The sequence below is a fragment of the Atopomonas hussainii genome (genome assembly GCF_900109735.1).
GTDB lineage: Bacteria > Pseudomonadota > Gammaproteobacteria > Pseudomonadales > Pseudomonadaceae > Atopomonas > Atopomonas hussainii.
The window spans coordinates 1-115,343 of sequence record NZ_FOAS01000008.1; the positions used below are offsets into that span (position 1 = coordinate 1).

The window sequence follows — 115,343 nt, forward strand, 5'->3', positions numbered from 1 at the left end:
AGTTGCAAGAGCAAATAGAACGCCTGAAAGCCAAAGTGCGCGCCAAAGTCGAGCATCCCTTTCACGTGGTTAAAAATCTGTTTCATTACCGCAAAACGCGCTATCGCGGTCTGACGAAAAACACGGCGCAGCTGTTCAGCCTGTTTGGCTTCGCGAATTTGCTGCTATCCAAGCGACATTTGATGCGTGCTCACGGGATAAATCCGTCTTGCTGACGGGAAATGGCCTCTACGGAGGCTGCGCTAACGCCAAAAGGCGCTAGTCATGCGGGGAATCGAGCTGGTTTTCTGATTTTGCGCTGCGAATCGGCACTGGTGCTGGTGTGAGGCTTAATAAATCAGCGTTTCCCTAATCAAAAGACATAAGCACGGAGGGTAAGAGCTGCGCAGCGGGCGATGGCAGCGCGCTTGCCATCTGGTAGAGTGGCCGGCCACTTAATACAGCTAAACGAGGGGATCGTCGTGGAAATTGCTTGCCTAGACCTAGAAGGGGTACTGGTTCCGGAAATCTGGATTGCCTTTGCGGAAAAGACTGGCATCGAGTCGCTGAAGGCGACCACCCGCGATATTCCCGACTATGACGTGCTGATGAAGCAGCGTCTGCGCATTCTGGATGAGCACGGCTTGAAGCTGTCGGACATCCAAGAAGTCATCGCTACCTTAAAGCCGCTGGAAGGCGCGGTGGAGTTTGTCGACTGGTTGTGCGAGCGTTTTCAGGTGGTGATTCTGTCGGATACCTTCTACGAGTTCTCGCAACCGCTGATGCGCCAGTTGGGCTTCCCGACGCTGCTGTGCCACCGCTTGATTACCGATGAAACGGATCGCGTAGTGGATTACCAACTGCGCCAGAAAGACCCCAAGCGTCAGTCTGTATTGGCCTTTAAGAGCCTGTACTACCGGGTGATTGCTGCCGGTGACTCCTATAACGACACCACCATGCTCAGCGAAGCGCATGCCGGCATTCTGTTCCACGCGCCGGATAACGTGATTGCCGAGTTCCCGCAGTTCCCAGCGGTGCACACTTACGAAGACTTAAAGCGCGAGTTTATTAAGGCCTCGAACCGCACTTTGTCGCTGTAAGCCTTGCCCAGATAAAAGCGCCGAGCTTGGTAACAGGCTCGGCGTTTTTTATGCGCGCTGTTTGGTGCGCTTAACTGAGGGTTTTCTCTAGGGTCTCTAGCAGCACGCGAATCTTAGTCAGCGATTCGTTGTACTCGGCTTCGGGCACCGAATCGGCGACGATGCCGCCGCCGCCCCAGCAGTGCAGTTGGCCGTCGCTGGCTACTAAGCTGCGAATGGCGATGGAGCTGTCCATACGGCCATTCACGTCTAAATACAGCAGCGAGCCGCAATAGAAGCTGCGCCGGCTCGGTTCTAGCTCATCGATGATCTGCATGGCGCGGATTTTTGGCGCGCCAGTGATCGAGCCGCCGGGAAAACTGCTAGCCAGTAAATCCAGCGGATGTTTGTCGGCGCGCAAGGTGCCGGTAACGGCGCTGACTAAGTGATGCACATTGGGATAGCTCTCTAGCGAGAATAGCTCCGGCACCTTAACGCTGCCCAGTGCACAGGCGCGGCTTAAGTCATTGCGCAGCAAATCGACAATCATTAGGTTTTCTGCGCGGTCTTTGCGGCTGGCTTGTAGCTCGGCGGCGTGTTGCTGGTCTTCGCCAGCGCTTGTGCCGCGTGGGCGTGTGCCTTTGATGGGGCGGGTTTCGACCTGGCCATCGGCGACCCGTAAAAAGCGCTCCGGCGACAAACTCAGCAGCTGTTGTGCGCCTAATTGCATAAACCCCGCAAAAGGGGTGGGGCAGGCGGCGCGCAATTGCCGGTAGGCTTGCCAGCTGTTGCCAGTAAACGGCGCGCTGAAGCGTTGCGCAAAGTTGACTTGATAGCAGTCGCCGGCGTGGATGTAGTCTTGAATGCGGGTGATAGCGGTTAAATATTGGCCGCGGTTGATTTGTCCGACGAATGGTTTGAGCAGTTGAAAGTCGTTTGCCACCGTGCTGTTGGCCAGTTGTGCAAGCACTTGGCTGCGGCGCTGCGCAGGGGCATGTGGGTGCATTAATAAGACGCTGAGCTGGCGTTGGTGGTCGCTGAGAATGGCCCAGTCATACAGGCCAAAGCAGGCTTGCACTAGCCCAATGTCGTCGCGGGCTTGGTGGCCGATGGTTTCCAGCGTGTAGCCTAAGTCGTAGCTGCAAAAGCCCAGCAGGCCGCCGGCAAAAGGCCAGTCGCCGCTGTCGGCCGCCGGCCATTTGGCCAAGCTGCGCTTAAGGCGTGTCACAAAGGTCAATCCGTCTTCGTCGGGCTCGGCTTTTAATAGCTCGCAGGGCCACGCGCTGATCAGATCGAAACGGCCGCGTGTGCTGTGAGGGTGCCCACTGTCGAGCAATACCGCGCCAGGGAGGTCGGCAAAGCTCGCGAAGCGTTCGCTAGGATCGGCGAGATAAGGTAGAGGATAGAAAGTACAAGCCGGCATGTGAGGGCACTGTGAAAACCAAAGGCGATTGTAGAGCCTGAGCTGCAGGCTTCCCAGTCTTGAAGCCGGTTTACCCAGCAAACCCGGCTGAATTAGACTGCCCAAACGCACTTGGCATGATGCCAACCACGATAAGCATAAAGAACGACAGGGATAACCATTGGCTTCCGCAGATTTCATCGCCGGCAGTTTGCTGCGTTCGCGCCTGACCCCCCCGTTGGTCAAGGCCGACTATTTGAGCCGCCCGCGTTTACATGAGGCGCTGGTTCATCATCCCGATGCGCGCGTGGTACTGATCGCCGCTCCAGCAGGTTTTGGCAAAAGTTCGGCGTTGGCTGCCTTGGCAGAGCTTAAACGCGAGCAAGGCTGGTCGGTCGCTTGGCTGAGCTTAGAGGCTGGCGAAGATGATCCGCGCACCTTCTGGCAGATGCTGATTGAATCGGTACGTCAGAGCCTGCCGCACTTCGGTCAAGATGCCAGCGAATTTCTCGACAACACCATCAGTGTGCCGGTCGCTGCCTTGGTTGAAAGTCTGATTATGGACTTGCACCACAGCGAGCAACCGCTGCTGCTGGTAGTCGATGATCTGCACGTAATCACCGACAAAGCCACCTTAGATGGCTTGGCGCGGCTGGTGCAGTTTGCCCCGGCTGGCGTGCAGCTGGCGTTTGGCAGTCGAGAGTTACCGCCAATGCCGCTGGCGACGTGGCGCGCCCGGCACTGGATGATCGAGCTAGGCCAAGATGACTTGCGTCTGTCGCAAGAGGAAACCCGCAGTTACCTCAAACGCCACGGCGGCGAGCTGGACGACAAGTTGCTCGGTAAGCTCACCCAACAGACCGAAGGCTGGATGGTCGGAGTGCATCTGGCCGGCTTATGGCTGGGTAGCGAGCAGGCCAAAGGCCGCGAAGTAAAAGCCCTGCCAGAACAAGAGGGGATGGCCGATTACTTGTTGGCCAGCGTGTTTGAGCAACTACCGGCCGACCTGCAAGAGGCTGTTTTGGCACTCAGCGTGGCGTCGCAGATCAACGGCGACTTGGCCAATACCCTCACCGGGCGCACAGACGGTCAAGCCCTGCTGGAAGACTTAGAAGCCAAGCAGCTGTTTTTCGTGCCGCTTGATCGTGAGCGGCATTGGTATCGCTTCCACCACTTGTTTGCTGATTTCGCGCGTAAGCGCCTGCAAAGCCAGAATTTGAAGCGTTTTCGGCAGCTGCACTTCAACGCCAGTCTGTGGTTTACCAATCACCACATGCAGAACTTGGCCATTGAGCATGCTTGCCAAGCGGATGACCCTGAGCTGCTCGCCGCGCTGGTGAATGCCTGCGGGCTAGAGCTGATCAACCGTGGTCAGCTGAATCTGCTCTATCGCTGGCGCTTGAATGTGCCGGATGCGATTGCTCAGCAGTACCCGATTTTGGTGCTGGCTGATGTGTGGACTCAAGCCGCCAGCATGGCGCTGCCGGAGGCCAACCGTTTGCTCGACCAGCTGCTAAAGCGCTGGGGCGATGGCCAAGAGCAGCCTTGGAGTGAGGAGTTTCTTGCCGTGCAGGCCGTGCGCGGGGTGATTGCTCTGCAAAAAGATGACCTGCAAACCTGTATCTCGTTAGCCCGCAAGGTGGCTAAGCAGATGGGCCGCAGTAACAGCTTTCTTGAGGCGGCGATTGTGCTCTGCGGTGGCTTTGCCGCGTGCGTGATGGGCTGGCTTGAGCAAGGCCAGCAATTGCTGCAACTGGCACAGCAGCAAGTACCGTTTCTTAAAGGCAACTTTTTGGCCATGCAGATGGGCAATCTGCAAATGTTCCTTGAGTTGGAGCGTGGCCGTTTAGGCCAAGCACGCCACTTAGCCAGTCAACTGCGGGAACAATACACACCGTGGTTTGGCGCCGACTCCAAGGCTTTAATTCTGCCGGCGATCAGTCAGAGCTTAGTGGCCTATGAGCAGCTAGAGCTTGATGGCTTGAGCAATCGCCTGTGTTGGGCGCTGGCCAATATCGATGTGATCAATCCGATTGACCTGTATGCCCGTGGCACCTTGTGCATGGCGCGCGTGCAGCGTTTGGCCGGTAAAGACAAAGAAGCGCTACAAACCTTGGCGCAAATGCAAAGCTCGGCCAGCCGAGCGCAAGCGTGGCGGTTTTTCTCTTTGGCGTTGGCCGAAGAACTCGCCTTGCTGTTGCAGGACGGCAACGCCGAAACCCTGCGTAAAGTCGAGCAGCGCTTTAAAACCACCGAATGGGCCAAGATGGCCGAGCGCTATAGCGCCGCGCCGTATAACCCGGTGGTCTGGTCGCAAGGTTTAACCCAGGTTCGTCTGCATCAAGCGCGTAGCCACTTTAGCGAGGCTTTACACGAGATCACGCGGCTGCGCGGGTTATTACTGCCGGGTTGGCATGGCTTGCAGCGGCTGCGTTTAGATCTGCTCGCGGCCGTGAGCTATCAGGCACTGGGCTATCGTGACCGGGCGCATAACCTGTTGGTGCAAACCTTAGTGCAAAGCGAGAAAGAAGGCTTGCGCAGCATCTTTATCGAAGAAGGTTTGGCAGTGCGGGATTTGCTCCGCGAGCTAGAAAGCAACGAGCGGCAGCCGGCCTTACAGAGTTTTATTCGAGGTTTGCTGAGCTTTTGGGCGACCGAAGAAGACACTACCAGCGCTGAACAAGTGCAAGAAATGCTCACCGAGCGTGAGCGTGAGGTGGTGGTATTGGCTGCGCAAGGCATGTCTAACGAGCAGATCGGTCAGCAGCTGGATCTCGCCTTGGGCACCGTTAAATGGCACCTGCACAACATCTACGAAAAACTGCGGGTGCGAAACCGCACGCAGGCAATTCGTCGTGCACGTGAACTGAGTCTACTCTGAGAGGGTGGTTAATCGATGAATGCGGCTTTCATGACAGCACCTGTCTTGCGCACCAAATTGTTCCCCCCCGCAGTGCCAACCCAGTTGTTGCCGCGTGACTCGCTGCTGGAGCGTTTGTGGCAAGGGCGGGAAAAGCCTTTGCTGGTGCTCAGTGCGCCGGCGGGATTCGGCAAAAGCACCATTCTGACGCAGTTCCGCCAGCGCTTAATCAACGATGGCGCGCAGGTGGTGTGGCTGACGTGTGAAGAGTCCGACAGCGAGCCACAACGCTTATTGCAATATCTCAGTGCGGCGATTGCCGAGCATGCCCCGGAGCAAATGCAGGGCCTGCAAGCGATGCTCAACACCGACGTATCGCTGCCGGCAGAAGCCTTAATTGATGCCTTTTTGGCCGAGCTGCAGCGTTTGCCGGGGCAGTGGTACGTGTTTCTGGATGACTTTCATCGGGTGCGACACCCCGCTTTGGCGCAGAGCAGTCGGTATTTCTTAACCAAGCTGCCGGCCCACGTGCACTTGGTGACTTCAACGCGTCGGCGCCCGCGTTTTGTCGTGGATGAGCCGGCGCTGGCTGCACAGTGCTTGTGGCTCAGCGGCGAAGACTTGCGCCTTAGTCTGTCGGAAACGGAGCACTTTCTCTGTCAGCTGCGTGGCTTGAATCTGACTTCCGAGGAAGTCGGCAAGCTGCACAAGCGCACCGAAGGTTGGTTAACGGCGCTGCATTTGTTGGCTTTGGCGTTGCAGCGTCAGCCGGACCCGGCCAAGTTTCTGGAGGCCTTATCGGGGACTGAACGCAATATCGCTGATTACTTGGCCGAAGATGTCTTGGTGCATCTGGAGCCTGACATGCAGCGCTTTTTAGAGCTGACCTCGCCGCTCGATGAGTTTTGCGCCGAGTTATGCGACAGCTTGTTGGGGCGGGAAGACAGCCAGCAGCGCATCAATTTTTTACAGCATGCCCAGCTGTTCATTATTCCGCTGGATGAAGAGGGCAAGTGGTTCCGTTATCACCACCTGTTCTCCGAGTTTCTCTTGGCGCGTTTGGCGCGCCATGCTAGCGCGGCGGAGCAGTGCATTCGTGCGTCGCGCTGGTTTGATCAGCAAAACATGGGCGATAAGGCCGTCATGTATGCCTTGCGCGCCCGCGATTATCCGCTAGCAGCCAGTTTGCTAGAACGCGAAGGCGCTGCACTGGTGGCCGGGAGTCGTGTGTATGGCGTGTTGGGCCTGCTGGAAGGGTTGCCGCCAGAGGTGATTCGCGAATACCCAGTCTTCCAAATTTTTTATGCGTGGCAGAAAGCCTTTGAAGGGCGCCATGCAGAGGCCGAAGGGCTGATAGAAGAGGTCTCCGCTCGGCTGCTGCAAGGCTTGGCGCGAGGCTCACGGCCGGCGGCCGAACTCTTGGTGGCTGCGCAGATGCTCAAAGCGCTGGTCTTGTTGTATCAGGACAAACTGCATGCGTGCGTTGAAGTCAGCCGCAATTGGTTGGGCAAAGTGCCTGGTGGCGAACACGTGTTCCGCAGCAGCATGTACAGCGTGCAGGCAGGCGCGCATGCGCTGCTCGGTGAGTATTCAGAGGCGGCGGTGTGTATCGAAAGAGCCCGCGCTTCGCTCGAGCATGTCGATAGCGAATACCTGCATAGCTGGACCAATCTGATCGAGTCTTTGGTGCTTAAAGAGCAAGGCATGCTCGAGAGTGCCCGCAAGCTCTGCGAACAAGCGCGGGCCAGAATTCATCAAGTATTCGGTCGGCACAGTCGAGTAGGCGGCCCATTGGCGCTCGCGCATGGCGATATTTTGTACGAACAAGATCGCCATGCGGCGATCTTGGCCGAGTTGCCCAGCGCAACCACGTGGCGCGATTTAGGCACGCCCATGGAGCTGATCAACCGTGGTCAGCTGGTGATGATTCGCGCGCGCTTTTACGCGGGTGAGTCGCAGCAAGCGCTGCAGGAGTTGGATGAGTGGTTGGCCAGCACGGAAATGCCCGGCTACGAGCGTCTGCATGCCTTGGCCTTGGCCGTTAAAGTGCAGTTTTTGTTGTGGCTGCGTAAGCCGGCCGAAGCCAGTCATGCCGCGGTGCTGCTGGATGGCCTGCAGGCGCGTATCGAGAAGAAACAACTGAATGATGCAGAGTGCGCCTTGCTCCTGACCCGTGCTCGGGTGGCGCTCAGCGAGAAAAATCCCGATTTGATCGTGGCTGACTTAGAGCGTATGGCGACGCACTTAGAGCCACAGGCATCACTGGGTGACCGCTATTTGCGCATTGTCTTGTTACTTTCTGTGGCGTACTGGCAAAAGGGTAACATCGAGAAAGCGCTGCGCTTGCTCGAAAGCGTGATGCAGCGCGCGTGGCCACAAGGCTACCGGCGCATGTTTATGGACGAAGCCATGCTGTTATTGCCCTGCTGGCAAGACCTTAGCGTGCAGCATGGCGAGGTGCTATCAGCGTGGCCTTTGCTCCCAGAAATGCTTCGTGAACAGTGTTTGCGGTTGTTGGTTGATCCTGAGTTTCTTCAAGAGGATCAATGGGTTAGCCATAGAGAGCGGGAGGTTTTACGCTTGGTGGCGGCGGGTATGTCGAACCGCGATATTGCACAGACGGTACACCTCTCCGAAGCCACCATTAAATGGCACTTGCACAACCTGTTCGGCAAGTTAGGGGTGCGTAGCCGCACACAGGCGGTTTTGAAGGGCAAAGAGTTGGGTTTGATCAGTGAGGTCTGATCAGCGAGCCATTTGACTAGCCCTTGGATGGGATGAAGACGGGGCATGCAGGCGGTACTTTGATCCTGCACTTCGGCGCTCACAGTGGCCGTCGGGGGCCACGCCAAACGTCAGGAAGACGCAACTCTGAGCGTGCTGTGATCACCCCGCAGGAAGCCTGGTGAGAACACTACGGGGACAACCCACCTCAACATCTTCTGGAGAATAACAAGATGACCCTCAAGAAACTGGCTCTGGCAACCGCTCTGGTAACTGCTCCTTTCATGGCTCAAGCCGAACTGCAAAGCATGGACGACGCAACTTTGTCTGCTGTAACTGGTCAGGCTGGTATCAGCATTTCCGGTAACTTTAACGGTACTGTTGGTGCCGTTGTGTACACCGACACTGATTGCACCAACTGCTCTATTCGCATGGAAAACGTGCAGCTGACCGGTTTGAATGTGACCGATGCTAACCCAATCACTGTTGACGTTGTTGAGGCCACCATCGGCGGAAACACTGTTAACCAAATCGCTATTGGCCTGCCGTCGATGACTGGTGGTATGACCGTAGGTGCTATCAAAGTGGGCAGCACTTCTGCAGCTAGCATTGGCTCTGTTGGCATTGAAGGCATTAACTTTGCTGGCTCTACTGTTAAGGTTTGGGGCCACTAATCGCTTAGGCGGTTGATCCAAGGCCTTATCAGCCAAGGGCTGGTAAGGCCTTTTTTACAGGGGTGCTGACATGATTGAGTTGTTGGTCGGTGGTGTGATCACCCTTTTGGGGTTTCAAGAAACCGTTGAGAGCAAGCCGCAACCTCAAGGTGCGGTCGTTGTGAACTCTCAAACAGGCGCTATGGCGCAGCGTGAGCGGGTTTCTCTGGAGCCTATGTCGCAGCTGCAATTCCGCAATGTGATTCGGCAAGCCTACGACTACAGCTGTGGTTCGGCAGCATTAACAACCTTGTTGGATTATTACCTAGGGATGAATCTTGAAGAGCGCCAAGTCATGGATGGCCTGTTGCGCTTTGGCGAGGTCGATAAGATTGTCGAGCGCCGAGGGTTCTCGTTGCTGGATATGAAGCGTTTCGTCGGGGCTTTAGGTTACAAAAGTGGCGGTTTTAAAGCTGGTTTTGAAGACTTGGCAGGCCTAGAGCACCCAGCCATCGTGCCTATTCACTATGCAGGCTTTAAGCATTTTGTGGTGGTTCGTGACGTTTATAACGACCATGTTTTTGTTGCTGATCCTGCGCTGGGTAATATCAGTTTTACAGCGGCACGCTTTCAAGAAGTGTGGGACGAAAATATTCTTTTTATCGTGTTTCCCAATGAGGCGCCGCTGAACAGTGCTATGGCATTGAGCGATAAAGATTTGCGCATCCTGGACGATCGCACGGTGAACTGGCTGGCTTTTCGCGAGTTTCCGCAGATTACCAAGTTCATGGAAAACGAGGCTGACGAGCTAAGCTCGGGCGGCGATAAGCATTACATACGTCGCAAATAACTCCGGCGTAAATAACGATAAGAAAGTGGTCTGGGGGATGGATCAATGATGCAGCGATTTCTCGCTGGCATGCTGGCTGTAGCATGCCTGGGCAGTCTGCCAGTACAAGCCGATGAAACGTCTACCGACAAGGCGCGTGATGCTTTGGCGAAGAAAGCTGATGATGCTGATACCGAAAAGGCGCTTGAAGAGGTCTTTCAGGCTGCGGAAAAAAGCTACACCTTGTTGAAAAAAGGTGAGCGCACGTTAACCTTTGCGGCCGATTATTCGTTAGTGCGCGACACTCTGATTGAAACTGTTCGGCAAAACGGCAATGTGTATAGCGTGGTAGGCCGTAGCGAAGCGCAGCATACGTTCACCAATTCATTTACATTCGACTACGGTGTTTGGGATAACCTGACATTCAGCGTTCGCTTACCTTTGGTGGCTAAATACGATACAGGTCGCGATCTCAATCGTTATAGCATTGGTGATGTTTCCACAAGTGCGCGCTGGCAGCCCTGGGAAGCTGTACGTGGTAAGCCAGTTTATACATTGTATGGCACGTTGAGCCTGCCTACGGGTGATAGCCCTTACGATATTAATCCGGATAATGATCTGTCCACCGGCTCTGGATTTTATAGCTTAGGCTTTGGTCTTAATGCTAGCTACATTATTGACCCTGTGGTGCTGTTTGGTTCGGCAGGTTATACCTACAACATGAAGATCAGCGACGTTGATCAGGTGCGCAGTGGGCGCTTGTTGAATGATGTTGATCCTGGTGACACCTTGTCGTTCAGTGCAGGTTTTGCTTATTCCCTTTCTTACGATGTCTCTTTAAGTGCTTCTTATCAGATGTCGCACTCGCTAAAAACCAAATACACCTTTGCCGATGGCTCTGTAGAGGGCGCTGAAGCGACCAGTGCGATAATGAACTTTGCCCTTGGTGTGCGTACCGATCCAGATACGATTGTTAACGTGAATGCCGGGTTTGGTATGACCGAGGATTCGCCGGATGTCTTGCTGGGTATTTCCATGCCCATCGACATCAAAGGCCTGAAGTCAGAGTAGGGGGCTGCATGACACATTTAGCGGCCCGTTTGCTGACGGGGTTGGGGAGTCTCTGCCTGTTTGTTGGCGTGGCTCATGCGCAATTGGCGCAAAACTTAACTATCGGCAACCCTAAGGCTATGGCCTTAGGTAATGCGATTACCGCTGACTCTAGTGGTATCGACGCAGTGCATTACAATCCTGCGGCACTAACTAAGCTCAAAGGTCGGCAGACTCAAATGAAGCTGCTGACTGGTATTATGGATATTCGGGCTAAGTTCGATGCGCCTGCAGGTTATGGACGTAACTTCTTTGGTTACACCAATGATGATGTTGCTGGTAAAAGTAGTAGGACCACTACCCCAGCAATGTATTTGCCGGGCTTTGGTGGTTTAACTGAGATGCCTGTATTGGCGGCACCCTTGGCTGGTATTTCAGTTAACCCGCCTGGTTCTAAGTTTACTTTTGCTACCAATGTTTATGCCCCGCAAGCGCTGGGTTTTTCGCGGGATGATGACGATGACCCGGCGCGCTATCAGGGGCGCAAGGTGGCTATTCAGCGGATTACTTATTTGTCCCCTTCGGTCGCTTATCAAATGAATGATGAGCTGTCGTTTGGTCTGTCGGTGGGTTTTTCTCATCAAGCGATGGCGCTTAACCAAGATTTTCGTGCGCCGGGGCCGCTAACAGGGGTTACTCAGCTGTTTGGTGATGTTTTTAAGGCCGGTGTTTGCGCGACGCCCATTACTATCTTGGTAAATTTCTGTGGGGCATCGTTGGGGCCATTTACAAATATGGCTAATCTGGACTTGGACTTGCAGCAAAAAATGGCACCTTCATGGAATGTTGGTGTGCTTTGGGAGCCGGTTGACTGGTTTGCTTGGGGGGCTACTTACCAGAGTGAGTCGCGAATGCACTTGCAAGGTAAGTACAGGGTAGACTATTCGCATAACTGGCAGAGTTTCTGGAGTGCATTTAATTCGGCCTTGTTGCCGCAATTTATTCCTATTTTTCCTAATGGCGCTGTTGATGAGGAGCGGGGTTCGGCATCTCTTGACTTAACCTACCCGGATCACTTCTCTACTGGCATAAAGTTCAAGCCTCATGATGATTGGCAGGTTAACTTAGATCTTAAATGGACCGATTACGCTGATTGGAATGAGTTTACGATTGAGTTTGATCGAGAGCTTGATATGTTGAGGATCGCAAAGGTCTTTTCTTCTCAAACGGCGACAAGTAGTAGCATTACACTGGATCGTGGCTACGAATCGGTATGGAGCTGGGCCCTAGGTGTGCAATATGACGTTAATGAGCGCCTTTCTTTGCGTGCGGGCTATGAGCCGCGGCCATCATCAATTCCTGGAAATAAAGCAGATGTGCTGGCCCCGGTAGGGGATGCAGTGTTGTACGGATTAGGGATGGGCTACCGCTGGGATAAGGACACAGTTATTGATGTGGGGTTTAACTACTTTGTTAGTGAACAGGATATCCCTGCAGGTACTAGCTGTAATGTGAACTGTTCGGGTATTGATAAAATAGTCTACAACCCCTACGCCGATCTGGACGTGAAAACCAAAACCACTGCCTACATAATGGCCATTACCTATCGCACCACGTTCTGAGGTTGGTTATGCGCCTTTGTTTTGCTTTGCTGCTGTTGTCGTTGCCTGCGTGGGGGGCTTCGGGAAAGTACCTGACCTGGATTGATCAGCACGGCCGTTTGCATAACACCTTTGTGGGTAGCGAGTTCTCTGCGCAGCAAGAGCAGGCGCGTCAGCAGGTGGAAGATCAAGATCGTTTGCGCTTGAGTGGTGATGGCGGTGCAGGTGGCCTGTATCCCGTGCAGTCTGGCACGGAAAGCAAGCGGCGCTACTTTACTTGGGTGGACCAAACAGGGCGTCTGCAAAGTAGCTTCTATGCCAATCAAGTCGGGCAAGGCGGTAACCCGCGCGATTATGTCTTGCCCTCGGGTGAGCGTGCGTCGGATTACATGGATGCCGATGTGCTTGAAGGGCGTGGCTTTGTCCGTAGTGAAAACGGTAATCCTTATTACACCTGGGTCGATGATCAGGGGCGAACGCATAACTCGCCGATCAGTGTCGAAGAGCGCGCGGCGATGTTCGCTAAACCCAGTACGGTGAGCAAGATCGAGTTTAACGAGGGCCGTGAGGTCAATCTTTCCGGTAAAGCACAGCAGCTGCCGGGCCTTGATGGTGCGCCGAATGAGGCCATGCGCCGCTTGCTGGGCGATAGTGCGCAAGTGCAAGGCATCATGCGTGAAATGCAGCAGCGTTGTTGCTTGCAGCTGACCGACGATGACTTTATCGAGCTGTCAGTTGAAGAGCCGCGCTATGAAGAAATGAACAGCTTTTCACCGAGCCTAGCTTTACCCACCGGCAAAACGAGTTATGCGGCATTTCGTTTGCCACGTTCGCAGCGTACCTATGGGCTCAGAGTGCGCAGCTTTGCCAATAAAACCGTGGTGTACCCCAGCTTGCTGTTTTTAAACGAAGGCAAGGTGCCGACGCGGATGGTTAGCGACGCGGTGTACCAACTGCATCCCGAGACTTGGTATCGCTATGCGTTTCTTGAGGGCACCGTGGCGATTCGCCCCGAGCGCGGCGAGCGTTATGTGCTGTTGATTACTACCAGCGAAGATTTGGCGCAGGCAACGCTGGATAACCAGCCGTTTAAGCGCCCGCTGCAAGCATTGACGGTTGATGAGGATGGCTTGCAGCAGCACGCGCATGTTCAGGAAGGTGCTTTTGAGTTGGCAATCGTCCGCTAGCTAGTGTGCATAGGGCATAAAAAGGGCAGCCTTAGCTGCCCTTTTTACTGGCCAGTGTTGTGGCTAGCTGGTGTACACCGGGCCAACGCCAAAGCCCCAGAAGATGACGGAGCAGGCGATCATCGCCACGAGCACCACAAGGCCTACGGCCAGTACGGAGCTAGAGAACAAGAAGCCTTCGTCCTTAGGGATGCGCATAAACGTTGGGATGCCGACATAGAGCAAATAGACCGTGTAGCAAATGGCGGCGGTGCCGACGAACATGCCAAGCCACAAGCTTGGGTATAGCGCTGAAAGCCCAGCAAAGAACAGCGGTGTGGCGGTATAAGCGGCGAAGACTATGCAGCGTGTCATGCTCGGTTTGGCGTCATAGGTGCGCGACATCCAGTGAATAAACGCGCCCATCACTGCCACGCCCGCAAGCATCGCTAAGTAAGACAATATCGTCATTTGTAACGCGCTGGCTTCAGTGAGCTTAACGGCTTCCCCAGTGCCGAAGCTCCAGCCCACTTGGGTGGTGCCCACATAGGCGGAAATGACCGGAATTGCCGCCAATACCAGCACATGGGTGAGATACATGTGGCTGATGCTTTCTTCTTCGCCGCGGATGTCCTGCCATTCTTGATCGGGATGAGTAAAGAGCCCCCAGACATGGTGGATCATAGCCTTACCTCCTCTTTCTTATAATGAGCCGCCCTGATGGCATGCTGGCGGGGCGTGGACAGCACCCGGCAGTGCGCCATCAGCCCAAGCGGCCTTAAGTTCAGTATAGGCAGGTGATTGTTGCTGAGGAGGGCTTGCTTAGAGCAATTGGAAGTTTGCGTCTTAGCAGTAATAACGCTGGAGTATTTCCATCGCTTGATTAATCGACTGCATGCGCGTTTGGCTGCCGCCACGATCGGGGTGATGCAGGCTGACCAACTGCCGATAGCGTTGTTTAATGCGTTGCGGGGTGATGGGGTCTTGCAGCTCGAATAACTCCAGCGCGGCGAGCTTTTCTTCGCCGCTGTGCATGCGCGTCCAAAAGCTGGTGAGCAAACGCTCGACATCATCCCCAGTGGTATTACGCAGATGCGCCTCGTCAAGATAGTAGTCGCGCAGTGGGTCGTGCTGACCAAGCGCCTGCGAGCCGGCCACATAAGGCTGTAGACGAATGCACAGTGGGTCAATGCTCAAAAATGCTTGCTGGGTTTGCCAGAGCTGGTCGCGTAAGCGGTACAACGCATTGAACAAAACAAAGTGACTACGAAACAGCACCAGTTTGTCGCTGAGCTCCAGTTGCGGCAGATGCGAGCTGTGGGCTTTGCGCAGCGCTTGTAGCAGGGCGTATTCAGGCAGACCGTCAGGTTGCTGCTGTAACAGGTACATGGCCTGCTCGCTGAGGTCGGCCTGTTGGGGAAAATCTGCGTACACACGGTTCAAATCGCTCATGCGCTGAGCCTAACATGTAACGCAGCAGTGGTTTTCAACTCTTAAGTGGTCTGACTTCACAGTTAAAGGTGGTCGTGTGCGGATTGGTTTAGCGAGTTTTTTCCTGCTGTTCAGTGTCTTGGCGCTGGCAGCGCCAAAGAGTGAATTGTGGCCAGTGTGGCAAGCGAGCCGCGAGGCCAGCGTGGCCAAGATCGATCACGCCCTGTGGCATGACCTGTTGCGGCGCTATGTGGATGATCATCACCCCAGCGGTATTAATCGCTTTGATTATGCGCGGGTACATAGCCAAGATTTGCGTCAGCTCGACACTTATCTACGCACCCTGACCAGCCTAGACCCGCGCACCTATGCCAAGGCGGAACAAAAGGCCTATTGGATTAACCTCTACAACGCCTTGACGGTGCAGCTCATGCTGCAGCAGTGGCCGGTGAGTAGCATCACTAAACTGGGCCCTTGGTATGCCTTTGGCCCTTGGGATGAAACCGTGGCAGAGGTGGCAGGCCACGCTTTAACCCTGAATGACATTGAGCACCGCATTTTGCGGCCGATTTGGCAGGATGCGCGTATTCATTACGCCGTTAACTGCGCCAGCCTCGGCTGCCCCAACTTGCAGGCCAGCGCCTTTACCGCAGGCAACAGTGACGCCTTGTTGGAGCAAGCCGCTAGCGACTTTATCAATCACCCACGTGGTGTGCGTTGGCAGGATGGCCGTTGGCGGTTGTCGTCGATTTACGATTGGTACAGCGTCGACTTTCCCCACTTAGCTGAGCACTTAAAACGCTATGCCAAGCCCGCACTGCGCCAGCAACTCGACCAGCAGCCGCTAGCAAACCCAAGCTTTGCCTACGATTGGGCAGTGAATGCGCCCTAGGGCTTTGCCGTCTTTGCGCATAGAATAGGCGCCCGTTTTTTCTTTGCTGCGGTCATTCACTATGGGCACCTTGTCGGTCAATCAAAACAAACTGCAAAAGCGTTTGCGTCGTTTAGTCGGTGAGGCGATCACCGACTACCAAATGATTGAAGACGGCGACAAGGTCATGGTCTGCCTGTCCGGCGGCAAAGATAGCTACACCTTGCTGGATATCCTGCTGCATTTGCAGAAAGTTGCGCCGATCAAGTTTGAGATTGTCGCCGTCAACATGGACCAAAAGCAGCCGGGCTTTCCCGAGCATGTGCTGCCGGAATACCTGAAGGCCTTGGGTGTCGATTACCACATCATCGAGAAAGACACATACTCGGTGGTGAAAGAGAAAATCCCCGAAGGTAAAACCACCTGCTCGCTGTGTTCGCGCTTGCGCCGTGGCACCTTGTACACCTATGCCGATGAAATCGGTGCGACGAAAATGGCGCTAGGCCACCACCGCGACGATATGGTCGAGACCTTCTTTTTGAACCTGTTCTACGGCGGCACCTTAAAAGGCATGCCGCCCAAGCTGCTGTCTGATGACGGGCGCAACGTGGTGATTCGCCCGTTGGCTTATTGCAGCGAGAAGGACATTGAAGCCTACGCCGAGCTGAAAGCCTTCCCGATCATTCCGTGTAACCTGTGTGGCTCGCAGGAAAACCTGCAGCGCCAAGTGGTTAAGGAAATGCTCCATGAGTGGGAGCGCAAAAGCCCCGGGCGTACCGAAATCATGTTCCGCGCGCTGCAAAACGTCGCGCCTTCGCAGCTGGCAGACCGCAACCTGTTCGACTTTGCGAGCCTGCGTATCGACAACAACGCCACCCCACGCTTTGTGGATGTGATGAACCTGTAAGCCGCGCTGGTGCGGCGGCACACTGCTAAAGGAACCCCGCATGCGTGATTACGCCTGGCTGCACCAATACTGCCTAAACCGCTTCGGCTCGGCGGCCAAGCTGGAGGCGCAACTGCCGCAGCCTGAAAGTGCCGCTACCTTGCGCGCCCTGAGTGATGATCGCTACCTGTCGACGATCAGCTTGCGGGTGTTTCGCGCTGGGCTTAAACACAGCTTGGTGGATGCCAAGTGGCCGGCCTTTGAAGAGGTTTTCTTCGGCTTCGCTACGGAAAAAGTCGTGCTGATGAGCGCCGAGCATGTCGAGCGCTTGATGCAAGACACGCGTTTAATTCGTCATCTCGGCAAGCTGAAAAGCGTGCCGCGTAATGCCCAGTTGGTCCGCGACATTGCCGCTGAGCACGGCAGCTTCGGTGCATGGATTGCCGATTGGCCCGTCGACGACATCACCGGCTTGTGGACGCAACTGGCTAAACGCGGCACACAGCTGGGCGGCCTCTCAGCGCCACGGTTGTTGCGCATGCTCGGGAAAGACACTTTTGTGCCCACTAATGATGTGGTCGCCGCGCTAAAGGCGCAGGGCATTGTCGATAAAGTGCCGAGCAGCTTGCGCGACAAAGCAGCGGTGCAAACAGCCTTTAATACTTGGCAGGCAGAAAGCGGCCGCCCGTTGTGTCAGTTGTCGTGGATGTTGGCGCACACCGTTAATCACTGAGGGGCCGCATGGACTACGCCGAACAAATCCTCACTGTCGCCGCCGCGCTCAAGAGGGCAGAGCGCATTCTGCTGATTACCGGCGCGGGGTTATCGGCGGACTCTGGCTTGCCCACCTATCGCGGCTTAGGTGGCCTTTATAACGGTTTAACCGACGAGGGCTTGCCGATTGAGCAGGCATTAAGCGGCCCCATGCTGCGCGCACGGCCTGAGTTGTGTTGGAAGTACCTTGCACAGTTGGGCAGTGCGGTGATCAATGCCGCACCTAATGCCGGCCACGCGTCCATAGCTCGTTTACAACAGCTAAAGCCCGAGGCTTGGGTGCTCACGCAGAATATCGATGGCTATCACTTAGCCGCCGGCAGCCCCGCTGAGCGGGTGATCGAAATTCACGGTCAGCTAGCGCCTTTGTATTGCCAGTCTTGCGGGCAAGAAAGCGCCGAGCTTGCCGAGCATTTGGCGCGTCCGTTACCACCGACCTGCGCTGCGTGTGGCGGCATCTTGCGCCCGCCGGTGGTGTTGTTTGAAGAAATGCTCCCCGAAGCGGCGATTGATCAGCTCTACGCGCAAGTGCGTAAAGGCTTTGATCTGGTGTTGTTGATTGGCACCACGGCAAGCTTTCCCTACATCATCGAGCCAGCGCTGCGCTGTCAGCAGGCGGGCGGCATGCTGGTCGAAATTAATCCGGCCGATAGCGGCTTGGCCAAGCGTGCCGATGTGCATTTAAAAGTAGGCGCTAGTCACGCTCTGCAAGATTTAATGACAACTTTCTTATGACTTGTTGATTAAGTCACTTGTCTTAAACGGTCGTTTTTTGCACAGTGGCGTTTTTTCGGGGGAGAGAGCGCCATGAACGTGACGCGTTGCTCGTGGGCTGCGGCTTTTTTGACAGTGTTCTTGACCGGTTGTGTGCAACAACCGGTACAGCAAGCCGTCGTGGTACCGGCAAAGGTGCTCGCTCCTGAACCTGAGCCGGTCACGGTTGAGGTGGAAATCAGCCCGCAAGAAGAGGCGCTGTCACAAGCGCTCGATCAACTGGGTGCCCGTTATCGCTACGGCGGCACCAGCCCTGAAGGTGGTTTTGATTGCAGTGGCTTAGTGCATTACGCCTACCAAAACACCTTGTCGGTGGATTTGCCGCGCTCCTCTAAAGCCATGAGCCGCATGGATTTGCCCGAGGTTAAACGTGACGACTTGCAGCCGGGCGATCTGGTGTTCTTTCGCATTGGTGGGCAAATCAGCCATGTGGGTATGTACAAGGGCGACGGCGAGTTTTTGCACGCTAACCGCAGTGGCGGCAAGGTACGCATCGACAACCTCAGTGACAGTTACTGGCGTAAACATTACGCCTTGGCTAAGCGGGTTGAAGTAGAGCTGAGTGACGAAGAAGTGGCTGCGCTTATTCAGGCGCAGTCTGCGGATAACGCTGCAACTCCTTGAATTATCTCGTTTCAGCGGCCAAGCTAAGGGCATTGCTTAACGCCTAGGAGCGTTGTATGCCTGTTTTCGCCCGCTGGCTTACTCTGTTATTGACTACCGCATTGTTGGCGGCTTGTTCATCCACACCGCCTGCGCCGCCAGTAACGCATACCCCTGTGCCCAGCCCGCCCGCTGCCAGTGGCGCACAAGACGTGCTGTTTAATGCCATGGCGCAAGTGGGCACGCCGTATCGTTATGGCGGCTCGTCGCCGCAGACCGGTTTTGATTGCAGTGGACTGATTCAGTACGTCTATCGCGGCACGGCCGATGTGCATTTGCCGCGCACCAGTCTTGAAATGAGCCGCATTAATAAACCCTCGGTGAGCCGTCAGGCGCTGGCTGCGGGGGATTTGGTGTTTTTCAATATCAGTGGTCGTATTAGCCATGCCGGCATTTATGTCGGTGAAGGGCGCTTTGTGCATGCGCCGAGCTCCGGCGGTTTTGTGCGCTTAGACCGCTTAAGCGACCGCTATTGGAGTAAGCACTACGCCGGTGCCAAGCGCGTGATCGAATAAAACACCGTTATGCCGAACACTAAAAAGCCCGTCGATGCGCGTTCATCGGCGGGCTTTTTGTTGTGCCCGATTACTCGGCGGCTTGGCGGGTCAGGGTGCTGACGTCGGTGTGTTCAAACGTGCGGCCGTAAATCTCTAGCACGGTTTTTTGCTGATAGCGCAGCACGTCGCCTTCTAAGGTGAAGGTGCGCTCAAACGACACAGTGCGGGCTTTCTCTTGCAGAAACGGCGATTGCGCCACCGGCCATTCGGCGTTGCCGGCGGTCACGCTAAGCACCAGTGCGCCGTTTTCTTCTTTCACGCTGCCGCCGGCCGTTAGGGCTAGGCCGCGCGGGATGGCGAAGCTGTTCATCAGCAGTTGATTGTCATCTTCCCAAATCCAGTAGCCGCTTTCGTCGTGGAAGATTTTGTCGTTGCTTTTGCGGCTCACCAGCTGGCGGTATTGCAGGGCGACCAGCTCTTGTTCTTCGGCGTTATCCACATCGTCGGCGGCGCTGAAGGTGAGAATTTCATAGAAGGGGCTGCGTTCTTCGCCGTCCGGCTCGGGGGCGCGATCCACACCCTTGTCGCCGACCCAAGTGCCGATCAGTCCAGTGAGGGGGCCGAAGTCGATGGCGTCGAGTTGTTCTGTCATAGGTCTCTCACGGTATTAACAAAAGTATTAAGAGGTAGTCTTTTTTAGTGTGTGGCATGGCCGACGAGGCCCTGTGCCATGTGCGCGGCATAGCTGTCGGTCATGCCGGCGATAAAATCGATCACCCGCAATAGCGCGCTGTACGGAGCAGCGCCGGGTTCAGGGGCATTATTACCCATTAAGTCTAAGGTGCGGCGCTGGCGAAAGGTCAGTTCTTCACTGCGTGACTGGGCCAGCGCCGCGCCGGTAAAGGCTTCGAGCAGAATCTCTAGGGTGCGGTAGGCGCCGATCTCGTGCAGGGTTTTGCGCTTGTCTTGGAAGATTTTTTGCCGCGCCAGCTCTTTGGCTTTGAGCACGCAGCGCTTGGCGGCCGGTTGCATGTGCTCGACCAAGTCGCCGAGCAGTTCGCCGTTAAGCAGCACCGCTTGTTGCTCGACAAAGGCCGTGGCTGCCGCGTTGGTTAGGTGCTCGATGGCTTTGCCGCGCAAAATCGCCAGTTTGCGGCGGATGGAATCGTGTTCGCCCAGTTGGCGATAGGTTTGCGGCAGGTCGTCACCGACTAAATCCAGCAGCAGGGCTTCTACCTCAGGGTAGGCGAGTAGCTCCATCTCGAGGCCGTCTTCGAGGTCGATCAGGCCGTAGCAGATGTCATCGGCGGCTTCCATCAAATACACCAATGGATGCCGCGCCCAGCGATTGGGCTCGACTTCCGGCAACGCTAAGCGCTCGGCCACTTGGCGCAGTAGCGGTAGCTCCGACTGATAGCAGCCGAATTTGTGCTTTTTATAGCCTTGGGTGTCGGCGTGCTCGGCCGTCCACGGGTATTTCAGGTAGGTGCCTAAGGTGGCGTAGGTCAGACGCATGCCACCGTCGAAACGGTGGTATTCCAGCTGAGTGAGCACGCGAAAGCCCTGCGCATTGCCTTCAAAGTGCAGCAGGTCATTGCGCTCGGCGTCGCTCAGGCAGTCCAGCAGGCCTTGCTCGGCAGCTTGCTGAAACCAGTGGCGAATGGCGTCTTCACCGGAGTGGCCGTACGGCGGGTTGCCGATGTCGTGAGCCAAGCAAGCCGATTGCACGATGACGCCCAAATCAGCAGGGCTGCACCACTCGGGCATATCGGCGCGAAGAATTTCCCCCACGCGCATGCCCAGCGAGCGGCCCACGCAGCCGACTTCCAAGCTATGGGTTAAGCGGGTGTGGATATGGTCGTTACTGGCCACCGGGTGCACTTGGGTTTTGCGCCCTAAGCGGCGGAAGGCACCGGAGAAGATCACTCGATCGTGATCTTTGTGAAACGGCGTGCGGCCTAGCTCATCCGAGCTTTGCGTGGTTTTACCGAGGCGTTCGCGGCAGAGCAGGGTAGTCCAGTCCAAGAGACCTCCGAGTCAGTGGATAAACCTAGCTTAGCGTTTTGCGCAGAAGGGGTGAACGTCTTGTGTTGCTGGATTTTGCGCGATTGTGGTGCGCTTCTTGGTGGGTTGGCGTGCTTTGTGCTTATTCGTGGTGCTGCTTGGCTGGTGCTCTGCGCTGAAATGGTGCTCGATAGCTGCTAAGCAACACATAAGAAACCAAAAATCTCTTGATTAATCAGGCTTTGCGGGGATGCTGCGCAGCAAACGCCGTGCACTGGAATGGAATCGTTTACCTCTGCCAGAGGTCGTGCATAAGCTGCCTGTGTGCCAATTTGGTGCGCCAAGGCAGCTCAATGACTTGTTCTGGTGCGCAAAGCCATTGCGGGGAAAACTGAATGGAAAATCTGCACAGTGCCGTGGAAACCCTGATTCACGGCTCCAACACGCTGTTTATTTTGATGGGCGCGATCATGGTCTTGGCCATGCACGCGGGCTTCGCTTTTCTGGAAGTGGGCACGGTGCGGCTGAAGAACCAGGTCAACGCGCTGTCGAAGATCTTAAGTGACTTCGCTGTTTCAACGCTGGCGTACTTCTTTATTGGGTATTGGGTAGCTTACGGCGTGACCTTTATGGCCCCGGCCAGCGAGCTAACCGGCGAAAACGGTTATGCGCTGGTGAAGTTCTTCTTCCTGCTGACCTTTGCTGCGGCGATTCCGGCGATTATCTCCGGCGGTATCGCCGAGCGTGCGCGCTTCGTGCCGCAGCTGGTGGCGACTGCGCTGGTGGTGGCGTTTGTTTATCCCTTCTTCGAAGGCATGATCTGGAACGGTAACTACGGCTTCCAAGGCTGGTTAGAAGCGCAGTTCGGCGCCACCTTCCACGATTTTGCTGGCTCTGTAGTGGTGCACGCAGTAGGCGGCTGGTTGGCGCTGGGCGCGGTGATCATGCTCGGTCAGCGTAACGGTCGTTACCGTGATGGTCGGGTGATTGCCTTTGCCCCGTCGAACATTCCGTTCTTGGCGTTGGGTTCGTGGATTCTGATCGTCGGCTGGTTCGGCTTTAACGTGATGAGCGCACAAACCGTTGAGGCCATCAGTGGCTTGGTGGCGGTGAACTCGCTGATGGCCATGGTCGGCGGCACGATTGCCGCGCTGGCAGTGGGTCGTAATGACCCGGGCTTCCTGCACAACGGCCCGTTGGCCGGCTTGGTGGCAGTGTGTGCTGGTTCTGACTTGATGCACCCTGTTGGTGCGTTGGCTACTGGCGCGGTTGCTGGTGCCTTGTTCGTGTTTACCTTCACCCTGACCCAGAACCGCTGGAAGATCGACGACGTGCTGGGTGTTTGGCCGCTGCATGGCCTGTGTGGTGTGTGGGGCGGCATTGCCTGCGGCATCTTCGGTCAAGAAGCGCTGGGTGGCTTGGGCGGCGTGAGCTTGGCTAGCCAGCTGGTCGGTAGCTTGGCCGGTGTGGCGATTGCTTTGGTCGGTGGTTTGATTGTCTATGGCGGCTTGAAAGCCGTGGTGGGCATCCGCTTGGATAAAGAGCAAGAGTTCAACGGGGCTGACTTGTCGATTCACAAAATCGGTGCCGTTAACGAGGATTAATTCAACGCCTCCCTGAGCACCCATAAAAAAGCCCGCATCAAACGATGCGGGCTTTTTGCTGCGTGGCTGAATGGTGGGGGCTTACCAGCCCTTAACCCCGCTCATGTCTGGCAGCTCGTGGGCGATGCCCTTGTGGCAGTCGATACAGGTGGCTTCGCCGCTGGCCAAGGCAGTGGAGTGCTGCTCCATGGCGCGTTTGCTTTGGCGGGTGAAGTCCATGTAATCGAAGTTGTGACAGTTACGGCACTCCAGCGAGTCGTTGGCTTTTAAACGTGCCCATTCGTGCTCGGCCAGCTCGCGACGTTTCTCCAGAAACTTCTCGCGGGTGCTGATGGTGCCGAAGATCTTGCCCCAGACTTCTTTCGAGGCCTGCATTTTGCGGGCGATCTTGTCGGTCCAGTTGTGTGGCACGTGGCAGTCTGGGCAAGTGGCGCGCACGCCAGAGCGGTTGCTGTAGTGGATGGTGGTTTTCATCTCTTCAAAGACGTTGTCACGCATCTCGTGGCACGAGGTACAGAACTGCTCAGTGTTGGTCACTTCGAGGGCGGTGTTGAAGCCACCCCAGAAGATGATCCCGGCGATAAACCCGCCGAGGGTTAAAAACCCAAGGCTGTAGTGCACGCTGGGGCGGCGCAGAATCTGCCAATAGCTTTTCAGTAGTTCCCACATGGTACGGCTCCTTACGGCTGGCTGGCGCCGCCCTCAAGCACCTGATCAATGTTCTTGAAGGTGTTGGGGATGGCAGCAGGCGTCTCGTGCTGGGGCACATGGCACTGTTCGCAGAAGTAGCGGCGTGGCGACACAGTGGCCAGCGGTTGCCCGTCACGGTCCATGTAGTGGGTAATGCTGATCATCGGTGCCTGCGACTTAGCTGCAGTCGAGCGGCTGTGGCAGCTCAGGCACTTGTTGCTGTTGGTGTCGACCCGATAGCCGTCGATCTTGTGTGGAATGGTCGGCGGTTGCTCGGGGTAGTTACGCTCGCGCTTTAAGTCTTTGTTTTCCACCTTGGGCATTTCTTCTGCTTGCAGCTCTTGGGCGATGGTGCCGCCTAGGCGGCGGCCATCAGGAGCTGGCGCGTCGAGGCTTTCAGCCACGGCGCCCCAAGACAGCAAGCCCATGCAGGCGGCAATGAGTAGGTGCTTTTTCATCGTGGGCCTCCTCAGACGATGGCTTCAATCTTGACCGCGCACTTCTTGAAGTCGGTCTGTTTGGAGATAGGGTCAGTGGCGTCCAGCGTCAGCTTGTTAACCAAACGCTTGGCGTCGAAGAACGGCACGAAGATCAAGCCCTGCGGCACCTTGTTACGGCCACGGGTTTCAACACGGCCACGCATTTCGCCACGACGGGTGGTGAGCATGACTTCGCTGCCACGACGCACATTGAGCTTCTTCGCGTCATCGGGGTGCATGTACACCAAGGCTTGCGGCACGGCTTTGTGCAGCTCGTCCACGCGGTCGGTCATCGAGCCGGTGTGCCAGTGCTCGATCACGCGGCCAGTACACAGCCAGAACGGGAAGTCGGCATCGGGTGCTTCTGGCGGCGCCTCGTAGGGAAGGGCGAAGATCAGTGCCTTGCCATCGGGCTTGCCGTAGAACTCAAAGCCTTTGCCGGGCTTCACGTACGGGTCATGCCCTTCGGCGTAGCGCCATTTGGTTTCTTTGCCATCCACTACCGGCCAACGCAGGCCACGAGAGTTGTGGTAGGTGTCGAAGTCCGCTAAGTCGTGGGCATGGCCGCGACCGAACTCGGCGTACTCTTCGAACAGGCCTTTTTGCAGGTAGAAGCCAAAGGCATCGGCTTCGTCGTTGGCGTAGCCTTCGGCGATGTCTTCTTTGCCAAAGGCATTCACCTTGCCGTTGGCGAACAGTACGTCGAACAGGGTCTTGCCTTTGAAGTCAGGGTTCTTGTCCAAAAGCTCAGCCGGCCACACTTCGTCGGTGGTAAAGCGCTTGGAGAATTCCACCAGCTGCCAAAGATCGCTCTTGGCATCGCCCGGGGCTTTAACCAACTGATGCCAGAACTGGGTGCGGCGTTCGGCGTTGCCGTAGGCACCTTCTTTTTCTACCCACATGGCGCTGGGCAGAATCAGGTCGGCGGCTTGGGCGGAGACAGTCGGGTAGACGTCCGACACCACTACAAAGGCCTCTGGGTTGCGCCAGCCGGGCAGAATTTCTTCCATCACGTTGGGGCCGGCCTGCATGTTGTTGGTGACTTGCGTCCAGTAGAACTTGATCTCGCCGTCTTTCAGCTTGCGGCTTTGCAGCACGGCGTGGAAGCCGAGTTGATCCTGAATGGCACCGGCCGGCAGCTTCCAGATTTTTTCTGCTTTGGCGCGGTGCTCGGGGTTGGCGATCAGCATGTCGGCCGGCAGGCGATGGGCAAAGGTGCCCACTTCGCGAGCGGTGCCGCAGGCAGACGGCTGGCCAGTCAGCGAGAAGGGGCTGTTGCCCGGCTGGCTGATTTTGCCGGTCAGCAGGTGAATGTTGTAAATCAGGTTGTTCACCCACACACCACGGGTGTGTTGGTTGGCGCCCATGGTCCACAGCGACATGACGCGAATATTCGGGTCGGCATACAGCTTGGCCAGCTTCTCTAGGCGCTCAGCCGGTACACCGGACTCTTTCGCCGCGCGGGCCAAGGTGTAGGGCTTCACAAACTCGGCGAACTGCTCCAGCGAGTAGGGTTCCCAAGTGTTGGCTTTTTCGGCGTTTTTCGCCCGTGCTTCCAGCGGATTGGTGGGGCGCAGGCCGTAACCGATGTCTTCCGCGCCTTTGACAAAGTTGGTGTGCTTGGCGACAAAGTCTTTGTCGATGGCGTCGTTTTCAATCAGGTAATTGGCGATGTAGTTGAGGATCACCAAGTCGGTGTGCGGGGTGAACACCATCGGGATGTCGGCCAGCTCAAAGCTGCGGTGCTCGTAGGTAGAGAGCACAGCCACTTGAGTGTCCGGCGCCGACAGACGACGGTCGGTGATGCGCGTCCACAGTACCGGGTGCATCTCGGCCATGTTCGAGCCCCACAGCACAAAGGCGTTGGCGTGCTCGAAGTCGTCATAGCAGCCCATGGGCTCGTCCATGCCGAAGGTGCGCATAAAGCCCATCACCGCGGATGCCATGCAGTGGCGCGCGTTGGGGTCGATGTTGTTGGAGCGCAAGCCAGCTTTATACAGCTTGCTCGCTGCGTAGCCTTCCCACACGGTCCACTGGCCGGAACCGAACATGCCCACGCTGTTGGGACCGTGGTTTTTCAGGGCGGCTTTGACCTTCTCGGCCATGATGTCGAAGGCTTGGTCCCAGCTGACTTCGGCAAATTCGCCGTTCTTATCGAACTTACCGTCTTTCATGCGCAGCAGCGGCTTAGTCAGGCGGTCTTTGCCGTACATGATCTTCGACAGGAAGTAGCCCTTCACGCAGTTAAGGCCGCGGTTCACTTCGGCCTTAATGTCACCGTGGGTCGCAACCACTTGGTTGTCTTTGGTGGCGACCATCACGCTGCAACCGGTGCCACAGAAACGACACGGCGCCTTGTTCCACTCCATTTGCGTTTGATCACTGCTGGTGATCAGGTTGCTGGCCTCAACCAGTGGGATTCCGGCAACGGCAGCCGCAACGGCGCCGGCCTGAGCTTTGGCAAAATCTCGGCGTGTCAGTTTCATGGTGTGCAACCTTCTGTTTCTTCGACAGGGGCTATTTCGTGATAGATCAGCGCCGCGCTGAGCACGCTGGGCTGGGCGTTGAGGGCGTCTAGGTAGTCAGCAATGCGTTTCTCGTGGTCGCTTTCGCAGACCAACACCAATTTGCCTTGCGGGCTTTGGCTGTGAACTTCGACGTGGGGCAGGGTCAAGGCAAAGGCCTTAACCGCTTCCAGCGCGCTAGGCTGGCTGTGGACCAGTAGGCTGGCGATATGCACGGTATGGGGCATGGAGCTTCTCCGGCTCTCTATTATTGATAGTGGTTTGCTGGGCGGTTAGGCACCGGGTGGGCCGGTGAGGATCTGCATAATCCAGATCAGAAAGCCGTAGCCGCCAACCAGTGCGACCGACAGCAAAGGAAAGAAGCAAACAATCAAAAACAGAAACAGCCGGGTTTCTTTTTGTTTGTTGGCAGCGGTATCACCTGCAGGCATGGTGGTTCTCCGTTGTTGATTCCAATCAAGCCTAGGCCATCAATGTAGACCTTAGAAAAAAAGGGGTTATGACCTGGATCAACAGTTAAGAGCGCACCGCACGGGCCGATACAGCTGCTAACGTTGTTAGCACGCAGCAGGTTTAAGGAAAGCCCAACATGGCGGACAACCAGCAGGGGGCCGCAGACGCTAAGTCGATGCGCCACTTGCTTAACGAGTTGCAAAGCAGTCACCAACAGTTGCAGCGTCAGCTGCGGTTAAGTGCGCTGATCACCCGTTTGCAGGCGCGTTTTATTAACGAACAAGATGCCGATCAGCTGTTTGGTAGTCTGCTGAATGATCTGTTGGATATCACCGCCAGCGAATACGGCTTTATCGGCGAGATAAAGCACGATGCCCAAGGCGCACCGTATTTGCGCACCTATGCCCTGAGCGACATCGCTTGGGATGAAGCCACGCGGCGTTTTTATGATGAAAACGCCCCGCAAGGCTTAGAGTTCACCAACCTCAACACCCTGTTTGGGCACACCGTGGCGACTGGTGAGGCGGTGATCACTAATGACCCAGCCAAGCACCCGAAAAGCGGCGGCTTGCCGCCGGGGCATCCGGCGCTGAAGGCTTATCTGGGCATTCCGCTGCGCTGTGGTGATACGCTGGTAGGCATGGTGGGCTTGGCCAATCGGGCCGAGGGCTATGATCAGACACTGCTGGATTTTCTCGCTCCGCTGATCAGTACCATTGCGCACATTGTTGAAGCGTTTCGCGCTTCCCGTGAGCGTGATCGGTATCAGGCTCGCTTAGAGCAGTCCGAAGCGTTTAACCGCAGCGTGTTAGACACCGTGGTCGACGGCATTATCACCATCGACCCGCAAGGCGTGATCGCCAGTTTTAACCCCGCCGCCACGCGCATCTTTGGCTACAGCGCTGATGAGGTGCTGGGACGCAACATCACTATGTTGATGCCCGAGCCCTACCGCAGCGCCCATGACGGCTACTTGCTGCGTTACCTGCAAACCGCGCAGCGACACATTATCGGCATCGGTCGTGAGGTTGTTGGCCTGCGTAAAGACGGCAGCGAGTTCCCCCTAGAGCTGGCGGTGAGCGAGGTCAAACTCGGCGGGCAGCACTTTTTTATTGGTGCGCTGCGCGACATCAGCCAGAAGAAAGCCCAACAAGCCGCTATTGAAGCGCGCGATGAATACTGGCAACGCTTGACCGAGCGTATTCCCGGTGCTGTGTATCAATTTCGCTTAAGCGCCACTGGCGAACAGCGGGTGGTCTATGCCAGTAAAGGCTTTAACCGCTTGATGGGCATGCCGAGTGCGGATACCAACAAGCACAGCTTAGAAGCGCTCATGCAGCGTATTCATCCGGATGACCATGCAGCGCTGCTCAGCTCTATCCAAGCGTCGATGGCCGAGCACAAAGACTGGCATTTGGAGTTTCGCGTTGTGCACCCCAATGGCGAGGTACGCTGGCTGCGCGGTGACTCCTCCATCGACAGTGAAGGCGAGGGTAACTTCAGCTGGTACGGCTTTTTGATGGATATCACTGCCAGCCGCGAACAACAGGCCGCCTTGGCACAGAGTGATCAGCGTTGGCAATTCGCCTTGACCGGCTCCGGCGATGGTATTTGGGACTGGGATTTGCGCAGCGGCACTGTGTATTACTCGCCGCAGTGGAAATCCATGCTCGGTTATGCCGAAGAGGACATCGGCGACGGCTTAGAAGACTTCGAGCAGTTGATCCACCCGGATGATCACGACAGCTTATTCGCCGATGTGCAGCGGCATTTGTCCGCTGAAACACCCGTGTTCGAGCATGAAGTGCGCCTGCGCGGCAAAGACGGCCGCTACCGTTGGATACTCGATCGCGGCATGGTGGTCGAGCGTGATGCCGCCGGCCAAGCGCTGCGGGTGATTGGCACGCACACCGACATTACCCCGCTTAAAGCCAACGAACAGACGCTGCGCCACGTTAACGCGCAGTTGCAGAACCTGATCAATTCGGCGCCGCTGGTGTCGATTATCGCCACTGACCCGCAAGGGCTGATCACTACTTTCAGCTACGGAGCCGAGCATTTGCTGGGCTATGCCGCCGAAGAAATGGTCGGTGTGCAAACGCCCGGCCTCTTTCACTTGCCCAGTGAAGTCGCCAAGCGTGGCCGTGAGCTGTCACTTAAGCTGGGGCGGCCCATCGAAGGCTTTGAGGTATTTGTCGCACTGCCGGCGCTGAACCAGCCCGAACAGCGCCGTTGGACTTACGTGTGCCGCGATGGTCGGCAGGTGCCGGTTAACCTCAACGTTAGCGCCATGCGCGATGAACAAGGCACCTTGACCGGCTTTCTCGGCATTGCCACCGACATCAGCGAGCAAGTGCAGGCCGAAGTGCAGGCCAAACACAGTATGGCGCGCCTGCAAAGCGCCTTGGCCGAGGCCAATCGCTTAGCGCTGATCGTTAGTCGTACCAGCAATGCGGTGGTGCTGACCGACGCGCAAGGCCTGACCGAGTGGGTTAACCCTAGCTTTGAACACGTCAGTGGTTACAGTTTGGCGGAACTCAAAGGGCAGAAGCCTGGCAAGGTCTTGCAGGGCCCGCAAACCGATGCCAACACGGTGGCACGCATCAGCAAAGCGTTGAAAGCTGGGCAGGGCGTGCGCGAGGAGATCCTCAACTACCACAAGCAAGGGATGCCGTACTGGTTGGACATGGAAATTCAACCTGTGCGTGATGAGGCTGGCCGTGTCACAGGGTTTATGGCCATTGAAACCGACATTACTGCCAGCAAACAGGCTGCCGAGGCGCTGCAAAAAGCCAATGCGCGTACCGAGAGCCTGCTGGAGGCCATGCCAGACTTAATCTTCGAGCTAGACGCGCACGGCATCTGTCTGGATTACCGCGCTCCCGACCCCAGTTGGCTCACGGTGGCGCCGCAAGACTTCTTGCATAAGCACTTTTCGCGTTCGTTGCCGGTTGACGTTGGCGAACAGTTGGCAAAAGCCATCGACGCGGCGCGCACCGACGGGCAAAGCCGTATTGCTGCCGAGTACTCTCACGCCGATCGCAAAGGGCTGGAGCATGACTGGGAAGTGCTGGTTTCGCCGCAGCACACCGGCGGCGTGGTGGTGATTATTCGCGACATCAGTGAACGCAAACGTATGGAGCGGATGAAAAATGAGTTTGTCTCGACCGTCTCGCACGAGCTGCGTACCCCGCTGACGTCTATTCGCGGCGCTTTGGGTTTGATCAACGGCGGTGCATTGGGCGAGTTGCCAGCCAAAGCGGGCGATATGCTGCGCATGGCGCTGGCTAACAGTGAGCGCTTGAGCTTGCTGATTAACGACTTGCTGGATATGGACAAAATTGCCTCCGGCAAGATGGATTTCCATCTAAAACCGATTCAATTGCATCAATTGCTGGCCCAGTCGGTCGCGGCCAACCAAGGCTACGCCGACAGCTGTCAGGTGCGCTTTGTTATCACACAGGTTGACGAGGGGCTGTGGGTCAATGGCGATGAAGATCGCTTGATGCAAGTGCTGGCCAATTTACTGTCTAACGCCGCTAAGTTTTCTCCGCCTAATAGCTGTGTAGAACTGTCGGTGAGCTGTAATGGCGAGCGTTTGCGGGTGAATGTGCAAGATTATGGTCAAGGTATCGCCGAGGCTTTTCAGGGGCGGATATTCCAAAAGTTCTCCCAGGCCGATTCATCCGATACGCGGAAAAAAGGCGGCACCGGGCTGGGTTTGGCCATCAGCAAGGCGATTATTGAACGGCATGCCGGCGAGATTGGTTTTACCAGTCAGCCGGGGCAGGGCAGTTGTTTCTATTTCGAGCTGCCGCGTATGGATGCCCTAAGCCCAATGGCGGGCGAGCCCGATGCCGACATTATCTTTTGCACCGTTGACCCCAATGCTGCGCAGGCCTTGCGTGAGCAGTTAAGTAGCTACGATTACCAGGTGCAGTGGCTTAGCCCCGAAGCATTGTGTCGTTCAAAGCGTTTGCCTGCTAATAGCGTGCTGTTGATCGGCGCCAAAGCCCGCGAGCAACTCACACAAGTCGATCGCGAATATGTTGAAGCGCGCTTTGCCGACGTGCCGGTTCTGCTGGTCGGTGATGTGGTCGAAAGCCAAGTGGAGCAATGGCCCAGCACGCCGGTGGTGCTGAATTGGTTACAGCGGCCCTTCACCGATCAGCGTGTGCAGCGCTTGTTAGGCTGGATCACCCAACAGGTGGACGGCCGCGTGCAGTTGCTGCACGTCGAAGATGATGCCGATGTCGCCTCTTTGATAAGCCAGCTGTGTGAGCCTTTTGCTGATGTGCAGGTGGCTGCCTCTTTGGCCGAGGCTCGTCAGTGTTTGAGTCAGCAGCGATTTGATGTGCTGGTATTGGATCTGGGTTTGCCTGATGGCCGGGGTGGCGACTTGCTGGCTGATATCCAAGCGCTGCCGACACCGCCGGAGATTTTATTGTTCTCCGCCCAGCAGCCGCAGGCGGGGGAGCAGGCGCAAGCCACTGAAGTGCTTATCAAAGCAGCCACCAGCAATAACCGCTTGTTGCAAGTGTTGCATCGACTGGTCAAGAGCCACCGGCGCCGCTACGCTCAAAACAGTGACGCCATGAAACCATCAGGCAAGGAGCAGGTATGAGCGAATTGCAGCGCGTGCTGTACGTTGAAGATGAGCCCGATATTCAAGCCGTGGCCAAGCTGGCGCTTGAGGTGGTGGGCGGATTAACCGTGCAGGTGTGCTCCAACGGCGATGAAGCGCTGTCCAGTGCGCCGGGCTTTGCCGCCGACTTGCTGCTGTTGGATGTCATGATGCCCGGCATGGACGGCCCCACCACCCTTGGCAAGCTGCGCCAGCTAGCGGCCTATGCCGACACCCCGGCCGTTTTTATGACCGCCAAAGTGCAGCCCAGTGAAGTGGCGCACTTGAAGTCGCTCGGCGCGCTAGAAGTGATCGCCAAACCCTTCGACCCCATGAGTTTAGCCACCACCCTAAAGCAGCTGTACGCGAGCACCCAAGCATGAGTGATGAAGACGCCAAGCGGGCGTTTATGCAACAGCAGTTGGCTCAGCTACGCGGCGATTTTCTGCGCCGCCTGCCAGAGCGCATGCGTGAGATTGAGCTGAACTGGAATGCCCTCACCGAGCAATGGGACAGCGAAAAAGTAGAGGTGATGCACCGCGATATTCATACCCTGATAGGCACCAGCGGCACCTTCGAGCTGATGGAGCTATCGCGTGGCGCGCGCGCCTTTGAGCGGTTAATCAAACTGCAAATGGAGTTCGATGAGGCACCTTCGCCAGAGCTGCTAGCCACCATGCGCAAGTCGCTGGGGCAAGTGCTAAAACTGGCCCGGCAAACCCTGCAAGATCACGAGCAAGCCTTGAGCGAGCAACAGCCCGAGTTACCTCCGCGCGCCGTACAGCCCGAGCCTGAGCGAGTGCGGGTGCCCTTGGTATTTTTGGTTGAAGATGAGCGCGCCCAAGCAGAGTTGTTGGCCAGTCAATTGGGTCAGTTTGGCTATGAGATTGTGGTCTTTAACGACCTGCCCAGCATGCTGGCTGAGTTGCCTAACCGCCGGCCGCACGTGGTGGTGATGGATATCGTGCTGCCTAACTGCAAAGAAGCGCAGGTGTTTTCCTTAGCGCGGCAGTTTATTGAGCAAAAAGTGCCGGTAGTAGCGATTTCTGGCAAGGCTGATTTTGCTACTCGCTTGGCGGCAGCCAGGGTGGGCATGGCAGGCTACCAGACCAAGCCAATCGATTTGATAAGCCTGGTTAATCGACTCGACAGGTTGACCAACCGTGTGCCCGAGGCACCGTACCGGGTATTGATTGTCGATGACCAGCGCGCTGTAGCCACCTACCACGCCGCCGTGCTGGAGCAAGCAGGCATGCGGGTACGTACCGAAATGAACCCGCTGCAAGTCATGGCGGTATTGGATGAGTTCAGCCCGGATGTGATCGTTAGCGACGTGTACATGCCCAGCTGTAGCGGTATCGAGCTGGCGGCGGTGTTACGTCAACAAGAGGTCTTCGACCACATCCCGATTGTGTTTTTATCCGGCGAGCAGGATGTCGATAAGCAAATCTCGGCCCTAGGCTTTGGCGCCGATGACTTCATCGTTAAGCCTATCGTGCCGGAGCGTTTTGTTTCCGCGATTAGCGCTCGCGCGCAACGGGCCCGCACTCTCAGTGCGGTGATGACGCACGATGGTTTAACTGGGCTGCTGAATCACAAAAACATCAAAGCGGGGGTGGATAAAGAGTTCTCGCGTGGCTTGCGTGGCAGCAGCCCAGTGGTGATCGCTTTGATCGATATCGACCACTTTAAGTCGGTGAACGATACCCACGGGCACCCCACTGGTGATCGCGTCTTACGCGGTTTGGCGCACTTGATGCGCCAGCGCTTACGCAGCACCGATTACATAGGTCGTTACGGCGGTGAGGAGTTTTTAGTCGTGCTGCCGGACACCACCCTAGAAGCCGCCGAGAAAGTGCTTAATCAGCTGCGTGAGGCCTTTGCCTGTTTGCTGTATCAAGGCGAGCAGGGCGAGTTTTCCGCCACCTTTAGCGCCGGTGTGGCGCAAACCTGCAATTACCCGGATTCAGGCAGCACCATTAAAGCCGCCGACGAGGCCTTGTATGCCGCTAAAGAAGGCGGCCGTAACCAAGTGCGCGTAGCCAAATCTTAAGCATGGCGGGTTTGGCTATTTGCTGGGGCGCGCACTGCTGACCCCTGCCAAGGTGGCAAACGAGGTGTCTTTGGCAGTGAGCAAAAAATCGCGCATAAACGGCGCATCCAGCATGTCTTCACGCAGCGCCGCATACAAAGTGGCGTAAAGCCCTTGCGGCCCCAAGCGCCGCGCGCTGATGTAACCGCGCTCGCTGTATTCGGCCAGTGCCCAGTTAGGCAAGCAGCACACCCCGCGGCCAGAGGCCACTAGCTGCATCATCATTACCGTCAGTTCGGCGGTGCGCACCTCTAACGGGTCAACGCCGGCGGGGTCGAGAAAGTGCTTAAACACATCTAAGCGTTCGCGCTCGACCGGGTAGCTGATCAGCACTTCGTTACTTAAATCCTCCGGCTGCACATAGCTTTTGTTGGCCAGCGCATGTTGATTGGCCACGGCCAGCAGCGCCTCGTAGGTGAACAAGGGCACATAGGTGATGCCGGCCAGTTCTTGCGGGTCGCTGGTGACCACCAAATCGAGGTCGCCACGTGCCAGTGCCGGCAGCGGCGCAAAAGCAAAGCCGGAGGCCAAATCCAGCTCCACCTCAGGCCAAGCATCACGGAACTGGTCGATGGTCGGCATCAGCCACTGAAAACAGCTATGGCACTCAATGGCCATGTGTAGGCGCCCGGCAGTGCCACCGGCCAGTCGGCTTAAATCGCGCTCAGCACCGCGCAGCAGTGGCAACACTTCATCGGCTAAGCGCAGCAAACGTAAGCCCACGCTGGTAAAGCGCACGGGCTTGGTTTTGCGCACAAACAGGCTCTGGCCAAGCTTTTCTTCCAGGTCTTTGAGTTGATGCGAAAGCGCCGATTGGGTCAGGTGCAAGCGCTCGGCGGCTTCAACCAAGCTGTCGGTTTCGCGCAGGGCGTGCAGGGTTTTCAGATGGCGAATTTCCAGCATAACGAGCCCTTATGAGAATTTTTTAAGATCAAGCTGAAGATAATGAGTTTGTCTCATGTTGCTTGGCCTGTCGAGAATAGCCGCCATTGCTGATCAAGGAGAGCAACATGGCACTGGCACATTCTTTAGGGTTTCCGCGCATTGGCCGCGACCGCGAATTAAAAAAAGCACTGGAAGGGTACTGGCAAGGCCAGCTGAACGAAGCGCAATTACGTGAGGTCGGCCAGCAGCTGCGCGCCGAACACTGGCGCGTGCAGGCTGAACAAGGCTTAGATCTGTTGCCGGTGGGCGACTTTCATTGGTACGACCAAGTGCTCACTCACTCGCTGATGTTCAATGTGATTCCCGAGCGCTTTGCCGGGCAGCCAGCGGGCCTAGACACCCTGTTCAGCATGGCGCGCGGGGTGAGCCAGCGCTGCTGTGGTGGCACCCAAGCGCAAGAAATGACCAAGTGGTTCGACACCAACTACCACTACTTAGTCCCGGAGTTTGCCGTAGACCAACAGTTCAGCCTCAACTGGACGCAACTGTTTGACGAAGTGGCAGAAGCGCAGGCCCTAGGCCATCAGGTCAAGCCGGTGCTGATCGGCCCGCTGACCTACCTCTGGCTGGGCAAAAGCAAAGGCGCCGCGTTCGATCGTTTAGAGCTGCTTGAGCGCTTGTTGCCGGTGTACGGTGAGATTCTGCATAAGCTGGCTGAGCAAGGCGTGCAATGGGTGCAGCTGGATGAGCCGATTCTGGCCCTCGACCTGCCGGCCAGTTGGAAAGCCGCCTTTGAGCGCGCGTATCACCTGCTGCAAAGCTCGCCCTGCCAGAAGCTGGTGGCCACTTACTTTGGCGCGTTGGACGATAACCTAGGCTTGGCCACCAGCCTGCCCGTCAACGGCTTGCATGTGGATTTGGTGCGCGCGCCCGAGCAGCTGCCGGCGCTGCTAGATCGTCTGCCCAGCTACAAGGTGCTGTCGTTAGGCGTAGTCAATGGGCGCAATATCTGGCGTTGTGACTTAGACCGTGCCCTCGAGCACTTGGCGCAGGCGCACGAGCGCTTTGCCGATAACCTGTGGGTGGCGCCGTCGTGTTCTTTGCTGCACAGCCCGGTGGATTTAACCCGTGAAGACCGCTTAGACGATGAGTTACTCAGCTGGTTGGCGTTTGCGGTACAGAAGTGTGCCGAGGTGGCCTTGCTGGCCAAGGCGGTCAATCAACCCGCCGATGTGCAAGTACAGGCGCAACTGCGCACCAGTCGCAGTGCTTTAGCGCGTCGCGCCGGTTCGCCGCGTATTCATAAGCCTGCCGTGGCTGCCCGCTTGGCGGCGATTACTGCCAGCGATAGTCAGCGTGCCAGCCCCTATGCCACGCGGGCTCAAGCGCAGCGTGCGGCGTTGGCGTTACCGCTGCTGCCGACCACCACCATTGGCTCGTTCCCGCAGACGGCGGACATCCGTCAGGCGCGGCAGCAATTCAAGGCCGGTGTGCTGGATGCGCAGGGCTATCAACAGGCGATGCAGGCGGAAATTGCCCATGCCGTGCGGGTGCAAGAAGAGCTTGGCTTAGACGTGCTGGTGCATGGCGAGGCCGAGCGTAACGACATGGTGGAATACTTCGCCGAGCTGATCGACGGCTATGCCTTTACTCGCTTTGGTTGGGTGCAAAGCTATGGTTCGCGCTGCGTCAAACCGCCGCTGATTGTGGGTGACTTGCATCGCCCAGCGCCGATGACCGTCGAGTGGATTAGCTATGCGCAAAGCCTCACCAGCAAGCCGATGAAAGGCATGCTGACCGGCCCGGTGACCATGTTGGTATGGTCATTCCCGCGTGAAGATGTCAGCCGTGAAGTGCAGGCGCAGCAACTGGCGTTGGCCTTGCGTGATGAAGTGGTCGATCTGGAACAGGCCGGCATTGGCATTGTGCAAATCGACGAAGCTGCGTTCCGCGAAGGTTTGCCGCTGCGTCAGGCGCAGTGGGGCCGTTATCTGCACTGGGCGACCGAGGCGTTTCGTCTGACCGCCAGCGGCGTTAAGGACAGCACGCAGATTCACACCCACATGTGCTACAGCGAATTTAACGACGTGATTGAGTCGATTGCGGCGATGGACGCCGACGTCATCACCATTGAAACCTCGCGTTCGCAAATGGAACTGCTCGAAGCCTTCCGTGGCTTTGCCTATCCCAACGAGATTGGCCCAGGGGTGTATGACATTCACTCGCCACGCGTACCCACGGTGGCCGAGATGCAAGCCTTGCTGGAACGCGCCGCCGAGCTGATCCCGCTGCAACGCTTGTGGGTCAACCCCGATTGCGGGCTAAAAACCCGCGCTTGGCCAGAAACCTTAGAGGCGCTACGCAATATGCAAGCAGCGACTGAGGCGCTACGCCTTAAGTGGGCCACGGCGGCATAACAGCGTCGGCATGACGGCAGGGCGCAAGAGTGCGAACTGGCTAGCAAAGCGGATAACTTGCTGGGAACGCTTGCGCCCTGCCGACGTCCTATACGTAACCTGCATGAGCAGGGTATGCACAGGAGTCAGTCATGAATAAGTCGATGCTAATGGGTGTGGCGCTGGGTGCTTTGGGCGTAGCGGCCAGCACAGCGATTGGTAGCTATGTGATCAATCGCGCGCCAGAGGCGCCAGCAGCGGCTGCAGTACCTGCCATAACACCGGAGGCAAAGCCCATCTTTGCCCAAGTGTTGGCCGTTGAGCCGGTGAAGGAAACCAGCAAATCGCCGCGCCAAGTGTGTGAGCAAGTGAGCGTCACCCGCCAAGCGCCGGTTAAAGATCAACACCAAATCGCCGGTACGGCCGTCGGTGCGGTGGTCGGCGGCTTGTTGGGTAATCAGGTCGGTGGCGGTAACGGCAAAAAAATTGCCACCGTGGCCGGCGCAGTAGCCGGTGGCTATGCCGGTAACAAAGTGCAAGAAAACATGCAGCAGAGCGACACGGTGACCACCACCGAACAGCGCTGCCACACGGTGACCGACACCAGCGAGAAAGTGGTGGGCTACAACGTCAAATACCGTTACGACGGTGAGGTAAAAACCACCTACATGACGCAAAAGCCAGCCTCCGACCAGCTGCCGGTCGAAAACGGCAAGCTGTTGCCGCAAGGCTAAACAGCTAGGCAGCGCTGCAAGGCAGGAAAAACCGGCTTCCAAAGAAGCCGGTTTTTTTACGCCATTTGCTATGGTTGGCGTAGACCAACAAGAACAACGACAGGAACGTCCATGCTGCACCCTCTGATCTGGATACCCTCACGCTGGCATACCCGTGCCTTTATCGTCTTGTGTGCGCTGGCCCTGGGCATGTTGGTGATTATGCGCTGGGTGCATCAGCCGCTCATTAGCGACGCAGTGCCCGGCGGCATTATCGACTTTGAGCTGGCGGCAAGCCTTGATGCCAGCTTGGCCATTCAGGTGGCGTGGGGTGAGAAGGGGCGCATGTACGCCGCGCTGGGCTTGGGGCTCGATTACCTCTATTTGCTGCTGTACGCCTTGGCCTTGTCACTGGCCTGTTCGCGCTTTGCCTATTGGGGCGAAGGGCAAGGGCGCTTAAGCGTGGCCATGAGCTGGGTGCCGATTGCTGCGGCTTTGTTGGATGCGCTGGAAAATTACGCCCTGGCGCGTCTGTTGTTTGGCGAGGTGCGTGAAGGCTGGGTGATCGTCGCCCGCGATTGCGCGCTGCTGAAGTTTGCCCTGTTAGCGCTGGTTGCGCTGTACCTGCTGTATGCCGCCGCGCAGATGGTCAAAGTGCGTTGGCGGGTTTTCGCTGGATAAAAAAAACCCGGGTTCTGGGGGATGAATCCGGGTCAAGACCATTAGGAGTGAAACAACGGTACACGATCCACGGTACCTAAAACTGGCCGGGCACTTGGGGGGGTATGCCGCGCACCAGTGACTTTAAGTATTGGCCAGATAGCTGGTTTTTCCAGCGTTTTTAAGATGGATTGGTAATAGATCGCAGCTGTTTGAGTCGCAACGGCTCTAGCCTTTGGCCACTATGCTTTTCACTTGTTTAAGCGCCTGATCGAGCGTGGTTTGCGCGGTGTAAAAGTGTGGTGAGAAACGCACGCCACCGCCGCGATGGGCGCAAATAACCCCCGCCTGCATCAGCTCGCGATGCACGGCGGCGTTTTCCTCGCCGGTGCTGAAGGTCACAACCCCCGCGCGGCGTTCCGGTGCAGTGGCACTGATGACGCGGCACTGCGCGATGCTCTGCAGCGCGCTGAGTAGATAGCTGACACGCTCATCGATGAGCCGAGCCACTTCCGCTATGCCGACCTCTTCGAGCAGCGACAGGCTGGCCTCTAAGGCATAAGCGCCGAGCATATTCGGGCTGCCGCATTCAAAGCGCTTGGCGCTACGCGCGGGCTGCCATTCGCTGCGGGTGTAATCGCCGGCGTGTTCCAGCATGTGCCAGCCGTATTCGTGCAGCGTTAAGCTGGCGCGCAGCTCGCTGCGGCAATAAAACACCCCCAAGCCTTCGGGGCCTAAAAGCCATTTATGGCCGTCGGCCATGGCGAAGTCGATGGCGCAGGCTTGCACATCCATCGGCTGCGCGCCGAGTTGTTGAATCGCATCCACGCAAAACAGCACGCCCTTGGCGCGGCAGGCATGCCCTAAGGTGGCCAAGTCGAGCTTTAAGCCGCTGGCATATTGCACGGCACTCACCGACAGCAGCCGGCAGCGCGGGCCTAAGGCGGCAATCAGGTCTTGTTCGGGCTGCTCGCCTTGCAGGCTGACTTGCTTAACGCGCACGCCAAAGCGACTTAAGGCTTCCCACACGATGCGGTTAGAGGGGAACTCCTCATCGCTAATCACCACCTCATCGCCATCACGCCAATCCAAGCCAAAGGCCACAAAAGAGAGGGCTTCGGAGGTGTTTTTCACCAGCGCAATATCGCCCGTGCTGGGCGCGTTGAGCAGGCGCTTTAAACGTTCGCGCAGCGACTGCTCAACCTTCAGCCAAGCGGGGTAGTGGGTGGCGCCGAGGCTGACATTCTCTGCGGCAAATTGCGCCACCGCTTGCTGGCTGCGTAGCGGCCAAGGGGCGACTGCGGCGTGGTTGAGGTAACAGATATGGTCGGCCTGAGGAAATTCGTTCGCAAAGTGACCCATGGTCGGGGGCTCCGTGCAATTTGCGCAAAGACTGGCATAATAGCGCGCTTTGTCTGCTCACTAGCCGTAACTCTTCATGCAGAAAGAATCCCGCAAGCTGCGCGAATTTCGTCGCCGCGAACAAGAAATCCTCGATACCGCCCTGCGCCTGTTCTTAGAACAAGGCGAAGACAGCGTGACCGTTGAAATGATTGCCGATGCTGTAGGTATCGGTAAAGGCACCATCTATAAGCATTTCCGCTCCAAGGCGGAGATTTATCTGCGCCTGCTGCTCGACTACGAGCGCGAACTGGCTGAACTGTTCAGCTCGGAAGACATCGCCCGCGATCAAGAGTCTCTGTCGCGCGAGTACTTTGCCTTCCGCATCCGCGACCCGCAGCGTTCGCGCTTGTTTGACCGCTTTGAAGAAAAAGTGGTGAAAAGCAACCAAGTGCCAGAAATGCTCGCCGAACTGCGCAAAGTGCGCAGTGCCAACTTTGAAAAAGTCCACGAGCTGATCAAGAGCCGCATCTCGGACGGCAAGCTCGAAGACGTGCCGCCGTACTTCCACTACATGGCCGCCTGGGCCTTAGTGCAAGGCGCGGTATCGCTTTACCACTCGCCGCTGTGGCGCGAAGGGATTGCCGATGAAGAAGCCTTCTTCCAGTTTTTGATGGACATCGGCGTGCGCATGGGTAACCGCAATAAGCGTCGCCGCGAAAACGCCGACACCGCCAACAAAAGTGCCGAGTAAGGACTAAGCGTGCAAGGCATTCCGATTCGTTACGTCGAGCCCGTGTTTCGCCCACCGAGTGAGGCGTATTCGCTGATTCTGCCGGTCACCAATGGCTGCTCGTGGAATAAATGCACCTTCTGCGAGATGTACACCGCGCCGCAGAAGAAATTCCGCGCCCGTGACGAAGCCGAGGTGCTGGAAGAAATTCGTCGCTGCGGTGAGCAGCTGATCGTTGATCGCATCTTCTTGGCCGATGGCGACGCCTTAGTGCTGCCAACCCGACGCTTGCTGACGATTCTCGACGCCATTCGCACCCACATGCCGCAAGTGCAGCGGGTATCCAGCTACTGCCTGCCGCGCAATTTGCGCAAAAAGTCAGTCAGTGAGCTCAAAGAGTTGGCCGATGCCGGCTTGAAAATGGCCTATGTGGGCGCGGAGTCCGGTGACGACGAGGTGCTGGCGCGGGTTAACAAAGGCGAAACCTACGCCAGCACCTTAGATGCGCTGCAAAAGCTCGGCGAGGCAGGCATTACTCGCTCGGTGATGATTCTCAATGGCCTCGGCGGGCAAGCGCTGAGCGCGCAGCATGCCCGCAACTCGGCCTTGTTGATGAACGAGGCGCAGCCGGAATACTTGTCCACCTTGGTGGTGAGCTTTCCGCTGGGGGATGAGCGCCTGCGCGAGCAATTTCCCGACTTCGCGCCGCTGAATCAAGCGCAGCTGTTTAACGAAGTCGAGCAGATGCTCGCCCCCCTAGAGCTGAACGACACGGTATTCCGTAGCGATCACGCGTCTAACTATCTGGTGCTCAAGGGCAATCTCGGCGCCGATAAAGCGCGCTTGCTGGCGCAGGTGCGCCAAGCCATCGAGCATCCTGAACAGGCGCATTTGCGTCAGGAGTGGCAGCGCGGCCTGTAATGGCGCGGAATCTGCTTAAACCCTCAGACTGACAAACTACTGACGCGGTTACGCTCATGGCTTTACGTCTGCTGCTTCTGTGCTGCCTGTTGCTGACAGGCTGTATGAAACCGACCGACTTGTACGATCACAACGTGTATTACTTGCGCGATGTCGGCATTCTCGAACACTTCAAAACCCAGCGCCGCGCCAATTGGGTGCTGCAACCCAGCTCGTTTATCTACATCGCACAGGGGCATTTCGTGCCCGTTGGCCACCCTTATGCGCGGCCCAATGTGGTGGCGGAAGAGGCGTTTAAGGGCTTTGTTGAGTACTTTCCGCAAGTGCGCCGCGCGCGGAGCCCCTTAGGGCTGGATGAGGCCCTGCAAGAGGCCAAAGGCTTCGGCGCGCATTATTTGCTCTATGGCCGCTTTGCCAGTGCCGAAGAAAACATCGGCAACTGGGAAGAGTGGGAAGAGCGCGAAGAATTTACCCGTATTGGCCGCGATCATGCCATCCTGCACCTGATGTTGATTGAAACCAGCACCGGCTACTTGGTGGATACAGCGCGGATCAAGAGTCGCGGCGGTTTTCTGACTTTTTACGATAAAGATGCCGAAGACCTGCTGCGCCGCCCGCTGACCGACTATGCACGCCGCTTGCTGGGGTTTGCGGAGGATTAAATGAGCGATTCGGGTAAAGCTAACGACCTGTTGGCGCAAATTCCAAAAGGCGAGAAAAAAGGCCTGCCGCCTGTACACCTGTGGAATCCCCCCTTTTGTGGCGATATCGACATGCGTATCGCCCGTGACGGCACTTGGTTTTATTTGGGTACGCCGATTGGCCGTAAACCTATGGTCAGGCTGTTTTCCACCGTTTTGCGTCACGATGATGACGGCTGCTTTTATCTGGTTACCCCGGTTGAAAAGGTGCGTATCACCGTCGATGACGCGCCGTTTGTGGCTGTCGAGCTCACCGCGAGCGGCGAGGGCGAAGCGCAAGTTTTAACCTTTCGTACCAATGTCGACGATGAAACCGTCGCCGGCCCAGAGCACCCGCTGCGCGTCGAGCTAGATCCAGCCACGCAAGAGCCGGCGCCCTATGTGCATGTGCGCGCCAACCTAGACGCTTTAATTGCCCGCAGCGTGTTTTATCAGCTGGTAGAACTGGCCGTGCCGCAAGAGATCGACGGTCAGCCATGGCTTGGGGTTTGGAGCAGTGGCGTGTTTTACCCCATAGGCCCGGTGGGCGATTGAGGCACTGCACGAGCGCCAGCGCCGCTTAAACTGTGGGTAAGATCACAAAACGTACTGGCTTTGGGCTATTCGTCGCCGCTGGGCGGTTGGCTGCTAAGTCGGTCACATTGTCGATTGTTTGTTTTCCCCTAGACTGAAACTAAATCAAAAACCCAGATGGCGCGTGCCGGCGCTCTAGTTCAAGGGTTTGATGCAAGGGAGTTTCAGGCGGATGCAAAAGAAGCCGCAAATCGTTGAGGCCGTGCTGTTTTTTAATGAGCGCGGCGTCAATAAAGAAATGCTTTATCCCGAGTTCGAGGCGTTGCTCGACGGTGTCGTCAACATGCCCGAATTTGCCGATAAAGAAATGCGCGCGGCTTATGTGCTGATCAACCCTCGCTTGCTGGTGCGCGCTGTCGTCACCTTCATTATCGATTTCGATGAAAACGGCGGCGCCGACCGCGGTTGGAATATTCCGCTGCGCCATCTGGCCGAGCGTGCCGGCCGTGGCCCCGATCTAGGTGCCGGGCCGATTCGTTTGGCCTGCAAAAGCCAGTGCCCAGTGTCGTGGCACCAAATGCACCTCTGGGATCCAGACCTGTCGCCGCAGCATAACGAGCTGCTGCTGATTCGTGATGCCGCCAAGCGTAATCACCTCGGTATTCTGGTCGAAGACGACATGCCGCCGGTGTTCACCCCCGACAACCTGCAAATGGCAGCGGAAGACCAGTGGCGTGCCGGCCAAGAAGATGCCGCCAAGCTCAAGGCGCAAGCCGAGCAGATGGAGCAGGAATACCGGCAAAAATCCGCGCAAATGATCAAGCAGCAGCGCCTGCAGCTGACCTCGCTTAAGCAGCAATATGAAGAAGAAATTGCCCGCTTTAAGCTGGCGCAAAGTGAGCTGCAGAAAGGTTTGCAGCATGAGCTAGCCGAGCTACATCAGCAGCTGCAGCAACAGCAGGCGCTAAATACCAGCCTGAAGCAAAAGCTCAATGTGCAGGCTGAGCAATCACAGCGTCTGCGCGAGCAAATGACGCAGCAAATGCAGGCGCTGCAAAGCAGCGGGCAGGGCGAAGTCGAACTGCTGCGTAAACAGTTTGAGCAAGAGTTGGCCGATAAAATCGCCGCAGCAGTGGCTGACGTACAAGAGCAAGTGTCGATTCGCGATGTCGAGCTGGCCTACCGCAACGAGCAAGAAGCCCAGCTGCAACACGACGTGCAGCAACTGCGTAAGCGCTGTGATGAACTGTCATCCGGCGGCCCCGAGCAGCTGCTCAAGCGCCTGACCGACATGGGCGTGGTGTTCGTTGCTTACCACCCCGGCGCCGGGCATTTAACGATTCCGCTGGCGGATATGCCGCGCTACCAAGAAAACCCCATGGCCTATGCCGCCGCGAAGTGCTTCGTAAACGAGGGCACCTATCGCCAGTGGTTAGCGCATTACCAAAGCCCAGCTTGCGATGCACGGCTGCCCGGTGGTGATCGTTGCGGTATTACCTTAGATCGCGTCGATCAGCCCAGCCGTTTTGTGCCAGGGCAGAGTAACTGCTGCTCAAGGCACCGGCAGGATGTCACCCTGCGCACGGTCGGTTAATGCCCTTCAGTTTGCCCAATCAGTGCCCGTTACAGCCGGTGCAGCTGCCTTGGGTAACCGAAGCCGGTTGCCAGCTAGCGATGCTGCGCTTAGACCAGCTGCACCCACAGGTATCGGGCAATAAGTGGTTTAAATTGCAGCCGTATATCGAACAGATGCAGCGTGAGGGCAAACGCGGCCTGATCAGCTTGGGCGGCCCGCACTCTAATCATCTGCATGCCTTGGCAGGCGCCGCAGCATTGGGCGGCTTCTCTGTGGTGGCTCTAATGCGTGGCCCGGCGCAAGACACGCCCACGGTTAACGACTTACAACAGCAAGGCGTAACGTTGCACTGGTTAACGCGTGAGGCTTATCGGCAGCGTCAACACGCGGCTTTTGTGGCTCAGTGGCAACAACAGTACCCCGACTACGTGTGGGTGCCCGAAGGCGGCGATGGTGTGCTTGGCCAGCAAGGCGCAGGGCAGATAATGCCGCTACTTGAGGCCAGCTTGGCGGCGCTGGATTGGGCTGGCTGCGATGCGCTTTTTACCGCTGTGGGCACTGGCACCACTTGGTTGGGCATGCAGGCACAGAGCAAAACGCCGGTGTGGGGTTTGTTGGCCGTGCCACGCCATTATTTGGCGGCAACGCTGCGCGCGGAGCCGCAATTGGTTGATGCGCATCGGCAAGGTTTTGGCCGGGTTGATGACGAGTTGCTGAGCTTTGTAAACGCCTTTCAGTGCGCTACGGGAATCCCGCTTGATCCGGTTTACACCGGCAAAGCGCTAATGGCATTGCGCCAGATGTTGCGCGCCGGTAAGTTTGCTCGCGGGAGTCGTTTGGTGTTCATCCATACCGGCGGCCTACAGGGAACCCGCGCCACGCCCAACTGGCCTAGACTGGATGAGGTGGCAGCTTGAATAAGGCGAATCTCTTGGATTTTCTCCAGTCGGAACAACTGCGCAGCTTAGTGCCGCTGAATGCCTTGAGCGAGGCGCAGTGGCGCGAATTACGCCCATCGCTACGCATTGAAAGCGTGCTCGCCGGGCAGGCGTTATTGCGCCAAGGCGACTGCGATCAGCAGCATTACTACCTGCTTTCCGGCGAAGTTGAGCTCTTGGATGCACAGGGGCAACGCGAAATCGTCATGGCCGGCTCGCTGCCCGGCTGCCATCCGCTATCGCCGACAGTGCCGCGTCAGCACACTGCGCGTGCGGTCACCGATATCACCTACTTACGCTTGGATAGCGCGCAGCTCGATCGTTTGATTAGCTGGCGTGAGGCCTACCAAGACCTGCTGTTGCAGCAGGCCGACGGGGAAAGCCAGCAGTGGCTAGAAAGCCTGTTGCATTCACCCTTGTTCCGCCGTGTGCCGGTGGCGAATGTGCGGCCCTTGCTGGCAAGCATGCAGCGACTAGAAATGCCCGCTGGCAGCAATGTGATTGTGCAAGGCGACTTGGGCGATTGCTGTTTTTTCCTCTGCCGTGGCCGTGCCGAAGTGATTCGCGACAGCGACTCCGACCGACAAGTGTTAGCCGAGCTGGGCGAGGGTGCCTGTTTTGGTGAAGAGGCGCTGCTCAGTGAGTTGCCGCGCAATGCCACGGTAATCTTGCTGGAAGACAGCCTGCTGCTGCGCCTGGATAAGAAAAACTTCATCGCCTACCTACGTGCGCCCATGGTGGCGGACGTTAGCTTTGGCGAATCTATCCGCCTTCTTGCGCAAAACGCACAGTGGCTGGACGTGCGTCTGCAAGACGAATACGAGCAAGGTCATGCCCACCGTGCGGTGAATATGCCGCTGCATTTATTGCGGCTTAAAGCGCGTTTGCTCAATCCTGAGCTAACCTATTTGTGCTACTGCGATAGCGGCAAGCGCAGCGAAACAGCGGTGTTTTTACTCGGTGAGCTGGGCCTTAAGGCGTATACCTTGCGCGGTGGCTTAAACGCATTGCCGGCGGTGCAGCGTGACGCGCTGATCTGTGAAGTGGGCGCCGGTTATTTGTTGCGTTCCGGTGGTCGCATCGAGCAAAGCCATTAATTCAGCGCGCAAAATGTGACTTGGCTCCCTGCGCAGCGCTTCACTTAATAACTTGACGCTAAGCAATAATTTGTTCGCTTGACAAGTTTCTTGGCTGAAACGTATGTTTCAAACAAGTGTTTGTCAGGCGACTATCTCATGGCCCAGTCGGAAACAGTTGAACGGATTCTCGATGCCGCTGAATTGCTCTTCGCTGAAAAGGGCTTTGCGGAAACCTCGCTGCGCATGATTACCAGCAAAGCGGGCGTCAATTTGGCTGCGGTGAATTATCACTTCGGCTCGAAGAAAGCGCTCATTCAGGCGGTGTTCTCGCGCTTTCTTACCCCTTTTAGTCAAAACCTTGAGCGCGAGCTAGATCGCCGCCAAGCGCAGCGTAATAACGGCCACAAGCCTACGCTGGAAGACATGCTTGAGGCGCTGCTCAGCCAAGTATTGGCGGTTAAGCCACGCTCCGGCGATGACTTGGTGATCTTCATGCGCTTGCTCGGCTTGGCGTTTAGCCAAAGCCAAGGGCATCTGCGTAAATACCTCGAAGAAGTCTACGGCCGCGTTTTCCGTCGTTATATGGAAATGCTGCTGGAAACCACGCCCACCCGCGTGCCGCCGTTAGAGTTGTTCTGGCGCATTCACTTTATGCTCGGTGCTGCCTCGTTCAGCATGTCGAGCATCAAGGCGCTGCGCGCCATGGCTGAGTCGGATTACGGCGTGGATACCTCGGTCGAGCAGGTGATGCGCCTGATGGTGCCGTTCTTGGCCGCTGGCGTGCGGGCGCCGCAATCGCTGACTGATGAGGCCTTAGTCGCCGCGCAATTGCGCCCACGCACGCGTGGCAAATAAGTCGTTGTGCTGATCAGCGGCCGCGCCCAGCGGTTTTGCCAACAAGCTGCCTTTATTGACGGTAGGGCGCTGGGCTAAGCTTGGCGCCCATGACAGCCCGTTTCGATTTTCTGCATATCTGCCTGACTCACCAGCAACTGTTTGCCTATCAAGGCGGGCAGCTGGTGTGGCAGTGCGCCGTGTCCACCGGCGCCAACGGTATTGGCGAAGCTAACAACAGCGGCAAAACTCCGCGCGGCTGGCACCGCATTCGCGCACGGATTGGTGATGGTTTGCCTTTGGGCGCGGTGCTGCGTGGCCGGCGTTGGACGGGGGAAATCCTCGACGCGGCGCTTGAGCAAGCCGCCCCTGAGCGCGACTGGATTCTCACCCGTATTCTCTGGTTATGCGGGCTGGAACACGGCTTTAATCGTGGCCCGGGTTGCGACACTTTTCATCGCTATATCTATCTGCACGGCACGCCGGATAGTCAGCCTATGGGCGTGGCTAAATCGCATGGCTGTATTCGCTTACATAACCGCGACATGCTCACCTTGTTTGCGGCGACCCCCTATAACTGTCGGGTGTTCTTGGCCGAACATCCGCTCGATCAGTTAGCGCTAAACGCGCTGCTTAAGGATGTGCAATGCAAGGCTCATTGATGCTGGATATCGCCGGCACGGTTTTAACCACGGCGGACCGTCAGCTCCTGCGCCAGCCCGAAGTGGGCGGGTTAATTTTATTCGCGCGCAATATCGATAGCCCTGAGCAGGTGCGTGCCCTGTGCCGCGAGATTCGCGCCGAGCGCCCCGAGCTGATTTTGGCCATCGACCAGGAAGGCGGCCGCGTACAACGCTTGCGCCGCGGCGTGAGCCGTCTGCCAGCCATGCGCCGCTTCGATGCGCTGCCAGAAGGCCTAACGCTGGCTGAGGACTGTGGCTGGCTGATGGCGGTGGAAATGCTCGCCATTGGTTTAGATATCAGCTTTGCCCCAGTGCTGGACTTAGACTACGGCCGTAGTGAAGTGATTGGCGACCGGGCCTTTGCCGCCAACGGTGCGCGCGCTGCCGAGCTGGCAGAAGCGTTTATTCGCGGCATGCGCTGTGCTGGCATGCCTGCCACCGGCAAGCACTTCCCCGGTCATGGCTGGGCTGAGGCCGACAGCCATGTGGCGATTCCCGAAGATGAACGCAGCCTTGCGGCGATTCGCGCCGAAGACCTCGTGCCGTTTGCCAAACTGGCCAAAGACTTGGACGGCATCATGCCAGCGCATGTGATTTATCCGCAGGTTGATAGCCAGCCGGCTGGTTTTTCCACGCGGTGGCTGCAAGACATTTTGCGCACTGAGCTGGGCTTTAGTGGGGTGATTTTCAGCGACGACCTGTGCATGGCCGGCGCCCACGTGGCTGGCAGCATGGCGCAGCGTGTCGATGCCGCGCTGAACGCCGGTTGCGACATGGTGTTGGTGTGTAATGACCGCGCCGGCGCTATCGAAGCCTTGCAGCATTTACAAAAACGTCAGGTTAGCGAGCCGGCGGTGCTCACACGCATGCGCGCCAGCGCCTATGCTGAAGATTACCGGCAGACGCCGCGTTGGCTGGCGACCGTCCAGCGCTTACGTGCCGCTGGTTTAATCGACTGAGAAGGAGAGGGCAATGGCAAGCTACGCAATCATTGGTGGTACCGGCTTAACAGAGCTGCCGGGTCTGTCGATTCGTGAGGCCATCAATCTAGAAACTCCCTACGGCATGCCGTCGGCGGACATCATCAAAGGTGAGTTCGCCGGCAGTGAGGTGTTGTTTTTGGCACGGCACGGGCATCCGCATCGCATCGCGCCGCATCAGGTGAATTACCGCGCCAACTTGTGGGCGCTAAAGCAATTGGGCGCCGAAGCAGTGCTGGCGGTGAATGCGGTTGGCGGTATTCACCGCGATATGCGCACCGGGCAGCTCGTCGTGCCGGATCAAATCATCGATTACACCTGGGGCCGCGAGCACACTTTCTTCGCCGGCGACATGGAGCATGTCACCCATGTCGACTTCACTCATCCCTATGACGAAGCCCTGCGCCTGCGCTTGATTGCGGCGCTGCGCGAGTGTGGCTGTAGTCATAGCGAGCATGGCGTGTATGGCTGTACCCAAGGCCCACGGCTTGAAAGCGTGGCAGAAATAGCCCGTATGGAACGCGATGGCTGTGACGTGGTGGGTATGACCGGCATGCCAGAAACTGTGTTGGCGCGCGAGATTGGCTTGCCCTATGCCGCGTTGGCGCTGGTGGTGAATGCTGCTGCCGGCAAGGCGCCGGGGCCGATCACTATGGCCATGATCGAACAAGCCTTGCAGCAGGGCATGGGTGATGTGCGCGCTGTATTGGCGGAGTTTCTCGCGGATTAATCCGTTTTCACACATAGGCTGCGCTGCACCTATTGGCTAACAGCCTTAGCGTGCAGCGCTGAAGATTTTCTGTGGGGTAGTCGAGGAAAAATAAAGTCCACAAAAAATACCGGTGTTAATCGCAAATGAGAACAATTAGCATGCGCATCCGCAAATCACATGCAAAAGCGGAGCCTTGCCATGTCTGCCCCAGCTTGCGTCAGCGACCTGCCGACGCGCTTTACCAACGAACACTACCTCTCCCGTCAAGCTCGCATGGAATCGTCCGTGCGCAGCTACCCGCGCAAACTGCCGCTGGCCATCGCCAAGGCGCAAGGCTGCTGGCTGACCGATGTTGACGGGCGCGATTACCTCGACTGCCTTGCCGGTGCCGGCACCTTAGCGCTGGGCCATAACCACCCAAGCGTCGTGCAAGCGATTCAGGACACCCTCACGGCCGGCCTGCCGCTGCATACCCTCGACTTAACCACGCCGCTGAAAGACGCCTTCTGTGAGCAGGTGCGCAGCATTCTGCCCGGCGAACTGGCGCAAGGGCGTTTGCAGTTCTGCGGCCCCTCGGGTGCGGATGCGGTAGAGGCGGCGATTAAGCTGGCGAAAACCGTCACCGGGCGCAGCACTGTGTGCAGCTTCTCCGGCGGTTACCACGGGATGACCCAAGGCACGCTGGCGCTGACCGGCAACCTCGGCCCCAAACAGGCCTTGGGCGCCTTGCAAGCGGGCGTGCAGTTCTTGCCATACCCGTACAGCTACCGCTGCCCGTTCGGCTTGGGCGGCGAGGCGGGTATCGACGCCGCGCTGCATTACGTCGAGCACCTGCTGCAAGATCCGGAAAGCGGCGTGTGTCGTCCGGCTGCGCTGATTCTCGAAGCCGTGCAAGGCGAGGGCGGGGTAATTCCGGCGCCGCGCCGCTGGTTGCAGGGTATTCGTGCGATCACCGAACAGCTCGGCATCCTCCTCATCATCGACGAAGTGCAAGCCGGTATCGGCCGCACCGGGCAATGGTTCGCCTGCAACGATGCGGGTGTGGTGCCGGATATTCTGGTCATGTCCAAGGCGATTGGTGGCAGCCTGCCGATGGCCTTGCTGGCTTACCGCGAGGCGTTGGATGTGTGGCAGCCCGCCGCGCACACCGGCACCTTCCGTGGCAATCAGCTGGGCATGGCCACTGGCTTGGCGACCTTGCAAACCCTTGCCGCGCCGGGCTTTTTGAGCGAAGTGCAGCGCAAGGGTGAGCAGCTGGGCGGGCAATTGCGCGCGCTGCAAAACCGCGTGGGCTGCATTGGCGAAGTGCGCGGGCGCGGCCTGATGTGGGGCGTAGAGATTGTCGATAAGCGGCAGGCAGCGAACCGCCTGGGCAGCTACCCGGCGTTTGGTGAGCTGGCCAAGCGTATCCAGCAGGAGTGTTTTGCCCGTGGCTTGATTCTCGAGTTAGGTGGTCGCCACGGCGCAGTGGTGCGCCTGTTGCCGCCGCTGATCATCAGCGACAGCGAACTAGCGTTGCTGCTGGAGCGCTTGCAGGCCGCCATCGTGGCTGCCGAACAGGCTTTGGCGGTGGCGGCATGAGCACGCCCGAGCCGCGCCCACAGTGGGCGAGTCTATTGTTGGCAGCCAGCACCGCCAGTCGTCAGGCTTATCAGCAGCATATGCAGGGTGCCTTGCAGGCGGTGGATGAGCATTTGTTGGCGCCGCCGCAGATTTACTCGGGGATTACCCCGCAAGCCTTAGCCGAACAATTGGCGCGCTTGCCGATGTGCCCGGAACACGGCGTGCCGCTGGCGCAAGTCACCGACGAGGCCGGGCGCCTGCTGTTGGCCAACAGCGTGCGGGTGCATCAGCCCACCTGTGTGGCGCACCTGCATTGCCCCACGCTGCAGGCCGGGCAGGTTGGCGAGGTCTTGTTGGCCAGTGCCAACCAGTCGCTGGACTCGTGGGATCAAAGCCCGGCGGCCAGCGTGCTGGAGCAACAACTGTGCGATTTTCTTGTGCAGTTGGCTGACCTGCCGGCTACTGGCGATGGGGTGTTCACCGCCGGGGGCACGCAAAGCAACCTGATGGGTCTGTTGTTGGCGCGCGACCTGTATTGCCAGCGCGCGTTTAACCGCGATGTGCGCGTGCACGGCCTGCCGCCTGAGGCGCAGCAGCTGCGCGTGTTGTGTTCGGAGAAAGCGCATTTCTCGGTGCAGCAAAGCCTGTCGCTACTAGGCTTAGGCGCCGAAGCGGCGCTGCCGGTAGCCGTAGGCGCAGACCAGCGCATGGACATGCGCGCAGTGCGCGACACCTTGGCCGCCAGCCTGGCGCGTGGTGAGCGACCGTTTGCGCTGTTTGCGACCGCCGGCACCACCGACGCCGGGGCGATTGACCCGCTGCCGGAGCTGGCCGAGCTGGCCGCCGAGCATGGCCTGTGGCTGCATGTGGATGCCGCGTGGGCCGGTGCGGCGCTGTTGTCGCACAGCCTCAAGCCGCGCTTGGCCGGTATCGAACGGGCCGATTCGATCACCTTGGACTTCCACAAGCAGTTCTATCAGCCGATCAGCTGCGGGGCGTTCTTGCTGCGCGATCGGGCGCACTTTGCCCTGATGCGCCTGAATGCCGACTACCTAAACCCGCTGGAAGACGAAGCCGACGGCGTGCCCAATCTGGTCTACAAGTCGCTGGCCACCACTCGGCGCTTCGACGCCCTAAAACTGTGGCTGAGCCTGCGTAGCGTCGGCCGCGCCGAGTTGGCGGCGATGTTCGAGTATGGCGTGGCGCTGGCTCAAGCAGTGGCGGCGGATATTCAGCAGCGCCCGGAGTTGGAGCTGGGCTTTGCGCCGCAGCTCAATGCCGTGCTGTTGCGTCACCGTGGCCACGGCGGTGAAACCCCCGCTGCGCTCGATGCACTCAATCGGCACTTGGCCCAGCAGCTGTTTGAGCGCGGCTTGGCCAATCTCAGCACCACGCGCTTGCGCGGTGCGCAATTTATCAAGATGACCCTACTCAACCCGCTGACCACCTTGGCTGATCTGCAAGCGGTGTTGGACGCCCTGTGTGCTTTGGCCAAGGGCAAGGTCGGCGAACGTGAGGTTTCCTGTGTTTAAAGATGCTGCCGAACGCCTGAGTGTGCAGGCGTTGTTGAACTGTTATTGGCGTGAAACAGGCTTAGGCACTGTGCAGGCGGTGAGCGAACTGCCCGCACCGCTGGCGGCCCGCTTGGCCACCACGCATTGCATGGCGCTGACCTTGCAGCCCTTGGCGCAACCGGTGTGGGTGCCGCTCAGTTATGTCAGCCCCACGGGGCGACATCGCATTGGCGAGGCGGTATTCAGTATCGGCGATGGCGGCTACTGCGCTTTGCCGGCGGCGCTGTTGTTCAGCTTGCTGCTCAGCGATTTGGCCGAGCGCTACCAAGGCGGCGCGCTGCCGGCGGAGTCGGCGGATATCCTCGGCCTGTGCCTGCAAAGTCTGCAAAACATGCGTGGTTTTATCAGCAGCCGTGAGGCCGATATTGCCCAGCTGTATGGCCCTGAGCTGGATTTCTTCCGTGCTGAGCAAGGCCTGCTGATCGGCCATCAAACCCACCCAGCGCCGAAAAGCCGCAACGGTTTTACCGGTAGCGAGCTGGCCGCTTACTCGCCAGAGGCGGCGGGGCGTTGCCAACTGCATTGGTGGCTGCTGGCGCCGGGCTTGGTTAAACAGCACGGCGTGTGGGCGAGCAGCCCCAGCAGCCAACTGCGCGATTGGCTGACGGGGCAAGTCAGCCCGCGTGCGGCGGCTTTGCTGGCGGCAAACCCCAGCTGGGATGTGCTGCCGCTGCACCCATGGCAAGCACGCCACCTGCTTGGGCGTGAGGCGATTGCCGCGCTGATCGAACAAGGCCAATTGCTCGACTTAGGCGAGCAGGGCCCGGCGTTGTGGCCGACCAGCTCGATCCGCACCTTGGCTGCGCCCGGTGTGCCGTGGATGTTCAAGTGCTCGCTGTCGGTGGCGATCACCAACTCGGTGCGCATCAACCTGTTCCGCGAATGCCTGCGCGGCGAGCTGGGTTGTCGCTTGTGGCAAGGCCCGCTGGGCGACGAGTTAAAAGAACGTCTGCCGACCCTGCGCCCGGTGAATGACCCGGCCTGGCTGACGCTGGAAATCGACGGCCAAGTGCTGGATGAGGCCACCTGCATTCTGCGTGACAACCCGTTTGCCGTGCAGGCGCAAGTCAGCTGTATGGCCATGCTCTGTCAGGATCACCCGCTGCAGCGCGGCAATCGCTTCTCGCAGCTGCTGCCGCAGTTGGCGCAGCGCGAAGGCATCAGCACGCAGGCGGCTGCCGAGCAGTGGTTTGCCGCATTTATTCGCGTGGCGGTCGAGCCCATGCTGACCTTGTACCTGGAATACGGCATGGCCTTTGAGGCGCACCAGCAAAACACCTTGCTAGAGCTAGAAAACCTCTGGCCGGCGCGTTTTTGGGTGCGCGATAACCAGGGCTTCTACTACATCGAAGAGCGCGCCCAGCGCGTGCTTGAGCTGCTCCCGGAGCTGGGCGGCGCGGCGGAATCGGTCGGCCCGCAGAGCTTCGTCGATGAGCGTTTTCACTACTACTTCTTCCACAACACGGTGTTCGGCCTGATCAACGCGCTGGGCCATAGCGGCCTGGCTGATGAGCACGCTTTGCTCGGCCAATTGCGTGCTGCGCTGACGGCCTTGGATGCGCGTTACCCCGGCAACAGCTTGCTGGCGCCGGTGCTACACGCGCCGACCTTGCCCTACAAGGGCAACCTGCTGACCCGTCTTGCCCAAATCGACGAACTGGTCGCGCCGCTGACCAGCCAATCGGTCTACGTGGAGCTGCACAACCCGCTTTATGAGGTGAACCATGACTAACATCCGCGATGTGATCGGCATTGGCGTTGGGCCGTTCAACCTGAGTTTGGCCGCGCTGCTTGACCAGCAGGACATCGATGCCTGCTTCTTCGAACAAAAGGCCGAGTTCAACTGGCACGAAGGCCTGCTGCTGCCCGGCACCACCTTGCAGGTGCCGTTTATGGCCGACTTGGTCAGCATGGTGTGCCCGACTAGCCCGTACAGCTTCTTGAATTACCTGCAAGCGCACGACCGGCTGTTCCACTTCTATTTCCACGAGAACTTCTTTACCCCGCGCCGCGAATACAACCACTACTGCCAGTGGGTAGCGGGCCAGCTGCCGAGTCTGCACTTTGCCCACCAAGTGCTGGATGTACGCGTCGAAGGCGAGCTGTACCGTGTGGAAGTGCGCCATGGCGCTCAGCAGCGGGTGGAATATGCGCGGCATATCGTGCTCGGTACTGGCTCGGTGCCGAACTTGCCGGCTTGCCTGCGTGAATTGGCCTTGGCGCACCCCGAGCAAGTACTGCACAGCGCCGAGTTCGCCACGCGCTTCTTGCCGCGCCTAGAAAGCGGCCAAGCGCCGGACAGCGTGCTGGTGCTGGGCAGCGGGCAGTCGGCCGCCGAGGTGTTCCAAACCCTGCTCGAACAGCAGGAAGACCGCCACGGCAAGCGCCATTACGACCTGCATTGGCTGACCCGCGCGCAGGGCTTTTTGCCCATGGAGTATTCCAAACTGGGGCTGGAGCACTTCACCCCGGCGTATACGCAGTATTTCCAAGCGTTGCCGCAGCCGCTTAAAGACCAGCTGCTGCCCAATCAAGGGCTGTTCTACAAGGGCATCAGCTTCGCCACCATTGGCGAGATCTTCGATTTGCTCTATCACCGCACCGTCGGCGGCGCGCCAACCCCAGCCGAGCTGATGGGTCACTGCGAACTCACTGCTGCCAAACGCACCAGCGCTGGGCGTCTGCGCCTGACCTTCCAGCATCGTCAGCAGCAAGTCAGCTTTACCCGCGAGGTCGACGCGCTGGTCGCCGCCACGGGCTACGCGCACAAGCTGCCGAAGTGTCTGCAAGGCTTGGCTGGGGCGATTCAGTGGGATACCCACGAGCGCTTGCAGATCGACGGCGACTACCGCGTGGCCCACCAAGGCCCGGGGCAGTTGTTTGTGCAAAACGGCGAGCTGCATACCCATGGCATGGGCGCGCCCGATTTGGGCTTAGGGGCGATTCGTGCCGCGCACATCGCTAACCAGCTGCTGGGCCGTGCTGCTTATCGCCTGCCTGAACAGAGCGCCTTCCAGCGCTTTGGGGTGGCTGCGTGAGCGCTGCGGGCATCAGCCCTTGGGTAAGCCGCACTTTATTGGCGTGCGGCTTCCTGTTTGTGTTTACCGAAACCTTGCTGTCGCCGTTTTGGCCGCAGTTCTTTCAGCGCGTGTTCGGTGTCGAGGCGCTGGAGGTCAGCGGCCATTACATCGCCCTGTGCCGCCTTACCGTGCTGATCGGCGCGCCCTTGTGGGGCTTGCTAGCGCGGCGCTTCGAGCCCATGTGGCTGTTGATCATCGGGCAGGGCGGGGCAGCGTTGTTCACCTTGCTGTGCGCCTTTGTCGATAGCCTCGATGAGTTCGTGGTGTTGTCGGTGCTGCTGCTGCTGTGCAAGAGCAGCTACTTGCTGTTCTACAGCGTGCTGATCGAACTCAGCGGCCAGCGCGGTCAGGCACAAGTGGTTGGCCGGGTGCAGGCCACCGTGCATTTGGCGCTGATCAGCTCGACAGCCGCCAGCGCCTGGCTGCTGCAACTGGATAACCCGCTGCGCCTGTTTATGCTCGCTGCGGCGTTGGATGTGCTGCAAATCGTCCTGTGCGCCTTTGTGCTGAAACGCCGAGGCCCACGGCAAGCCGCTACGCCCAGTGCTGAACGGCGCCGGGTTTGGACCTGGCGTGCTGTGGGGGCCTTTGCCGCCGCCGTGTTGCTGTTCAATTTGGCCGGCAACGTGGTGCGCCCGTACTTCACCTTGTTCAGTCAGCAACAGTTGCACTTAGAGGCCTGGCCGGCGGCGGTGGCGTTCTTTCTGCCTTCGGTGATGGTGCTGTTATGCATGCCATGGGTGCCCACCTTGTGCCAAAGCGGTCTGCGCCGCGTGGGTTTTAGCGTCAGCGTGGCGCTGATGGCGCTGGCCTTGCTCGCTCAAGCGATGGCCGACAGTTACGCCGCCTTGCTGGCCGCGCGGGCCTTGTTTGGCGCTACGTTGCTGCTGGCGCAGGCCAATCTGGAGCTGCACCTGTTTGAAGGCGCCGGTGACGATGTGCACTGGCAATACAGCTTAGCCAGCGTGGTGCAGAACCTCGCACAACTCTTGGCCCCCTTGCTGGCCGCCGCGCTGGTCGCCGGCTACAGCTTGGCGAGCCCCTTTATCGCAGCCGCTGCCTTGCTGCTGCTCACACTTGTGATCGCTCATTACGGGGTGTTTGCCGCGCCGCGCCGCCCCCCGCCTGTAGGAGAACCAACCCCATGAATGCCCCCATGCTGCTGCCCGAGGCGCAAGTCTCGCAACACCTTGGCCAAGTGCTGAATCCAGCCGATTGGCACGCTGCCGGTCGTGCGCTGGTGGAAAAGTGCCTGGCCGAATTCCTCTACGAAGAAGTGCTCAGCGCCAATCCGCTGGAGCAAGATCAATGGGCCGTGGTGCTGCCGGCGGCCACCTACCGCTTTACCGCTCGCCAACAGCAGCTTGGCCATTGGCAGCTGGCCCCCGGCAGCGTGCTGCGCGATGGCGAGCCGGCGTGGGATTTGCTGCTGTTCATTCGCGAACTGGCGGCGGTGATTAGCATCAGCCCCTTCACTTTGACCTACCTGCAGCGCGAGCTGAGCAATACCTGGTTGGCCGATGCGCACCTGCGCGCCTTGTCGCGCCCGAGCAGTGCCGAGCTGATTCAGAGCGAAGATGCTGAGGTATGTCGGCACCTGAGCGGCCACCCGTGGATTGTGATGAGCAAAGGGCGGATTGGCTTTTCCTACGCCGACTATCGTCGTTTTGCCCCGGAATGCGCCGAGCCGCTGGCTCTGCCGTGGGTGGCGGTAAAACGTGAACGCGCGCGCTGGCAGGGTGTTAATGGCTTAAGCGAGCAAGCTCTGCTGGATGCGCAATTGGATGCCGACTGCCAAGCGCGCTTCACCGCTGTGCTGGCTGAGGCCGGCGTGGCAGCCGAGGATTACCTGTGGCTGCCGGTGCACCCTTGGCAGTGGGATAACTGGCTGATCGGCTCGTTTGCCAGCGAGATTGCCCAGCGCGAACTGATCTGGCTGGGCGAGGCACCTGAGCGTTATCAGCCGCTGCAGTCGATCCGTACCTTCGCCAACCGCGAGGCGCCGCAGAAGCCGCACATCAAGCTGCCGCTGTCGATTCTGAACACCGCGGTGTATCGCGGCTTGCCCGGCGAGCGCACCGAGCTGGCTCCGGCACTCAGCCAATGGCTGGCCGATAACCTAGGACAGGATGCGCAGCTGAAAGCCTATGGCCTGGTCATGCTGCGCGAGATTGCCAGCGTCAACGTGCCGCATGTGGGTTACGAGGCCACCGTGGGCAGCCCGTACCAGTTCCGCGAGCTGTTTGGCTGCCTGTGGCGCGAGAGTGTCGATAGCCTCTTGGCCGAGCACGAGCAGGCCATCACCCAAGCCGCGCTGGTGCATGAAGATGCGCAAGGCTATCCGCTGCTCGCCAGCCTCATTGCACAAAGCGGCTTAACCAGCGAAGCCTGGCTGGCGCGCTACTTTGCCGTGTGCTTGCCGCCGCTGCTGCACAGCTTGTACCGCTTTGGCTTGGTGTTCTCGCCGCACGGCGAAAATACCTTGCTGATCCACGAGAACGGCGTGCCCACGCGCTTGGTGCTGAAAGACTTTATCGACGACATCAACCTGATCGATCAAGACTTCCCCGAGCTGGCCAACCTGCCGGATGCCTTAGGCAAGGTGCTGCTGCGCCACCCGCCGGAGGTGCTTGGCCACTTCATCTTTACTGGCCTGTTCGTGGTGCATTACCGCTACCTGTCCAACATTACCCAGCTGCTGGGCATCAGCGAACTGCGTTTCTGGCGGCTAGCGCAGCAGGCGGTGGCCGACTACCACCAAGCGCATCCAGAACTGGCCGAGCGCATTGCTTTGTTCGACTTGCAGCGCCCGTTGTTTGAAAAGGTCTGCCTGAACCGCGTGCGCCTGTTCACTCAAGGTTATGCCGATGATGCCGAACGCCCGGTGCCGGATGTGTTGGCGCCGATCTTAAACCCCATCAGCCCATCCACTTTAACGGCGTGGCAGGCCAAAGGCGCCGAGCAGCCAGCAGCGGGCTTATTAGCGCGGGAAGATTTTTACTACCGCCGCGCCGATTTGCCCAGTGGCCATGTGGTGAGCCTGCGCCCGGTGCAGCTAGGGCGTGACTTGCCGCTGTTGCATCGCTGGATGAACACCGAACACGTGATCGAGCAGTGGCAACTGAATAAGCCTATCGAAGCGCTGCGCGAGCATTTTGCTCAAGCGCTGGCCGACGACCACCACCGCCTGTGTTTGGTCAACGTTAATGGTGTGGATATCGGCTACACCGAGATCTACCACGCCCCGCGTGATCGTTTGGCGCAGTTCTACCCGGCCGATGAACATGACTGGGGCTGGCATTTGCTGATCGGCGAGCCGCAGCGGGTGGGCCAAGGCTATGCCGAGGCGATCATCCGGGTGACGACCCAGCTGATTTTTGCTGCGACACCGGCGCAGAAAGTGGTCGGCGAGCCCGATCACCGCGTCAAACCCTATGCCGTGTTGGCCGAGCGACTGCATTACGAGCCGCAGGGCTTAGTCGAAATGCCGGAGAAAACCGCCATGCTCTACTACTGCTGGCGCGAGCGCTTTCAGGCGGCGTGGGGCGCATAGGTTTTTTGCGGTTAAACAAGGCAAGCGCTGCACTAAGGCCTATGCTGAAGTGTGAGTCCCGCCCTTTGCGGGCGGGCTGTTCAGGCTGACGAGCGGGCAAGCCCGCTGCAGGAGTTAGCAATGTGGACTTGGCATAACGCCTTATTGCTCAGCACAGGCCTAGCCCTTGGCTTATTGCTGTTGCCGCCTGTGTTATGGCGTTTGCAGCAGCGCTGTGTACAAGCGTTGCTGCAACCCAGCGCTGTGCTGCCCAGTGCCGCCGCAAAAGCCCTCAGTGTGCAGCTGTATTGGCCCTTGCACGGACAAGCGGAGCATGTGGTCGCGGGCTTAGATAAGGCGCGCTTATGGCACTACCCGCGGGCGCAGTGGCAATTACTGCTGCATAGCACCACCGCAGACGATGCCAGCGTGCTGGCGGCCGATTGCCTGCAACAGCCGGGTTTTCGCCAGTTGCCGGTGCGTTGGTTAAGCGCCGGCCAGCGCCCGGTCGATGGCTTAGATGACAACGCGGATGTGCTGCTGATTAACACCAGCGCCACCACGTGGCACAGCCATTGGCTGAATGACTTGGCCGCGCGCTTTCAGCGTGCGCCACTGATGGCTATTCAACTGGCCGAACAAGGCTGGGCGCTGCGTTTAAGCGTGGTGCGACCATGGTTGGAGCGCGGTATTGAGCCGCACACCTTGCCGGCGCTATTGGCCGCGCAGGGTTACGAGCTGCAGCGTGAACAAGCCGTGCCGGCTGAAGGCGGGCGTGAAGCACGGCCGCTGTTGCGCTCGGTATTAAGAGCCTCGCTGCGTGGTGTGCTGCTGTTGAGCAGCCTGCTGCGTGGCATGCGCCCTTGGTTAGGTGGGCTGCTATTGCTGGGCTTGCTGGCGGCGGCGTGGCAACAGGCGCTGCACGGTTGGTTGTGGTTGGCCTTGCCGCTGGCGGCTTTGCTGCTGCGCCAGTCGGCCACTCGCTGGGCAAGGCGTTGGCGGCGTCTCAGCGGGGCTTGGCAACAAGCGCCAATGCTGCGCGTCGGTTAAATCGGCCGGCATAAAAAAGACTCAGGCGCCCAATGGCGCCTGAGTCTTTTTTAGTAACGCGCGTAGGGCGCTTACAGCGGGCTAACGCGAATCAGCAGGCCAATGCTGCCGTGGTCAAAGTAGTTCAGCTCTTTGTAACGCAGGCGGCGTTCTTGCTTTAGGCGCTCGCTGGCGGCCAGCAGGCCGTCGTCGGCGAAGTGGTTAACCCACAAATCCACGCCGGCATCGATGTAATTCACTTTGCGCAAATCCAGCTTCAGCTCTACCGGCTGGTGACCGTCTTGCAAGTCGCCGCCACCAATGCTGACGCTGGCTGGTTCGGCGCTCACGGCTTGCTTCCAGCTTTTTTGCATCAGCAACTGATAGCCATTGGCCGGGTTGTTCAGGCGGTCGGCTTCGCCAACCAGCATCGGGGTCATTTCCATGTCCGGTCGCACGGCTTGCGCGCCATCGGCCCAGGCATCGCTCACTGGCTGGCTGGCCAACAGCGGTTGCGCTTGGCGAAACACCAGCACTTCAATCTGGTACAGCGATTGAGCAAAAGCTGGGGCGGCCAGCAGGGTGGAAAGAACAAGCAAGGTGCGCAGCAGCGACATGGGCAATCAGTCCTTATTGGGTTTAGCAGAGCGGGCCAGACGTTCGAGCAGCGCTTCAACAGCATTGAAGCGCTCTTCCGGGCGGCTCATCGGCGAGGTGAAGCGTAGCAAGGTCGCGCCTTCAAGACGATAGCGCGCCGGCTCACCTTGGATCAGTTTCACAATCGTCAGGGGGTCAACACAGGTGCTGGCGCTGAATTCGATACGTCCGCCGTGCGGGCCTGCATCGATTTTGCTGATGCCCAGTGCTTCGGCCTGTTGCTTGAGCAAGGTCAGGCGGATGAGGTTTTTGGTGGGCTCAGGCAGCAGGCCAAAGCGGTCGATCATTTCCACTTGCAGCTCGCGCAGCTGCTCTTCGCTGTCGCAACTGGCAATGCGCTTGTAGATGATCAGACGGCTGTGCACATCCGGCAGGTAGTCCTCTGGGATCAATGCCGGAATGCGCAGGTTGATATCAATGCCGCTGGCCAGCGGTTGCTCTAGGTTGGGCTGTTCGCCTTTGCGGATGGCTTTCACCGCACGCTCGAGCATGTCCATGTACAGGCTAAAACCCACCGCTTGAATCTGCCCGCTCTGACCATCGCCGAGCAGCTCACCGGCGCCGCGAATTTCCAAGTCGTGGGTGGCCAGCACAAAGCCGGCACCCAAATCTTGCGCATTGGCGATGGCTTCTAAGCGCTTCTCGGCATCGGGTGTCATTTGCTTACGATCAGGCGTGAGCAAGTAGGCATAGGCTTGGTGATGGCTACGGCCTACGCGACCGCGCAGCTGGTGCAGCTGGGCTAAGCCGAACTTGTCGGCGCGCTCGATGATGATGGTGTTGGCGCTGGGTACGTCGATGCCGGTTTCGATAATCGTGGTGGTCACCAGCACGTTAAAGCGCTTGTGGTAGAAGTCGCCCATTACTTGCTCAAGATCGCGCTCGCGCATTTGCCCGTGGCTCACGGCAATCCGCGCTTCGGGCACTAGCTCGGCCAATTCTTGGGCGCATTTCTCGATGGTTTTCACTTCGTTGTGCAGGTAGTACACCTGCCCGCCGCGCAGCAGTTCACGCAGCACGGCTTCTTTGATCACCGGCTTGTTCTGCGGCATCACGAAGGTGCGCACCGACAAACGCCGTGCCGGTGGCGTGGCGATAATCGACAGCTCGCGCAGACCCGACACGGCCATGTTTAGCGTGCGTGGAATCGGCGTGGCGGTGAGGGTGAGAATGTCCACTTCACTGCGCAGCGCTTTGAGCTGTTCTTTCTGGCGCACGCCAAAACGGTGCTCTTCGTCGATGATCAACAGGCCTAAGTTGGCGAACTGCACGTCTTCCTGCAGCAGCTTGTGGGTGCCGATGATGATGTCCACTTTGCCCTCGGCCAGCGCTTGCGCGGCACTGGAGACTTCTTTGGCCGAGCGAAAACGCGACATCAGCTCGACCTTTACCGGCCAATCGGCAAAGCGGTCGCGGAAACTGTTGTAGTGCTGCTGGGCGAGCAGGGTGGTGGGCACCAGCACCGCCACTTGCTTGCCGCTGTGCACGGCGGTGAACGCGGCGCGCATCGCTACTTCGGTTTTGCCAAAGCCCACATCACCGCAAACCAAACGGTCCATGGGTTTGGCTTGGGTCATGTCCTGCATCACTGCGTCGATAGCAGCCTGCTGGTCGGGGGTTTCCTCAAAGGGGAAGCCTTCGGCAAAGCGGCGGTAATCTTCGGCGGGGTCGCTAAAGGCAAAGCCTTTGCGCGCGGCGCGGCGGGCGTAAATGTCCAGCAGTTCGGCGGCGACATCGCGCACTTGTTCGGCGGCTTTACGCCGGGCTTTTTGCCATTGCTCGCTGCCTAAACGGTGCAGCGGGGCGAGTTCATCATCGGCGCCGGTGTAGCGGGCGATGAGGTGCAGGTTAGCCACCGGCACATACAGCTTGGCTTCGTCGGCGTATTCAAGCAGCAAGAACTCGGTGCTTTGGCCTTCCACTTCAATGGTGGTCAGGCCTTGGTAACGACCCACGCCGTGATCGATATGCACCACCGGCGCGCCCATGCGCAGCTCGGTGAGGTTTTTGATCAGGTTGTCGCCGCCCTCATTGCGCCGTTCGCGGCGGCGGCTTTGTGCAACGCGCTGACCAAATAATTGGCTTTCGCAGATGATCGCCAGCGAGTCGCTGACTAAGCCTGTTTGCAGCGGAGCAATGCAGATGGCGCTGTTGTGTTGGCTGGTTAAAAAGTCCAGCCAATGCTCGATCACCACAGGTTTGCAGCCAATACGGGCTAGTAGTTCCAACAGTGCTTCGCGGCGGCCGGGCGACTCGGCAATGAATAAATGCCGGCCCGCATGGTTAGCGAGAAACGCGGCAACAGCGGCCAGCGGCTGCTCGGCTTTGGCCTCTACCGGCAGGCTTGGCGGGGCAGCGCAGTCGATGCGTTCGACGCCTACGGTGCTGGGCTCGTCGTCGTAACTTAAGGTTAAGCGCGGCCAGCGTTTTAATTCGGCGAAGCAGTCTTCCACCGGCAGAAACAAATCCTGCGGCGGCAGGATGGGGCGTTCGATGTCGTGGCGGCGGTCTTCATAGCGATTACGCACGTCGCGCCAGAATTGTTCGGCGGCCTTTTCGACGCCCGGCAGGGTAAATAGCTGGGTGTTTTTCGGCAGGTAGTCGAACAGGTTGGCGGTCTGCTCGTAAAACAGCGGCAGGTAGTACTCGATGCCGGCGGGAATCAGGTTGCTGGATAAATCCTGATACAGCGGGCAGCGGCGAAAATCCACATCAAAGCGTTCACGAAAGCGCGAGCGAAAGCCCAAGAGTGCTTCTTTGCTGGCCGGGAACTCTCGCCCAGGCAGCAAGCGCAGACTGTCGAGCTTGTCGAGGCTGCGCTGCGTTTCAGGGTCGAAGGTGCGCAGGGTGTCGATTTCATCATCAAACAAATCGACCCGAATCGGCGTTTGGCTGCCCATCGGAAATAAATCGAGCAACGCGCCGCGCACGGCAAACTCGCCGTGTTCGTACACGGTATCGACACAGCGGTAGCCGGCGGCTTCCAGCTGCTCGCGCATGCCGTCGAGGTTGAGCTTTTGCCCGGTTTTTAGCTCCAGACAATGGCCGCTGACGTAACTGGCCGGCGGCAGGCGGTGCAGCGCGGTGCTAATCGGCACCAGCAATAAGCCATGGCTGACTTGCGGCAGGCGGAACAGCGTGGCTAAGCGCTGCGAGATGATGTCTTGGTGCGGCGAGAAGAGATCGTAGGGCAGGGTTTCCCAGTCGGGCAGGCGCAGTACCGGCAGCTCCGGGGCGAAGAAGGCCACCTCTTGCTCAATCTGCTCGGCTTGCTGGCTATCGTTGGTCAGTAGCAGGTGAAAGCAATGGTTCGCTTCGGCGCTTTGCGCCAACGCCAGGGGCAGGGCGGCGCCTTGCAGGTTGCTCCAGACTTGTTTGCCTTGCTTAGGCAGCGCGGGTAAACGCAGTGCGCACACAACGAGGTCTCCAGCGTAAAAGGGGGCGATTGTAGCCTAAGGCAGTGCTTGATTGACCGGCCAAGCAGGCAAGTTGTGCAGTCAGGCGCGCAGTTAACGGCGTGACGAAATGGCCGTAGGTCGTCAGCGATTGCCCGTAAGGGCTTGGCTGGTCATAATATGCGCCCCTTATTTCCCTGTACCTGAAACAAAGGTGTTGCCGTGACTGTTAAGCCCGAAGCCTGTCTCAACGACTGGATCGAACGCGAAGAATTGGCCGAGGCCATGATTCCGCTGATTGGCCAGCTGTACCGCAATAATAATGTGGTGACGTCCATTTGTGGTCGTGGCCTGGTGAACCGCTCGGTGATCGCCATCCTCAAAGCGCATCGTTTTGCTCGTCGTCAAATCGACAACAGCGAAATCTCTGTGCGTGAGACCTTCCCAATTCTGAAAGCCATGGTTGACCTGAACCTAGGCGCTGCCTCGGTAGATCTGGGTCGCATGGCGGCTAAGTACCAGATTTCTGGTGCGGGCAAGTCGGTTGAGCAGTTTGTGGCTGACGAACTGGCCTCGGTGGCTGGCAAGAAAGGCGCCGTGCCGAGCAAAGGCACCGACGTTGTGCTGTACGGCTTTGGCCGTATCGGTCGCCTGCTGGCGCGCATCATGATCGAAAAAGCCGGTGCTGGCGAAGGCCTGCGTCTGCGCGCCATCGTGGTGCGTAAAGGCGCTGAGAATGACTTGGTTAAGCGTGCCAGCTTGCTGCGTCGTGACTCTGTGCATGGCCCGTTCCAAGGCACCATCACCATTGATGAAGCCAACAACACCATCACCGCCAATGGCACCCAGATTCAGGTGATCTACTCCAACGATCCGTCGACCGTGGATTACACCCAGTACGGCATCCAAGATGCCATCGTGGTGGACAACACCGGTAAGTGGCGTGATGCTGAAGGCCTAGGCCTGCACCTGAAGTGCCCGGGCGCTGCGCGTGTAGTGCTGACTGCGCCGGGTAAAGGCCTGAAGAACATCGTGCATGGTATCAACCATGACACCATCACCGCTGAAGATGCGATTGTGTCGGCCGCTTCGTGCACCACCAACGCCATCGTGCCGGTGCTGAAAGCCGTCAACGACAAGTTCGGTATCGTTAACGGTCACGTAGAAACCGTGCACTCGTACACCAACGATCAGAACCTGATCGACAACTTCCACAAGGGCGATCGTCGTGGTCGTGGTGCGCCGTTGAACATGGTGATCACCGAGACTGGCGCTGCTAAAGCCGTGGCTAAGGCGCTGCCTGAGCTGGCTGGTAAGCTGACTGGTAACGCGATTCGTGTGCCGACGCCGAACGTGTCTATGGCCATTCTCAACCTGAACCTTGAGAAAGCCGCTGAGCGTGAAGAGCTGAACAACTACCTGCGCGAAATGTCGCTGGAGTCGCCGCTGCACAAGCAGATCGACTACACCGAGTCGCCGGAAGTGGTCTCCACCGACTTCGTGGGCAGCCGTCACGCTGGTGTGGTGGATGGTCAAGCCACCATCTGCCAAGACAACCGCGTTGTACTGTACGTGTGGTACGACAACGAGTTCGGTTATAGCTGTCAGGTCGTGCGTATTCTGGAAGACATGGCTGGGGTTAACCCGCCGGCATTTCCGGCCTAAGTTCGCTTAGATGCACAATAAAACGGGGAGCTTAGGCTCCCCGTTTTGTTTTCTGCTTACAAACCAAGCAAGACGCTGCGCAGTTCTTTCGATAAGCCTTTTTCGCCGAGCCAGATGCCTAGGTACACCTGTGCGAGCTCAGGGTTTTGGCTGCGGAAGACTTCGCGACCATTAAATAGCAAGGTCAGGGTTTGGCTATCGTTACGGTAGTTAAGTCGATAGCGGTCCTCGCGTTTGATCGGCTCAAAACTGCTGTGTAGGCGGTCTATTTCGCTGCGCAAGGCATCTAGCTTGGTCTTATTGTGCTGGCGCTCTAGGGTTAGCCAAGCGGCTTCAATCAAGTCGGTGGTTTTAAGCGGGTAGAGGTAGGTGAGCTGTAAAGATTTGCTCACGCTGGGGCTTAGTGCATCGCTGTGAAAATCTGTTGGTAGGAATAATTCGGCGCGATAAACATCGACCCACAAATATTCCAGCAAATATTCGCCGTGTAATTGTAGTGGCGCTGAGTGGTCTAGTTTGTCCGATTTTTCCCCGTCGCCAGCCAACACAAAAGCAGGGTGGCCAAAGTGCAGGTACAGGGAAAATAGCGAGATAAAAAATAACCGTGACTTGATCATGCTCAGCTTCGACTTAGTGACTATGCTGGAGCATAACGTGCTGCAAAGTGACCCGTCCAACGTGAGGCGTTCTTGGAAAACTTGAAAAAAACCAAGTGCTTGAGTGGATGCTCAGGGGTGCGGCCTTTATAATCTCCCCGATTTATAACCGGGTTTGCGCCATCATCAAGGCTTATAAAGCAGTGTTGGCCCCGTTTTTAGGACCTGATGAAGGCTTAAACCCAAGAATTCTTATAACCAGTGGTTAGGCTAGGCACATGATAAAAATCAAGCGCGGTTTAGATCTGCCTATCACCGGTGCACCTGAACAGCGTATCGAGGCCGCTAGGCCCGTGCGCAGCGTAGGTGTCGTGGGGTTTGATTACCACGGCATGAAGCCTACGATGCAGGTGCAAGTCGGTGATCGCGTCAAACTCGGGCAGGTATTGTTTGCCGATAAAAAAACACCGGGTGTGGTGTACACCGCACCAGCAGCGGGGGTGGTTAGCGCCATTCACCGTGGTGAAAAGCGTGTTTTGCAATCGGTAGTCATCGACGTAGAAGGCGACGAGCAAGAGACTTTTGCTCAGTACGACGCCGCTAAGTTGGCTGACCTTGATCCGCAAGCTGTCCGTGACAATCTGATCAATTCCGGTCTGTGGACTGCATTACGCACCCGTCCGTTCAACAAGGTCCCGGCGGTTGATGCCGTGCCTTCTTCTATTTTCGTTACCGCAGTGGATACTCATCCGCTGGCCGGCGACCCTGCTGTAGCAGTGGCTGAGCACGCGGCTGACTTTGAGTCTGGCCTGAAGGTGCTTACGCGCTTGGCTAAGGTGTTCCTGTGTCAAGGCGAAGGCAGCAAGGTGCCTGGTGGCAATGTTGCCGGTGTAACTAGCGAAAGCTTTGCTGGCCCACACCCAGCCGGTTTGCCGGGTACGCACATCCATCACTTGGACCCAGTAACCGTCACTAAGCAAGTGTGGTTCCTGAACGCTCAAGAAGTGGTTGCCATCGGCAAACTGTTCACTACTGGCCAGCTGTGGACTGAGCGCGTGGTCGCTTTAGCCGGCCCTGTGGTCGATAAGCCGCGCCTGCTGCGCACCCGCTTGGGCGCGAGTTTGGACGAACTGACCGCTGGCGAGCTGCAGCCGGGTGAAAACCGTGTGGTATCGGGCTCGCTGCTGGGCGGTCGTACTGCCCGTGGTGCGTTTGCCTTCCTGGGCCGCTATCACGTGCAGGTGTCTTGCCTGAAAGAAGGTCGTGACCGCGAAATGTTCCACTACCTGCGTGCCGGTGTAGAGAAGCATTCCGTGCTCAACATCTTCTTGGCCAAGCTGTCGGCCGGCAAGAAGTTCAACTTCACCACCACCACAAACGGTTCGCCGCGCGCCATGGTGCCGGTGGGTAACTACGAAAACGTCATGCCGTTGGACATTCTGCCAACGCAGCTGCTGCGTTATCTGGTGGTTGGCGATACCGAAATGGCACAAAAACTGGGCTGTTTAGAGCTGGATGAAGAAGATCTGGCCCTGTGCAGCTACGTGTGTGCTGGTAAGTACGAATACGGCCCGATTCTGCGGGATAACCTGACCCGCATTGAGAAGGAGGGTTGATCCATGGGACTACGTTCCTATCTCGATAAAATCGAGCATAACTTCGAGCCGGGCGGCAAATACGAGAAGTGGTACGCGCTGTATGAAGCCGTAGACACCTTTATGTATCGCCCTGCGTCTGTGACCAAGACAACCGCCCACGTGCGTGATGGCTTGGACTTAAAGCGCATGATGATTCTGGTCTGGATGTGTACCTTCCCGGCCATGTTCTTCGGCATGTACAACATTGGCGCGCAAGCTAACAGCATCTTCGCTGCTCAGCCGGATTTACTGGCGGCACAAGACGGCTGGCGTTTTGGCCTGATCGGCCTGTTCGCTGGTTTTGATCCCAATAGTGTGTGGGATTGCTTTGTGCATGGCGCGGCGTACTTCCTGCCGGTCTACGCGGTGACCTTCATCGTCGGCGGCTTCTGGGAAGTGCTGTTCGCTTCTATCCGCAAGCACGAAGTTAACGAAGGTTTCTTCGTCACCTCCGTACTGTTTGCCCTGATTCTGCCTCCGAGCATTCCGCTGTGGCAGGTTGCGCTGGGCATCAGTTTCGGCGTGGTGTTGGGCAAAGAAGTCTTCGGCGGTACTGGTAAGAACTTCCTTAACCCGGCACTGACTGGTCGTGCGTTCCTGTTCTTCGCTTACCCAGCGCAAATGTCGGGTGATGCGGTATGGACTTCCGTAGATGGCTTCGCTGGCGCAACCGCGTTGAGCTTGGGCGCTTCTGGCGGCGTAGAAAACATCGTCGCTAACGGCATCACTTGGATGGACGCCTTCTTGGGCAACATTCAAGGTTCGATGGGTGAAGTAAGCACCTTGGCTATCTTGATCGGTGGTGGCGTACTGCTGCTGAGCCGTATCGCCGCATGGCGTATTGTTGCCGGTGTAATGATCGGTATGGTGGCTACTAGCACCCTGTTCAATGTCATTGGCTCAGAAACAAACCCGCTGTTTGCCATGCCGTGGTACTGGCACTTGGTGATTGGTGGCTTTGCCTTCGGCATGATGTTTATGGCGACTGACCCTGTGTCGGCTTCCATGACCAACACGGGCAAGTGGATCTTCGGCGGCTTAATTGGCCTGATGGTGGTGTTGATCCGTGTGGTCAACCCGGCATTCCCAGAGGGCATGATGCTGGCGATTCTGTTCGCTAACTTGTTCTCGCCGCTGATTGACCACTTTGTCATGCAGTCCAACATCAAGCGGAGGCTGGCACGCAATGTCTAATCAGAAGGAATCGACCGCACGTACCTTAACGGTGGCGTTGCTGGTCTGCCTGGTGTGCTCGGTGTTCGTCGCCGGTGCTGCTGTGGCACTTAAGCCCACGCAAGTGGAAAACAAGCAGCTGGATAAGCAGCGCAGCATTCTGGCCATCGCAGGCTTGGATGGCGGCAAAGCCCTGTCTGGCAGCGAAGTGAAAAAGCTCTATGGCGACAAGATTGTTGCCAAAGTGGTTGATCTGCGTACGGGTCAATTCACCGATGCGGTGGATGCTAAAACCTATGACCAGTTCAAGGCCGCCAAAGACCCTAAGGCTTCGCGTGTACTGAAAGGTGGCGAAGACTTGGCGCAAATTAAGCGCCAAGAAAACTTGGCCACGGTTTACTTGGTAGAAACCGACGGGCAAACCAGCACCGTTATTCTGCCGGTGCGTGGTTATGGTCTGTGGTCAACCTTGTACGGCTTTATTGCTCTTAAAGGTGACTTGAACACTGTGGTGGGTATGGGCTTCTACCAGCACGCGGAAACGCCGGGCTTGGGTGGTGAAGTGGATAACCCGAAGTGGAAAGGTCAGTGGCCGGGCAAAACCGTGTTTGACGCCGAGGGCAATCTTGCGGTGGCTATCGTGAAGGGCGGCGTAGATCCGCAAAGCCCGAACGCGGCTCATCAGGTAGATGCCTTGGCGGGCGCCACGCTGACCAGCGTGGGCGTCGACAATCTGCTGAAATTCTGGCTGGGCGAGCAGGGCTTTGGCCCGTTCCTAGCTAAGCTACGTGCTGGGGAGGCTTGATCATGTCGAAAATGACAGCCAAAGAAGTACTGCTAAACCCAATCTTTAATAACAACCCGATCGGCCTGCAGATTCTTGGTATCTGTTCAGCGTTGGCGGTGACCTCAAACCTGAAAACTGCGCTGGTGATGTCCGTGGCGCTGACCTTGGTTTGTGGCTTCTCCAACCTGTTCATTTCCATGATTCGCAGCCAGATCCCCAGCTCGATTCGTATGATCGTGCAAATGGTGATCATCGCCTCTTTGGTGATTCTGGTTGATCAGGTGCTCAAAGCCTACGCCTACAGCCTGTCTAAGCAGCTGTCGGTATTCGTTGGTTTGATCATCACCAACTGTATCGTGATGGGTCGTGCGGAAGCCTTTGCCATGCAAAACCCGCCGATGCTGTCGTTTGTTGACGGTATCGGTAACGGCTTGGGCTACAGCGTGATGCTGATTGCTCTGGGTGTGATTCGCGAGCTGTTTGGTGCTGGCAAGCTGATGGGCTACGAAGTGTTTCCCGTCATCAATGATGGCGGCTGGTACTTGCCCAACGGCATGCTGCTGCTGCCGCCGTCGGCGTTCTTCCTGATCGGCTTGTTCATCTGGGGCTTGCGTGCTTGGAAGAAAGACCAAGTGGAGCAGCCTTCGTTCAAGATGGCGCCGCAAGTGTCCAATAAGGAGGCTTACTAATGGAGCATTACATTAGTTTGTTCGTGAAGGCCGTGTTCGTGGAGAACATGGCACTGGCCTTCTTCTTGGGCATGTGTACCTTCATCGCGATCTCGAAAAAAGTCGAAACTGCGATTGGTCTGGGTATCGCTGTGGTGGTGGTGCAAACCATCACTGTGCCGGCTAACAACCTGATCTACACCTACTTGCTAAAAGACGGCGCACTGGCTTGGGCAGGTCTGCCTGAGGCTGACTTGTCGTTTTTGGGCTTGCTGAGCTACATCGGTGTGATCGCGGCCATCGTGCAAATCCTCGAGATGACCTTGGATAAGTACGTACCTAGCCTCTACAACGCCTTGGGTGTGTTCTTGCCGCTCATTACCGTGAACTGCGCCATCATGGGCGGCACCTTGTTCATGGTTGAGCGCGATTACAACCTCAGCGAAAGCGTGGTGTACGGTGCAGGCTCAGGCTTTTCTTGGGCGCTAGCGATTGCTGCTCTGGCCGGTATTCGCGAAAAGCTTAAGTACAGTGACGTGCCTGATGGCCTTCAAGGCTTGGGGATCACCTTCATCACCATTGGTCTCATGTCGTTGGGCTTTATGTCCTTCTCCGGCGTGCAGCTGTAAGTAAAGGATGAACGCATGATCAATTATGAGATTTTCCTCGCGATAGGCATGTTCACCGCCATTGTTTTGGCCTTGGTGGTGATCATCCTCATGGCGCGTGCCAAGCTGGTTTCCAGTGGTGATGTCACCATTGAAATCAACGGCGAGCGCACCATTACCGTGCCGGCAGGCGGCAAGCTGCTGCAAACCTTGGCCGGTAACAACATCTTCCTGTCTTCTGCTTGCGGCGGCGGCGGTACCTGCGCCCAGTGCAAGTGTGTGGTGGAGTCGGGTGGTGGCGAAATGCTGCCCACTGAAGAGTCGCACTTCACTAAGCGTGAAGCCCGCGAAGGCTGGCGTTTGTCGTGTCAGACGCCGGTTAAGGCCGACATGAAGATTGAAGTGCCGGAAGAAGTCTTCGGCGTGAAGAAGTGGGAATGTACTGTTGAGTCCAACCCTAACGTGGCCACCTTTATTAAAGAGCTGACTTTGCGTCTGCCCGAAGGTGAAAGCGTCGACTTCCGCGCCGGTGGCTATGTGCAGCTGGAATGCCCGCCGCACACCGTCAACTACAAAGACTTCGACATTGAGCCGCGTTTCCGCGACGACTGGGACAAGTTTGACCTGTGGCGCTATGTCTCTAAGGTCGATGAAACCGTTATCCGTGCTTATTCCATGGCTAACTACCCTGAAGAGCGTGGCATGGTGAAGTTCAATATCCGTATTGCTTCGCCGCCGCCGGGCAAAGACGTGCCGCCGGGTCAGATGTCCTCCTATGTGTTCAATCTGAAGCCGGGTGACAAAATCACTGTGTACGGGCCGTTTGGTGAATTCTTCGCCAAAGACACCGACGCGGAGATGGTGTTTATCGGCGGTGGTGCCGGTATGGCGCCGATGCGCTCGCACATCTTCGATCAGCTCAAGCGCTTGAACTCAAGCCGTAAGATCAGCTTCTGGTATGGCGCACGTTCTATGCGTGAGGCCTTCTATGTAGATGAGTACGACTCACTGCAAGCTGGGCATGAGAACTTTAAGTGGCATCTGGCCTTGTCTGATCCGCTACCGGAAGACAACTGGAAGGGCTACACCGGGTTCATCCACAACGTGTTGTACGAGAACTACCTGAAGGACCATCCGGCTCCGGAAGATTGTGAGTTCTACATGTGCGGCCCGCCGATGATGAACGCAGCGGTGATCAAGATGTTGACCGACTTGGGCGTAGAAAAAGAGAACATTCTTCTCGATGACTTTGGTGGCTAACCGCTGCCGCGCTCTGATCCAGCCCGTCTTGACTGTCAGCTTGCTGGCAGCCTTGACGGGCTGTTTCGTTGAACGCGAGCAGGTAGAACGTTTTTCCGGCCCAACCATGGGCAGCACGTACACGGTGCAGTTTGTTGCGACCAACAGCACTCCGCCGGTTGAGCAGGTGCAGGCCATGGTGGAAGCCTACTTGGCCGAGGTTGATCAGGCCTTTTCCACCTACCGTGAAGACTCCCTGTTAAGCCGTTTTAATCAATTGCCTGCGGGCAGTTGCATGGCCATGCCAGAGAGCGTTCGGCATGTCACCGCCACGGCGCTGCAGCTGGCTGCGCAGAGTGACGGTGCCTTTGAGCCAACGATTAAACCGTTACTGCGGGCGTGGGGGTTTGGCCCGGGTTCACAAGGCCCTAAACACCCAACAGTCGATGAGCTAGCTGCGGCAAAAGCACGTATGGGCTATCAGCAGCTGAGCATGCAAGGAGAGCTGCTGTGTAAGGCTGTTGCCTTAGAGCTTGATCTCAACAGTATCGTGGCAGGTTATGCGATTGATCAGCTAGGCGAGCGTTTACAGGCTATGGGCGTCGAGCGCTATCTGGTTGAAGCAACCGGTGAGCTTAAAGCGCAAGGCCTTAAGCCGAAGGCGCAACCCTGGCGGATCGCCATCGAAGCGCCGCACGATAACGAGCGAGTAGCTCAGCAAGTGGTCACACTAGATGGCATTGGCGTGTCTAATTCCGGTGATTACCGCAATTATTACGAGGAAGATGGCGTGCGCTTATCGCACACGCTCGATCCGCGTACGGAAAAACCGATTGATCACCATCTGGCTTCGGTAACTGTGTTGCACGAATCCACTGAGTTGGCCGACGGGCTTTCCACGCTGCTCATGGTGCTGGGCCCGGAACAGGGCTACAGTTTTGCCAAGGCTCATCAAATTGCCGCGCTGTTTGTCACGCGCACTGAGTCTGGTTTTACCGCGCAGGGTTCGCCGCTGTATCAACAGCGCTATGCCGCGCAAGGAGTTGAAAAATGATTTGGTTAGCGACTTTTTTAGTGTTTTTACTGGTCGTCGCCGGCATGGCCGTCGGCGTGATGATGGGGCGTAAACCCATCGCAGGTTCTTGTGGTGGTATTGCCAACCTGGGGATCGAGAAAGAGTGCTCGATTTGCGGTGGCGATATGACCAAATGTGAAGAAACGAATAAAACAGACGGCGCTAACACGTCGAATAAGCAGGCCCAGAGCTACGACGCGACCAAGGTCTAGTGGTGCGTTTTTGGCCTCACGGCACACTGCAGCGATTGATTAAGGAGTGATGGATGGCGGTTTATAACTACGACGTAGTGGTACTTGGTTCGGGCCCAGCCGGTGAGGGCGCGGCCATGAATGCCGCAAAACTGGGGCGTAAAGTGGCCATGGTTGAGCGCAGCTCGCTAATTGGTGGCAACTGCACCCACTTGGGCACCATTCCCTCTAAGGCACTGCGTCACTCGGTTAAGCAGATCATCCAGTTCAATACCAACAGCATGTTTCGCCAGATCGGCGAGCCGCGCTGGTTCTCCTTTCCCGATGTGCTGAAAAGCGCCGAGCGGGTGATTGCTAAGCAGGTGTCGTCGCGCACCAGTTTTTATGCGCGTAACCGCGTGGATGTGTTTTGCGGTAAAGGCAGCTTTGCCGACGAACACACCATTGAGGTGGTGTGTGCCAATGGTGTGGTCGAGAAGCTGATCGCCAAAGACATCATCATTGCCACCGGCTCGCGCCCGTATCGCCCAGTGGATGTGAACTTTGCGCATCCGCGTATCTACGATAGCGACACCATCTTGCGTTTGGGGCACACGCCGCGCTCGCTGATTATTTATGGCGCCGGGGTGATTGGTTGCGAATACGCGTCTATTTTCAGTGGCTTGGGCGTGCGAGTGGACTTAGTAGATACCCGCGATCAGCTACTTAATTTCCTCGACGATGAGATTTCCGATGCGCTGAGCTACCACCTGCGCAACACCGGCGTGCTGATTCGTCATAACGAAGAATATGACAGCGTCGAAGGTGTCGATAACGGCGTGGTGCTGCACTTGAAGTCCGGCAAAAAACTCAAAGCTGACGCCTTCTTGTGGTGTAACGGGCGTACCGGTAATACGCAGGACCTGTACCTCGAAAACATTGGCTTGCAGGCCAATGGTCGTGGTCAGGTGACGGTGGATGAAAACTACCGTACCAGCGTCGAGAATGTGTATGCCGCTGGTGACGTGATCGGCTGGCCGAGCTTGGCCAGTGCCGCCTTTGACCAAGGCCGTTCAGCGGCAGGCAATATCGTTAACGATGATGCATGGCGTTTTGTCGATGATGTGCCGACGGGTATTTACACCATTCCGGAGATCAGCTCGCTGGGGAAAACCGAGCGTGAGCTGACTAACGAGAAGGTGCCTTACGAGGTCGGTAAGGCGTTCTTCAAAAATATGGCGCGCGCGCAAATCACCCGTGAGCCAGTCGGCATGCTGAAAATCCTCTTCCATCGCGAAACCATGGAAGTGCTGGGTATTCACTGCTTTGGCGACCAAGCCTCGGAGATTGTGCATATCGGCCAAGCGATCATGAGCCAGAAGGGCGAGGCCAACAGCATTAAGTACTTCGTCAACACCACGTTTAACTACCCGACCATGGCCGAAGCCTACCGGGTAGCGGCGCTGGATGGCTTGAACCGGATTTTTTAACCGGCACCGACCAGTCTCCCGGGCTGGTCGGGCAGCGCGCGCTGCAGCAGCTGCTTAACCCTGCTGCAGCGTGGCGATGGCCAAACCGGGAAAGTCTGTAATCAGGCTGTCGACGCCCATGCTGGCCAAGCGGCGCATGTCCTTGGCGTGATTCACCGTCCACACCGAAACGTGCAAGCCTTGCTGCTTGGCGTGCCGCAGGCGCGCCGGGCTGCATAGCTTGTGGTTGAGCACCAGTAAGGCACAGTCGTAACGTTTGGCGACTTTGATTGGCTCTAGCCAAGCACGCTCGGCGACGAATCCCCGAGGAATTTCCGGCGCCAGTTGCTGTGCTGCACGCAGCACACTGCGTGAGCTTGAGGTGATGGTGACTTTGCCGTGCAGCTTGTGGCTGTCGTGCAGTTGCTTGATGGCCTGCACCAACTGTTGTGAGCGCTTGCGTGAGGCGCTTTTTACTTCCCACTGCCAATGATCGAAATCACAAGCGAGTACCAACTGCTCGAGCGTGGGGATTGGGCAAGGCTGCGCGCATGGCGGGCCATTACGCCGCGCATCGAGCTGGGTAAGGTCACTACTGTGCCAATGATCGACGCGCCCGTGGCGGCCTGTGGTGCGGCGCAGGTCCGGGTCGTGGATGACCATTAGCTGTCCGTCGCGGCTCAGATGCAGGTCTAGCTCAACGTGGCGAATGCCCAGTTGTTGCACATGCACAAAGCTGGGTAGGGTGTTTTCCGGCACTTCGCCGCGTGCGCCGCGGTGGCCAACGAGTATGGTCATGGTTGGTTAGGGCTGGCTGTGTTGAGGAGCATGGATAAGCACAGTGTTGATCACATGAGCGTGCTCAAAGTAGACACTGAATTGCGGGTAATCCCAGCGTGTGATGGGTGGATTACCCACCGCGGGACGTCGCTGCAAGGGCTCGCCGAACTGAGCGCTGACGCTCGCTGGGCTTTGCCCGCGCTCGGGCAACACAATCAAGGGATTGCCTTGTTGCCCTAGGGGAATTTGCACGGTTTCGGCGTGCAGCGCGCCACTGCTAAGCAGCACGGCCAGCGCTGTGAAGGCAATGCGCAGAGGCTTCACGATTTATGGCGCTCAAGCTCTTCACGGCGCTCGCTGGCTTGCTTCTGCAAGATGTGCCTGGCCAGTAACTGACGCTGCGCTTCGCTCAAGTCTTTGAATTCGCAGCCAATGGTATACAGCCCCGGGGTGTTTTCGCTGCAGTAAACCACTTCGCCCTTGAGCAGCAGGCCAATGGCCTGAGGCTGCAATAGTATTTTGAGTGCGAGCAATTGGCCGCACGGAATTTCTTTGGGCTGCACCCAGCCCATGCCACCCTCGGATAGGGTCACCCCTTGCTGATGGCCTTTGCCGCCTAAGAAGCTCTGCGCCAGTGCTTGGCCAAGTAGCTCAATGCGCTTATTGATGATTTTTAAATAGGCGGCCAGTGTGCGATCGCGCTCATTGATGTTGCGATACAGGTGCTGCGAGTCGAAGTCCAGCAGATGCAATTCGCCGAGCAAATGAAACAGCGGCGATGTCTTAAACACCTCATCGGCATCGTTGGCATCTTCAATGGCGGTGAACTCCAACGCCACGGTGTCTGCCACACGAAAAAAATCGCGTCGTTCATCTGAGGTTAATTTCGACATACAATCTCCCGCTGTTTTGTCACTGCATTTCAGTGTAATAGCCCTAGTTTAGGGCGTGCTACCGGAATATGCCCACAGGGATAGAAATCCATGTTCAGACCGCTTCCGATGTTTATCGGAATCCGCTACACCGGCGCTAAACGGCGCAACCATTTCATCTCGTTTATTTCCTTAAGTTCCATGATTGGTTTGGCACTGGGTGTGCTGGTAATGATCTTGGTGCTGTCGGTGATGAACGGCTTCGATCGTGAGCTACGCGGGCGCATTCTCGGTATGGTGCCGCATGCCACCATCACGTCGTATACGCCGGTCGAGGACTGGCAAGCGCTGGCGGCCAAAGTCAGCAGCAATCCGGAAGTGGTCGGCGTCGCGCCGTTCACGCAAATGCAAGGCATGCTCACGCACAGCGGCCAAGTGCAGCCGGTGTTGGTTAATGGCGTGCTGCCCGAGGCCGAAGACAAGGTGTCGATCATCAGCCAGCACATGCGTGCAGGCCAGTTGGCAGACCTAAAAAGCGGCGAATTTGGCATTGTTATCGGTGATCTGGCGGCGCGACGCTTTAACGTTAAAGTCGGCGACAAGCTGACCTTTGTGCTGCCGGAAGCTTCTGTCACCCCAGCCGGCGTATTCCCACGCCTGAAGCGCTTTACCGTAGCGGGTATCTTCAAAGTCGGCGCCGATCTGGATGGTTCGCTGGCCTTAGTGCATGTCGAAGACGCGGCGCGCATCCAGCGCTGGAAGCCTAATCAAGTCGAAGGTGTGCGTTTGCAGTTGAAAGACTTGTTCCAAGCGCCGCGCGTGTCTTGGGAGTTAGCGCGCAGTTTAGAAGGCCAAGACTTCTACCCGCGCGACTGGACGCGCAGTCACGGCAATCTGTTCCAAGCCATCCGCATGGAAAAAACCATGATTGGCTTGCTGCTGTTTTTGATTATCGCGGTGGCAGCGTTCAACATTGTGTCCACCTTGGTGATGGTGGTGACCGACAAGCAAGGCGATATCGCCATTTTGCGCACCTTGGGCATCACGCCCGCGCAAGTGATGGGCATTTTTATGGTGCAGGGCAGTGTGATTGGCCTGATTGGCACCACCATCGGCTGTGTGTTGGGCGTGATTGCCGCGCTGAATATCACCAGCTGGATTGCCGCGCTGGAAAAGCTCCTCGGCCATCAGTTCTTAAGTAGTGATGTGTACTTCATCAATTATCTGCCGTCGCAACTCTTGTTGTCGGACGTAGTGATGATCTGCTCGGCAGGTTTGCTGCTGAGCTTCTTTGCGACCCTGTACCCGGCGTGGCGGGCTTCGCGTGTGCAACCGGCGGAGGCGCTGCGTTATGAATGATGTGGTGTTGAAGTGCGTCGAACTGCGCAAGTCGTATGACGAAGGCCCGGAAGCGGTGGAAGTGTTGCGCGGCGTTGAGCTGAGCTTAAAAGCCGGCGAGCGGGTGGCGATTGTCGGCAGTTCCGGCTCGGGCAAAACCACCATGCTGCATATGCTGGCGGGGCTTGATGTGCCGAGCTCTGGCGAGGTATGGCTGGCTGGTGAGCAGCTCTCGGCGCTGAATGAGCGTCAGCGTGGTTTGCTGCGTAACAAGTCGCTGGGCTTTGTCTACCAGTTCCACCATTTGCTGCCGGAATTTAACGCCTTTGAGAACGTGGCCATGCCACTGCTGATCGCCAAAGTGCCGATGCAGGATATCCGTGGTCGTGTGACCGCCATGTTAGAGCGCGTCGGCTTAAAGCATCGTATCTCGCATAAGCCGGCCGAGCTTTCCGGTGGTGAGCGGCAGCGGGTGGCCATCGCCCGCGCCTTGATCAATCAACCGGCGTTGGTGCTGCTGGATGAGCCGACCGGTAACTTGGATCAGCACACCGCAAAAAGCATTCAAGAGCTGATGCTTGAGTTGAGTCAGTCGTTGAAAACCGCCTTTTTGGTGGTCACGCACGACACCAGTTTGGCCGCGCAGATGGATTACGCCTGGCGCTTAGACGAAGGGCGCTTAGTCAGCGCTTAAACGCTGCGAGTTATAAATTAAGCCTGCCACGGTGCACCGTGGCAGGCTGTGTGAAAACTACTGCACTTGGCTATGCGGCGTTAAAAACAGGCTCAAAATGCTCACAAACCCGCAGGGGCGGGTTTGAACAGCTTTAGCTGGCCCGAGGGCGGAGCACAGGATGTGCGGAGTATTTACCACACGTAAACTGCGCTTTTTCGCCTGTTTTTGCCTTGCCTAGCCTGCGCTCGCGACGTTTTCACACAGCCTGGTTGGCGGGCTTTTTTCTGCTTGACCGAGCATAAAGTGCTACCTAAAGTAGCTGTCAGCGCCGATTTAAACAGCAACTTGCGGGGCGCTTTACAAAAACCGCTAAAGCGCTGGTCCGGTGTTAGCCACCGCACCCAGCGGTATCTCGGCTCACAGGAAATTCACTATGCTCTCGCCGCGTTGTCGTTACCGTCTTTTGCAGCACTCCCTTGGTCGCGTGCAGGCCGCTCCGCGCTTGTTAAGTTGTGCCGGCAGTCGTGCCGATGTGCAGTTGGCAGCGCTGCGTTATGGCGCGCAGTGGCAAACACTGGGTGCCGCTGAACTGGCTGCATGCGCGGACGACAGTTTCGATCACTTGGTGTGGGATGGCCGCGAAGCGGCGCCTGTGCTTGGCGAATTGCTGCGCGTAGCGCGTAGCGGGGTGCTTGTGCGGCCCTTGCCGGCGTTGACCGGGTTAAGTCTCGTAGTCGATAGCGGTGATGTAGTAGAGCCGCTCGCCAGTGGGGGTGTGAATTCTGACTTCGGCATCGAGCGGCTTGCCTAACAAGCCACGCGCTAGCGGTGAATCAATGCTGATTAAACCTGCCTTCAGGTCAAACTCGTCGGGGCCGACGATGCGGTAGCGGCTTTCGTTACCGTTTTCATCTTCCAGCGTCACCCAAGCGGCAAAAAACACGCGGCCGGTATCGCTCGGTGGTTGGTCGACCACCTCTAGTGCCTCCAACCGTTTACGCAAAAAACGCACGCGGCTGTCGATTTCGCGAAGCATTTTTTTGCCGTAGGTGTACTCGGCGTTTTCCGAACGGTCGCCTTGGGCGGCGGCTTCACTCACCGCTTGGGTGACTTGCGGGCGGCGCACATGCCATAGCTCATGCAACTCAGCTTGCAGGCGGGCGGCGCCAGCGGCGGTAATTAGGGCGGTGCCGGGACGGCGAGGGGGGCGATAACGTGACATGCGCCGATTGTCGATAGCCGGCAGAAGCTTGGCAAGCGGCGCTGTATCGATTTGTACTGTACAGCTGAGTTGCTGACCAACTGTTATGGTTACACCTTGCATGCTTGCGTTACTGTGCTAAACCCAATCGATAAGGCCGCGCACGGAGGACACGCCATGACCAATCTTCTGTTGTATCAACAGATCGCCCAACAGCTTGCCGATGACATCAGTCGCGGTGTCTATCAAGCTGGCGAGCGTGTGCCTTCGATTCGTAAAATGAGCGTGCAACTGGGCGTCAGTCACGCCACGGTTTTGCAGGCTTATGCCTCGCTGGAAGATCAGGGCTTTATTCGCGCCCGCCCGCAGTCGGGCTATTACGTGCACCCCAATGCCATGCTCACCGCGCCAACGCCGGATATCGCTAAGGTCGAGAAGCCCAGCAAGGTCACGCGCGGTAGCATCATTGAGCAAGTCTTATCCGAGTCGCGGCGTGACGATAATGTCATGGCCCTTGGCGCTGCCGTGCCGCATATCGACTACTTGCCGCTGCGCCCACTGCAGCAGCACTTGGCCAAAGTCACACGCTTTAACAGCCAAAAAGCCTTTAGCTATATGTTCAGCCCGGGTTACGAGCCACTGCGGCGACAGGTGGCGATTCGTATGCGTGATGCTGGCGTGGCGGTGAACCCGTCGCAGGTCACCATTACCCATGGCTGCGTAGAAGCCATGCAACTGGCCCTGCGCGTAACGACCAAGCCCGGCGATATCGTAGCCACGGAGTCGCCGATCTATTACGGCTTTTTGCAGTTGGCCGAGCTGCTCGGGCTTAAAGTGGTGGAGATACCCACCGACCCAACCACCGGCTTATGCTTGGACTCACTGCAGATGGCGTTGGAGCGCTGGTCGGTTAAAGCGCTGGTGATGACCTCGCGCTTGGGCAATCCGCTGGGCGCGGTAATGGCCAGCGAGCGACAAAAGCAGCTGCTTAAGCTGATGCGTAGCTTCAACGTACCGGTGATTGAAGACGATATCTACGGCGAGCTGATGTTCGAAGAGGGCAGCCATAAAGCGCTGAAAGGCTACGACAAGCACGGCCAGGTGATTTATTGCTCGAGCTTTTCGAAAACCTTATCCCCCGGCGTACGGGTCGGCTGGCTGGTCGCCGGGCCGTATCAAGAAGCTGTGCAGCGCCTACAAACCTTCACCACCCACACTGCGTGCAGCGTCACCCAGCTGGCGGTAGCGTCTTATCTGGAAAACGGCGGTTACGATCGGCACTTAAGGCATGTGCGGCAGGAGTACCGGAAAAACCTCACCGCCTATCAGCTGGCCGTGCAGCGTTATTTCCCTGAAGGCACGCAGATCACCCGGCCGCAGGGCGGGTTTATTCTGTGGATTAGCTTGCCGGGCAAGATCAACACGCAAGATTTGCATCGCTTAGCGCTGGAGCATGGCATCAGTATTGCGCCGGGGGTGATCTTCTCCAACAGCGAGCAGTTCAATCACTGTATGCGGCTTAATTGCGCGATTCCGTGGCGCAAAGAAACCGATCAGGCGCTGGCAACTTTGGGCCGTTTGGCCAATGAGCTGCTGCACAGCGCCTAAGCGGCGCTTGGCTTAATCGAGCTGAAAGCGCGCGGTATTGTCTTGCAGGGTGCGGCTGCCTTGTTGCAGCTGTTGGCTGGCCAAGCTCACGGCTTGGGCGCCTTGCAGCAGTAAGCCGGCGGCGGTATCCACTTGTTGGATATTGCCGCTGACTTCATCGGCGGTGGCGGCCTGTTGCTCGGCGGCAGCGGCAATTTGATTGATCATGTCGGTCATGCGCAGTACCGCTTCGGCGATTTCATGCAGGCTGTCGCCCATGTGGGTGACGGAGCTGACGTCTTTCTCGGCTTGTTTGCAGGCTTGTTCCATCACCTGTGAAGCGTCGTTGACGATGCTTTGCAAGGCGCCGATGGTTTGGCTGATTTCTTGGGTGGATTCTTGCGTGCGCTGCGACAAGCTACGCACCTCATCTGCCACCACGGCAAAACCGCGGCCCTGTTCGCCGGCACGGGCGGCTTCAATGGCGGCGTTCAAGGCCAGCAAGTTGGTTTGCTCGGCAATGCCTTTAATCACGTCGACCACTTGGTTGATCTGCTGGGCCTGATCACGCAGCTGTTGCAGTTTCTGTGCAGATTGCCCCAAGCGCTCGCCCAGCTGCTGCATGCTTTGCGTGGTTTTCGCGCTGTCGTTAGCGCCTTGCTCGGCGGCATCGCGGGTTTGTACCGCTTCATGGGCAGCCATTTCGCAGTTTTGCGCGACGTTCTGTGCGGTGGCTGCTAATTCATGCGAGGCCGCGGCAATCTGGCTGACTTGCTGTTGCTGGGCTTCGACTTGTTGCAGCGCGGTGGCGGATTCCTGCGATAGCTGTGACACGGTGGCGTTCAACCGGTCGGCTTCTTGATCGACGCTCTGTAGGGTTTCTTTGAGTTGGTTCTGCGCGCTTTTTAGCGAGGCGGCAATGCTGGCCAGCTCGTCATTGCCGTGCACGCTGAGGCGTTGGGTTAAATCGCCTTGGCTCATCGCGTGGGTGGCGTCGGTGATGCGTAGGGTGCTGCGGCGGATCGAGCTGTTCAAACAAATCAGGCTGTACAGCGCCAGCAAGCCTAACCCGGCAAAAATACACAGACTGGTCAGCAGAGTTTGCTGAGCGTTGCTGCGGTAATGGCCAATGCGCTCGCGAAAGCGCTCGCTCAGCCGCGTGCTGAACTGATTGAGCTGCGCGGTGCTGTCGGCGCCCACTTGCAAATACTCACTGGCGCTTAGGCTCAGGTTGTCGACCAAGCGCTGCTGGGTCATGGCCATAAAGGCATCGAGATCGCTGCGCATTTGCTCGATGGGTTGTTGCAGTTGCTCGCTGGTCTTCGGGTATTGCTTGAGCAGCGCGTCGAGGGTTTTATCCAGCGCTAGGCGAGAGCGCTCTAAGTCGCGTATCAGGCTGGCGAACTCAACCCGTTGCTTGAGGCTGAAGTGCCCGTTATGGGCAATGGCAGCGCCTTGATCGCGAATTTGCGCGAGCCCTTCATGCACCGTTGGGAGTTGCTCGACCAAGGCCTCGAGAATCAATGAGGTATCTAGCCAAGGGTCAAGATTCAAGCGCGTGTCATTGCTGACGGCTTCACGCCAATCGGCAAGCTGTTCGATCCACAGCGTGTGCTGCTCCAAGGCTTCCGGGCCGGGCGTTTTCTCTAGCTGCGCGACTAACAGGGTGCGCCGGGCTTGCTCTAGGGTTTGCCACTGCGCTTGTGTTTGCGGGTCGAGCTGCAGTTCGCTGGCGACCTGCTCAATACGCTGCGCCGCTTCGCCCCAAGGGCTTTCGTTGTTGCTGGCGGCGGCTTTGAAGGCTTCGTCACCGGCCTTCCAAATATTCACATTACCGCGATGCAGTGCGGCCAGCTCTTGCAGTGGTGTGAGTTGCGCGATGAGCTCGATACCCGAGAGTTCGCTATCAATGCTGCGCAGGTCAGCCATAACCTGACTGGTAATTTGCCACAGGGCATACAGCATCGGAGCGAGAAACAGTAAAAACAGTAACTGAAATTTGCGCGCAAAATTAAAACGCTCAAACAGTCGAATACCCGGCATCAGCAGCTTCATGGCGAATTCCTTGCTCATTCTCCGCTTGTTATCGGTCGCCTGACAGCGAGCTTTATTCGCCACGTGAAAAACGTGGGCTTATGGCTTCAGTGTGGCAGAGATTTCACGCTTTGCAGGTCAGACTGCTGGCCGCAATGCAGCGTTGGCGCCCCTGTTGTTTGGCTTGGTAAAGCGCAAGGTCAGCGCGTAAAAGCAGCTGCTCGGCAGCTTCGTTACTTTCGATCTGTGCCACGCCGGCAGAAAAGCTCAGCTCTAGCGTGTTGGGCTCAATGCTTAGCGCGCCTTGTTGCAGCGCTTCGAGTAGTCGGTTGGCGCATTGCAGGGCTTGTTCCTCGGTGGTTTTGGGCAGCAATAAAACAAATTCCTCGCCACCAAAACGCGCCAGTGAAGAGAGATTGCTGGCGCTGTCAGACTCGCGCAGGTGGCGTTTCACAAAGGCAGCAAACTGTTTGAGCACATCGTCACCGACCAAGTGACCGTGCTGATCATTGATTTGCTTGAAGTGGTCCAAGTCGAGCATGACGACGGAAAACACTTGGTTGTGCAGGGCGAACTTTTGCTGCAGCACGTTGAGCTGCTCATCAAGATGACGGCGGTTGAAGGTGTGCGTCAGCTCGTCGAGTTGGCTCTGCTGGCGAATGCGTTGATTGCTTTGCTCCAGCTCGCGCTGACTGCGGCGTAAGGCGCGCCGTACCGCCGACAAGCGACTGCCAATAATGCTGATCGCGGTTAAGAGGGCGGCAAATAGCACTAAACGGTACAGCTCTAGGCGAAGGTCAGCGTTGCCATACAGATAGCTACTGACGCCCACTGCGGCGGCGTTGATGGCAAAGGCGAACAGGCTCACCCGCGCGTATTGCCAGTGATTGAAGTAATAGGCGCCGAAAAACAAAAAAGGCAAAAACACCGCGAGCACTTCGCCGCGCAGCGTGGGTAAGAAGAAATAGAACTGACTAGACCACAGAATGCCGAGCAGGATTTGCAGTTCGGTCAGGCCGGGATCGCTGAAGCGCAGGTTCTTCTGACTCAGAAGCAAGTACAGGCAAAGGCCGCAGCATGCAATAAGGCTGATGGCTAGCTGCCAAGTAACCCATGCGGGTGTATTGATGACGCCTAACCACTGCCCGAAGAGGTACAGCAGTAAGCCGATGAGTTGGGTGCAAAAGCCAGTTGCCCAGCGTTGCAGACGCAGTCGCTGTGCGCCTTGGCTGGTGTCTTTTTTATGCATTATTAGTGACAGCTGTGGCGGTAAGCCATCGTAACCATGCAGCAGGTAGGGGAAAAGCGTGCGATTAGTTTGACGCCAAGCATGCTGACCAATGGTTGGCCGCCCGGCATTGCGCAGGGCGGCCGGTTGCCATCAGATGTTCAGTTTGTCGCGCAGGTCGTAATAGAAGGCGCCGAGGGCGGTAAACGGCACGCGGAATAAACGACCGCCGGGGAAGGGGAAGTGCGGCAGGCTAGCAAAGGCGTCAAAACGCTCGGCTTGACCACGCAGTGCTTCGGCTAGCACGCGACCAGCAACGTGGGTATAGGTCACGCCGTGGCCTGAGCAGCCTTGCGAGTAATAGATGTTGTCGCCAATACGGCCCACTTGCGGTAGGCGCGATAAGGTCAGGAGGAAGTTGCCGGTCCAGGTGTAATCGACTTTCACATCTTTCAGCATGGGGAAGGTTTTGAGCATCTTCGGGCGAATAATGCGTTCGATATCTTCCGGGTCGCGGGCGCCATAAACCACGCCGCCGCCGTAGATCATGCGCTTGTCGCTGGTTAGGCGGTAATAGTCGAGCAGGTAGTTGCAGTCTTCTACGCAGTAATCTTGTGGCAGCAGTTCGGCGGCCAATTCTGGGTCGAGTGGCTCGGTGGTCAGTACTTGGGTGCCGCAGGGCATGGCTTTGGCGGCAAGCTCCGGCAGCAGATTGCCGAGATAAGCATTGCCGGCCACGACAATAAACTTGCAGCGCACACGGCCTTGTTCGGTATGCACCACTGGGCTGGCGCCGCGCTCAATGCGAGTGGCCGGGCTTTGTTCGTAAATCACCCCGCCTAGGCTTTCAAAGGCCGCCGCTTCGCCAAGGGCAAGGTTCAGTGGGTGGATATGGCCGCCGCTCATGTCCAGCATGCCGCCAACATAGCGCTCGGTTTTCACCACTTTGCGGATGCCTGCGTGGTCGAGCATTTCCAGTTGGGTGTGGCCGTGTTTTTCCCACAAGGCTTTCTGCGCGCGCAAATGGCCCATCTGTTTTTCATTGAAGGCAGCGAACACGCCGCCGTCTTTTAAGTCGCACTGGATATCGTATTTAGCGATGCGCTCACGAATGATGCGGCCGCCTTCAAAGGCCATGTGCGCCATCAGTTCGGCGTTGCGCTTATTGGTTTGCTTTTCGATCGCGTCGATATCGCGGCTATAGCTGTTGACGATTTGCCCGCCGTTACGTCCAGAGGCACCCCAGCCCACCTTCGCCGCCTCAAGGATGGCGACCTTAAAGCCGTTCTCGGCCAAGTGCAGGGCGGTAGATAAGCCCGTGTAGCCAGCACCGATAACGCAGATATCGGTTTCGATCTCGCCTTGCAGGGCGGGGCGGGCAGGGCTTGGGTTGGCGGAACCGGCGTAATAAGAAGGCGCGTGCGGGGTGTTCGTCATTTTTTAAGCCTTGTTGATTATTTTAAACATTGGCGCCGATCATAGCGCCGCCAAGCGGGCAAGCCAAGCCTCTCATGCGTTGTTTTACGGGGCTTGCGGGTTGTGTTGTGTGGGGCTTTCTGAAACCATACGCGGCTTACTTTCCAGTTCCTCGCTGGTGGGCATGTCAATCGTCAAGTACGACGATCTGCTGTCTGCAGCGCCGCGTACTGGCTAATCCGTAACCCATGTGGCCTTTGGTAGGGGTCACCACTGAGATGAGGAGGCGCCACCATGCCCGTTATCACTCTTCCCGATGGTAGTCAGCGTAGCTTCGATAGCGCTGTGACTGTATTTGATGTCGCCGCCAATATTGGCGCAGGTCTGGCCAAAGCGGCGTTGGCCGGCAAGGTCGACGGCCAGTTGGTCGACACTTCTTATGTGATTGAAAACGACGCCCAGCTGGCGATTGTCACCGCGCGTGACGAAGACGGCGTTGAAGTGCTGCGTCACAGCTGCGCGCACTTAATGGCCATGGCCGTGCAGGCGTTGTTCCCCGGTGCGCAAGTGACCATCGGCCCGGTGATCGACAACGGCTTCTATTACGATTTCGACTATGAGCGGCCGTTCACCAGCGAAGACCTCGTCGCGATCGAGAAGAAAATGGCCGAGCTGGCCAAGCAAGATTTCACCGTGCAGCGCTTCTTAATGACCCGCGATGAGGCCGTCGCGCATTTCGATAAGCTGGGCGAAAAGTACAAGGTCGAGATTATTTCCTCGATTCCTAGCAACGAACCGCTGTCGTTCTATCAGCAGGGTGAGTTCGTTGACTTGTGTCGTGGCCCGCACGTGCCGTCCACCGGCAAGCTGCAAGCCTTCAAGTTAATGAAGGTGGCTGGCGCCTACTGGCGTGGCGACAGCAAGAACAAAATGCTCCAGCGCATTTACGGCACTTGCTGGGGCAGCAAGCAGGATCTGAAAGACTACTTGCATCGTTTGGAAGAAGCCGAGAAGCGCGATCACCGTAAAATCGGCAAGCGTCTTGACTTGTTCCACACTCAAGAAGAAGCGCCAGGCATGGTGTTCTGGCATGCCAACGGCTGGACGCTGTATCAGGCGCTGGAGCAGTACATGCGCCAAGTGCAGCGCAAGCACGGCTATCAAGAGATCAAAACCCCGCAAGTGGTTGACCGCTTGCTGTGGGAGAAGTCCGGCCACTGGGCCAACTACTCGGACATGATGTTTACCACCGAGTCAGAAAGCCGCGACTACGCCATCAAGCCGATGAACTGCCCCTGCCATATTCAGGTGTTCAATCAAGGCTTAAAGAGCTACCGCGATCTGCCGCTGCGTTTGGCCGAGTTCGGTGCCTGTCACCGTAATGAGCCTTCTGGTTCGCTGCACGGCATCATGCGCGTGCGCGGCTTTACTCAGGACGATGCGCACATCTTCTGTACCGAAGAGCAAATGCAGTCTGAGGCGGCTGACTTTATCCGTCTGACCTTGGCGGTGTACGAAGACTTTGGCTTCGAGCAGATCCAGCTCAAACTCTCGACTCGCCCTGAAAAGCGTGTGGGTACTGACGATTTGTGGGATCGCGCCGAGCAAGCCTTGCAGGCTGCGCTGGATGCCGCCGGCCTGCCGTGGGATCTGCAGCCGGGCGAAGGTGCGTTCTACGGGCCAAAAATCGAATTCTCGCTAAAAGACTGCCTCGGCCGCGTTTGGCAGTGCGGTACCTTGCAGCTCGACTTCAACTTGCCGGTGCGCTTGGGTGCTGAATATGTGGCCGAAGACAACAGTCGCAAACACCCGGTGATGCTGCACCGCGCCATTCTGGGTTCCTTCGAGCGCTTTATCGGTATTCTGATCGAGCATTACGAAGGTGCCTTCCCGGCATGGCTGGCGCCGCTGCAAGCGGTGGTGCTGAATATTACCGATAATCAGGCCGCTTTTGCTAAAGAAGTGGCTGCGGCGCTAGAAGACGCGGGCTTCCGTGCAAAAGCCGACTTGAGAAACGAGAAGATCGGCTTTAAAATCCGCGAGCATACTTTGCTCAAGGTTCCGTTCCAGCTGGTAATCGGCGATCGGGAAGTTGAGTCACAAACAGTTGCCGTGCGCACACGAGAGGGTCTGGATCTGGGTTCGATGACAATCGCTGAATTCCGTGATCACCTAGCCAACGTCGTGGCTCAGCGCGGTCGCAAACAGACGGAAGGGACCCATTAAGGCCATATGAGACAAGACAGAAAAGCCCCGCAACGCGCACCTATCAACGAAAATATCACGGCCCGCGAAGTACGCCTGATCGGTGCTGATGGTAATCAGATCGGTGTGGTTTCCATTCGTGAAGCCCTTGCCAAAGCGGAAGAGGCCGGTCTTGATCTGGTCGAGATCTCTGCTGACGCGCTCCCGCCTGTATGTCGCATCATGGACTACGGCAAGCATCAGTTTGAAAAGAAGAAACAAGCCGCTATTGCGAAGAAAAATCAGCATCAGCAGCAGATTAAAGAAATTAAGTTTCGTCCAGGGACGGAAGAAGGGGACTATCAGGTCAAGCTACGCAACCTGACTCGTTTCCTTGAAGATGGGGACAAGGCCAAGGTATCGCTACGATTCCGCGGTCGTGAGATGGCCCACCAGGAGCTGGGTATGGAGCTGCTCAAGCGGGTTGAAAAAGACCTCGCTGAGATCGGCACCGTCGAACAGCATCCTAAGATGGAAGGACGCCAGTTAATGATGGTCATCGCCCCCAAAAAGAAGAAGTAATACCCAGGGCACTGCCAGGCCTTGCTATTACAGTGTTTTACCCAATGCGGAGTTACGAACATGGCAAAGATGAAAACCAAAAGTGGCGCAGCCAAGCGCTTTAAGAAGACTGCCAATGGCTTCAAGCACAAGCACGCCTTCAAGAGCCACATCCTGACCAAAATGACTACTAAGCGTAAGCGTCAGCTGCGTGGTACCAATCTGGTACACCCATCTGATGTACAAAAAGTAGAGCGCATGCTGCGCGTTCGTTAATCGGTCAAGATTTTAGAGGAAATTACTCATGGCTCGTGTTAAGCGTGGCGTTATCGCTCGTGCTCGTCACAAGAAAATTCTCAAGCTTGCAAAAGGTTACTACGGTGCGCGTTCGCGTGTATTCCGCGTAGCCAAGCAGGCGGTTATCAAAGCAGGCCAGTACGCCTACCGTGACCGTCGTCAGCGCAAGCGTCAGTTCCGCGCCCTGTGGATCGCTCGTATCAACGCTGGTGCTCGTCAGAACGGTCTGTCCTACAGCCGCCTGATCGCTGGCCTGAAAAAAGCGTCCATCGAGATCGACCGTAAGGTTCTGGCCGATCTGGCGGTGAACGAGAAAGCGGCGTTTGCTGCGATTGTCGAAAAAGCAAAGGCTTCTCTGGCCTAAGCCCTAAGACAGTCACCGGGTTCGCCCGGGGCAATCGTCATCAATAGGGGAAGGGCCTTGGCTCTTCCCCTATTTTGTATCTGGAGCATCACCATGGAAAACCTGGACGCGCTGGTCAGCCAAGCCTTGGCCGCCGTACAAGAAAGCGCCGATGTCCCCGCCCTAGAGCAGCTGCGCGTGCAGTATTTGGGCAAGAAAGGCGACATTACTCAGTTGATGAAGTCGCTGGGCGGCCTGAGTGCCGAAGAGCGCCCTAAAGCGGGCGCTTTGATTAACGAAGCGCGCGACAAGGTGCAGGCGGCGATGAACGCACGCCGCGCCAATCTCGATAACGCCGCGTTGGCTGCCCAATTGGCAGCGGAAACCGTGGACGTCACCTTGCCCGGTCGCGGCCAAGAAAGTGGTGGCCTGCATCCGGTGACCCGCACGCTGGAGCGTATCGAGCAGTTTTTTACCCATATCGGCTATCAAGTGGCCGAGGGGCCAGAAGTCGAAGACGACTACCACAACTTCGAAGCGCTTAATATTCCGGGCCACCACCCGGCGCGCGCGATGCACGACACCTTTTATTTCAACGCCAACATGTTGCTGCGTACGCACACCTCGCCTGTGCAGGTGCGCACCATGGAGTCGCAAGAGCCGCCGATTCGTATCGTCTGCCCCGGCCGCGTGTATCGCTGCGACTCAGACCTGACCCACACCCCGATGTTCCATCAGGTGGAAGGGCTGCTGGTCGATCGCGAAGTGAGCTTTGCTGACCTCAAAGGCACCATTGAAGAATTCTTGCGCGTGTTCTTTGAAAAAGAGCTCGCGGTACGTTTCCGTCCGTCGTTCTTCCCCTTCACTGAGCCATCCGCCGAGGTGGATATCCAGTGCGTGATGTGTAACGGCAAGGGCTGTCGCGTGTGTAAGCAAACCGGCTGGCTCGAAGTGATGGGCTGCGGCATGGTGCACCCCAATGTGTTCCGTGCCTCCAAGATCGATCCGGAGCAGTTCCAAGGTTTTGCTTTTGGTATGGGCGTGGAGCGCTTGGCGATGTTGCGCTATGGCGTGAATGACTTGCGCTTGTTCTTCGATAACGACCTGCGGTTCCTCGGCCAGTTTCGCTAGCCGTGCACCCACTTTGCGATTTAGGAGAACAAGATGAAATTCAGTGAAAAGTGGCTGCGCACGCTGGTAAACCCGCAAGCGAGCCGAGACGAGTTGGTCGCGCGACTGTCGATGACCGGCCTGGAAGTCGATAGCGTCACCGCCGCCGCTGGGCAGTTCAGTGGTGTGGTGGTGGGCGAAATCCTCAGCGCCGAACAACACCCGGATGCCGATAAGCTGCGCGTTTGTCGTGTCAGTAACGGCAGTGAAGAGTTCCAAGTGGTGTGCGGTGCGCCGAATGCGCGTGCCGGCATCAAGGTGCCGTTCGCTATGGTCGGCGCCGAGCTGCCGGGCGACTTCAAAATTAAAAAGGCCAAGCTGCGCGGCGTCGAGTCGTTCGGCATGTTGTGCGCCGAAGCGGAACTGCAAATCAGTGAAGCCAATGACGGCCTGATGGAGTTACCGCTGGATGCGCCAGCTGGCCAGTGCCTGCGCGAGTATCTGAACCTCGACGATGCCATCATCGAGGTGGACTTGACCCCTAACCGCGGTGACTGCCTGTCAATGACTGGCTTGGCGCGCGAAGTGGGTGCCAACTACGGTGCGCCCGTCACGCCGGTGGCGATCACGCCGGTCGCGCCGCAGCATGATGATGTGCGCCCTGTAGAGCTGTTGGCGCCGCACGCTTGCCCGCGTTATGTCGGTCGCGTGATCCGTCAGGTGGATCTGAGCAAGCCAACGCCGCTATGGATGGTCGAGCGTTTGCGGCGTGCCGATATCCGCTCCATCGATGCCGCTGTGGATGTCACCAACTACGTGATGATCGAGCTGGGCCAGCCGATGCACGCTTTCGACCTCAAACAAGTGCATGGCGGTATTCGTGTGCGCATGGCGGAAGAGGGCGAGAAGCTGGTATTGCTCGATGGCCAAGAAATCACCCTGCGTAGCGATACGCTGGTCATCGCCGATCACGAGCGCGCCTTGGCGATTGCAGGTGTGATGGGCGGCGAGCACAGTGGCGTTGCCGAAGGCACGGTCGATTTGTTCCTCGAAAGCGCCTTTTTCGATCCGATTGCCATCGCCGGTAAGGCACGCTCCTACGGCTTGCATACCGACTCTTCGCACCGCTTCGAGCGTGGCGTGGATTGGCAGCTGCAACGTGCCGCCATCGAGCGTGCCACTGAGCTCTTACTGTCGATCGTTGGTGGCCAAGCTGGCCCGTTGATTGAGGCTGTCGATACCGCGCATCTACCTAAGCCAGTCAGCATTCTGCTGCGCCCGCAGCGTATTAGTCAGATGCTCGGCCTGCAGATGGAGACGGCGCAGATCGAAGGCTACCTGCAAGGTCTGGGGCTGACGATTGAAGCGGTTGCCGAGGGTTGGCAGGTGCAAGTGCCGTCGCACCGCTTTGATTTGAGCTTGGAAATTGACCTGATTGAAGAGCTGGGTCGCCTGTATGGCTACAACCGTTTGCCAGTGAATTACCCGCAAGCGCGACTGGCCCCGCAAGCCAAAGCCGAAGCGCGTGCCGAGCTGCCGCAGCTGCGTCGTTTACTGGTGGCGCGTGGCTACCAAGAGGCCATCACCTACAGCTTTATCGACCCGAAATGGTTTGCTGCATTTCATCCCGATCAGCAGCCATTAACCTTGGCTAACCCGATTTCTGCGGATATGTCGGCCATGCGTGCTTCGCTGTGGCCGGGCTTGGTTAAAGCGTTGCAGCACAACCTGAACCGCCAGCAAAACCGTGTGCGCCTGTTTGAAAGTGGCCTGCGCTTTGTCGGTCAGCTGCCGGCGCTGCAGCAAGAGCCGATGCTGGCTGGCGTGATCTGCGGTCCGCGCTTGCCTGAGTCTTGGGCGCATGGTCGCGAAGCTGTTGACTTCTTTGATGTGAAGGCCGACGTTGAAGCCTTGCTGGCGCAAGCCGGCGCGCAGGCTGAGTTCACCTTTGTTTCTTGCGAGCACAGTGCGTTGCATCCGGGCCAGTGTGCGCGTATCGAGCGTGATGGTGAAGAGGTCGGTTATATCGGCAAGCTGCATCCGTCGCTGGCAAAAACGCTGGATGTGGATGTGCCGGTCTATCTGTTTGAGTTGCGCTTAGGCGCCATGGCCGCCGGTAAACTGCCAGCCTTTGCTGAACTGTCGCGCTTCCCAGAAGTGCGTCGCGATTTAGCCTTGGTGGTTAAGCAAAGTGTTGCGGCTGAATCGGTGCTCAGTACGATTCGTGAGCAGGCGGGTGAATACCTGACAGACCTCAGGTTGTTTGACGTCTATCACGGTAAGGGTATTGATCCAGAAGGAAAAAGCTTGGCCATCGGCTTGACCTGGCAGCATCCATCGCGCACTCTTAATGACGATGAGGTGAGTGAGATAACTCAAACAATCCTTGCCTCGCTGGAAGAAAGGTATCAAGCCACGTTAAGGAAGTAGCCTATGGGGGCTCTGACGAAAGCCGAAATGGCAGAACGTCTGTTCGAAGAACTCGGTCTGAACAAGCGCGAAGCGAAAGAGCTGGTCGAAATGTTCTTCGAAGAAATTCGTCACGCGTTAGAAGATAACGAGCAGGTCAAATTGTCGGGCTTCGGCAATTTCGACCTGCGCGACAAACGTCAGCGCCCCGGGCGCAACCCCAAAACCGGGGAGGAAATCCCAATCAGCGCACGTCGTGTGGTGACCTTCCGTCCCGGTCAAAAACTCAAGGCTCGAGTCGAAGCGTATGCTGGAACCAAGTCATAACGACGAACTGCCGGCGATCCCTGGTAAACGCTACTTCACCATCGGTGAGGTCAGCGAGCTGTGCGCCGTTAAGCCGCATGTGCTGCGTTACTGGGAGCAAGAGTTTCCCCAGTTAAACCCGGTTAAACGCCGTGGCAACCGTCGTTACTATCAGCGCCAAGATGTGCTGATGATCCGCCAGATCCGTGCGCTGCTGTATGAGCAGGGTTTCACCATCGGCGGTGCCCGCCAGCGTTTGTCGGGTGACGAGGCTAAAGAAGACAGCACCCAGTACCGTTTACTGATCAAACAAATGATCAGCGAACTGGAAGAGCTTCTGGTCGTTCTACGCAAATAACTTTTTTGCAAAAACTATTCACTTATCAGTGGGTTAGTGTATAGTTCAACCCGCTTTCGGCGACTGCCGATAGCATCGTCGGGGCGTAGCGCAGCCTGGTAGCGCACTTGCATGGGGTGCAAGGGGTCGAGTGTTCGAATCACTCCGTCCCGACCAAATAACTCTAGAAAATCCAGTCACTTAGCTGTGGCTGGATTTTTTTATGCTTGATGGCTTTCTGTCTCGATCGATTTTTGTGCCACTTTTTGTGCCACTGGGTTTTCGAGGCGCCAGATGGCTCATCTGAATGTATGGCGATGGTATTCACCTGACAGTTGACCGCTAAGGGAGTGGTCATACGGCCCCGCACCGGCTAACAAGATTGGTACCCCTACCGATCTGTAGCTGGAGATGAACCGCATGACCACCAACGAGAAAGTAGCACGCCGCAAACTGAGTCTGCTTGAGCTTGCCAAAGAGCTGCACAACGTCAGCAAAGCCTGCCAAGTGATGGGCTACAGCCGCCAACAGTTCTACGAAATTCGCCGCAACTACCAGACCTATGGCTCATCTGGGCTGCTCGACAAGCTGCCCGGCTGCAAGGGCCCGCATCCCAACCGATTACCGGCCGATATTGAGCAAGCCATCCTCGACTACTGCATGGATTATCCAACGCACGGCGCGCTAAGAGTGGCGCAGGCGTTGGCGCTTCGCGGCATTACCGTTAGCTCAGGCGGTGTGCGGAGCGTCTGGAGTCGCCACAACTTACTGTCGAAACATGACCGCCTGCTGCGCTTAGAAATCAGCCCGCGCGAACGTGACATTGAGCTATCCGATGAGCAGATTCGCCTGCTGGAGCGCTTCAGCCCAGAGTTCCGCGAGCGGCAGATCGAAGTGCACTATACTGGGGAGTTGGTAGCTGTGGATACCTTCTTCGTCGGGCATCTGAAAGGCGTCGGCAAGGTTTATCTGCAAAGCGTCTTGGACTGCTACAGCCGCCATGCCTGGGGCCGCCTCTACACCAGCAAACTGCCCGTGACGGCGGTGCATGCACTGAACGAATCGGTGCTGCCGTTCTTCGAGGAGCAAGGCGTGCAGATCGATACCATCCTCTCGGATAACGGTCGAGAGTTCTGTGGTCGCCCTGACCACCATCCGTATCAGCTGTTTCTACAGCTGGAGGGTATCGAGCATCGGACCACCCGCGTTCGTCGCCCGCAAAGCAATGGTTTTATCGAACGCCTACATCGCACCTTGCTGGATGAGCACTTCCGCGTAAATGGGCGCACAACGTGGTACGATAGCGTCGAACAGATGCAAACGGACCTCGACGAATACCTGCGCTACTACAACCAAGAGCGTGCCCATCAAGGCCGAATGATGGAAGGCAGAACACCGCTCACGATGTTCTTGGAAGGACTGGCCAAGCGGCCAAAAACAGACGATTCTGAAGCCGCATAAAACAACACCGGCGCAGGGCTGGTGTCAGGTGAATACTGTATCTGTACATCATCTGTCATGCCTATAAAGGCTGCTTGGCTGTTTGTTTATGCCCTCTAATGAGCTCCTCAATAATCTTGGCTCTTGATGAGTTGCTCTCTCTGCAAAGCTGGTCTAGCTGACCTATGGCATCAGTGGTCAGCATTACGTTTATTTGCCTTTTGTGCTTGTTCTTTGCGTCAAAGTTTTTTTTGTTCCAACGTTTTCTGATCTCGCTAATCGCAGCCTTTCGCTCAAACCAGTTGCCGCATTTGTGGTCGAAGAAAATAATTAGGTCTTCAAGCGTGGATAGATTGCTTGCTTTTTGAAAGCCACGCCATTCAATAGGCTGTTTTTCTATCCAGTGTCGCGCGCAGGCTAGGCGCTGCTCCCCCTCTTTTTTATCTTTGAACCAGTCATAGATCCCATCTTCTTCTGTCCATTTATTCCATTCATTTTTTAGGAGCAGAAGCTCGCTGCACTTCCGCTCTAAACTCACATCTAAAACGTCTACTCTGGCGATCAGTAGCTCTCGTTTTGATAGGTTGGTTAAGTCTGGTTGATTGGGGTAATTAGTAAAGTTTACGATGTGAGGTTCTAGCCACTGTAGTTGGCGCTTATCGTCCGTTATCCATTTCAGATTTTTTTCGTTAACCAGGTGGGTGTCCTGAGCTTTTCTTATGTCACTCGCACTGAAGTAGTGCTGCTTTAGGCGCCTTGCAAGTTCGTCCCTCATACTGCTTCCACCGCATAGCGTAGGATTTAGTTCTGCTGCGTTGGCTGGAAGATAAAACCATAGCCAAATATCCCTTCGCCTGTCAGTTGAAGCGTGTTTTGAGTCACCCATGAATTTGGATAGCTCATCTGCTGGACACTTTACGGCCATAAAATGCTATTCCCTTTAAGCTTTTAATAGGAAAAATCTATCGCAGTGTCTGCTGCGCATTAATATTCTATGCGTAACCTACAGGCCCTCTTGTTGTCTTTTAGGTCTATTCTATGGTTATTCTAGGAACTCTCTATATTGCATTTTTTGATCGTAACCTATGTGATTCCTGGGTTTCACTGCTTTTTTCTTAGCTTTTTCATGAGTTAAAACGCTCATTGCTGCATGTGAAACCTGAACTGTCTTCGGCATGTTCTTCCCTGTCCAATTGGCTCAGTAGCCAGGTATAAGCTTAGGCTGTGGAGCGTGGGAGCCCAGAAACGGCTGATCAGGCCTCACGAAATAAAAAATTACGCCCGTGGCTAATCCTCTGAACCAATCTCAGAGGATATTCCCATGCGTATCATTCGTCTCAAAGCCGTGATGGCCATGACAGGGCTGGCACGCTCAACCGTGTACAAGTACATCGCTCTTGGTGAGTTTCCCAAGCCTGTTCCGCTCGGTGGTCGGTCTGTTGGCTGGCTGGAGGAAGAGGTCTGTCAGTGGATACGTTCCAAGGTAGAGGCTAGAGCAGCATGAGGTACGACAGAAGGCATGCCCTACGGGGTGTGCCTTCTTTTTTATGCGAGTAACTGCTTCGTCGTGTTTTTCAAGGTTTGCCTGGGGGTGTATTGCTATTGATTAAGGAATCTTTAATGATTTGGTGAGTTATTATCTTCGGTAGCTTAGTATTATTATTTGTATTTATTTATGTTTGTTAATTGCCTATTGTCTTGCTGATTGTGTTGATGTGTATCATATGAGTCGCAGTGCGTCAGTTGGCAAGGCCTGTAAGAAGCCTTGCCATTGATGAGGTGTCTATCTGAATGAGGTTGTGTGGGTGTTGGCCAAACACAGCCATTGAGTTTGTAATAAAAAATTACATTGAGTGCTCATGGTGTGAAATAAACACACTAGGAGCTCCTGAAATGCGTCATCCATTTAATCACAATCTCACTCTGACTGATGCCGCTGAGTATCAAGGTCTATCGTTAATGGCCCACAAAGGGCCTTTTGTTGAAAGCTATCTCCAAGCATCGCTCTCAACCCTAGAGCAAGCGATGGCTAGTCACCCTAGGTTATTCGTCATTCGTTTTGACTTACGCTATCCGCGGGATATGCAAGCGGATCAGTTTACGGGTAACGAGGTTATTACTCGATTCTTTTCATCACTGAAGGCCAAGATTAAACACAATCGTAAACAGGCTAAGGGTAATTGCGTTTATGCACATGAAACAGATGTTCGTTATGTATGGGCTAGGGAGTTAGGGCAAGACGGTAAGCCTCACTACCATGTCTTGTTAATGCTCAATCGGGATGCCTTTCACGCCTTAGGCAGTTACCGGTCTAGCGGTATGAATACCTATAAGCGGATTGTGGCTGCTTGGGCGAGTGCCTTGGGTTTGGCTAGCGCAGATGATGCTGAGGGGTTGGTGCATGTGCCGGCTAACGGGGTTTGGTATTTGGATCAAGGTGATACGGATACGCTAAACGATGTTTTCCACCGGGCTAGCTATCTCTGTAAGGCGCATACCAAGCATTACGGGCAAGGTTCTCATGGCTTTGGGGTGAGTCGTACTTGAGCTTTTTGAGTGTCTAGGCATCACTTAGCATTAGCCACTAAAGTACTTTGCCAGCGGGTCGTGTAGGCAGGCGATAGCAACTTCTGCCGCATGGCCCAGTCGGCTGTTTTAGCCAATCGTGCCGGTTGTAAGGTGCCGCGTCCCCAGCGTTGGTTGATGGCGTCCAGTGTGCTCATCAGTTGTTGGCCTTGGTTGATTGGCGCTTGGCTGAATAAGTCTGGTGTGTAGTCGGTATGGCGGCACAGATCACTCAGTAGCACTTGTGCTTTGGCATAGCTAAAACCTTCACGGTAGACCTGCTCTAAACCCAACAAAGCGGCTTTGATGATCAGGCGGCTGTCGTCGGTTGGATAGGGTAGTTGGCAGAGAATACCGTTGGCGTATTTCGCTTCGCTAGGGTTGAACATGCCGGTGCGTAGGCTTACCCGCACTTGGCGGCATAGCGAGCCTTGTTGGCGGAGTTTCTCGGCAGCGCGGCTGGCAAAGGCAGTCACGGCATCGGTAATCGGGGTGAGTTCGCGTAGGCGTTGCCCGAATGAGCGGCTACAGCAAATCTCCTGCTTGGGCTCAATCACTTGCTCAAGGCTCATGCAGGGTGTGCCGCGTAGTTCGCGCACGGTTTTTTCCATCACCACGTTAAAGCGCTTACGCAGCGTCCACACATCCGCTTGGGTGAGCTCCCAGGCGGTGTTGATGTCGAGGGCTTTTAGCTGAGCACTCAGGCGTGAGCCAATGCCCCAGATGTCACCGACTGGCGTCATCCTCAGTAGCTTGTTACGTCGCTCTGGGTCGCGTAAATCAACCACGCCGCCGGTTTGCTGTTGCCAGCGTTTAGCCGCGTGATTAGCGAGCTTGGCCAGTGTCTTGGTGGGGGCAATGCCAATACCCACCGGTATGCCGGTTTTCTGTAGCACCTCGGCGCGTAGTTGACGCGCGATATTTTCCAGTGGCTCCGGTAGTCCTGTCAGTTCGGCAAAGGCTTCGTCGATGCTGTACACCTCGACACTGGGCAATCGGGCCTCAAGCACGCTCATCACCCGTTCGCTCATGTCGCCGTACAGCGCGTAGTTACTGCTGAACGCGACAATGCCGTGACGTTTCAGCAGTGGGCGTACTTCATGAAAAGGCGCGCCCATCTTCACCCAGGCTTTGGCCTCAGCGGAGCGTGCAATCACGCAGCCGTCGTTATTGCTCAGCACCACAATCGGTGTGCGAGCCAGGTCTGGGCGAAAGACCCGCTCGCAACTGGCGTAAAAGCTGTTGCAGTCGATCAGCGCGAAAACGGGTTCAGGCATGTTGGCGATGATTGCGTAGGCTGTTGGTGACCACACCCCAGATCAGCAGCTCATCGCCTTCAAGGATGTAACGCGGGGCAAAGCGCGGGTTCTCCGAGCGCAGTAGCCACTGGCCTTGCTCGTTGCATAGGCGTTTTACAAACACCTCGCCGTTCACGCAGGCAACCACGATGTCACCGGGCTTAGCGGTTATGCCACGGCTGACAATCAGATAGTCCCCATCAAAAATCCCTACACCGGTCATGCTGTCACCGGCGACACGCACCACGTAGATGTGCGGGGCGTGCAGATCGAGCAGCTCATCGAGCGACAGCTTGTGCTCCATGTGATCGAGCGCTGGGCTCGGGAAGCCAGCGGGCACTAGGGCGGTGAAGTAGGGCAGTAACACGCCAGAGGGCTCAAGGGCGCGAATGAAAGACACGTTGCTCATGGATTGCTCAAGATAACTGTATATATAAACAGTATTCTTGCGCCGCCACTGTGGCAAGGTGATTTCGTCGGCGCGAGAGCGACGGGTTTGAAAAGTTGACAGTTTACCGGGGGCGTTTGCCTAGCCAGTAAGCCAGCAGTGGCCACAGTGTTATGCCGATCAAGCCGGCGATGAGGCAGAACCAATGCAGCTGCATCACGCTGAGTAAGCTCAACCAAGGGTTCGCCAAGCTAAAGGGAGCAAACGGGGCGAGATCAGCGTGCATGAGTGCATCGAGCAGCACGTGGCTGTAGGTGCCAATAAACGCGCTAATAAAAGTCACGCGCCACGACAGCGGCAGTGTCTGGCCTTGGCCTAATGCCCACAGCCCTAAGCCGGCTAAGTAGCGCCCGCTTAAAGCCGCAACAATGGTCAGCAAGCACAGCGGCGGACCTTTTGTGCAGAGCTGGCTACTTTGGAGCAGCAGCTGGCTGATTGGAGTCAGAAACTGGGCAGGATCAAAGAGTCTGTTGAAGGGTATGCAGCTGACAAGCCTTGCTGCGGCGGAGCAGCGTTCTGATAAGTGCCGCGAATTGACCGTTGATATGTTCGTATTGAACTGCAATTCAGCCAGCTCGCCCCTGAAGGGGTTGAGGCGTTGGCGGAAATGCTGAAACTGGGCGCCATGCGCCAGACCGCGCTGAATGCTCAAATCGCCGATATCGCCGAGCAACCTGGGTTCAGCCTTGCGGAGGAGGTTGCAGAAGCCGATGTACAGCATGCTCTGGAAGCGTTCGGCGAGACGGAGCAGGCCGTGTCTTCTCATCGCTTGGACTTGGCGCTGGCTAGTCAGGAGTCGGAGGCTGCTGAGTCCGAATGGCAGCGGCTCCACACAGAGTTGAATTCACCTGAACGTCAGCAGCGCGAGCAGCAATTGCGTCAGCAACTGATAGAGCTGCAGACAGAGCAGCAGCGCCTGCAGCAACTGATCAACGAGCGTCAGCAGCAGATTGAAAATGCCCGGCCTGAGATACTGGCGCAGGATGTAATGCGTCTGACCAGCAGCGCCAAAGCACTTGAAGAGGCTGCGGCCCAGCGGAATCTGGAAGTCGCACGTTTGCAAAGCAGCCTCGAGGTGCTGGGGGCTCAGGCATTGGATGAGCAATTGGCCAATGTGGAACAGGAGCTAGAGCTGGCAATGCGCCGGCAGGCAGAGCTGATCCGTCGTGCGGATGCGCTCGATCTGTTGCTGGAGCTTCTGACAACCAAGCGTCATGCCTTGACTCAACGCTTGCAGGCCCCTGCAAAAGCACCTGAACCGCTATTTGCAGCTGCTCCTTCCTCAAGCCCAGCTCAATGTCGATGAGCATCTGATCCCGACTCAGTTACTGCGTCAGGTCAACGGCACGGCAGAGTGTGGGGATATTGCAGCCCTGAGCTTTGGTGCACGCGAACAGATGGGCCTGATCAGCCGGCTGGCCTATGCCGATCTGTTGCAGGAGGCCGGCGGGCCGACGCTCATCATCCTCGACGATGCCCAGGTCCACAGTGATCAGGCTCGTTTGGCACAAATGAAGCGTGTGTTGTTCGATGCGGCTCAGCGCCATCAGGTCCTATTGTTCTCCTGTCATCCAGAGGACTGGTGGGACCTTGGGGTAGTGCTGAGGGATATGGATCAATTGCGGGGCTAATTGTGGGCTGCACAGGTGAGGCAGGTCATGTACTTTGCTCTATATCGCAGCCGATATTCTTATATCGTAAAGTGATAAGCTTCATCTGTGATCTGTCACCAAAGTTAGCCCAGTAAAAGGAATTAGCGTGCTGGTCAGGCTAGAAAAACTCACCTGTGAAATATCAGATCTCAACAGCAAGTTGATCCTGCTGGTTGGTCCCAGCCGCAGCGGCAAGACCCAACTGCTTCGCAAGCTCGGCGCCAAGTTCAACATTGAGCCGTTCAACGTCGGCCTGGAGCTGGGGCGCCGTTTGGCCGCCACGCCGAACAACAAGCGCGGCTTCTCGGCAGGCGAACTGCTGCGGGAGATCGCGGATAAGGAACGAACTGAAGACCCGCTGCTGCTCGACAACCTCGAGTTGTTGTTCGAGCCGGGCCTGCAGATCAATCCGCTTGACCTCGTCAGGCGGCTGGCGCACTCCAAGCGCGTCGTGGCTGTCTGGCCTGGCGAGCTGCGCGGCGACCGCTTGGTGTACGCGGACATGAGCCATCCAGAACATCGTGACTACAGCCGCGACGGTGCGGTTGTATTTGAAATTTGACCTGAATTTGAAAGTAGAGAGCAGGGAAGAGAGAACCATATGGCCAAGAACATGAAATATGGAGATCTGATTCAGTTCGAGCAGATCGAGTCAGTCATTCAGTTGCTCGATGCCGGGCGCCCGGACGAGGCCAAGAAGCTCGTCGCGACCTATGTCATCTCCGACGACATGGCCGAGCGGATCTCCAAGCTCCTGGTTCCCCAGCTCAGTTTCGACGACTCTGTCGATCACAAGGGCGTGCTGATCGTCGGCAACTACGGCACTGGTAAGTCGCACTTGATGTCGGTGCTGTCGCTGGTGGCCGAGGATGCGGCCTACGCGCCGATGATCCGCCACCCCAAGGTCGCCGAGGCGGTTGCCCCGATTGCTGGCCGCTTCAAGGTGCTGCGAATCGAGGTGGGCGGGCTGCAGATGACCCTGCGCCAGATCATCACCCTGCAGCTTGAGCGCTTCCTTGAAAAGCTCGGTGTCGACTACACCTTCCCGACCGCCGACAAAGAGCTCAACAACAAGGACTCCTTCGAGGAGATGATGGCCGCGTTCGCGGAGAAATTCCCGGACCAGGGCATGCTGCTGGTGGTCGATGAGTTCCTGGAGTACCTGCAGTCCCGTCGCGACCACGAACTGGTGCAGGACTTGGCCATCCTCCGTCAGATCGGCGAAGTCACCAAGCACCTGAAGTTCCGCTTCGTGGCCGGTGTGCAGGAGGCCATCTTCGACAGCGTGCGCTTTCAGCATGTGGCCGACAGCATGCGCCGGGTCAACGAGCGCTTCACTCAGATCCTGATCGACCGTCAGGACGTCAGCTTCGTCGTCTCTGCGCGTTTGCTCAAGAAGACGGCTGACCAGCAGAACAAGATTCGCGAGTACCTGACGCCGTTCGCCAAGTTCTATGGCTCCATGAACGAGCGCATGGACGAGTATGTGCGGCTATTCCCGGTCCACCCGGACTACCTGAAGACCTTCGAGCAGATTCACTTCACCGAGAAGCGCGGCGCGCTCAAGACCATCGAGGCCGCCATGCTGGCCATCCTCGACCAGGAAGTGCCTGCCGACAAACCGCTGTTCATCAGCTACGAGAGCTTCTGGAACACCGTCAAAGCCAACTCGGTCCTGCGCGCCGACCCGAACATCAAAGAAGTCATGCGCGTGTCCGAAGTGCTGGAGTCGCGGGTCCAGCAAGCCTTCACGCGCCCAGCCTACAAAGCCATGGCGCTGCGCGTGATCAACGCGTTGGCCGTGCACCGCCTGACCACGGGCGGCGACATCCATGTGCCCATCGGCCCCACGGCTGCCGAGCTGCGTGACGCCCTTTGCCTGTTCCAGCCGGGCGTGGAAGATATGCCGGGCGACCCGGCCGAGAACCTGCTGTCGATGGTGCAGACCGTGATGCGGGAGGTGCTGAAGACCGTCAACGGCCAGTTCATCTCTAAGGCGCCGGACACCGAGCAGTACTACCTCGACCTCAAGAAGGACATTGACTACGACGCGCAGATCGAAAAACGCGCCGAAGCCCTGTCCGACGACGCGCTGGACCGCGCCTATTACAGCGCCATCAAGGCGCTGATGGAGTGCAGCGACGATCTGCGCTACCCCGGCTTCCAGATCTGGCAATACCAGATCGAGTGGCAGGAACGTCGTGTCGAGCGCATGGGCTACCTGTTCTTTGGGGCGCCCAATGATCGCCCCACGGCCCAGCCCGAGCGCGACTTCTACATCTACTTCATCCAGCCATTCGACAAGCCGAAGTTCAGCGACAACAACCTGGCGGACGAAGTGTTCTTCCGCCTGAAGTCGCCGGACGAGGACTACAAGCGCTACCTGTCGCAATACGCGGCTGCACTGGATCTGGCGTCCACCGCCAGCGGTGGCGCGAAGGCCATCTACCTGTCCAAGGCCCAGGACTCGCTGCGGTCCATGAGCAAGTGGCTGCAGGAAAAGCAGATGACCGCCTTCGAGGTCACCTACCAGGGCAAGACCAAGACGCTGCAGGACTGGTCCAAGGGCGTGTCCCTGCGCGACCGTGCGCGACTGGGCCCGGACGAGCGCATCAACTTCCGCGACGTGGTGAACATCGTCTCTGGCCTGGCGCTGGGCCAGCGCTTTGCTGACATCTCGCCCGAGTACCCCACCTTCTCGGTGCTGGTCACCGAGGCCAACCGCAAGCAACTGGTGGGCAATGCACTGCGCGCACTGGCGGGTGGCACCCGCACCAAGGATGCCGCTGCCATCCTCGACGCACTGGAACTGCTCGATGGCGACCGTGTCGATCCGGCCAATTCCCGCTACGCGCAGGAAGTGCTCAACCGCCTCAAGGCCAAGGGCCACGGCCAGGTGCTCAACCGCAGCGAACTGCTGTCGGGCACATCGGACGTCGAGTATTTCGCGCCGATCAAATACCGGCTGGAGCCCGACCTGTTGGTCACCGTGCTGGGTGGTCTCGTCTACTCCGGCGACATCGTGCTGTCCATCACCGGCGACAAGATCGACTCCGGCAAGCTGGTGCAGCTTGCAGAGCGTTCGCTGGAAGAGCTCAAGCAGTTCAAGCACGTCGAGGCACCCAAGGAGATCAACCTCGCGGTGCTGCGTGCCTTGTTTGAGTTGTTCGACCTGCCGTCCGGCCTAGCCCAGAAGGCCAGCCAGGGCGACACCGAGCCGGTCATCAAACTGCAGGAGAAAGTCAGTGCGCTGGTGCCGCGCGTGCTCAAGGCCGGTTCCGACCTGCAGCAAGGCAAGCTCGGCTTCTGGGGCCAGAACCTGCTGCGCGAAGAAGAAGCCAAAGACTGGCACGGACGGCTGGACTCGCTGAAGAAGTTCACCGAGTCGCTGGCGCCGTACAACACCGTCGGCAAACTCAAGAACCTGCGCGTCACGCAGGAAGACCTGGACGGCCAGAAGAAGAATCTGGAGATCCTGGCCGCCGTCGAGCGACTGCTCGAACTGGTTGCGGAACTAGGCAGCACGGCGTCTTACCTCTCGCAGGCCGAGATGGTGTTGCCCGCCGAGCACCCGTGGGTGAAGCAGGCCGAGGCGGCCCGCAAGGCCCTGCAGGACAAGCTGAGCCAGGACCGCACCGCCGAGCACGCGGCCGAATACCGGCAGACGCTCAACCAACTCAAGAAGGATTACATCACCGCCTACATCGCCAGCCACAGCAAGGCGCGGCTGGGCGTGGCCGAGGACAAGACCCGCAACGCCCTGCGCAAGGACGACCGCCTGCTGGCGCTGCGCGTGTTGGCCGGTGTGTCGCTGATGCCCACCAGTCAGCTCACCGCGTTCGAGGAATCGCTCAACGGCTTGAAGAGTTGTTCCTCGCTGGATGAGCCGACCCTGATCACGGCCGCCGTCTGCCCGCACTGCCAGTTCCGCCCGTCTGCCGAGCAACTGGAACTGATCCCGGCGGCCAACCGCCTGCACAAGTTGGATGACGACCTGGACGAACTGCTGGCCAACTGGCAGCAGACCCTGCTGGAGAACCTGGAAGACCCGTTCACGCAGGACAGCCTGGGCCTCTTGCCGCCCGCGTCCAAGAAGCTTATCGACGCCTTCCTGACCTCACGCAAGCTGCCGGAACCGATGACCACTGAATTCGCCAATGCCGTACAAGAGGCGCTGTCGGGGCTGGAGAAGATCGCTGTCAAGGGCGATGAGATCAAGCAGGCGCTGCTGCAAGGCGGCTCGCCGGCCACGCCGGACGATCTGCGCAAGCGCTTCGACAATTTTGTCAACGAGCGCTGCAAAGGCAAGGACTCAACTAAGCTTCGGTTCGTGGTTGAGTAAGCGTATCCATGAACATTTTTCCATCTTTCACTTAACAGGGAAATTCATTCATGAGTTACGCGAACTTCAGAGCCTCTATGCATTCGTTGGATTACGTCGACGACATCTACGTAGAGATACGGAATCTTGGTTCGGGAGATGTAGTTGTCGGCTTCTTCGACATAAATGACTCGGCTAAAACATCTGCGCAGATTCCGCAAAGCAGAGCAACTGCTTGGCCGAATACAGCTCTGCGTCTTGGCGTGATGAGTCAGCTTGCTTCGGTACATCCAGCCTTTCTTGTCTTTTGTGATGCAGGAATGAAAGAGTTTCACCTTCATCCGCACCCATTCTCTGCCACGAATTATCAGTGCCTCAACGAGTTGGCGTACATCAATTTTCTTCAGGGGCTGAATGGCGCCGCAATGTCAAACAGGCAGGCGCAAGGTCCAAAGTATCCGGCATCGCTGCCACCTTACAGCGTCTGGCATTACAAGCTCGATTGGGCATGTAAGTGCAGAGATATTGATTACTTTGAGATACGTAATGGTGAGATCAGAGCGATTCTGGAGATTACCGGGAAGCTACAGGACGAAAGTCATTTGAAAAACAGTCTCACGCAAATATTTCAACGATGGAGTCTTCATCAGTCGATGTTTCGCTCCCTGACGAAAGCTGTAGGAGCGCCTGCATTTTTTGTGGTGCATACCACTCGGCTTGATGTCTTCTACGTGTTCGACATTAATTTTTCAAAAGTCTTCTCGGGTGATCAGGCCTCATATAAAGCTTGGCTGAATCAACTTTGATATGGACTAATCGACTTGATGTAACTGAGAGGCGCGGCAATGAGTGATCTTTTTAAAGAACAAAAAACCAATGACGCACCGGTTGAGTGCTTAGGTCAACGCTTTCCAAGTGAGCAGGCTAGGCGCGAGCACTATCTGGGCCGTTTGAAGGAAACGCTACAAGATCGCGAGTTCCGGAAAACAAAAGGCTTTCCGAACGGAGGCGACGCAGACATCCTGGCGCTATCGGACCCGCCGTATTACACAGCGTGTCCCAATCCATTTGTTGGCGATTTCATTTCCTTTCTAGGGAAGCCTTACGATCCAAGCGTGCCTTACAGCAAGGAACCATTCGCTGCAGATGTGAGCGAGGGAAAGAACGATCCGATCTATAACGCGCACAGTTACCACACGAAAGTACCGCATAAAGCAATCATGCGGTACATCCTGCATTACACGCAGCCTGGCGACCTTGTCTTTGATGGTTTTTGTGGAACAGGTATGACCGGAGTGGCTGCGCATCTTTGCGGAGACCGTGCGGTCGTTCAGTCACTTGGTTACAGGGTTGAGGCTAACGGTGAAATACTGGCACCAGATAGAGAGGATGGTCGCGCAGTTTGGAAGCCGTTCTCACGGCTCGGTGTGCGGCGTGCAATTCTCAATGACTTATCGCCAGCTGCTGCATTCATTGCGCACAACTACAACACTCCAGGAGATGCGGGCGCATTTGAAGCAGAAGCGAACGACATATTGAGCCAAGTGGAAGCCGAGTGTGGATGGCTCTATGAAACAAAGCATACAGATGGACGCACAGCGAGGATTAACTATACGGTGTGGTCGGATGTTTATCTTTGTCCAGAGTGCACAAGCGAGGTTGTTTTTTGGGATGCCGCAGTCGATCGCTCTGCTGCCGAGGTAAAAGATGAATTTCCGTGCCCACACTGTTCCGCAAATTTATCTAAGAGAAGCATGGAGCGGGCTTGGGTTACGAGCGTGGACCCTGACTCGCAATCAACAGAGCGGCAGCCTAAGCGTGTCCCCGTTCTAATCAACTACACGATTGGCGGAAAGAGATTTGAAAAGAAGCCGGACGATTCTGATCGTAGGCTAATTGAGAAAATTGAATCGACACCTGTCCCGTATTGGGTTCCCACAGAAAATGTCATTGATGGAAAAGAGATCGGGAGACTTCGCTCCATAGGAGTCACTCGAGTTCACCAGATCGTTCCAAAGAGGGCGAACTGGGTGCTTGGCGCTTATCTCTCGAAATGTAAAAACCCAAGACTGAAGTTGGCCGTAACAGCGACGCTTCTGAACCTAAGTTGGATGTATCGATGGCGCGCAAATGGGAAAGGCGGCACCACATCAGGAACCTACTACATATGCGCAACACCTCAAGAAAATAGCGCGTTCAATCAAATAAAAGCGAAGATTAAAGGCCTGTCTGCAGTTGTCGGCGGCTCAAAAAATATCCTGACAAACCAGGATAGTGGAAGCCTCAGTATCCCTTCCAATTCGATAGATTACATCTTTCTGGACCCACCATTTGGTTCCAATCTGATGTACTCCGAGTTGAGTTTTCTGTGGGAGGCTTGGCTTAAAGTTAAAACGGAAAACAAGCTTGAGGCTATCGAAAACAGCTCGCAAGGGAAAGATATCAACGACTACAGGCACCTCATGACCGCTTGTTTTAGCGAAGCAAACCGCATCCTAAAGCCGGGGAGATGGATGACCGTCGAGTTTTCGAATACTCAGGCCACGGTCTGGAATGCCATACAAACTGCGCTCCAAGAGGCTGGATTTGTTGTTGCAAATGTTTCGGCACTTGACAAGAAACAAGGAAGCTTCAAGGCGGTAACGACGACTACAGCAGTGAAGCAAGACTTGGTTATTTCAGCTTACAAGCCCAATGGTGGGCTTGAAGAGAGATTTGGCCGGTCCGGCGGCAGTGAGGACTCAGTCTGGGATTTCGTGCGCACCCACCTCAAATATCTGCCGACTGTAAAAATTAGGAATGGGGATCTTGAATTCGTAGCAGAGCGGGACCCGAGAATAATATTTGATCGAATGATTGCTTGGTTTGTTCGTCACAATTTCCCAGTTCCGATGTCATCGCAGGAGTTTCAGGCTGGACTAGTCCAGCGATTCGTGGAACGTGACGGCATGGTGTTTCTGCCAGAGCAGGTTTCTGAGTATGACAAGCGTCGGATGCAGGTTGCTATTGCTCCTCAAATGGAGATGTTCGTGTCTGATGAGCGAAGCGCTATCGACTGGCTCACTGATTTTTTGAAACGGCGTCCGTCAACTTATCAGGAAATCCACACGGACTTCATCAGTCAGCTCGGTGCGGGTTGGAAGAAACATGAATCAAAGCCGGAGCTTTCGGAGTTGCTTGAAAATAACTTCATCCAGTACGACGGAACAGGTGATGTTCCAAGTCAGATTCATGGTTATCTTTCGACTAACCACAAGGATCTGCGCGGCTTGGAAAAAAACAGCCCCGCACTGGTTGCAAAGGCGAAAGACCGCTGGTATGTGCCCGACCCGAACAAGGCACAGGACTTGGAGAAGAAGCGCGAGAAGGCATTGCTCAAGGAGTTTGACCACTATCGAGCGTTCACGGGTCGCCGTCTGAAGGAGTTTCGCCTGGAAGCGCTGCGCGCTGGCTTCAGAGCAGCATGGGGCAATAAGGACTACCAGACGATCATCGACATCGCGAAGAAGGTGCCCGACGAAGCGCTTCAGGAGGACGAGAAGCTGCTCACCCTCTATGACCTCGCGCTGACCCGTACCGAAGACGGGATCTGAACGTGGCCGGCGGCGGATTCACCATTGGCGACTGGTGCTGGTTCATCCGGCAGGCATCGCCCTGCCGCGTGATCGAGCGCCAGGACGTTTGGGGCGAGGTCGCCTACCGCGTCTGGCTACCCGCCAAGGACGCGGTGGTGCGCGCCCGGTCGGCGGACCTTGCTGCGCTGGAAAGCGTGCGCCCGAGCGTGGAGCAGATCCTGCACACCACCGCGGCGGCCAAGTTGCTGGATGCACTGGAGGACAACCTGCTGTTGGCGCCGATTCAGTCCAGCGTGGTGCCGCTGCCGCACCAGCTCTATGCGCTGAACCGCGCCATCAGCCGCGACCGCATCCGCTACCTGCTGGCCGATGAGGTGGGACTCGGCAAGACCATCGAGGCCGGCCTGGTGCTTCGCGAATTGAAGTTGCGTGGCCGGGTGAAGCGCATCCTGGTGGTGGCGCCCAAGGGACTGGTGCGCCAGTGGCAGGCTGAAATGCGCCTGCACTTCGGAGAGAAATTCCAGTTCATCGAGCCGTCCGAGCTGGCGGCCTTCCGCCGGTGGCGCAGCGGTGGCGCGGGCGAGGAAGAGAACCTGTGGCGCATGCACGACCAAGTGATCTGCTCGCTGGATTCGGTGAAGCCGCTGGAAGGCCGGCGCGGCTGGAGCCTGGAGCAACTCAACACCTACAACCGCGAGCGCTTCGAGGACCTGATCTCGGCCTCGTGGGATCTGGTCATCATCGACGAAGCCCACCGCATGGGCGGTAGCACTGAACAGGTGGCCCGCTACAAGCTGGGCGCGGCGCTGGCCGAAGCATCGCCCTATCTCTTGCTGCTGTCGGCCACGCCGCACCAGGGCAAGACCGACCAGTTCATGCGCTTGATGCAGTTGCTGGACCGCGAGGTATTCCCGGACGAGAGCAGTGTCAGCCGCGACCGGGTTCGGCCCTTCGTGATCCGTACCGAAAAGCGTGTGTCCATCAATGCCGAGGGCCAGCCGCTGTTCAAGCCCCGTGTCACCCGACTGCAGGCGGTGGCCTGGCAGGCCCGCCACGGCTCGCAGCAGCGCCTGTACAAAGCAGTGACCGACTATGTGCGCCACGGCTACAACCAAGCCATGGCGGCCAAGCAGCGCCACATCGGCTTCCTGATGATCCTGATGCAGCGGCTGGTGACCTCCAGCACGGCAGCCATCCACACCACGCTGGAAAAGCGCCAGGCCCTGCTGGAAGCACCGCAGCCGCAGGCCAATCTGTTCGAGAACACCAGCGCTGACGAGTGGGCTGATCTCGATGGTCAGTCCCAGGTGGATCTGGCCATGCAGTCCAGTGGCTGGGAATTGGAGAAGTCCGAAGTCGAGATGCTGCTGGAGCTGGCGCGGGAAACCGAGGCCGCAGGCACCGACGCCAAGGCCGAGGCGCTGCTGGAGCTGATCTACAAGCTGCAGCAGGAAGAAGGCGACCCGGCGCTGAAGGTGCTGATTTTCACCGAGTTCGTGCCCACCCAAGCGATGCTGGCCGATTACCTGGAGAGCAGAGGTTTCTCGGTGACGACGCTCAACGGCAGCATGGACCTGGAAGCGCGCACCCGTGCGCAGCAGGTGTTCTCCAAGGATGTGCGCGTACTGATTTCGACGGATGCCGGTGGTGAAGGTCTGAACCTGCAGTTCTGCCACGTCATCGTCAACTTCGACATGCCGTGGAACCCGATGCGGATCGAGCAGCGCATTGGCCGGGTGGACCGTATTGGGCAGAAGCATGTGGTCCGCGCCATCAACTTCGTGCTTGAAGACACCGTGGAGCACCGAGTGCGCCAGGTGCTGGAGGAAAAGCTGGAGGTCATCGCGCAGGAGTTTGGCGTCGACAAAGCGGCTGACGTGATGGACTCGGTCGAAGCTGACCCGATCTTCGACGAGCTGTTCGTGCACGGTCTGCAGAACCCGGATGCCATCGAACAGGAGTGCGACGCGGTGGTGTCGCAGCTGCGATCCACCTTGGCGGAGTCGAAGAAGAACAGCGATCTGCTCACCACCGAACATGATCTGGATGCCGACGATGCCCGCAAGTGGCGCGACCACCCGGCGCAGTTCTGGTTGGAGCGCGCCATCACCAGCGGATTGGCTGCGCGCGGCGGCTCGGCCACCAAGGCTGGCAAGGCATGGCGGGTGAAATGGGTGGACGGCAGCGAATCGGCCCAGGCTTGTTTTGACGCCCGCACGGCGGATGAGAACCCGGAGTTGGAATGGGTCACGATGGAAGACCCGCGCGCCCGAGCGGTGATCAGCGAGCTGCCGCGCTTTGTCGCCGGGCAGCCGCTGCCGGTGATCCGCGTGACCGGCTTGCCGGATTCGGTACGCGGCATCTGGTCGCTGTGGGAGATCAGTCTGGCGGCTGAAGGCTTGAGTCGGAAGCGCTTCCTGCCCGTGTTCATCAACGAGGAAGGCCGCCCCTTCGTGCCGACTGCCAAGCGCGTCTGGGATCTGCTGCTGACGGAAACCGTGGACGTACATGCCGTGACGGGTGCCGAGGAATCGGTGAAGTGGTTTGAGGCATCGCATGCGGCTGCCAGTACGCAGGGTGAACGGATCTTCACCGAGCTGCTGACCGAACACCGCGCCCGGCTGAAGGAAGAGCGCGAGCGTGCGGTGTATGCGTTCGAGGCCCGAGGTCAGGCGATTGGCCGAATTGGCTTGCCCGCCGTGCGAGAGCACCGGCGCAAGCGGCTGCAGCAGGAACACGATGCACGCATGGCCGCCCTGGACGACATGGAGGCCAGCGTGCCGGATTTGAATGCCGTAATGATGGTGCGCGTCGGAGGTGATACATGAGCCTTTGGACGGAACGCATCCTGAGCCACTTCACGGCCGACCTCACCCGGCTGTGGATGGCGTGCGACCCTGACGATGTGTTGCTCGACGAGAAGCTGTTGACCGAGCTGCGCGGTCGCGGCTTCGAGCTGATGCTGTACGAAGACCCGTTTGCCTTCCGCGCGGAATATGAAGAGCGCTACCGCGCGGCATGGGATCGGGGTGAGCAAGGGCCAGCGCCCTCGCTGGTTTTGCATCTACGCAGCGCCAACGCGAATGCGTTGCCGTGGGACATCGTGCATCACGGTCGTGTGGTGCGCCTCAGCCTTGCCGATCTGTTCCCCAAGCTGGCTTACAGCACGGTACAGCAAGTCGAGCCGGAGCATCTTGCCGGGCTGTTTCATGCCCACCAGACCGAGTTGCAGTCAGCTCGGGGCGAGAACGAGTCGAAGGACTTCATCCTCGAACACGTCTACCAACTGGCGCCCAGGTCGATTCGCAACCCGGTGGACTTCTGGCGCGAGTTGCTGCGGATGCACTTCGCCAACCGCTCGTTACCACCGCTGTTCGCCCAGCACGCGGCAGGCATCATTCAAGGCAAAGGGCTGTTCACGGATCTGCCTGTCGCCACATGGTTGGCGTCCAAGAGCACGCTGCTGCGCGTCATGCAGGACGCGTGGTATCGCTACCTGAAGACGCTGGGGCTGGATGGCACCCGAACTGGCGAACCGCCACCACCCGATTACATCGCCAAGATCGAGATTCCGTTCGACCACTCCGATGTGCAGGTGCTGGTCGACTCCATGTTCCTCGACGGCAGCTTGCATCCGCTGGCGGTGCACAGCGTTCCGGCGGGGATGCCGAGCTGGATCAAGGCCGGGATCGTCCAGGACCCGGCGGCATTGCAGGCCTTGGTGCTCAAAGGCATCGATGGCCTGATCGAGACGACGCCAACGGCCGCCTCGTCGCACAAGGACTGGAGCGAGTTCGCCAAGCGCTACGGCGAGATCCTGGCTCGCACGCATGGCCTGCCCGGCACGGAAGGCAGCGAACACCTGCCCGTGGCTCTTGATAAAAAAATCGGGGAGCGGATCAAGACCTTGCAGGCGCAATCGGACGAGCGCCTGCAAGCCTGGGTCGCAGCCAAGCATTATGCCGACCTGATCCTGCAGCCGGTGACCAAAGGCCCCGTGATGGTGCACCACGTGCCGCGCTTCTTGCGCCATCGGCGGTCCGCAGGGGAAACCAAGGTGGCTCTGCTGGTCTTCGACGGGCTGGCCTTCGACCAGTGGGTGCAGATCCGCGAGCGCCTGATCGCCACCACCAAGCGCTTCGCGTTCGATGAGGGAACCGCATTCGCATGGCTGCCGACCGTGACATCGGTATCGCGCCAGGCGCTGTTCTCCGGCCTGAAACCGCGTGAGTTCGACGACTCCATCGACAGGACGGACAAGGAGGAATCCTTGTGGAAGACGTTCTGGCAGAACGAAGGCGTCAACTCGAATGAGGTGATGTACCGACGCGCGCTGCGCCAAGTCAATCAACTGGATGTGCTTGAGGCGGACTTGAACGACCGGCGCCCGAAGGTGGTGGGCCTGGTCATCGATGAGGTGGACGACCGGCTCCACAAGGAGCGGTCGAAGAAAGACGTGGCGATGTGGATCGGCAACTGGTTGTCGACCGGTTTCGTCGACCGGCTGTTCTCGCTGCTGCTGGACAAGGGTTACCACATCTACCTCACGGCGGACCACGGCAACGTGGAATCCACCGGCGTCGGCAGGCCTAACCAGGGCGTCATTGCCGAGACGCGCGGCGAGCGCGTGCGGGTCTATCGGAGTGAGCCGTTGCTGGCCGATTCCGCTGCGGCCTATCCCACCACAGTGAGGTTGGACATCGCTGGACTACCCGCGAACTTCATGCCCCTATTCGCAGGCGGACGAACCGCCTTTGTGCCGGAGGGCGAGCAGGTGGTGGTCCACGGCGGGGTGTCGGTCGAAGAGTTGATAGTACCCTTTGTGAAAGTTAGTTATTCAGGAGATGTGGCATGACCACAAAGGTGCCACTTATTGGTTTTGATCGGTATGTAGACATTGAATGGTGTCGAAGTGCCTTTGATGCCGCAGCGACCCAACAATCTATTGAAATTGTCAGGGATCAGGTTGCCACCATGCTGCCGGGTGTCGAATCACAGCGAAAGACCCTAGATATTCTCAAGCGCTTAAGCACCAAGCCTTTTGAGCACATGTCTGATTTCATAAACCGAGGCATCGACATCTACAAGAGACTAGGACAAGGAGTGGTCCTTCCACTGGTATGGGGGGCGTCTATAGCCAGCTATCCATTCTTTGGAAAAACCTCTGAAACTGCAGGCCGCCTGCTTGCCTTGCAAGGGGATTTTTCGATCAAGGAGCTGCAGCGCCGGATGGCAGAGCAGTACGGTGATCGCAGTGGGGTCGAGAGGGCTGTAGCCAGAGTGCTTCAGTCTCAGGAAAGCTGGCTCGCATTAACCCGAGATGAAACAGCTAAACGCATTCTTAAACTACAACCAGTGGTAATTGATGACGATGAGCTGACTGCGTGGGCAATCGAAGCTGCAGTGCGCTATGCCGGAAAACCCGTTTCAGTGCCCAGCCTGCAGTCTCTGCCCGCGCTGTTCCCGTTCAACTTGACGCAGCCACTAGCCTACGCGGTGTCGAACAGCCCGAACCTGATCCTGCGGTCGGAAGGTCCAAACAACCAGTTCGTCGCTTTGCGTGACCAGCCTTGAGCATCAACGTTAAATCCAATGAGCTGCTAAGTCTACGGCATAGTTCTTGGCAGCTGTATTAAGCGTGGCAATGATTTCAGAGTGGCGTGCTTGATCGGCCTGGCTTCAGCTTGCTCTACGTTCCAAGAGGCTTTTCAGCTCGTCTAGGTTGTACATGCCCAGGCGATGAAAATTCCCCCAGCTTGGTATGCCGAATAGGCTGTAGATAACCACTGTGGCATCGCGCTCACTGGCTAGGCGTTTCTCGCCAGAGAGTTTGCAGGCTGCCTCTTCTGCATCATCGCGGTCGTCGTAGGTGTTGAGCAGTTTCATCAGCGTATAAGTGGCTGTTTAAATCGGCATTTTGCCGTTTGCTTGAGTTTTTTGGCTATTTATATGAGCCCATTGAGGCAAAAAATAAGCACAGAGCACACAGCCTAGGGCTGTGGCTCTGCCTGCTTAGTTGGATTGCTTCGTCAGTAGGGATTTCAGTTTTACCCAAATCCAGCCTGTGAGTAGC

101 protein-coding genes and 1 tRNA gene (1 of these 102 running past the window's edge) are annotated in these 115,343 nt (G+C 57.4%); 74 read left to right on the plus strand and 28 right to left on the minus strand.

Going from position 1 to position 115,343, the window contains the following annotated elements:
• The coding region (locus tag BMX80_RS08835) for a transposase (protein WP_139214064.1) at nt 1-215 on the plus strand (215 nt) is incomplete at its 5' end.
• A 246-nt stretch (nt 216-461) separates the two neighbouring features.
• Nucleotides 462-1,079, plus strand: a complete 618-nt coding sequence (gene thrH / locus BMX80_RS08840) for a bifunctional phosphoserine phosphatase/homoserine phosphotransferase ThrH (protein WP_074867374.1) — start codon at nt 462-464, stop codon at nt 1,077-1,079.
• Between the two features lie 70 nt (nt 1,080-1,149).
• Here the strand turns inward: thrH and pabB are convergent, their stop codons facing one another.
• Nucleotides 1,150-2,481: an aminodeoxychorismate synthase component I gene (gene pabB / locus BMX80_RS08845; protein WP_074867377.1), complete on the minus strand. Its 1,332-nt coding sequence runs from the start codon at nt 2,479-2,481 to the stop codon at nt 1,150-1,152.
• A gap of 160 nt (nt 2,482-2,641) precedes the next feature.
• Here pabB and BMX80_RS08850 point away from each other — a divergent pair, with 160 nt between their 5' ends.
• The 7 genes from BMX80_RS08850 to BMX80_RS08880 all read left to right on the plus strand — a co-directional run bounded on the left by BMX80_RS08850 (nt 2,642) and on the right by BMX80_RS08880 (nt 13,364).
• Nucleotides 2,642-5,341: a LuxR C-terminal-related transcriptional regulator gene (locus tag BMX80_RS08850; RefSeq protein WP_139214066.1), complete on the plus strand. Its 2,700-nt coding sequence runs from the start codon at nt 2,642-2,644 to the stop codon at nt 5,339-5,341.
• Nucleotides 5,342-5,371: 30 nt separating this feature from the next.
• Nucleotides 5,372-8,065, plus strand: a complete 2,694-nt coding sequence (locus BMX80_RS08855; protein ID WP_235821627.1) for a LuxR C-terminal-related transcriptional regulator — start codon at nt 5,372-5,374, stop codon at nt 8,063-8,065.
• Nucleotides 8,066-8,277: 212 nt separating this feature from the next.
• The gene (locus BMX80_RS08860) at nt 8,278-8,718 is read left to right on the plus strand and encodes a DUF6160 family protein (protein ID WP_074867381.1); all 441 of its coding nucleotides are present in this window, start codon (nt 8,278-8,280) and stop codon (nt 8,716-8,718) included.
• Nucleotides 8,719-8,788: 70 nt separating this feature from the next.
• Nucleotides 8,789-9,547: a C39 family peptidase gene (locus BMX80_RS08865; protein ID WP_074867383.1), complete on the plus strand. Its 759-nt coding sequence runs from the start codon at nt 8,789-8,791 to the stop codon at nt 9,545-9,547.
• Between the two features lie 48 nt (nt 9,548-9,595).
• Nucleotides 9,596-10,597 carry a transporter gene (locus BMX80_RS08870; RefSeq protein ID WP_407922787.1) on the plus strand — a complete coding sequence of 334 codons (1,002 nt, stop codon included), beginning with the start codon at nt 9,596-9,598 and terminating at the stop codon, nt 10,595-10,597.
• A gap of 8 nt (nt 10,598-10,605) precedes the next feature.
• A complete protein-coding gene (locus BMX80_RS08875; RefSeq protein ID WP_074867385.1) occupies nt 10,606-12,198 on the plus strand; it encodes an outer membrane protein transport protein in 1,593 nt (530 codons plus the stop codon).
• A gap of 8 nt (nt 12,199-12,206) precedes the next feature.
• Nucleotides 12,207-13,364, plus strand: coding sequence for a MalM family protein (locus tag BMX80_RS08880; RefSeq protein WP_074867387.1), 1,158 nt, complete (start codon nt 12,207-12,209; stop codon nt 13,362-13,364).
• Between the two features lie 63 nt (nt 13,365-13,427).
• Here the strand turns inward: BMX80_RS08880 and BMX80_RS08885 are convergent, their stop codons facing one another.
• Nucleotides 13,428-14,027 (minus strand): Yip1 family protein, encoded by a 600-nt coding sequence (locus tag BMX80_RS08885; protein ID WP_071871388.1) that lies wholly within the window; start codon nt 14,025-14,027, stop codon nt 13,428-13,430.
• Between the two features lie 162 nt (nt 14,028-14,189).
• Entirely contained in the window at nt 14,190-14,777 is a 588-nt protein-coding gene (locus tag BMX80_RS08890) for a DNA-J related domain-containing protein (RefSeq protein WP_407922789.1), read from the minus strand.
• 94 nt (nt 14,778-14,871) lie between these two features.
• Between BMX80_RS08890 and BMX80_RS08895 the strand changes: the two genes are divergently transcribed.
• The 6 genes from BMX80_RS08895 (at nt 14,872) to BMX80_RS08920 (ending at nt 19,257) form a co-directional block, all read left to right on the plus strand.
• Nucleotides 14,872-15,666, plus strand: a complete 795-nt coding sequence (locus BMX80_RS08895; protein WP_074867391.1) for a DUF547 domain-containing protein — start codon at nt 14,872-14,874, stop codon at nt 15,664-15,666.
• Nucleotides 15,667-15,727: 61 nt separating this feature from the next.
• Complete coding sequence (gene ttcA, locus BMX80_RS08900; protein WP_071871391.1) at nt 15,728-16,552, plus strand: tRNA 2-thiocytidine(32) synthetase TtcA; 825 nt, start codon at nt 15,728-15,730, stop codon at nt 16,550-16,552.
• Nucleotides 16,553-16,592: 40 nt separating this feature from the next.
• Nucleotides 16,593-17,264, plus strand: coding sequence for a DNA-3-methyladenine glycosylase I (locus BMX80_RS08905; protein WP_074867393.1), 672 nt, complete (start codon nt 16,593-16,595; stop codon nt 17,262-17,264).
• 8 nt (nt 17,265-17,272) lie between these two features.
• Nucleotides 17,273-18,040: an NAD-dependent protein deacylase gene (locus BMX80_RS08910; protein WP_074867394.1), complete on the plus strand. Its 768-nt coding sequence runs from the start codon at nt 17,273-17,275 to the stop codon at nt 18,038-18,040.
• Nucleotides 18,041-18,112: 72 nt separating this feature from the next.
• Nucleotides 18,113-18,703 (plus strand): C40 family peptidase, encoded by a 591-nt coding sequence (locus BMX80_RS08915; protein WP_074867396.1) that lies wholly within the window; start codon nt 18,113-18,115, stop codon nt 18,701-18,703.
• A 56-nt stretch (nt 18,704-18,759) separates the two neighbouring features.
• Nucleotides 18,760-19,257, plus strand: coding sequence for a C40 family peptidase (locus BMX80_RS08920; protein WP_074867397.1), 498 nt, complete (start codon nt 18,760-18,762; stop codon nt 19,255-19,257).
• A 70-nt stretch (nt 19,258-19,327) separates the two neighbouring features.
• On the opposite strand, the gene BMX80_RS08925 is transcribed toward BMX80_RS08920, so the two are convergent.
• Both BMX80_RS08925 and BMX80_RS08930 read right to left on the minus strand, forming a co-directional pair.
• Nucleotides 19,328-19,891: a heme-binding beta-barrel domain-containing protein gene (locus BMX80_RS08925; RefSeq protein WP_071871396.1), complete on the minus strand. Its 564-nt coding sequence runs from the start codon at nt 19,889-19,891 to the stop codon at nt 19,328-19,330.
• 44 nt (nt 19,892-19,935) lie between these two features.
• Nucleotides 19,936-21,264 carry a deoxyguanosinetriphosphate triphosphohydrolase gene (locus BMX80_RS08930; protein ID WP_074867399.1) on the minus strand — a complete coding sequence of 443 codons (1,329 nt, stop codon included), beginning with the start codon at nt 21,262-21,264 and terminating at the stop codon, nt 19,936-19,938.
• 374 nt (nt 21,265-21,638) lie between these two features.
• Here BMX80_RS08930 and BMX80_RS08935 point away from each other — a divergent pair, with 374 nt between their 5' ends.
• Nucleotides 21,639-22,847, plus strand: a complete 1,209-nt coding sequence (locus tag BMX80_RS08935) for an ammonium transporter (protein WP_074867401.1) — start codon at nt 21,639-21,641, stop codon at nt 22,845-22,847.
• Nucleotides 22,848-22,928: 81 nt separating this feature from the next.
• Here the strand turns inward: BMX80_RS08935 and BMX80_RS08940 are convergent, their stop codons facing one another.
• The 5 genes from BMX80_RS08940 to napE are packed head-to-tail and all read right to left on the minus strand — an operon-like array spanning nt 22,929 to nt 26,972.
• Nucleotides 22,929-23,516: a cytochrome c3 family protein gene (locus BMX80_RS08940; RefSeq protein ID WP_074867402.1), complete on the minus strand. Its 588-nt coding sequence runs from the start codon at nt 23,514-23,516 to the stop codon at nt 22,929-22,931.
• Between the two features lie 11 nt (nt 23,517-23,527).
• Complete coding sequence (locus BMX80_RS08945) at nt 23,528-23,965, minus strand: nitrate reductase cytochrome c-type subunit (protein WP_235821630.1); 438 nt, start codon at nt 23,963-23,965, stop codon at nt 23,528-23,530.
• A gap of 41 nt (nt 23,966-24,006) precedes the next feature.
• On the minus strand, nt 24,007-26,502 hold the full coding sequence (napA, locus tag BMX80_RS08950) for a nitrate reductase catalytic subunit NapA (protein ID WP_074867405.1): 2,496 nt from the start codon (nt 26,500-26,502) through the stop codon (nt 24,007-24,009).
• Entirely contained in the window at nt 26,499-26,768 is a 270-nt protein-coding gene (locus BMX80_RS08955) for a chaperone NapD (RefSeq protein ID WP_071871401.1), read from the minus strand. Before BMX80_RS08955 ends, napA begins: the two co-directional genes overlap by 4 nt.
• Before the next feature lie 45 nt (nt 26,769-26,813).
• The gene (napE, locus tag BMX80_RS08960) at nt 26,814-26,972 is read right to left on the minus strand and encodes a periplasmic nitrate reductase, NapE protein (protein WP_074867407.1); all 159 of its coding nucleotides are present in this window, start codon (nt 26,970-26,972) and stop codon (nt 26,814-26,816) included.
• A 158-nt stretch (nt 26,973-27,130) separates the two neighbouring features.
• On the opposite strand from napE, the gene BMX80_RS17880 reads away from it, so the two are divergent.
• Genes BMX80_RS17880 through BMX80_RS08975 form a run of 3 tightly spaced genes read left to right on the plus strand, consistent with a single transcriptional unit; the run spans nt 27,131 to nt 33,671 of the window.
• Complete coding sequence (locus BMX80_RS17880; RefSeq protein WP_074867409.1) at nt 27,131-31,618, plus strand: PAS domain S-box protein; 4,488 nt, start codon at nt 27,131-27,133, stop codon at nt 31,616-31,618.
• Nucleotides 31,615-32,001 (plus strand): response regulator, encoded by a 387-nt coding sequence (locus tag BMX80_RS08970; RefSeq protein WP_074867410.1) that lies wholly within the window; start codon nt 31,615-31,617, stop codon nt 31,999-32,001. The genes BMX80_RS17880 and BMX80_RS08970 overlap by 4 nt, the downstream gene beginning before the upstream one ends.
• Complete coding sequence (locus BMX80_RS08975) at nt 31,998-33,671, plus strand: GGDEF domain-containing response regulator (RefSeq protein WP_074867412.1); 1,674 nt, start codon at nt 31,998-32,000, stop codon at nt 33,669-33,671. Before BMX80_RS08970 ends, BMX80_RS08975 begins: the two co-directional genes overlap by 4 nt.
• A 15-nt stretch (nt 33,672-33,686) precedes the next feature.
• Here BMX80_RS08975 and metR read toward each other — a convergent pair whose 3' ends face one another.
• The gene (gene metR, locus BMX80_RS08980) at nt 33,687-34,613 is read right to left on the minus strand and encodes a transcriptional regulator MetR (RefSeq protein WP_074867414.1); all 927 of its coding nucleotides are present in this window, start codon (nt 34,611-34,613) and stop codon (nt 33,687-33,689) included.
• A gap of 107 nt (nt 34,614-34,720) precedes the next feature.
• On the opposite strand from metR, the gene metE reads away from it, so the two are divergent.
• The 3 genes from metE (at nt 34,721) to BMX80_RS08995 (ending at nt 38,385) form a co-directional block, all read left to right on the plus strand.
• A complete protein-coding gene (metE, locus tag BMX80_RS08985) occupies nt 34,721-37,012 on the plus strand; it encodes a 5-methyltetrahydropteroyltriglutamate--homocysteine S-methyltransferase (RefSeq protein WP_074867416.1) in 2,292 nt (763 codons plus the stop codon).
• Nucleotides 37,013-37,143: 131 nt separating this feature from the next.
• Nucleotides 37,144-37,725 carry a glycine zipper 2TM domain-containing protein gene (locus BMX80_RS08990; RefSeq protein ID WP_074867417.1) on the plus strand — a complete coding sequence of 194 codons (582 nt, stop codon included), beginning with the start codon at nt 37,144-37,146 and terminating at the stop codon, nt 37,723-37,725.
• 111 nt (nt 37,726-37,836) lie between these two features.
• Nucleotides 37,837-38,385 (plus strand): hypothetical protein, encoded by a 549-nt coding sequence (locus BMX80_RS08995; protein ID WP_074867419.1) that lies wholly within the window; start codon nt 37,837-37,839, stop codon nt 38,383-38,385.
• 207 nt (nt 38,386-38,592) lie between these two features.
• Here the strand turns inward: BMX80_RS08995 and BMX80_RS09000 are convergent, their stop codons facing one another.
• Nucleotides 38,593-39,726: an aminotransferase class V-fold PLP-dependent enzyme gene (locus BMX80_RS09000; protein WP_074867423.1), complete on the minus strand. Its 1,134-nt coding sequence runs from the start codon at nt 39,724-39,726 to the stop codon at nt 38,593-38,595.
• Nucleotides 39,727-39,802: 76 nt separating this feature from the next.
• Here BMX80_RS09000 and BMX80_RS09005 point away from each other — a divergent pair, with 76 nt between their 5' ends.
• From BMX80_RS09005 to BMX80_RS09090, 18 genes are all read left to right on the plus strand, one after another.
• The gene (locus BMX80_RS09005; protein ID WP_074867425.1) at nt 39,803-40,459 is read left to right on the plus strand and encodes a TetR/AcrR family transcriptional regulator; all 657 of its coding nucleotides are present in this window, start codon (nt 39,803-39,805) and stop codon (nt 40,457-40,459) included.
• A gap of 9 nt (nt 40,460-40,468) precedes the next feature.
• Nucleotides 40,469-41,359, plus strand: coding sequence for a radical SAM protein (locus BMX80_RS09010; RefSeq protein ID WP_074867426.1), 891 nt, complete (start codon nt 40,469-40,471; stop codon nt 41,357-41,359).
• A 56-nt stretch (nt 41,360-41,415) separates the two neighbouring features.
• A complete protein-coding gene (locus BMX80_RS09015) occupies nt 41,416-42,021 on the plus strand; it encodes a DUF4823 domain-containing protein (protein ID WP_074867428.1) in 606 nt (201 codons plus the stop codon).
• Nucleotides 42,022-42,594: a DUF1285 domain-containing protein gene (locus BMX80_RS09020; RefSeq protein WP_071873447.1), complete on the plus strand. Its 573-nt coding sequence runs from the start codon at nt 42,022-42,024 to the stop codon at nt 42,592-42,594. It abuts the gene before it with no gap.
• Between the two features lie 211 nt (nt 42,595-42,805).
• Nucleotides 42,806-44,167 carry a chromosome partitioning protein ParA gene (locus tag BMX80_RS09025; protein ID WP_071873446.1) on the plus strand — a complete coding sequence of 454 codons (1,362 nt, stop codon included), beginning with the start codon at nt 42,806-42,808 and terminating at the stop codon, nt 44,165-44,167.
• Entirely contained in the window at nt 44,167-45,066 is a 900-nt protein-coding gene (locus BMX80_RS09030) for a 1-aminocyclopropane-1-carboxylate deaminase/D-cysteine desulfhydrase (protein WP_074867430.1), read from the plus strand. Before BMX80_RS09025 ends, BMX80_RS09030 begins: the two co-directional genes overlap by 1 nt.
• Nucleotides 45,063-46,184: a cyclic nucleotide-binding domain-containing protein gene (locus BMX80_RS09035; RefSeq protein ID WP_074867432.1), complete on the plus strand. Its 1,122-nt coding sequence runs from the start codon at nt 45,063-45,065 to the stop codon at nt 46,182-46,184. Before BMX80_RS09030 ends, BMX80_RS09035 begins: the two co-directional genes overlap by 4 nt.
• Nucleotides 46,185-46,322: 138 nt before the next feature.
• Complete coding sequence (locus BMX80_RS09040) at nt 46,323-47,021, plus strand: TetR/AcrR family transcriptional regulator (protein ID WP_071873443.1); 699 nt, start codon at nt 46,323-46,325, stop codon at nt 47,019-47,021.
• A gap of 89 nt (nt 47,022-47,110) precedes the next feature.
• Nucleotides 47,111-47,662, plus strand: coding sequence for a L,D-transpeptidase (locus BMX80_RS09045; protein WP_074867434.1), 552 nt, complete (start codon nt 47,111-47,113; stop codon nt 47,660-47,662).
• Entirely contained in the window at nt 47,647-48,642 is a 996-nt protein-coding gene (gene nagZ, locus BMX80_RS09050) for a beta-N-acetylhexosaminidase (protein WP_074867435.1), read from the plus strand. Before BMX80_RS09045 ends, nagZ begins: the two co-directional genes overlap by 16 nt.
• 13 nt (nt 48,643-48,655) lie before the next feature.
• Nucleotides 48,656-49,393, plus strand: coding sequence for an S-methyl-5'-thioinosine phosphorylase (locus BMX80_RS09055; protein ID WP_071873440.1), 738 nt, complete (start codon nt 48,656-48,658; stop codon nt 49,391-49,393).
• Nucleotides 49,394-49,552: 159 nt separating this feature from the next.
• Nucleotides 49,553-50,956: a diaminobutyrate--2-oxoglutarate transaminase gene (locus tag BMX80_RS09060; RefSeq protein WP_268875130.1), complete on the plus strand. Its 1,404-nt coding sequence runs from the start codon at nt 49,553-49,555 to the stop codon at nt 50,954-50,956.
• Nucleotides 50,953-52,470, plus strand: coding sequence for a pyridoxal phosphate-dependent decarboxylase family protein (locus tag BMX80_RS09065; protein ID WP_083394285.1), 1,518 nt, complete (start codon nt 50,953-50,955; stop codon nt 52,468-52,470). Before BMX80_RS09060 ends, BMX80_RS09065 begins: the two co-directional genes overlap by 4 nt.
• Nucleotides 52,463-54,244, plus strand: coding sequence for an IucA/IucC family protein (locus tag BMX80_RS09070; protein ID WP_074867437.1), 1,782 nt, complete (start codon nt 52,463-52,465; stop codon nt 54,242-54,244). The genes BMX80_RS09065 and BMX80_RS09070 overlap by 8 nt, the downstream gene beginning before the upstream one ends.
• Nucleotides 54,237-55,550 carry a lysine N(6)-hydroxylase/L-ornithine N(5)-oxygenase family protein gene (locus BMX80_RS09075; protein ID WP_074867439.1) on the plus strand — a complete coding sequence of 438 codons (1,314 nt, stop codon included), beginning with the start codon at nt 54,237-54,239 and terminating at the stop codon, nt 55,548-55,550. Before BMX80_RS09070 ends, BMX80_RS09075 begins: the two co-directional genes overlap by 8 nt.
• Nucleotides 55,547-56,740, plus strand: coding sequence for an MFS transporter (locus tag BMX80_RS09080; protein ID WP_083394286.1), 1,194 nt, complete (start codon nt 55,547-55,549; stop codon nt 56,738-56,740). Before BMX80_RS09075 ends, BMX80_RS09080 begins: the two co-directional genes overlap by 4 nt.
• Nucleotides 56,737-59,145, plus strand: a complete 2,409-nt coding sequence (locus tag BMX80_RS09085; RefSeq protein ID WP_083394287.1) for a GNAT family N-acetyltransferase — start codon at nt 56,737-56,739, stop codon at nt 59,143-59,145. The genes BMX80_RS09080 and BMX80_RS09085 overlap by 4 nt, the downstream gene beginning before the upstream one ends.
• Before the next feature lie 120 nt (nt 59,146-59,265).
• On the plus strand, nt 59,266-60,174 hold the full coding sequence (locus BMX80_RS09090; protein ID WP_074867442.1) for a hypothetical protein: 909 nt from the start codon (nt 59,266-59,268) through the stop codon (nt 60,172-60,174).
• A gap of 71 nt (nt 60,175-60,245) precedes the next feature.
• Here the strand turns inward: BMX80_RS09090 and BMX80_RS09095 are convergent, their stop codons facing one another.
• On the minus strand, nt 60,246-60,770 hold the full coding sequence (locus BMX80_RS09095; protein WP_074867444.1) for a CsiV family protein: 525 nt from the start codon (nt 60,768-60,770) through the stop codon (nt 60,246-60,248).
• Nucleotides 60,771-60,776: 6 nt separating this feature from the next.
• Entirely contained in the window at nt 60,777-64,226 is a 3,450-nt protein-coding gene (gene mfd, locus BMX80_RS09100) for a transcription-repair coupling factor (protein ID WP_074867446.1), read from the minus strand.
• A 201-nt stretch (nt 64,227-64,427) separates the two neighbouring features.
• On the opposite strand from mfd, the gene BMX80_RS09105 reads away from it, so the two are divergent.
• The gene (locus BMX80_RS09105) at nt 64,428-65,870 is read left to right on the plus strand and encodes a glyceraldehyde-3-phosphate dehydrogenase (RefSeq protein WP_071873432.1); all 1,443 of its coding nucleotides are present in this window, start codon (nt 64,428-64,430) and stop codon (nt 65,868-65,870) included.
• Nucleotides 65,871-65,926: 56 nt separating this feature from the next.
• Here the strand turns inward: BMX80_RS09105 and BMX80_RS09110 are convergent, their stop codons facing one another.
• Nucleotides 65,927-66,487 carry a chalcone isomerase family protein gene (locus BMX80_RS09110; RefSeq protein WP_074867448.1) on the minus strand — a complete coding sequence of 187 codons (561 nt, stop codon included), beginning with the start codon at nt 66,485-66,487 and terminating at the stop codon, nt 65,927-65,929.
• Between the two features lie 257 nt (nt 66,488-66,744).
• Here BMX80_RS09110 and BMX80_RS09115 point away from each other — a divergent pair, with 257 nt between their 5' ends.
• The 9 genes from BMX80_RS09115 to sthA are packed head-to-tail and all read left to right on the plus strand — an operon-like array spanning nt 66,745 to nt 75,313.
• Nucleotides 66,745-68,082, plus strand: coding sequence for a Na(+)-translocating NADH-quinone reductase subunit A (locus tag BMX80_RS09115; RefSeq protein ID WP_074867450.1), 1,338 nt, complete (start codon nt 66,745-66,747; stop codon nt 68,080-68,082).
• A 3-nt stretch (nt 68,083-68,085) separates the two neighbouring features.
• Nucleotides 68,086-69,297 carry an NADH:ubiquinone reductase (Na(+)-transporting) subunit B gene (locus BMX80_RS09120; RefSeq protein WP_074867464.1) on the plus strand — a complete coding sequence of 404 codons (1,212 nt, stop codon included), beginning with the start codon at nt 68,086-68,088 and terminating at the stop codon, nt 69,295-69,297.
• Entirely contained in the window at nt 69,290-70,081 is a 792-nt protein-coding gene (locus BMX80_RS09125) for a Na(+)-translocating NADH-quinone reductase subunit C (protein ID WP_074867465.1), read from the plus strand. The genes BMX80_RS09120 and BMX80_RS09125 overlap by 8 nt, the downstream gene beginning before the upstream one ends.
• Before the next feature lie 2 nt (nt 70,082-70,083).
• Nucleotides 70,084-70,752, plus strand: coding sequence for an NADH:ubiquinone reductase (Na(+)-transporting) subunit D (locus BMX80_RS09130; protein WP_074867467.1), 669 nt, complete (start codon nt 70,084-70,086; stop codon nt 70,750-70,752).
• Nucleotides 70,752-71,360 carry an NADH:ubiquinone reductase (Na(+)-transporting) subunit E gene (gene nqrE, locus BMX80_RS09135; RefSeq protein WP_074867469.1) on the plus strand — a complete coding sequence of 203 codons (609 nt, stop codon included), beginning with the start codon at nt 70,752-70,754 and terminating at the stop codon, nt 71,358-71,360. Before BMX80_RS09130 ends, nqrE begins: the two co-directional genes overlap by 1 nt.
• Before the next feature lie 15 nt (nt 71,361-71,375).
• Entirely contained in the window at nt 71,376-72,599 is a 1,224-nt protein-coding gene (gene nqrF, locus BMX80_RS09140; protein WP_139214068.1) for an NADH:ubiquinone reductase (Na(+)-transporting) subunit F, read from the plus strand.
• Nucleotides 72,592-73,632 carry an FAD:protein FMN transferase gene (locus BMX80_RS09145; protein ID WP_407922790.1) on the plus strand — a complete coding sequence of 347 codons (1,041 nt, stop codon included), beginning with the start codon at nt 72,592-72,594 and terminating at the stop codon, nt 73,630-73,632. The genes nqrF and BMX80_RS09145 overlap by 8 nt, the downstream gene beginning before the upstream one ends.
• The gene (gene nqrM, locus BMX80_RS09150) at nt 73,629-73,865 is read left to right on the plus strand and encodes a (Na+)-NQR maturation NqrM (protein WP_071872595.1); all 237 of its coding nucleotides are present in this window, start codon (nt 73,629-73,631) and stop codon (nt 73,863-73,865) included. The genes BMX80_RS09145 and nqrM overlap by 4 nt, the downstream gene beginning before the upstream one ends.
• 53 nt (nt 73,866-73,918) lie before the next feature.
• Nucleotides 73,919-75,313, plus strand: coding sequence for a Si-specific NAD(P)(+) transhydrogenase (gene sthA / locus BMX80_RS09155; RefSeq protein WP_071872596.1), 1,395 nt, complete (start codon nt 73,919-73,921; stop codon nt 75,311-75,313).
• A 54-nt stretch (nt 75,314-75,367) separates the two neighbouring features.
• Here sthA and BMX80_RS09160 read toward each other — a convergent pair whose 3' ends face one another.
• From BMX80_RS09160 to BMX80_RS09170, 3 genes are read right to left on the minus strand one after another with little or no spacing between them, the layout of a single operon-like run.
• On the minus strand, nt 75,368-76,090 hold the full coding sequence (locus tag BMX80_RS09160) for a glycerophosphodiester phosphodiesterase (RefSeq protein WP_074867472.1): 723 nt from the start codon (nt 76,088-76,090) through the stop codon (nt 75,368-75,370).
• A gap of 6 nt (nt 76,091-76,096) precedes the next feature.
• Nucleotides 76,097-76,396, minus strand: a complete 300-nt coding sequence (locus BMX80_RS09165) for a phosphodiesterase (protein WP_407922788.1) — start codon at nt 76,394-76,396, stop codon at nt 76,097-76,099.
• Complete coding sequence (locus BMX80_RS09170; protein ID WP_074867473.1) at nt 76,393-76,965, minus strand: PilZ domain-containing protein; 573 nt, start codon at nt 76,963-76,965, stop codon at nt 76,393-76,395. The genes BMX80_RS09165 and BMX80_RS09170 overlap by 4 nt, the downstream gene beginning before the upstream one ends.
• A gap of 90 nt (nt 76,966-77,055) precedes the next feature.
• Between BMX80_RS09170 and BMX80_RS09175 the strand changes: the two genes are divergently transcribed.
• The gene (locus tag BMX80_RS09175; RefSeq protein ID WP_071872599.1) at nt 77,056-78,303 is read left to right on the plus strand and encodes a lipoprotein-releasing ABC transporter permease subunit; all 1,248 of its coding nucleotides are present in this window, start codon (nt 77,056-77,058) and stop codon (nt 78,301-78,303) included.
• The gene (gene lolD / locus BMX80_RS09180) at nt 78,296-78,976 is read left to right on the plus strand and encodes a lipoprotein-releasing ABC transporter ATP-binding protein LolD (protein WP_071872600.1); all 681 of its coding nucleotides are present in this window, start codon (nt 78,296-78,298) and stop codon (nt 78,974-78,976) included. The genes BMX80_RS09175 and lolD overlap by 8 nt, the downstream gene beginning before the upstream one ends.
• Before the next feature lie 703 nt (nt 78,977-79,679).
• Here the strand turns inward: lolD and greB are convergent.
• Entirely contained in the window at nt 79,680-80,180 is a 501-nt protein-coding gene (gene greB, locus BMX80_RS09185) for a transcription elongation factor GreB (protein WP_074867475.1), read from the minus strand.
• Between the two features lie 156 nt (nt 80,181-80,336).
• Between greB and BMX80_RS09190 the strand changes: the two genes are divergently transcribed.
• On the plus strand, nt 80,337-81,767 hold the full coding sequence (locus tag BMX80_RS09190) for an aminotransferase-like domain-containing protein (protein ID WP_071872602.1): 1,431 nt from the start codon (nt 80,337-80,339) through the stop codon (nt 81,765-81,767).
• 12 nt (nt 81,768-81,779) lie between these two features.
• On the opposite strand, the gene BMX80_RS09195 is transcribed toward BMX80_RS09190, so the two are convergent.
• The 3 genes from BMX80_RS09195 to BMX80_RS09205 form a co-directional block, all read right to left on the minus strand.
• On the minus strand, nt 81,780-83,801 hold the full coding sequence (locus tag BMX80_RS09195; RefSeq protein WP_074867477.1) for a methyl-accepting chemotaxis protein: 2,022 nt from the start codon (nt 83,799-83,801) through the stop codon (nt 81,780-81,782).
• 103 nt (nt 83,802-83,904) lie between these two features.
• The gene (locus tag BMX80_RS09200) at nt 83,905-85,029 is read right to left on the minus strand and encodes a GGDEF domain-containing protein (protein ID WP_071872604.1); all 1,125 of its coding nucleotides are present in this window, start codon (nt 85,027-85,029) and stop codon (nt 83,905-83,907) included.
• Nucleotides 85,030-85,161: 132 nt separating this feature from the next.
• Nucleotides 85,162-86,445, minus strand: coding sequence for an NAD(P)/FAD-dependent oxidoreductase (locus BMX80_RS09205; protein ID WP_071872605.1), 1,284 nt, complete (start codon nt 86,443-86,445; stop codon nt 85,162-85,164).
• A gap of 273 nt (nt 86,446-86,718) precedes the next feature.
• Between BMX80_RS09205 and thrS the strand changes: the two genes are divergently transcribed.
• From thrS to BMX80_RS09255, 10 genes are all read left to right on the plus strand, one after another.
• Nucleotides 86,719-88,650: a threonine--tRNA ligase gene (gene thrS / locus BMX80_RS09210; RefSeq protein ID WP_071872606.1), complete on the plus strand. Its 1,932-nt coding sequence runs from the start codon at nt 86,719-86,721 to the stop codon at nt 88,648-88,650.
• A gap of 6 nt (nt 88,651-88,656) precedes the next feature.
• The gene (gene infC / locus BMX80_RS09215; protein WP_071872607.1) at nt 88,657-89,190 is read left to right on the plus strand and encodes a translation initiation factor IF-3; all 534 of its coding nucleotides are present in this window, start codon (nt 88,657-88,659) and stop codon (nt 89,188-89,190) included.
• Nucleotides 89,191-89,250: 60 nt separating this feature from the next.
• Complete coding sequence (gene rpmI, locus BMX80_RS09220) at nt 89,251-89,445, plus strand: 50S ribosomal protein L35 (RefSeq protein WP_071872608.1); 195 nt, start codon at nt 89,251-89,253, stop codon at nt 89,443-89,445.
• A 28-nt stretch (nt 89,446-89,473) separates the two neighbouring features.
• Entirely contained in the window at nt 89,474-89,830 is a 357-nt protein-coding gene (gene rplT / locus BMX80_RS09225) for a 50S ribosomal protein L20 (protein WP_071872609.1), read from the plus strand.
• A gap of 93 nt (nt 89,831-89,923) precedes the next feature.
• Nucleotides 89,924-90,940, plus strand: a complete 1,017-nt coding sequence (pheS, locus tag BMX80_RS09230) for a phenylalanine--tRNA ligase subunit alpha (protein WP_074867480.1) — start codon at nt 89,924-89,926, stop codon at nt 90,938-90,940.
• A gap of 33 nt (nt 90,941-90,973) precedes the next feature.
• Nucleotides 90,974-93,349 carry a phenylalanine--tRNA ligase subunit beta gene (gene pheT, locus BMX80_RS09235; protein WP_074867483.1) on the plus strand — a complete coding sequence of 792 codons (2,376 nt, stop codon included), beginning with the start codon at nt 90,974-90,976 and terminating at the stop codon, nt 93,347-93,349.
• A 3-nt stretch (nt 93,350-93,352) separates the two neighbouring features.
• On the plus strand, nt 93,353-93,655 hold the full coding sequence (ihfA, locus tag BMX80_RS09240) for an integration host factor subunit alpha (RefSeq protein ID WP_071872612.1): 303 nt from the start codon (nt 93,353-93,355) through the stop codon (nt 93,653-93,655).
• Nucleotides 93,636-93,992 carry a MerR family transcriptional regulator gene (locus BMX80_RS09245; RefSeq protein ID WP_071872613.1) on the plus strand — a complete coding sequence of 119 codons (357 nt, stop codon included), beginning with the start codon at nt 93,636-93,638 and terminating at the stop codon, nt 93,990-93,992. The genes ihfA and BMX80_RS09245 overlap by 20 nt, the downstream gene beginning before the upstream one ends.
• A gap of 79 nt (nt 93,993-94,071) precedes the next feature.
• A tRNA-Pro gene (locus BMX80_RS09250) sits at nt 94,072-94,148 on the plus strand.
• A gap of 243 nt (nt 94,149-94,391) precedes the next feature.
• Nucleotides 94,392-95,432: an IS481 family transposase gene (locus BMX80_RS09255; RefSeq protein WP_074867486.1), complete on the plus strand. Its 1,041-nt coding sequence runs from the start codon at nt 94,392-94,394 to the stop codon at nt 95,430-95,432.
• A gap of 61 nt (nt 95,433-95,493) precedes the next feature.
• Here BMX80_RS09255 and BMX80_RS09260 read toward each other — a convergent pair whose 3' ends face one another.
• Nucleotides 95,494-96,186: a ribbon-helix-helix protein, CopG family gene (locus tag BMX80_RS09260; protein WP_074867489.1), complete on the minus strand. Its 693-nt coding sequence runs from the start codon at nt 96,184-96,186 to the stop codon at nt 95,494-95,496.
• Between the two features lie 546 nt (nt 96,187-96,732).
• Here BMX80_RS09260 and BMX80_RS09265 point away from each other — a divergent pair.
• Both BMX80_RS09265 and BMX80_RS09270 read left to right on the plus strand, forming a co-directional pair.
• Nucleotides 96,733-96,915, plus strand: a complete 183-nt coding sequence (locus BMX80_RS09265; RefSeq protein WP_074867492.1) for an AlpA family transcriptional regulator — start codon at nt 96,733-96,735, stop codon at nt 96,913-96,915.
• A gap of 389 nt (nt 96,916-97,304) precedes the next feature.
• Nucleotides 97,305-97,958, plus strand: a complete 654-nt coding sequence (locus tag BMX80_RS09270) for an inovirus Gp2 family protein (protein WP_074867495.1) — start codon at nt 97,305-97,307, stop codon at nt 97,956-97,958.
• 20 nt (nt 97,959-97,978) lie between these two features.
• On the opposite strand, the gene umuC is transcribed toward BMX80_RS09270, so the two are convergent.
• The 3 genes from umuC to BMX80_RS09285 form a co-directional block, all read right to left on the minus strand.
• Nucleotides 97,979-99,253, minus strand: a complete 1,275-nt coding sequence (gene umuC / locus BMX80_RS09275; RefSeq protein ID WP_074867497.1) for a translesion error-prone DNA polymerase V subunit UmuC — start codon at nt 99,251-99,253, stop codon at nt 97,979-97,981.
• Nucleotides 99,246-99,683, minus strand: coding sequence for a LexA family protein (locus BMX80_RS09280; RefSeq protein ID WP_074867500.1), 438 nt, complete (start codon nt 99,681-99,683; stop codon nt 99,246-99,248). The genes umuC and BMX80_RS09280 overlap by 8 nt, the downstream gene beginning before the upstream one ends.
• A gap of 103 nt (nt 99,684-99,786) precedes the next feature.
• Nucleotides 99,787-100,101: a hypothetical protein gene (locus BMX80_RS09285; RefSeq protein WP_074867502.1), complete on the minus strand. Its 315-nt coding sequence runs from the start codon at nt 100,099-100,101 to the stop codon at nt 99,787-99,789.
• A 228-nt stretch (nt 100,102-100,329) separates the two neighbouring features.
• Between BMX80_RS09285 and BMX80_RS09290 the strand changes: the two genes are divergently transcribed.
• The 9 genes from BMX80_RS09290 to BMX80_RS09330 all read left to right on the plus strand — a co-directional run bounded on the left by BMX80_RS09290 (nt 100,330) and on the right by BMX80_RS09330 (nt 114,844).
• Complete coding sequence (locus tag BMX80_RS09290) at nt 100,330-101,028, plus strand: coiled-coil domain-containing protein (RefSeq protein WP_074867504.1); 699 nt, start codon at nt 100,330-100,332, stop codon at nt 101,026-101,028.
• The gene (locus BMX80_RS09295; RefSeq protein WP_074867506.1) at nt 100,988-101,353 is read left to right on the plus strand and encodes an ATP-binding protein; all 366 of its coding nucleotides are present in this window, start codon (nt 100,988-100,990) and stop codon (nt 101,351-101,353) included. The genes BMX80_RS09290 and BMX80_RS09295 overlap by 41 nt, the downstream gene beginning before the upstream one ends.
• 127 nt (nt 101,354-101,480) lie before the next feature.
• The gene (brxF, locus tag BMX80_RS09300) at nt 101,481-101,936 is read left to right on the plus strand and encodes a BREX-3 system P-loop-containing protein BrxF (protein WP_074867507.1); all 456 of its coding nucleotides are present in this window, start codon (nt 101,481-101,483) and stop codon (nt 101,934-101,936) included.
• A 39-nt stretch (nt 101,937-101,975) separates the two neighbouring features.
• Nucleotides 101,976-105,716, plus strand: coding sequence for a DUF6079 family protein (locus BMX80_RS09305; protein WP_217641968.1), 3,741 nt, complete (start codon nt 101,976-101,978; stop codon nt 105,714-105,716).
• Between the two features lie 50 nt (nt 105,717-105,766).
• Complete coding sequence (locus BMX80_RS09310) at nt 105,767-106,501, plus strand: hypothetical protein (RefSeq protein ID WP_074867510.1); 735 nt, start codon at nt 105,767-105,769, stop codon at nt 106,499-106,501.
• Nucleotides 106,502-106,540: 39 nt separating this feature from the next.
• Nucleotides 106,541-109,288 carry a DNA methyltransferase gene (locus tag BMX80_RS09315; protein ID WP_074867513.1) on the plus strand — a complete coding sequence of 916 codons (2,748 nt, stop codon included), beginning with the start codon at nt 106,541-106,543 and terminating at the stop codon, nt 109,286-109,288.
• Nucleotides 109,289-109,290: 2 nt separating this feature from the next.
• Entirely contained in the window at nt 109,291-112,098 is a 2,808-nt protein-coding gene (locus BMX80_RS09320) for a DEAD/DEAH box helicase (protein ID WP_074867516.1), read from the plus strand.
• Nucleotides 112,095-114,125 carry a BREX-3 system phosphatase PglZ gene (gene pglZ / locus BMX80_RS09325; RefSeq protein WP_074867519.1) on the plus strand — a complete coding sequence of 677 codons (2,031 nt, stop codon included), beginning with the start codon at nt 112,095-112,097 and terminating at the stop codon, nt 114,123-114,125. The genes BMX80_RS09320 and pglZ overlap by 4 nt, the downstream gene beginning before the upstream one ends.
• Nucleotides 114,122-114,844: a hypothetical protein gene (locus tag BMX80_RS09330; protein ID WP_074867521.1), complete on the plus strand. Its 723-nt coding sequence runs from the start codon at nt 114,122-114,124 to the stop codon at nt 114,842-114,844. Before pglZ ends, BMX80_RS09330 begins: the two co-directional genes overlap by 4 nt.
• Nucleotides 114,845-114,949: 105 nt before the next feature.
• Here the strand turns inward: BMX80_RS09330 and BMX80_RS09335 are convergent, their stop codons facing one another.
• Nucleotides 114,950-115,156, minus strand: coding sequence for a hypothetical protein (locus tag BMX80_RS09335; RefSeq protein ID WP_328586310.1), 207 nt, complete (start codon nt 115,154-115,156; stop codon nt 114,950-114,952).
• A 126-nt stretch (nt 115,157-115,282) separates the two neighbouring features.
• Nucleotides 115,283-115,343, minus strand: partial view of a hypothetical protein gene (locus tag BMX80_RS09340; protein WP_074867524.1) — the 3' portion only. 122 nt of this gene lie beyond the right edge of the window; the window shows 61 of its 183 coding nt (coding positions 123-183); the start codon falls outside the window, past its right edge; its stop codon occupies nt 115,283-115,285.

Coding starts and splice junctions, on each gene's coding strand:
- umuC (WP_074867497.1), bottom strand. CDS start 99,253: ATGCCTGAACCCGTTTTCGCGCTGATCGACTGCAACAGCTTTTACGCC.
- BMX80_RS09125 (WP_074867465.1), top strand. CDS start 69,290: ATGTCTAATCAGAAGGAATCGACCGCACGTACCTTAACGGTGGCGTTG.
- BMX80_RS09160 (WP_074867472.1), bottom strand. CDS start 76,090: ATGACCATACTCGTTGGCCACCGCGGCGCACGCGGCGAAGTGCCGGAA.
- BMX80_RS08920 (WP_074867397.1), top strand. CDS start 18,760: ATGCCTGTTTTCGCCCGCTGGCTTACTCTGTTATTGACTACCGCATTG.
- BMX80_RS09335 (WP_328586310.1), bottom strand. CDS start 115,156: ATGAAACTGCTCAACACCTACGACGACCGCGATGATGCAGAAGAGGCA.
- BMX80_RS08935 (WP_074867401.1), top strand. CDS start 21,639: ATGGAAAATCTGCACAGTGCCGTGGAAACCCTGATTCACGGCTCCAAC.
- BMX80_RS09260 (WP_074867489.1), bottom strand. CDS start 96,186: ATGAGGGACGAACTTGCAAGGCGCCTAAAGCAGCACTACTTCAGTGCG.
- BMX80_RS09075 (WP_074867439.1), top strand. CDS start 54,237: ATGACTAACATCCGCGATGTGATCGGCATTGGCGTTGGGCCGTTCAAC.
- BMX80_RS09310 (WP_074867510.1), top strand. CDS start 105,767: ATGAGTTACGCGAACTTCAGAGCCTCTATGCATTCGTTGGATTACGTC.
- napE (WP_074867407.1), bottom strand. CDS start 26,972: ATGCCTGCAGGTGATACCGCTGCCAACAAACAAAAAGAAACCCGGCTG.
- BMX80_RS08955 (WP_071871401.1), bottom strand. CDS start 26,768: ATGCCCCATACCGTGCATATCGCCAGCCTACTGGTCCACAGCCAGCCT.
- BMX80_RS09200 (WP_071872604.1), bottom strand. CDS start 85,029: ATGCATAAAAAAGACACCAGCCAAGGCGCACAGCGACTGCGTCTGCAA.
- pabB (WP_074867377.1), bottom strand. CDS start 2,481: ATGCCGGCTTGTACTTTCTATCCTCTACCTTATCTCGCCGATCCTAGC.
- BMX80_RS09025 (WP_071873446.1), top strand. CDS start 42,806: ATGCAAAAGAAGCCGCAAATCGTTGAGGCCGTGCTGTTTTTTAATGAG.
- lolD (WP_071872600.1), top strand. CDS start 78,296: ATGAATGATGTGGTGTTGAAGTGCGTCGAACTGCGCAAGTCGTATGAC.
- nqrE (WP_074867469.1), top strand. CDS start 70,752: ATGGAGCATTACATTAGTTTGTTCGTGAAGGCCGTGTTCGTGGAGAAC.
- pheT (WP_074867483.1), top strand. CDS start 90,974: ATGAAATTCAGTGAAAAGTGGCTGCGCACGCTGGTAAACCCGCAAGCG.
- pheS (WP_074867480.1), top strand. CDS start 89,924: ATGGAAAACCTGGACGCGCTGGTCAGCCAAGCCTTGGCCGCCGTACAA.
- BMX80_RS08945 (WP_235821630.1), bottom strand. CDS start 23,965: ATGGGCTTGCTGTCTTGGGGCGCCGTGGCTGAAAGCCTCGACGCGCCA.
- BMX80_RS08925 (WP_071871396.1), bottom strand. CDS start 19,891: ATGACAGAACAACTCGACGCCATCGACTTCGGCCCCCTCACTGGACTG.
- BMX80_RS08875 (WP_074867385.1), top strand. CDS start 10,606: ATGACACATTTAGCGGCCCGTTTGCTGACGGGGTTGGGGAGTCTCTGC.
- BMX80_RS09175 (WP_071872599.1), top strand. CDS start 77,056: ATGTTCAGACCGCTTCCGATGTTTATCGGAATCCGCTACACCGGCGCT.
- infC (WP_071872607.1), top strand. CDS start 88,657: ATGAGACAAGACAGAAAAGCCCCGCAACGCGCACCTATCAACGAAAAT.
- BMX80_RS08870 (WP_407922787.1), top strand. CDS start 9,596: ATGCAGCGATTTCTCGCTGGCATGCTGGCTGTAGCATGCCTGGGCAGT.
- metE (WP_074867416.1), top strand. CDS start 34,721: ATGGCACTGGCACATTCTTTAGGGTTTCCGCGCATTGGCCGCGACCGC.
- BMX80_RS09245 (WP_071872613.1), top strand. CDS start 93,636: ATGCTGGAACCAAGTCATAACGACGAACTGCCGGCGATCCCTGGTAAA.
- BMX80_RS09045 (WP_074867434.1), top strand. CDS start 47,111: ATGACAGCCCGTTTCGATTTTCTGCATATCTGCCTGACTCACCAGCAA.
- BMX80_RS08990 (WP_074867417.1), top strand. CDS start 37,144: ATGAATAAGTCGATGCTAATGGGTGTGGCGCTGGGTGCTTTGGGCGTA.
- rpmI (WP_071872608.1), top strand. CDS start 89,251: ATGGCAAAGATGAAAACCAAAAGTGGCGCAGCCAAGCGCTTTAAGAAG.
- BMX80_RS08860 (WP_074867381.1), top strand. CDS start 8,278: ATGACCCTCAAGAAACTGGCTCTGGCAACCGCTCTGGTAACTGCTCCT.
- BMX80_RS09005 (WP_074867425.1), top strand. CDS start 39,803: ATGCAGAAAGAATCCCGCAAGCTGCGCGAATTTCGTCGCCGCGAACAA.
- BMX80_RS09115 (WP_074867450.1), top strand. CDS start 66,745: ATGATAAAAATCAAGCGCGGTTTAGATCTGCCTATCACCGGTGCACCT.
- BMX80_RS08885 (WP_071871388.1), bottom strand. CDS start 14,027: ATGATCCACCATGTCTGGGGGCTCTTTACTCATCCCGATCAAGAATGG.
- BMX80_RS08975 (WP_074867412.1), top strand. CDS start 31,998: ATGAGTGATGAAGACGCCAAGCGGGCGTTTATGCAACAGCAGTTGGCT.
- BMX80_RS09040 (WP_071873443.1), top strand. CDS start 46,323: ATGGCCCAGTCGGAAACAGTTGAACGGATTCTCGATGCCGCTGAATTG.
- thrS (WP_071872606.1), top strand. CDS start 86,719: ATGCCCGTTATCACTCTTCCCGATGGTAGTCAGCGTAGCTTCGATAGC.
- nqrM (WP_071872595.1), top strand. CDS start 73,629: ATGATTTGGTTAGCGACTTTTTTAGTGTTTTTACTGGTCGTCGCCGGC.
- BMX80_RS09170 (WP_074867473.1), bottom strand. CDS start 76,965: ATGTCGAAATTAACCTCAGATGAACGACGCGATTTTTTTCGTGTGGCA.
- BMX80_RS09110 (WP_074867448.1), bottom strand. CDS start 66,487: ATGATCAAGTCACGGTTATTTTTTATCTCGCTATTTTCCCTGTACCTG.
- BMX80_RS08910 (WP_074867394.1), top strand. CDS start 17,273: ATGGACTACGCCGAACAAATCCTCACTGTCGCCGCCGCGCTCAAGAGG.
- BMX80_RS08940 (WP_074867402.1), bottom strand. CDS start 23,516: ATGTGGGAACTACTGAAAAGCTATTGGCAGATTCTGCGCCGCCCCAGC.
- BMX80_RS09120 (WP_074867464.1), top strand. CDS start 68,086: ATGGGACTACGTTCCTATCTCGATAAAATCGAGCATAACTTCGAGCCG.
- BMX80_RS09305 (WP_217641968.1), top strand. CDS start 101,976: ATGGCCAAGAACATGAAATATGGAGATCTGATTCAGTTCGAGCAGATC.
- greB (WP_074867475.1), bottom strand. CDS start 80,180: ATGTCACGTTATCGCCCCCCTCGCCGTCCCGGCACCGCCCTAATTACC.
- BMX80_RS08855 (WP_235821627.1), top strand. CDS start 5,372: ATGACAGCACCTGTCTTGCGCACCAAATTGTTCCCCCCCGCAGTGCCA.
- BMX80_RS09195 (WP_074867477.1), bottom strand. CDS start 83,801: ATGAAGCTGCTGATGCCGGGTATTCGACTGTTTGAGCGTTTTAATTTT.
- BMX80_RS08905 (WP_074867393.1), top strand. CDS start 16,593: ATGCGTGATTACGCCTGGCTGCACCAATACTGCCTAAACCGCTTCGGC.
- BMX80_RS09090 (WP_074867442.1), top strand. CDS start 59,266: ATGTGGACTTGGCATAACGCCTTATTGCTCAGCACAGGCCTAGCCCTT.
- BMX80_RS08970 (WP_074867410.1), top strand. CDS start 31,615: ATGAGCGAATTGCAGCGCGTGCTGTACGTTGAAGATGAGCCCGATATT.
- BMX80_RS08915 (WP_074867396.1), top strand. CDS start 18,113: ATGAACGTGACGCGTTGCTCGTGGGCTGCGGCTTTTTTGACAGTGTTC.
- BMX80_RS09095 (WP_074867444.1), bottom strand. CDS start 60,770: ATGTCGCTGCTGCGCACCTTGCTTGTTCTTTCCACCCTGCTGGCCGCC.
- BMX80_RS09060 (WP_268875130.1), top strand. CDS start 49,553: ATGCAAAAGCGGAGCCTTGCCATGTCTGCCCCAGCTTGCGTCAGCGAC.
- BMX80_RS09000 (WP_074867423.1), bottom strand. CDS start 39,726: ATGGGTCACTTTGCGAACGAATTTCCTCAGGCCGACCATATCTGTTAC.
- BMX80_RS09130 (WP_074867467.1), top strand. CDS start 70,084: ATGTCGAAAATGACAGCCAAAGAAGTACTGCTAAACCCAATCTTTAAT.
- BMX80_RS09205 (WP_071872605.1), bottom strand. CDS start 86,445: ATGACGAACACCCCGCACGCGCCTTCTTATTACGCCGGTTCCGCCAAC.
- BMX80_RS09290 (WP_074867504.1), top strand. CDS start 100,330: ATGCTGAAACTGGGCGCCATGCGCCAGACCGCGCTGAATGCTCAAATC.
- BMX80_RS09190 (WP_071872602.1), top strand. CDS start 80,337: ATGACCAATCTTCTGTTGTATCAACAGATCGCCCAACAGCTTGCCGAT.
- ihfA (WP_071872612.1), top strand. CDS start 93,353: ATGGGGGCTCTGACGAAAGCCGAAATGGCAGAACGTCTGTTCGAAGAA.
- rplT (WP_071872609.1), top strand. CDS start 89,474: ATGGCTCGTGTTAAGCGTGGCGTTATCGCTCGTGCTCGTCACAAGAAA.
- BMX80_RS09020 (WP_071873447.1), top strand. CDS start 42,022: ATGAGCGATTCGGGTAAAGCTAACGACCTGTTGGCGCAAATTCCAAAA.
- BMX80_RS09315 (WP_074867513.1), top strand. CDS start 106,541: ATGAGTGATCTTTTTAAAGAACAAAAAACCAATGACGCACCGGTTGAG.
- BMX80_RS08880 (WP_074867387.1), top strand. CDS start 12,207: ATGCGCCTTTGTTTTGCTTTGCTGCTGTTGTCGTTGCCTGCGTGGGGG.
- pglZ (WP_074867519.1), top strand. CDS start 112,095: ATGAGCCTTTGGACGGAACGCATCCTGAGCCACTTCACGGCCGACCTC.
- metR (WP_074867414.1), bottom strand. CDS start 34,613: ATGCTGGAAATTCGCCATCTGAAAACCCTGCACGCCCTGCGCGAAACC.
- BMX80_RS09255 (WP_074867486.1), top strand. CDS start 94,392: ATGACCACCAACGAGAAAGTAGCACGCCGCAAACTGAGTCTGCTTGAG.
- BMX80_RS08995 (WP_074867419.1), top strand. CDS start 37,837: ATGCTGCACCCTCTGATCTGGATACCCTCACGCTGGCATACCCGTGCC.
- napA (WP_074867405.1), bottom strand. CDS start 26,502: ATGAAACTGACACGCCGAGATTTTGCCAAAGCTCAGGCCGGCGCCGTT.
- ttcA (WP_071871391.1), top strand. CDS start 15,728: ATGGGCACCTTGTCGGTCAATCAAAACAAACTGCAAAAGCGTTTGCGT.
- BMX80_RS09265 (WP_074867492.1), top strand. CDS start 96,733: ATGCGTATCATTCGTCTCAAAGCCGTGATGGCCATGACAGGGCTGGCA.
- nagZ (WP_074867435.1), top strand. CDS start 47,647: ATGCAAGGCTCATTGATGCTGGATATCGCCGGCACGGTTTTAACCACG.
- BMX80_RS09330 (WP_074867521.1), top strand. CDS start 114,122: ATGACCACAAAGGTGCCACTTATTGGTTTTGATCGGTATGTAGACATT.
- BMX80_RS09085 (WP_083394287.1), top strand. CDS start 56,737: ATGAATGCCCCCATGCTGCTGCCCGAGGCGCAAGTCTCGCAACACCTT.
- sthA (WP_071872596.1), top strand. CDS start 73,919: ATGGCGGTTTATAACTACGACGTAGTGGTACTTGGTTCGGGCCCAGCC.
- BMX80_RS17880 (WP_074867409.1), top strand. CDS start 27,131: ATGGCGGACAACCAGCAGGGGGCCGCAGACGCTAAGTCGATGCGCCAC.
- BMX80_RS09270 (WP_074867495.1), top strand. CDS start 97,305: ATGCGTCATCCATTTAATCACAATCTCACTCTGACTGATGCCGCTGAG.
- BMX80_RS09030 (WP_074867430.1), top strand. CDS start 44,167: ATGCCCTTCAGTTTGCCCAATCAGTGCCCGTTACAGCCGGTGCAGCTG.
- BMX80_RS09065 (WP_083394285.1), top strand. CDS start 50,953: ATGAGCACGCCCGAGCCGCGCCCACAGTGGGCGAGTCTATTGTTGGCA.
- BMX80_RS08865 (WP_074867383.1), top strand. CDS start 8,789: ATGATTGAGTTGTTGGTCGGTGGTGTGATCACCCTTTTGGGGTTTCAA.
- BMX80_RS09055 (WP_071873440.1), top strand. CDS start 48,656: ATGGCAAGCTACGCAATCATTGGTGGTACCGGCTTAACAGAGCTGCCG.
- nqrF (WP_139214068.1), top strand. CDS start 71,376: ATGATCAATTATGAGATTTTCCTCGCGATAGGCATGTTCACCGCCATT.
- BMX80_RS09015 (WP_074867428.1), top strand. CDS start 41,416: ATGGCTTTACGTCTGCTGCTTCTGTGCTGCCTGTTGCTGACAGGCTGT.
- BMX80_RS09280 (WP_074867500.1), bottom strand. CDS start 99,683: ATGAGCAACGTGTCTTTCATTCGCGCCCTTGAGCCCTCTGGCGTGTTA.